A 112,419-nucleotide genomic window follows, 5' to 3' on the forward strand; every position below is an offset into this window, starting at 1 on the left:
AACGCCTTCGCGATCACCTTCGAAGGACGGCTCACACCGAGCACCACCAACTGAAACCGTCAGACCCGGTTACACCGGAAATCGGACAGTCTCGAACAAGGATTTACGGAGCCTCGACGACCTAACGCGCGGTTCCGCGGAACCGCCCTAGCCTGACGGGATGGCGCTCAGAGTCGGATCGAAGGTCAGCTGGAACACCTCGCAGGGCGAGACGCACGGCAAGGTCGTGGAGCGACGGACCAGCGACTTCACGTTCGACGGGCAGCATTTCACGGCCAGCGAGGACGACCCGCGGTTCATCGTGGAGTCCGCGAAGACCGGCGCCCGCGCGGCCCACACGGCGGACGCGCTGACCCCTCAGCACTAATCACCTTGCCGGACGCCAGCGATCTCGGGGACCGTGGCCCCATGGTCGCCCAGGTGCTCGCCGTGCACTCCAGCCCCGTTCACGAGTTCAGCAAGGATCCGCAGGCCGAGATCGTCCTCGTCGAGGGCTGGGGCGTCGAGGGTGACACCCACGCCGGCATCACCGTGCAGCACCGCAGCCGGGTGGCGCGCGACCCGTCGCAACCGAACCTCCGGCAGGTGCACCTGATCCACGCGGAACTGCACGACCGGCTGCGCGCCACCGGGCACGACGTCCGGCCCGGCCAGCTCGGCGAGAACGTCACCACCCGCGGCGTCGACCTGCTGGGCCTGCCCACCGGGACCCTGCTGCACCTCGGCGAGACGGCCGTCGTCGAGGTGACCGGGCTGCGCAACCCGTGCCGCCAGATCGAGGGGTTCCAGGCCGGGCTGCTGGCCGAGGTCCTGCACGACGAGGAGGGCCGCGTGGCCCGCACGGCCGGGGTGATGGGCGTGGTTCGAGCGGGGGGCCACGTCCGCCCCGGAGACCCGCTGACCGTCGTCCGGCCCGACGCCCCGCACGCGCCGCTGGCACCGGTCTGACCCTGGCGCCTCGCTCAGTCGCGGGTGAGCTGTTCGACCACCGCCAGGTCGTCGCCGCGCGCCCACACCTGCCGGATCTGCCCGTCCCGCACCCGGTAGACCGCGAACTCCTGCACCCGTACCGGACGCCCCGTGGCGGGTAGCCGCCACCGCGGGCCGAGGTGGCGCAACTGTCCGAGATGCCTTCCGGTGTCCTCGAAGTGGGCCGACACCAGGTCGCCGTCCACCAGCAGGTGACGCAGGTGCCACCGGTAGTCGGGGAAGCCCTCGACGAGGGCGCGCAGCCCGTCCACGTAGACCGCGAGGCCCACCGGTTCGTCGTCCACCTCGACGTCGTCGGCGACGAAGGCGCCCAGGTCGTCGAACCGGTGCTCGTTGCACGTGCGCAGGTACCGCTCGTAGAAGCCGGCCAGATCCTCGTCGCCGCCGCTCATGCGGGCAGGTAGAGCAGCCAGACCTGCCCCCGCGCGAAGGTGAGGGCCGCGCCGGCGTCGGTGCGGAACGTCGTCCCGCCCGCGGCGGTGCCGCGCGCCCAGGTGCCCGTGAACGCCTGCCCGCCGCGCAGTACCGTCGCCTTCCCCTGGCCGACGGTCTCCGTGTACGGGCTGTTGTTGCCGAGCACGTCGTGGAACTGCGACTGCCGGATCACGGTGCGCTGGACGACGACCGTCGCCGCCGCGAGCCGGGAACCGCTGCTGGTGGTCGCTTTTCGGCCGTCGACGGACACCAGCCAGCGTTCGCGCGCCGCCGACCAGGTGAACGTGAACCGGGCCGCGGGGTACCGGACGGTGTAGGAGGCCTTCTCGACGCCACCGCCCGGGGCGTCGCCGAAGCGGAACCCGATGTCGCCCGCCGGGCTCACCCCGGTGACCGCCTTGAGCAGGGCCGAGCCGCGCGCGTACAGGTTGTGCGGCGCCCGGTGGTCGCTGCCCCTGAAGTAGGCGGAACGAGCCACGCTCGGCGAGACGTCTTTCACCGGAGCCTGTTTCACCAGCGCCAGCACTCCGGAGTTGGCGCCCGAGAAGGCCAGCGCAGGCGTGCCGAACTGCCGCAGCAGCTCCAGGTCGCTCTCCCGCGCGCTGCGCACCGGGCCGACCTCGGCGGGGATCCTCGACGAGTAGACGGCCAGGTAGCGGGACAGTCCACCCTCGACGCGCTCGACGTAGACCAGGTCGGCCTGGTCCAGGTTGCGCTGCGGCCGGGCGGCCGGGGAGTTGTCGACCTTCACGGCCAGCACTGGCCGATCGAACGCGACAGGCTGCCCGGTGAACGGCGACTGGGTGGTGGTCGTCGCGCGCCCGCCGGCGGCGGGACCGTCACCGCCCAGCGGTGGCGTCGACGGCCCGGTGCAGGCGGCCAGCGCCGCCACGGTCACGACGAGCCACACCCCCACGGCGGCGCCGATCGCCAGTACGCGCCCCGGTCGACGTCCCGCCCTCAGCACCCCGCCGAGCGTAGCCCAGCACCTACCTGAGCGCCGGGCCCTAGGAGGACGGAGTGGCGTCCTCGGTGAACGGGTCGTAGGGCGTGGCCGGGACGGTGCGGATGAAGCAGGCGCCGTAGACCGACAGGACGACCCGGTTGGCCTCGTACCCGAATTCGACCTTGTCGTCCCAGCGGCCGTGCAGGACGACGTAGAACTGGCTCGGCCCGTTCTTCAAGCGCTCGACGTGGGTGAACCCGTGCCGGGCTCCGACGGCGGCGACGCCCTGGGCGGCCTGCTCCCACTGGGCCGGCGTGAGCTCGCCGGCCGCGTCACCGCTGTCGTAGTTCGCCGACGCCGCCTGGTCCACATCGGAGAAGGGCGGTGCGCAGAAGCCCTCGTTGAAGACCCCGGGCTTGTCGAGCCAGAGCAGGTCGGGGTTGACCGCGTTGAAGGCGGCGCGCATTTCGTTCAGCATCGCGAGGTAGTCCGCCTCGGCCGCCTCGTAGCTCGGCCGGGCCTGCAACTGTGCCTGCGCTGATTCCATGTCGTTCCCCTCTCCGCGACCGGGGCACCCGGTGAGCATCACCGCCAGCAGGCCCAGTGCGACGGGCCGCAGGGCCCGGCGGCGCACGACGACGGTCAGGCGTTCCACGGCCCCCACCACCACCACGGCTGGTCCGTGACCCCCACGTTCGCACCGGCGATGGTCGCGTCGGGGCGGTTGGCCACGATCGTGGCCAGGTTGTACTGGCTGGTGCTGCCGTCGTTCAGGTACGACGCGTGCATGGTGACGTCGTTCAACCGGGTTCCGCTGTAGTCGGTGCCGTACGGGGCCGTGGCCGCACCCGTCTGCAGCTGCTTCATGCCCTCCATGGTGGTGGGGTCGGCCCCGAACCGGTCGAGGTCGCCCACCGGGTCCCACTTGGCCTCCGCGTAGGAGGCGGTGCCGCTCGGCACGTTCAGCTCGTCGACTGTCTCCACCCCGAGCCCGGGAGAGCCGAAGAAGGCGGCCCGGTCCACGCCGGTGTTCTGCTCCTGGAGGGCGTACCCCGTGGTGGTCGACCCGTAGGAGTGACCCAGGGCCGTCAGGTCCGGATCGTCGGCGCGCGAGGCGTTGATCCCGCGATAGAACTCGGCCAGGTCGTGCCCGCCGTGGCTTGCGGCCCCCGACAGCGCGACCGAATTCCCGGAGATGAGGCTGCCGGGCTCGACCTGCGGCGACTGGTAGCCGATCCACGTCACGGTCGCGACGGATTCGCCGTAGGCCATCCTCGACGCACGCAACTGAAGTTCGCGCATGTGGTCGTCGTAGCCGGTCATCCCGGCGACCGAGGACCCGAGACCGGGCGTGAAGACGGCCACGTGCTGGGCGGCGTCCACGTCACCGACCGCGACGATCGCCTGCGGCCGGCCGTGTGACAGGTCGAGGCCGAGGACGTGGTGGTCGGGTTTGCCGGCCAGGGTGGTCACGGTGGCCAGGGCCGCCTTCTGCTCGCGCAGCACCCTCAGCTTGGCGTCGATGTCCTGGTAGAGCACGGGGTCGTCGACGTCGCCGTAGTTGCCGCCCTGGCCGGTGGTCAGGAGCTTGTCGAGCTCCTGCTGCCGCCGGTACTCGCGCTGTGCCTCCAGGACCGAGATCTGCTGGTCCACTGAGGCACTCAGCTGCGGCAGCAGCAGGCGGTTCGCCCGGTCCCGGGCCCAGGCGGGCACCCCGTCACGGTTGCCGATCCACTCGGGATGGTTGTAGATGACCGCCTCCCGCTCGACGTCCGACAGGGCGGCCCACCACCCGGCGTTCTGGGCCGCCGTCCCCGTGCCGTCGGGGCCGCCGCTCGGCGGCGCGTACTGCCCGTCCTCGGCGAACACGTACCCCACCTGTTGCGCCGCCGTCAGGCTCGCCGCGTCGGTCGCCGCCAGCCTCCCGGCCAGGACTCCGTCGCGCAGCACCCGGCACAGGTCCCGGTCGATCTCGGCGGCCTTGCGCACCGTCTCGTCGATACGCGTGACGCATTCCTGCACCAGAGCCCGGCGCTCGGCGTCCGCCACGTCCGCGTCGTGCTGGGTCGCGTACCGTTTTCCGGCCCCTTCGACATCGGACACCATGCCGTTGTCGCTGATCCGCAGCCCGTTGGCATGTGCGAACCGTTCCACGGCGGCCACAGCGTTCTGCACTCCGTGGATCGCATCGGCGGCCTCGGCCAGAGCCCGGCGCACGGCGGTCACCTCGGTGACCCGGTCCTCCAGCTCCTCACGGATGCCGGTCAGTTCAACCCGCGCCCCCTCGGCGGCCAGGCCGAACCATTGCTTCGTCGCCGAACCGCGCACCTCGTCGTCGAGCGACAGCAGGCGGTCCTCGACCCCCAGCAAGGCCTGACTCGCCGCCTCCACCGGTTCCCGGTCCCAACGCCGCACCGTCGACCAGCCCGCGCTCACGGCACCTGCCGATCAAGATCCGTGAACGCACGTCTGCTCATGTCGTCGCACGCGCGCAATTCCTCGATGACGACTTCGAACCCCACCAGACCCCCAACCCGACCGTCCCCGGGCGCGACCTTAGCAACGCGAAACGGTCATTCGGGATCGTGTCGCACCGTCGTAACATCACGACCCGGCGCGCCTGGGCCTCAGACGAGTCCGCGGGCCCGCAACATCCGCTCCAACGTCGAGGCCGCCTCGGTGACCTGGTTGCGAACCAGCGGGCTGACGTCGTCGGCGCTCGCCAGTTCGGTTGCCCGGCGAGGGAAGTCAGCGTCGACGCCGTGCCGGGGGAACAGCTGGCGCACGGTGGCCAGGGCGGCCGTCATCCCGCCCTCGCCCAGCCGCGCCAGCACGTCCAGGTATCGCGCGGCGAACCGCTCCAGGACAGCGGCGTGCGCCGGGTCCCAGAACGCCCGGCCGACCGCCAGGTAGGCCTGCAACGGCACGCTGCGCTCCACGATGACCGCCTGCCAGACCTCCTCCTTGGCCTCCACCTCGGGGCGGGCGGCGCGCACGGCCACCGCCCGGGACGACGCGTCCGGGTCGGGGTCGCGGGCCAGCAGGTCGGCCACGGCCTGCTCGTCGTAGTTGCCGGTCGCCGCCCGGCGGGTCAGCCAGCGCCAGCGCAGGTCGACGTCGTCACCGACCAACTCGTCGAGCTCGGCCAGCAGGTCGGCGTCGGAGGCCACGGCGAGCGCCGCCTGCAGGGCGGACAGCCGGGTCGCCGGATCGGTCGGGGCCACCCGCACGGCCAGATCGAGGCAGGCCCGGGCCAACTCGTTCCCCCCGGCCACCGCGTCGGCCGGTCCGGACCAGTCGAGGACGGCCGCCACCCCGGTGCGCAGCAGGCCCTCCCGGACGCTGGCCTCGGTCTCGACCGCCAACGCGCCCACGACGTACCGGACGACCTCGCGCGCGGCCAGGCGCCCGTCGTCCACCAGGTGCCAGAGCGTGAGCCGCACCAGCGCGCGGCTGACCGGGTCGGGCAGCCGGGCCCCGAACTCCAGCAGCGCGGCGAGCCACGCGTCGTCGGGGCGGACCCGGGCGAACGTGCGGTCGCCGTCGTTGAGCAGCAGCAGGTCGGCGACCGGCGCCCCCACGAGCTGAGGGACGTCGGTCGACGGCCCGCTGACCTCCAGATCGAGCAGCTCACGCCGGCGCGGCTCGCCGTCGACGTCGTACACCCCGAGACCGAGGCGGTGCGGCCGCTGCGCCGGGTACTGCGCGGGCGGCTCGACGAGGACGCGCACCGCCGTGTACCGCCCGTCCTCGGCCTCCGCCTGGAGGGTCAGCGTGTCGGTGCCGGCGGTCAGCAGCCACTCCTTGGCCCACTGGCCCAGCTCACGCCCGGACGACGACCCGACGGACTCGAGCAGGTCCTCCAGCGTGGCGTTGTCGAACGCGTGCCGCTCGAAGTGGGTGCCGAGCCCGGCGACGAAGTCGTCCTCCCCCGCGTAGACCGTCAGCTGCCGCAGCACGCTGGCTCCCTTGGCGTACGTGACCATGTCGAAGGCCGCCTTGGCCGCCTCGACGGTCGGCACGTCCTGCCGGATCGGGTGGGTCGCGGGGCTGCGGTCGGCCGTGTACCCGGCCTCCTTGCGGTTGCCGAGGAACGAGGCCCAGGCCCCGGTGAACTCGGTCGTCTCGGCGGTGGCCCAGACCGCGGCCCAGTCGGCGAACGACTCGTTCAGCCACAGGTCGTCCCACCAGCGCATCGTCACGATGTCGCCGAACCACATGTGCGCCATCTCGTGCAGCAGGATGATCGCCCGCAGCTCGCGCTCGGTCGCGGTCGGCGCCGCCCGGAAGACGAACGAGTCCATCCAGGTGACGCAGCCCCAGTTCTCCATCGCGCCCTGGAAGTCGGGGCAGAACACCTGCGTGTACTGGCTCTGCGGGAACGGCATCCCGAACCGCTCGCCGAAGAACGCCAGCCCCTTCGCGGTGAGGTCGAACAGCTCGTCGGCCTGCTCGTCCAGGTAGCCGGCGAGGCTCTTGCGGGCCAGCAGCCCGAGGTCGTAGGTGCCGCCCTCGGGGGCGCCCGGGACCTGCCGCCGGACCTCGTGGAACGGACCGGCGCACACGACGACCAGGTAGGTGGACAGCTTCGGCGTCCGGCCGAACGCCCACACCCGGGCGTCGTCGGGCAGGTCGCCCACCTTCTCGGCCGGGGTGTTGCTGGCCACCGTCCAGGCCGCGGGCGCGACCACCTGCAGCTGGAACGTGGACTTCAGGTCGGGCTGGTCGAAGCAGGCGAACACGCGGCGCGCGTCGTCCGGCTCGAACGACGTCCACACGTAGGGCTCGCCGTCGCCCGGGTCGACGACCCGGTGGATACCGGCCCGCTCGGACGTGCGGGTCGTGGTCGAGTGGACCGACAGCCGGTGGATGCCGGGCGTGACCGTCAGCGGCAGCCGGGCCCCGTCGTAGCCGGACGTGTCGAGGAGCTGCCCGTCGAGGGTGGCCTCCACCTGCTCCGCGACGATGTCGACGAACGTCTCCCCCGCCCGGCGGGCCACGAACGTGATCTCCGACCAGACCTGCAACGTGCTGCCCTCGCGCAGGTCCTGCAGGTCGATGAGCAGGTCGTAGGAGTCGACGGTCAACAGTTCCGCCCGGGCCCGGGCCTCGTCACGCGTGAGGGATGCCATGGCACAGATCATGCCGTCTAAGCCCGTTCGGGCGCGCCCGGGTGCGCCGATCGCCGTGGGTGGTCGTACGCTCGCGCGAACCCCTGTGGAGGTAGTTGTGCGACTGACCCTGACGCCGCGGGACACCGCGATCATCGATCTGCTGGTCCAGGCGGCGAACAGCCTGGTGGACGGTGCGGACCGGCTGGCGGACGTCGTCCGGGCCGCTCCGGACGACCGGCCCGAGCTCGCGCTGGCCATGCGGGACGCCGAACACCGCTCCGACGAGATCACGCACGCCACCATGCGGCGGCTGAACTCGACGTTCGTGACGCCCTTCGACCGGGAGGACATCTACGCGCTGGCCTCGGCGCTGGACGACTGCATGGACCACATGGAGGCGGCCGCCGACATGCTGGTGCTGACCCGGCCCAAGGCCCTGCCCGAGGGTGTGGGCGAGGTGCTGGCCGTGCTGCGCCGGCAGGCCGAGGAGACCGCCGCGGCGATGCCGAGGCTGGCCACGATGAAGGGTCTGAAGGACTACTGGGTGGAGATCAACCGGCTGGAGAACGACGCCGACGCGACCTACCGCGACATGATCCAGGACCTGTTCCGCGGCACCGACGCGATGGAGCTGCTGAAGGTCAAGGAGGTCATCGACGCGCTGGAGGCCGCGGCCGACGCCTTCGAGACCGTCTCGCACCACGTCGAGACCATCGCCGTGAAGGAGTCATGACCCTCGCGCTCATCGTCGTCGTGGTCGGGGTGGCCCTGTTCTTCGACTACACCAACGGTTTTCACGACGCCGCCAACTCCATCGCCACGTCGGTCTCGACCCGGGCCCTGACCCCGCGGGCGGCGCTGCTGATGGCCGCCGTGTTCAACGTGATCGGCGCCCTGCTCGGGCACGGGGTGGCGGAGACGATCGGCAACGGCATCATCGGCCCGCCCCGCGGCGACCACGGCATGGTCATCGTGCTGGCCGGGTTGATCGGGGCGATCACCTGGAACCTGGTCACCTGGTACCTCGGCCTGCCCTCGTCCTCCTCGCACGCCCTGATCGGCGGGCTGGCCGGCGCGGCGCTCGTCTCCTCCTCGACGGTGCACTGGGCGGTGATCTTCGAGAAGGTCGTGATCCCGATGGTGCTGTCGCCGCTGGTCGGGTTCACCCTGGCGTTCGTCGCGATGGTCGCCGTGCTGTGGCTCTTCCGCCGGGCGAGTCCCGGCGCGGCCGCCCGGCGGTTCCGGGCGGCGCAGACCGTCTCGGCGGCCGCCATGTCCCTCGGCCACGGACTGCAGGACGCGCAGAAGACGATGGGCGTGATCACGCTGGCCCTCGTCGCGGGCGGGTACCACTCCGGGACGTCGGTCCCGCTGTGGGTGACGCTGTCGGCGGCCGCCGCGATCAGCCTCGGGACGGCGTCCGGCGGCTGGCGGATCATGCGCACCCTGGGCCGCGGAGTGATCCAGCTCGACCCGCCGCGGGGGTTCGTGGCCGAGTCCGTGGCCGCGTCGGTGCTCTACACGACCGCCTTCGCCTTCCACGCGCCCATCTCGACCACCCACACGATCACCTCGGCGATCATGGGCGTGGGGGCGACGAAGCGGCGCTCCGCCGTGCGGTGGGGGGTGGCCGGCGACATCGCGACGGCCTGGGTGCTCACGCTGCCCGCCTCGGCCGCGGTGGCCGCGCTGGCCTACGCGGCGCTGTTCTGGCTCGCGTGACTCAGTCGGCGGTGACCATCAGTCGGCCGTGACCGGAGGCAGCGCCGACCACGGGAAGGTGATCCAGCGGTCGGTGCGCTTCCAGACGAAGTCGGGCTCGACGACCGAGGTGGGCTTCGCGTAGAGGACCGCGGAGCGGGCCTCAGCGCCGTAGGAGCGGACCAGGTCGAGCACCAGGGCGAGGGTCCGGCCGGAGTCGGCGACGTCGTCCACCACCAGAGCCTTCAGCCCGTTCAGGGCGCCCCCGTCGAGCACGGGCGGCAGCACGACCGGGTCGGGCAGGGTCTCGGCGATGTCGGTGTAGAACTCGACGTTCAGCGTGCCGATCGCCTTCACGCCCAGTGCGTACGAGACCGCGCCGGCCGGCAGCAGGCCGCCGCGGGCCACGGCGACCACGACGTCGGGCTCGAAGTCCGCGGCCACGACGCGGGCCAGCTCGCGACCCGCGTCACCGAAATCGGCCCAGGTCAGCACCTCCCGGACCTCCGGGACGTGGCTGCCTTCGGCGGAGACCTGGGGGCCGGGCGGGGAGACCTCGGGTGCGCTCATGCGTTGAAGCGTAGACGGGCCATGATTGACGCGTAGGCAACGACTGGAGGAAGCCATGTGCCGCAACATCCGGACCTTGCACAACTTCGAGCCGCCCGCCACGAACGACGAGGTCACGGCGGCGGCCCTGCAGTACGTGCGCAAGATCAGCGGCACGGCGAAACCCTCCGCGGCCAACCAGGCCGCGTTCGACGAGGCCGTCGCCGCCGTCGCCCACGCCACGGCGCACCTGCTCGACCACCTCACCACGAGCGCCCCGCCCAAGAACCGTGAGGTCGAGCGCGAGCGGGCGATCGTCCGCAGTCGCGCCCGGTTCGGGACCGCATGAGGCGCTGGACGACGCTCGCCCCCGTCCTCTCCGTCCTCCTGCTCGCCGGCACCTGGGGTCGTAAGGACCTGCCGGGGGTCGTGGTCGCGGTGGTCGCGGTCGTGCTGGCCGGGGCCGTGCTCGCCGCGGTGCACCACGCCGAGGTCGTCGCCCACCGCGTCGGCGAACCGTACGGCTCGCTGGTGCTGGCGGTGGCCGTCACGGTCATCGAGGTCGGGTTGATCGTGACCCTGATGGTGTCGGGCGGGGACGGCACCGAGACCCTCGCCCGGGACACGGTCTTCGCGGCGGTGATGATCACGTGCAACGGGATCGTCGGGCTGTCGCTGCTGATCGGCGCGTTCCGGCGGGGCACGGCCTCGTTCAACGCCGAGGGCACCGGCGGCGCGCTGGCCACCCTGACGGTGCTGGCCACCCTCAGCCTGGTGCTGCCCACGTTCACGACGGGGGCCAGTGGCTCCGAGTTCACCACCGCCCAGCTGGCTTTCGCGGCGGTGGCCTCGATCGTGCTCTACGGGCTGTTCGTGCTGACCCAGACCGTCCGGCACCGCGACTACTTCCTCCCGGTCGGCGACGAGGACGGGGACGGCGTCGAGGACGAGCACGCCGCCCCACCGTCGAACCGGGCCGCCCTGACCTCGCTCGGCCTCCTCATGGTGGCCCTGGTCGGGGTCGTCGGCCTGGCCAAGGTGGAGTCGCCGTCGATCGAGAAGGCCGTCGACGCGGCCGGTTTCCCGCAGGCCGTGGTCGGCGTCGTGATCGCGCTGCTGGTGTTGCTGCCGGAGACGATCGCCGCCGCGAACGCCGCCCGGCGCGACCGGGTCCAGATCAGCCTGAACCTGGGCCTCGGGTCGGCGATGGCCAGCATCGGGCTGACCATCCCGGCGATCGCGGTGGCCTCGATCTGGCTGGACGGGCCGCTGGTGCTCGGCCTGGGCGCGACCCAGCTGGCGCTGCTGGTGCTGACCGTCGTCGTCTCGGCGCTGACGATCGTGCCCGGGCGCGCCACCCGGCTGCAGGGCGAGGTGCACCTGGTGCTGTTCGCGGCGTTCGTGTTCCTCGCTGTGAACCCCTAGCCGCCCACACCGGTCGGTGGTCAGTCGTTCGGATCGGCCTCGCGGACCACCGCGGGTTCGTCGTGCTCGCCGGTGCGGGCCTGCGGCAGCGGGAGGACGTCGCCCGCCTGTTCCACGGGCTGCTCCCCGACCGCTTCGGCCGGCTGGGGGTCGGTGGCCCGTCGGCCGCCCACCCGGCCGTCGGTCCGCCGGTCGCGCTTGCGCCGCTCGGTCTGCCCCTTCAGCACGAAGGCCACGACGAGCGGCACGAGCAGGTCGGCCAGGGTCAGACCGTGGGCGGGGCTGAAGCTGATCAGCACCGTGCCCTCGAGGTGCGAGTTGGCGCGCAGCCAGAACAGCAGGCAGGCACCGAGCGCGACGAAGGCCAGGCGGGTCTTGGCCCGGGCCGCCCAGATCCCGCAGCCGAGCATGAGCGCGAGCACGACGACCTGCCCCGACGTCGGCACCAACGTCAGGGTGTGACCGATCTCCGCCGGGCTCACCCGAGGGGGATCGGCACCCGACGCCCCCAACCCAAGCGGTATGCCCCTCCAGTGGGGGTGATTCGACGTGAAATGAGCGCCGAACACCCCCACTGGAAGGGCATAGTGCAGGTCAGCGGCGGCCCCGGTTCTTGGCCCGGCTGCGTTCCCGGATCTCCTTGTAGGCACCCCGGTGGAGCGCCCGGACCGCCGCCCGGTCCTCGGAGGCGAGCCGGGCGTCCCGGCGCCGCTCCTGCCACCGGCTCTCGGCCTGGAGCTTCCGCCACGCGGCCAGCCGGTCCGGGTTGAGCGACCCGGCGGCCACCGCCCCCCTCACCGCGCACCCGGGTTCGGACTCGTGCGCACAGTCGGCGAACCGGCACCGTTCGGCCAGGGCGGCGACGTCGGCGAAGGCGCGGTCCAGGCTCCCGTCGTCCGCCTCACCGCCGGCCAGCCCGGCGCCGCGCAGGCCCGGGCCGTCGATCACCGCTCCCCCGGCCACCCGGCGCAACTCCCGGGTGACGGTGGTGTGCCGGCCCTTGCCGTCGCCGCGCACCTCCTGCACGGCCATCGTCTCGGCGTCCGCGAGCGCGTTGACGAGGCTGGACTTGCCGGCGCCCGACGGCCCGAGGAGGGCCACCACGCGGCCGCCCTCGAGCAGCCCGCGCACGTCGTCCAGCCCCGCCCCGGTGCGCGACGAGACCGGCAGCACCGTGCACGCCGTCCGGGCCGCGAGCGAGGCGGCCACCTCGTCGGCGTCCGGGTGCAGGTCGGCCTTGGTCAGCAGGACGACGGGTTCGGCGCCGCTGGCCCAGGCCAGGGTGAGCATCCGTTCGATCCGGCCGGCGTGCACTGAGCGTTTGGCGACCGGGTCGAACGCGGCCACCACGGCGACCACGTCGACGTTGGCGGCCAGGGCCTGTTGCTGCGAACTGCCGCCCGCGTCGGCCCGCTTCAGCAGCGAGCGCCGGGGCAGCACCTCCTCGACGAACGGGGGCTCGTCGAGCGGCACGTCGAGGGTCAGCCGGACGACGTCCCCCGTGCAGGGCGGTTCGGGCAACCACGACGGCACCCGAGCCACGAAGGGTTCACGACCGTCGGTTTCGACGAGCGTCGCGCCACGATCGACGCGTAGTACTAGGGCATACGGAAATGCTTGTGACACTTGAAGTCTCGTTTCGGTCAGGCCTCGCCTGACCGAGACGTCAGGCGGGCGCGGGAGGAGCGACGGCGGAGGGCGCCTCGAGGCGCGCAGCGTCGACCGTGACGGTCATGCGCTCTTCTCCTCCTCCTGCCGCGAACGACCCGGCGGGTACGCCTGGGCCGTGCGGCGCTGCGACCCCCGCGCCCACGTGGCGCGAGAACCCTGATTCAGGTGAACGACACGTTACGCCGGGCGCCGGTCCTCGGTCGAGCCGTTTTCCGGCGCTTCTGCGACGACGGCCGTGGGCACGGGCGGGACGAGCCCGGTGACGGCGGGCCCGGACAGCGGGACGTCGTCCGGCCAGCCCACCTCCTGCGCCGGGTCGCGCTGCGGGGTCATCGGAACGGTGCCCTCGAAGGCGCCGCCGGCCCGGCGCGCGGCCACCCGGTTCGCCGACGGGAACATCTCGTCGATCACGGCGTTCAGGGCGGCGCCGATCAGCACGGCGATGGCCAGGAAGTACAGCCAGATCAGCACGACGATCGGCGCGGCCAGGGGCCCGTAAATGGAGGCCCCGTCCACCGAGGCGGCGATCGTCCAGCGCAGGACGTAGCTGGCCAGCACCCAGATCAGCAGGGCCAGGACCGCCCCCGGCAGGTCGTGCCGCCACGGCGACCGCACCGGGGTGGCGATGTGGAAGAGCGTGGTCAGGCCGGTGACCGCGACGATCGTGACGACCGGCCAGTACAGGAGGTTGGACCCGCCCAGCTCGGCCAGCAGGTGCAGGTTGGCGGACTCCAGCAACCGGGCCAGCATGCCCGGCCCGACCAGGACCAGCGGGAACAGCACGACGCCGGCCAGCAGCGTGCCGACGTACAACGAGAACGACAGCACCCGGGTCCGGACGATCCCCCGGTGCCCGCCCAACCCGTACATGATGGAGATCGTGTCGACGTAGACGTTCAGGGCGCGCGAACCCGACCACAGCGAGAGCACGAACCCCAGCGAGACGATGTCGGCGCGCCCGCCGTCCAGCACCTGGTCGAAGGTCGGCAGGATCACCGAGGCGACGCTGTCGGCGGTCAGGAAGGTCAGGGTCAGCTCGCGCAGCTGCTGGCGCAGGTCGGCGACCACGGACTGGCCCATCAGCTGCCCGATGAACCCGATCGACCCGACCAGCCCGAGCACGAGCGGGGGCAGCGAGAGCAGGGCGAAGAAGCCGGCCTCGGCGGCCAGACCGGTCACCCGGTAGCGCAGGCACGTGCGGGTGGTGCGGACGGTCAGCTTCCAGAGGAACCGGAGGAAACGGCGCAGCAGACCCCGATAGCTGGCCTCGGTCGCCCGGGCCTGGGCCAACCGGGCGCGCAGGCTCGCATCCGCCGCCACGTCACCACGGTATCCGCCGGACGGGCGAGCAGGGCCCGTGAGGGCCCTCCCGGGGCCGTCCCGGGGCGGTCACGAGGTGGCGTCGAGGGATACGCCTGGGCCGAACGGGTGAGTACCGTGGGCCCCGTGCCGGAATCCGACGACGCGCTGAACCTGGTGGCCGCGCCCGTCGACCGTGACGTCTTCTCCGACGACGTGGCCCTGGTCGAGGCGGTGGAGCGGCACGAGGCGAAGGGCCACCTGGCCGACCTGCGCGACCTGGGCCGGCTGGTCGGCGCGGCCCGCTCCGCGCAGTGGGCCGAGGCCGTCGACCGGCATCCGCCCACGCTGCGGGCCTACGACGCGTTCGGCCGCCGGATCGATGAGGTCGACTACCACCCGTCCTGGCACCGGTTGCTGCAGGCGGCCGTGCGGGCCGGGCTGACCGCGGGTCCCTGGGAGCTGGACGCGCCGGGGCGGGCGCACACGGCCCGGGCCGCCGGGGTGCTGGTCTGGTCGCAGCTGGAGACGGGCGCCCTGTCGACCCTGACCACCAGCTACGCCACCGTCCCCGCGCTGCGCAGCGACGACCAGCTGGAGACGATCTGGCTGCCGCGGCTCGCGTCCCGCTCGTACGAGGCCGGGCTGCGCCCGCCGGGCGACAAGCTCGGTTCGCTCGCGGGGGTGGCCGCCACCGAGCGCCAGGGCGGGGCCGACCTGAGCACCGGGACGACGACCGCCCGACTCGAGTCCTCGGCCGGCGGTCCGCTGGCCGGCGGCCCGAACTACCGGCTGACGGGGCAGAAGTGGTTCGTGTCCTCGCCGATGGCCGACGTCCAGGTCACGCTGGCCGAGGCCCCGGGCGGTCAGACGTGCTTCCTGGTGCCGCGGGTGCTGGACGACGGGACCGTGAACCCGCTGCGGGTGATGCGGCTGAAGGACATGGTCGGCACCCGGTCGAACCCGCCGGCCGAGATCGAGCTGGACGGCACGTGGGCGGTGCGGCTCGGCGAGGAGGGGCGCGGGGTCCGGGCGCTGACCGGCATGTACTCGGCGGCCCGGCTGGACAACGTACTGCGCTCGGCCGGGCAGATGCGGGCGGCGCTGACCCGGGCCGTCCACCACGCCCGCCACCGCGAGGTGTTGGGCTCCGCGCTGGTCGAGAAGCCGCTCATGCAGAACGTTCTCGCGGATCTGGCGATGGAGAGCGAGGCGGCCACGGTGCTGGCCATGCGGTTGGCCGCCGCCGTCGACGCCGGGGAGACGGAACTGCTGCGCTCGTGCGTGCCGGTGGCCAAGTTCTGGGTCTGCAAGCGGGCGCCGGCCGTGGTGGCCGAGGCCGTCGAGTGCCTGGGCGGCAACGGGTACGTCGAGGAGCACGGCCTCGGGCGGTTGTACCGCGACGCCCTGGCCGGGTCGATGTGGGAGGGGCCCGGCAACGTCAGCGCGCTCGACGTGCTGAAGTCGATGGCCGTCCAGCCGCGGTCGATGGAGGTGCTGCTGGCCGAGATCGACCGGGCCCGCGGCGCGGACGAGCGGCTCGACCGGGCGATGGACGAGGTGGCGGGCTTCCTGCAGGCCGCGGCTCGCGAGGCCCGGCGCGACCCGGCCGCGGTCGAGGCGGGCGCCCGGTGGATGGTGCAGCGGCTGGCCGTCGTGCTGCAGGCGTCGCTGCTGGTCCGGTGCAGCCCGCCCTCGGTGGCGGCGACCTTCCTGACCACGCGGGTCGCGGCGGGCGTGGGCGCCGTGTTCGGGACGTTGCCGGTGGGCCGAACGGTCACCCGGACCATCGTGGAACGGGCCCTTCCCGAGTGAAAAGGGTGTAAATCGGTCCCGGTCGCCCGGCGCGTCGTGACCACATGCCGTGCCGACGTCGGCGCGAGAGGCAAGAATGGCGCGAATGGACATCTGGCCCGGCCATCCCTACCCGCTGGGGGCTACTTACGACGGTGCGGGCACGAACTTCGCGCTCTTCTCGGAGATCGCGGAGTCGGTGGAGCTGTGCCTGATCGGTGACGACGGCTCGGAGGAGCGCGTCGAGCTCACCGAGGTCGACGGCTTCGTGTGGCACTGCTACGCGCCCTCGGTCGGCCCGGGGCAGCGCTACGGCTACCGCGTGCACGGCCCGTACGACCCGGCCGCCGGGCACCGTTGCAACCCCAGCAAGCTGCTGCTCGACCCGTACGCGAAGGCGATCGAGGGGCAGATCGACGGCGACGAGTCGCTGTTCTCGTACCGGTTCGAGCCGAACGAGGAGGGCGAGCAGGAGTTCAACGACGCCGACAGCATCGGGCACACGATGCTGAGCGTCGTCGTCAACCCGTTCTTCGACTGGGCCAACGACCGCCCGCCGCGCCGCGAGTACCACGAGACCGTCATCTACGAGGCCCACGTGAAGGGCCTGACGATGACCAACCCGGCGATCCCCGAGGACATCCGCGGCACCTACGCCGCCATCGCGCACCCGGCGACGATCGAGCACCTGGTCGCGCTCGGCGTCACGGCGATCGAACTGATGCCGGTGCACCAGTTCGTGCAGGACACGACGCTGACCGACAAGGGCCTGTCGAACTACTGGGGCTACAACACCATCGGCTTCTTCGCCCCGCACAACGCCTACGCGGCCAGCGGCCAGCGCGGCCAGCAGGTGCAGGAGTTCAAGAGCATGGTGCGCGCGCTGCACGAGGCGGGCATCGAGGTCATCCTCGACGTGGTCTACAACCACACCGCCGAGGGCAACCACCTGGGGCCGACCCTCTGCTTCCGCGGCATCGACAACGACGCCTACTACCGCCTCGTCGACGACGACCGTTCGCACTACTTCGACACCACCGGTACGGGCAACAGCCTGCTCATGCGCAACCCGCACGTGCTGCAGCTGATCATGGACTCGCTGCGCTACTGGGTGCTCGACATGCACGTGGACGGCTTCCGGTTCGACCTGGCCGCGACCCTGGCCCGCCAGTTCCACGAGGTCGACCGGCTGAGCGCGTTCTTCGACATCGTCCAGCAGGACCCGGTGATCTCGCAGGTGAAGCTGATCGCCGAGCCGTGGGACATCGGCGACGGCGGCTACCAGGTGGGCAACTTCCCGCCGTTGTGGACGGAGTGGAACGGCAAGTACCGCGACACCGTGCGCGACTTCTGGCGCGGCGAGGCGGCCACGCTCGGCGAGTTCGCCTCGCGCATCACCGGCTCCTCCGACCTCTACCAGGAAGACGGCCGGCACCCGATCGCCAGCATCAACTTCGTCGTCGCGCACGACGGGTTCACCCTGCGGGACCTGGTCTCCTACAACGAGAAGCACAACGAGGCCAACGGCGAGGGCAACCAGGACGGGGAGAGTCACAACCGGTCGTGGAACTGCGGCGTCGAGGGCCCGACCGACGACGAGCAGGTGCTCGCCCTGCGGGCCCGGCAGCAGCGCAACTTCCTCACCACGCTGATGCTCAGCCAGGGGGTGCCGATGCTGGCCCACGGTGACGAGCTGGGCCGCAGCCAGGGCGGCAACAACAACGCCTACTGCCAGGACAACGAGCTGGCCTGGATCGACTGGAAGCTCGACGACGCGCAGGCCGACCTGCTCGCGTTCACCCAGCGGGTCGTCGCGCTGCGGCACGAGCACCCCGTGTTCCGCCGGCGCCGCTTCTTCCAGGGTGCGGCCGAGCGGGGCGGCTCGAGCGAGCTGGGCGACATCGCCTGGTTCACGCCGGGGGCCACGATCATGGAGCAGGAGGACTGGGACAACGGCTACGCCCGCGCGTTCGCCGTGTTCCTCAACGGCGAGAAGCTGCTGGCGCCCGACCGGCGCGGCCGCAAGGTCGTCGACGACTCGTTCCTGATCCTGTTCAACGCCCACTACGAGGATCTCGAGTTCACGCTGCCGCCGGCGGAGTACGGCGAGTGGTGGAACGTGGTCATCGACACCGCGGCCGACGAGGTCGGGTTCACCGACGACGGGGAGACCCACACGGCCGGCGGGACGGCGCACGTGGCCGCACGCTCGCTGGTGGTGCTCTCGAGGCCGAGCGTGGACGACGCGACGCCGCTCACGGGCCTGGCCACCGGGGCCCGCCGGGTCGGCACGGCGGGGTCGCCCTCGGTGGTCCGGACCACGACCCGGATGGCGGAGGGGGTCCCGGGGCAGGCCGGGGAGCGGAAGCTGGAACTCGCGCCCCGTCCCGCGCCCCGCACGGACCCGACGCCCGCACACCTGGGCTCGTAGTGATCTACGACGACGCGCCCGGTGCGACGTACCGGGTGCAGGTGCGCGCGGAGTTCGGCTTCGCCGAGGTCGCCGGCCTCGCCGAGTACCTGGCCGCCCTCGGCGTCAGCCACGTCTACCTCTCCCCCGTCCTGCAGGCGACCCCGGGGTCGGCGCACGGGTACGACGTCGTGGACCACACGAGGCTGTCGGCCGAGGCCGGCGGCGAGGCCGGGTTCGCGGAACTGCACCGGGCGCTGCAGGCGCACGGCCTGCGGGCGGTGGCCGACGTCGTCCCGAACCACATGGCCGTGCCGACGCCGGCCCGGCTGAACGCGCCCCTGTGGGACGTGCTCGCGCAGGGCCGGGACTCGGCGTTCGCGCACTGGTTCGACGTCGACTGGTCGCCGTACCCGGGCCGCTCGCACGGGCAGCTGCTGATGCCGGTGCTCGGCGGTCCGGTCGGCGACGTCGTCGCGGACGGCGAGCTGACCGTCGACGCGTCGGCCGCGGGCGGGCCGGTGCTGCGCTACTACGAGCACGAGTTCCCGCTCCGGAAAGGCACCTCCGAGCTGCCGATGGCCGAGCTGCTGGACGCCCAGTGGTACCGGCCGGCCTGGTGGCGGGTCGGCGGTGAGGAACTGAACTACCGGCGCTTCTTCGACGTCACGTCGCTGATCGCCGTACGCGTCGAGGAACCCGACGTGTTCGACGCGACGCACGCACTGATCGCGCGACTCGTGGCGGAGGGCGGGCTGTCCGGGTTGCGGATCGACCACCCCGACGGCCTGGCCGACCCGGCCGGGTACCTGCGCCGGCTGCAGGCGGCGACCGGCGGAGCCTGGGTCGTGGTGGAGAAGATCCTCGAGGGCGACGAGGCGCTGCCGGAGGGGTGGGCCTGCGCGGGGACCACCGGGTACGACGCGCTGAACGCCGTCCAGGGGGTGTTCGTCGACCCCGACGGCGAGGGCACGCTGACCCGGCTCGCGGAACCCGAGGGCGTCGACGAGGACTACCTCGACCAGATGGTCGAGAACGCCAAGTTCACCGCGCTCGACATGGTGCTGCAGCCGGAGCTCGACCGGCTACTGACGCTGCTGGTGCGGATCTGCGCGACCGATCTCGAACTGCGCGACCACACGAGAAGCAGCCTGCAGCAGGCCCTCTCGCACCTGCTGGTGGCCATGGACCGGTACCGGGCCTACGCCGAACCCGGCGAGCCGGCGCCGATCGAGTCGCAGCGCGTGCTCGACATGGCGGTGGCCCGGGCCGCCGCGGCCCTCGACGCGGCCGGCGGCTGGCAACTCGGCGAGCAGACGCTGGCGGCGCTGCGGGCGATCCGCGAGATCGCCTTGGATTCGGCGTCCGCCGACCCGCTGCGCCGCGAGTTCTGCACCCGCTTCCAGCAGACCTGCGGTCCGGTGATGGCCAAGGGCATCGAGGACACCCTCTTCTACCGGACGACGCGCCTGCTCGCGCTCAACGAGGTCGGCGCCGACCCGCACCGGTTCTCGTTCTCCCCCGAGGAGTTCCACGAGTTCGCGGACCGGTTGCAACGCGACTGGCCGCAGACGATGACCACCCTGTCCACGCACGACACGAAGCGCTCCGAGGACGCCCGGGCCCGCCTGCTGACGCTCTCCGAGATGCCCGGCGAGTGGGCCCGCGCCGTCCTGGAGTGGGAGGACCTGGCGGAGCGACACCTGGACGACGGATGGCCCGCCGGGCAGACCCGGTACCTGCTGTGGCAGACGCTGGTCGCGATCTGGGGCGAGGCCGGGCCACCGTCCCCGGACCGGGTGCTGGCCTACCTGGAGAAGGCCGTCCGGGAGGCCAAGGTCTGGACGTCGTGGACCGCCCCCAACGAGGGCTACGAGGCCTCGACCGCCGCGTTCGCCGGCGGCGTCCTCGCCGACCTCGACCTGGTCGCCTCCATCGGGGGTTTCGTCGAGCGGCTCGCCCCGGCGGACCGGGTGAACGTGCTCGGCCAGAAGCTCGTGCAGCTGACCATGCCGGGCGTGCCGGACGTGTACCAGGGCTGCGAGGCCGTCGACCGCTCGCTCGTCGACCCGGACAACCGGCGCCCGGTCGACTACGCCTTCCGCCGGGAGGTGCTGACCCGCCTCGACGACGGCGTCCGGCCCGACGCGTTCGACCCCGCCGACCGGCTGGACGCCGAGAAGCTGCTGGTCACGTCCCGGGCCCTGCGGTTGCGGCGCGACCTCCCCCGGACCTTCGGCCCGAGCACGGGCGCGGCCGGTGGGTACGTCCCGGTGCCGACCGGCTCCGAGCACCTGTTCGCCTTCGCCCGCGGCGGCGACACGCTCGAGAGCTGCACCGTCCTGAGCGTGGTGACGCGGTTGCACGTCGGCCTGATGGCGAGCGGTGGCTGGGACGACTCGCCCCTCACGCTGCCCCCGGGCACCTGGACCGACGTGCTCACCGGGCGCGAGTGGAGCGTGGAGGCGCCCGTCGTCCTGCTCCTCGCCGACCTGCCCGTGGCGCTGCTCGTCCGTGACTGACGCCCGCATCCGACGCCCGTATCCAGCGCCGACGGTGTGCGCGGTTCCGCAGAACCGCGCCGACTGGGCGCTTCGAAAACGCGCCTCGACGATCGTCGATGTGCCCCGAACGGGCCGGCCGGTCGGCCGTCAGGCCCCGGAGAGCCCGGAGGTCGCCATCGCGCGCGGCCCCCGCCGCCCCCGATAGGTTGACGCCCATGCCCATCGCCCTCGTCACCGGCCCGACCGCCGGCATCGGTGCCGCCTTCGCCCGGCAGTTGGCCACGGACGGCCACGACCTCGTCCTCGTCGCCCGCGACTCCGCCCGCCTCGAGGCGTTGCGCGCCGAGCTCGAACCACTCGGCCGCACCGTCGAGCTGATCACCGCCGACCTGAGCGACCCCGCGGCCCGCGAGCCCGTGGTGGCCCGGCTGCAGGCCACGGAGCGGCCCGTCGACCTGCTGGTGAACAACGCGGGCATCGGCACGTCGGGCGAGTTCTGGACCGCCGACTACGAAACCCTGCACCGGCAGCTCGAACTCAACGTGACGGCCCTGCTGCAGCTGACCCACGCGGTGCTGCCGGGCATGATCGCCCGGGGCAGCGGCGCGGTGATCAACGTGGCGAGCGTGGCGGGGCTGGTCCCGGGGCGCGGGTCGACCTACTCGGCCAGCAAGGCGTGGGCGGTCTCGTTCAGCGAGGGCCTGTCGGCGGGGTTGACGGGCACGGGCGTGAAGGTGATGGCGCTGTGCCCGGGGTTCACCCGCACCGAGTTCCACGAGCGGGCCGGCATCGACATGAGCTCCAGCCCCGGCGGGGTGTGGCTGAAGGCGGAGGACGTGGTGTCCACCGGCCTGAAGGACCTGGCCCGCGACGCCGTCGTCTCCGTACCCGACGTGCGGTACAAGGCCGTGGTGGTCGCCAGTCGGCTGATCCCGCGCCGGATCACCCGCGCCGTCGCCTCCCGGGCCGGCGGCGCCCGCGGCCGTACCTGATCTCTTCACTCCTTCTCGAAAGGGCACTGCGTGCACGAGTTCTCGGTCTGGGCCCCGAACGCGGCCCGGGTGATGCTGCACCTGCCCGGCACGGGCCCCGAGCCCGGCAACGGTGAGCAGCCGGGCGACGAGCACCACGAGCGCGTCGTCCCGATGGACCGCGCGGACGGCGGCTGGTGGCGCGCGTCGGTGCTCGGCGCCGGGCACGGCACCGACTACTCGTTCACCCTCGACGGCGGCCCGCCGCGGCCCGATCCGCGCAGCGCCTGGCAACCGGCCGGCGTGCACGGCCCGAGCCGCGTCTTCGACCCCGGCTGGTACGACTGGTCGGACGCCGGCTGGGCCGGCGTGGCGGTGGCCGACGGGCCGGTCTTCTACGAGCTGCACGTCGGAACCTTCACCCCCACCGGCACTCTCGACTCCGCGATCGACCGGCTGGGTCATCTCGTGGAGCTCGGGGTGGACGTCGTCGAGCTGCTGCCCGTCGCCGGGTCACCCGGGCCGCGGGGCTGGGGCTACGACGGCGTGAACCTGTACGCGGTGCACGAGGCCTACGGCGGGCCGGAGGCGTTGCAGCGGTTCGTCGACGCGGCGCACGGGCACGGTCTGGCCGTCTGCCTCGACGTGGTCTACAACCACCTCGGACCGGACGGGAACTACCTGCGCGACTTCGGGCCCTACTTCTCCGGGAAGCACCACACGCCGTGGGGAGAGGCGGTGAACCTCGACGACGAGGGGGCGCCGGCGGTGCGCGCGTTCATCGTCGACAACGCGGTGCGCTGGTTCCGCGACTTCCACGTCGACTGCCTGCGGCTGGACGCCGTGCACGCCCTCGTCGACAGCTCGCCCCAGCACATCCTGGCCGAGCTCTCCGACGCCGTGGCCGCCCTGTCCGCGCAGCTGGGCCGCCCGCTCGGGCTGGTCGCCGAGAGTGACCTGAACGACCCGGCCACGGTGGAGGCGACCAGCGACGGCGGGTTCGGCATGGACGCCCAGTGGGCCGACGACGTCCACCACGCCCTGCACGCCTGGCTGACCGGCGAGACGTTCGGCTACTACTGCGACTTCGGCTCCGTCGAGGTACTGGCCCGGGTGCTGACCGGGGTGTTCCGGCACACCGGCGACTACTCGGCCTTCCGTGGGCAGACCTGGGGGCACCCGGTCGACCCGGCCCGGCACCGCGGGCACTCGTTCGTCGTGGCGACGCAGACCCACGACCAGGTCGGCAACCGGGCCGCGGGTGACCGGCCGTCCGCGAGCCAGTCCCCCGGCCGGCTCGCGGCGGCGGCCGCGCTCGTGCTCACCTCACCGTTCACGCCGATGCTGTTCATGGGCGAGGAGTGGGCCGCGAGCACCCCCTGGCAGTTCTTCACCAGTTTCGAGTCGCCCGAGCTCGCGCAGGCGGTCCGGGAGGGGCGCCGGGCGGAGTTCGCGGGCCACGGTGGGGACTGGAGCGCGGACGACGTCCCCGACCCGCAGGACCCGGCCACCCGCGACCGGTCCGTGCTGGACTGGTCGGAGCCGGGCACGGGCGAGCACGCCCCGCTGCTCGAGTGGTACCGCGCGCTGATCGCCCTGCGCCGCGAGGAGCCGGAACTGCGCGACGACGACCTGGCCGCCGTCCGCGTCGACGTCCCGGACGACCCGGCCGAGAACTGGGTCGCTGTGCACCGCGGGCGGTTCTCGGTACTGGTGAACATCGGGCCCCGACCGGCCACCCTGCCGTGCGGGGAGGGCGCACGGTCCCGGCTGGGTTTCGGCGAGGTCGGCTGGGAGGACCCCGGGGGACGCAGCCCGGTGACCCGGGCCGGCACGTATCTTCTGGGACCCGACTCCGTGGCGGTCGTGGCCGTACCGCGGTCCGACTGGTACATGGATAGGGACGGAAACTTCAGCTACGAGGAGCCCCACGCATGATCGGCATCGAGGAACGCGGCGCAGTGACGGTCCTGCGGATCGAGCGGCACGCGCAGCGCAACGCGTTGAACGCCGAGCACGCCCGGGGGCTGCTCGACGCGGCGACGAAGGCGAGCCAGTCCGGCGCCCGCTGCCTGGTCATCACCGGGGAGGGCAGCACGTTCTGCGCCGGGGCCGACCTCGACACCGTGCGCGACCCCGGGTTCACCCGCACCCTGGCCGACCTGCTGCAGGGCCTGGTCCGGCTGCCGATCCCCGTGATCGCCGGGCTCAACGGGCCGGCCATCGGCGCCGGCTGCCAGCTGGCCATCGCCTGCGACCTGCGGGTCGGCGCACCCACGGTCCGGTTCTCCGTGCCCACCGTGCGGTTGGGCCTGGCCCTGGACGCCTGGTCGATCCAGCGGTTGATCTCGCTGATCGGCGGTGGCCCGTCGCGGGCGCTGCTGCTGGGCGCCGACACCCTCGAGGTGCAGCGGGCCTACAACGTGGGCCTGGTCGACCGCCTCGGCGAGGTCGACGCGGCGATCGCGTGGGCCGAGGAGATCGCGGCGATGGCGCCGCTGGCCATGACCTTCAACAAGCTGGCCCTGAACCGCCTGGTCGCGACCGGCGACGCCCACCCGGACGTGATCGCGCCCGACGACGCCGTCGAGGCCAGCTTCGACGTCGTGTGGGGCAGCGACGACTCGTGGGAGGGCCTGCGGGCCCGGGCCGACCGGCGGCAGCCCAACTTCCAGGGGAAGTAGCCGGGTGCAAGGATGACGTGATGCCCCCGTCGAATCAGCCCACCTTGCCCGAGTCGTTCGCGCAGATCGCCGACGACTTCCAGGCCCTCGGTAAGCAGGACCGGCTGCAGCTCCTGATGGAGTTCGCCCGGGAGCTGCCCGCCCTGCCCGAGCGCTACGCGGGCGACCACGACGGCATGGAACGGGTCGCGGAGTGCATGTCGCCCGCCTTCGTGAAGGTCGAGCTCGACGGTGGCCTCGACGACCCGGTGCGGATCTACTTCGACGCCCCGCCGGAGGCGCCGACCACCCGCGGCTTCGCCAGCATCCTGAGCGAGGGCCTCGCCGGGCTCACCGCCCGGGAACTGCTCGAGGTACCGGACGACGTCCCGGGCCGGCTGGGCCTGTCGGAGGCGATCAGCCAGCAGCGGCTCGGTGGCATGGCGGGCATGCTCGGCCGGATCAAGCGGCAGGTCCGCACCGGCCTGGGCATCGGCTCCCAGGTTCCGTCAGACCTGCGCGACGCATGACCGTCCTGCAGCTCCTGCTGCCGGGGTCGGCCGACGTCGGGGACCTGACCCTCGACCGCGCCTCCGCGCTGCAGGCCCTCGCCGACCTGTACGCCTACCCCGACCCGATGCCCGCCCGGGGCTGGGTCCGGGCCAACATGGTCTCGACGCTGGACGGCTCGGCGACCGGCGCGGACGGGCGGTCCGGGACGATCAACGCCCCCGCCGACACCGCCGTGTTCGGGGTGCTGCGCGCTCTGGCCGACGTGATCCTGGTCGGGGCCGGCACAGTCCGCGCCGAGGGCTACGGGCCGCCCGAGGCACGGGCGGCGTTCGCCGACCGGCGGGCCGCCGCGGGCCAGGCGCCCGCCGCGTGCCTGGCCGTCGTGACCCGCTCCGGCGACGGTCTGAAGCCCGAGCTGTTCACGGGACCGAACCCGAGCCTCGTCGTCACCACGGCCGATGCCGACCTGCCCGCCCTGCGCGGCCTGGCCGGGCCGGACCGGGTGATCGTCGCGGGTGACGGCGGGGAACTCGACCTGGCGGACGCCGTCCAGGTGCTGGCGTCGCGCGGGCTGGGCCGGGTGCTGCTCGAGGGCGGTCCGACCCTGCTGGCCCGGGCGATGGCCGCGGGCCGGGTCGAGGAACTGTGCCTGACCTGGTCGCCGCTGCTGGTCGGCGGCGACGGCCCCCGGATCGCGCACGGGCCGGGGTTCGTGCACCAGGCCCGGCTCGCGCACCTGATCCACGCCGACGGCCTGCTGCTCGGGCGGTGGCTGGTGCACGACCAGCCCAACGACTAGCCCTGCTTCTGCGCCTGCTTGTTCGAGTACATCTGCCGGTCGGCCTGTTCGAGCAGGGCGTCGAGATCGGTGTCCTCGAGGGTGGCCATGGCCAGCCCGAAGCTGGCCCGGGGCACGATCTCCGCGGCGGGCAGCACCACCGGCTGCTCGACCGCCGTGTGACACCGGGTCACGAAACCCGTTGCGTCCCAGTCCTTCGGCAGCCGCCGCAGGAGCAGCACGAACTCGTCCCCGCCGAGCCGCACGGCCAGGTCGTCGGCCCGCACGACGCGGGCCAGGCGCTGCGCCACGGCCTGCAGCAGCAGGTCGCCGCTGGCGTGCCCGAGCGTGTCGTTGACCTGTTTGAACCCGTCCAGGTCGACGTAGACGAGGGCGACGCTCTCGTCCCGGTCCGGGGCTTGCGCGGCCGCCCGCAACGTCTCCTGCAGCTGCAGCCGGTTGGGCAGCCCGGTCAGCGCGTCGTGCCGGGAGGCGTGGTGGGCCTCGGCGTGGGCGCGGCTGAGCTCCCGCTGCCGGCTCTCGTCGGCGGTGACCTCGCGCCACGTCACGACCACCCGGTCGTCGCCGACGGGGGCCATGGTGTGGTCCCAGGACGCCCGCCAGACGCCCCGGGCGTCGGTCTCGTGGTAGCGGAAGGTGGTCGTGACGTGCGCGTCGAGGGTGTCCAGCACGGCTTGCCACATCCCCGACTCGACCGCGTCGGGGAACAGGTCGCGCAGGTCACCCCCGGTGAGGTCGCCGGGGTCGGCCACCTCCAACTGGGCCGCCCCGGCCGGGTTGATCAGGACCAGCGGCAACCCCGTCACGGCCAGGTGTTCGTCGCGGGTCACGTCGTAGACGGCGAAGGCGAGCGCGGTCGCGTCGAGGGCCGTCTGCAGCACCGCGCGGACCTGAGCGGTCTGCTCGTAGGCGGCCGACAGCAGGGCCTGCTCGGCCAGGGTCTCGGTGACGTCCCTCCCGATCAGCAGGACCCGGTCGGCGGCGGCCCGGGTCACGGCGACCTCGAGCACGGCCGGGCCCCCCGCCCCCGGGCGTTCGATCCGGTGACGGCCCCGGGCCCCGTAGGTCAGGGCACCGGCCGCCGCGCCGTGCAGGTCCTCGCGCAGGCCGCGCTCACCGTCGGCGTACCACTGGGTGCCGGCCAGGTTGCTCGACTCCAGGAAGAACTCGCCCTCGTCGAGCCGCGCGATGGCGACGGCGTCGGGGCTGATCTCCAGCGCGGCCCAGAGCGGTCGGTCCCGGGGTTCGGTGTCCACGGTCCGGCCTTCACTCCTCACACGTGTGGCGCACACTTCCAAGTATCGGTCTACGCCATCGGCGTCGGCCTGCGACCCGACCGCCTTGAGACCGGCGCCGTGGGATCATGAGGGCATGCCTGCGCCCGCCCCTGCGCATACCCCCACAGAACCGCCCCGGCCCTCCCAACTCCCCCTCGGGACCATGCCGCCCGAGGTCACGCGCTGGCCCGGGGCCGAGGTGGATGCCGGGGGCGTGCCGGTGCACGTGCGTCGCCTCGGTCGGGCGGCCGCGGGCGACCACGGCGCCACGCGCGCCGTCCTGGTGCACGGCCTCGGAGCCAGCGCCTCGGTCTGGTCCGACCTGGGGTCGTTGCTGGCCCCCCACCTCTCGATCGAGGCGGTCGACCTGCCCGGGTTCGGGATCAGCCCGCCGCCGCCCGGTGGCGACTACTCGGTGCTGCGGTTCGTCCGGACCCTGGAGGCGTACCTGGAGGCCACGGGCGGCCCGGCGCACGTCGTCGGCAACTCCTTCGGCGGCCTCGTGACGCTGGCCCTGGCGGTCCGTCGTCCTGACCTGGTGCACACGCTGACGCTCATCTCCCCGGCCGTGCCGAACCTGTTCCCGCGCGGTCCGGTCGAACTGGGCGTCGCCGTGACCGCGCTGCCCGGCGGCCGCCGCGTGCTGTCCCGGCGCTGGTCGACGACCAGCCGCGAGCAGCGCGCCGACCTGATGCTCGCCTTCCGGACCGGTTCGTCCACCGCGGCCCAGGAACGCTGGCGGACCACCGTGCTGACGGAGATCGCCGAGCAGGAGGGCGCCCGGCACTCACTCGACGCCCTGGTCCTGACCTTGCGTGGCCTGATCAACAGCTACCTCCCGCACCGGCGCCCGACCGCCTGGGAGGCCGTGCGCGGGCTGCGGGTGCCGACGCTGACCCTGTGGGGGGACGCCGACGCGCTCACCCCCGTACGGCTCGGGCGGCGGTTGTCCCGGGCGATGCCGCAGGCCGGGTACGTCGAGCTGCCGGGTGTCGGACACATGGCGCACTGCGAGGACCCGGAGACGGTCGCCCGTCTCACCCTCGGTCACCTGGAGCGCCACGGCTACCTCCGTTCGTGATCATGCAGAAACGCACAACTAGAGGCGGAGCAGGAACCGGGCCAGGGCGGCGGCCCAGCCCTCCGGGTCGGTGTTCCACGTCGCGGCGTGCCCCGCGCCCGGGAACTCCTGGTAGGTGACGAGGTCCGGCCGTGCGTCGGCGAACTGGTGCGCCGCGCGGGCCGGGGCGATCTCGTCGTCCGTGCCCTGCAGGAGGAGGGTCGGCAGCCGCAGGGAGTCCGCCCGGGCCACCCAGTCCAACCGTTGCACCTCCGCCGGGGCCCGCCCGACCAGCCGCCAGGCGCGCGGGTGGGCCAGCACCTGCCGTCCGGCCCAACCGACCGGTGCCGCGAACCGACCCGGCAGCACCTCGTGCGCCAGCGCCTGCCGCCAGTCCAGGACCGGCGAGTCGAGCACCAGACCCCGCACGCGCTGCGCCGTCCACGACTGCACGGCGGCCTGCAGCACGGCCGTAGCCCCCACCGACCAGCCGACCAGCACGACGTCCTGCGCCCCGTGGCGGACCGCGTGCACGACGGCGGCCTCGACGTCCTGCCACTGGGCGTCGGCGAGCCGGAACCGGTCGAGCGGCTGGCCCGGGTCTCCGGCCACCGCGGCCGAGCCGACGGCCAGCGAGGTGATGCCCAGCCGGTGCAGGATCGGCAGGGCCCGCAGGGTCTCGGTGCGGTCACCGCCCGGGCCGTGCACGAGCACCGCCCACGTGTGCGACGCCCCCGTCCCGACGCCCGCCTCGACCAGCCAGGCGGGCAGGTCACCGGAGTCGGCCGGGACGACGACCTCCCGGAAGTCGAGTCCGTGCGCCGTACGCGGGTCGCCGCTGAAGTGCGTCGCCGGCACCCGGGGTCGCACGAGCCGGGCGAACAGCCCCGCGGCGGCGACGGCCGAGAGCCCGGCCGCGACCGACGTCCCGCCGGCGACCGCCGCGCCCAGCGCCAGCCGGCGCCGACCCCGTCGGTGGCCTCCGTCCCGCTCGCCGGTCACCGATCAGCCTCGCTGCGAAGGCTTCTGGGCCCGCGCGACCTTCAGGGACTGCGTCACCATCGGCACCTGCAGCGGCAGCCGGGCCAGCGTCGCCGCCTTCCACGCGGTCGACGCGCGGGACGAGCGGAGCGCCTTCGCGGCCATCGTCACGTTGCCCGGGAACACGCCGGCGAACAGGGCCGCGGCGGCCAGGGCCGCGGGCCGGCGGGTGCGCCTCGACAGCAGCGCGGCCCCGATGCCCAGCTCGACGACGCCGGACCAGGTCACCCACGGCCGCGGGGCGCCCAGCGACTTCGGGATCATCCCCTCGTACAGCTGCGGCGCGGCCAGGTGGATCGTGCCGCTGCCGAGCAGCAGGGTGACCAGCGGCCAGTGCGCCGGCTCCTTCGACGCCGTCGGGGCGGAGGTCTCACCGGTCTCGCTCATGGGCCCGATTCTGCCTCGGCCGCCTGTACGCGCTACAACTGGTCTCCCCAACGTTCCCTGTGCAGGAGGAGGCCGCGTGGCCGCGTTGTCGATCACGGTGCTCACCGAGGAGGCGCTGTCGGACGCCGACGCGCAGCGGCTGGTCCAGGTGCACGAGGGCGAGGACGTCGCGTACCACGTGATCGTCCCCGCCGACGTGAAGCGCAACCTGCTGGCCGACGTCCTCGACCACCTGAGCCTGTTCGAGCTGCGCGAGGCGCTCGACGCCGTCCGCGGCAAGGACGACGACCGGCTCGACAAGGCCGAGGCCGCCGAGGCCCTCGCCGCGTCCGTCGCCGCGCTGACCGGCACCGGCGCCGAGGCGACGGGCGACGTCGTCGAGGGCGACCCGATCGCGGCGCTGCGGCTCGAGGTCGCCGACGGCGCCGACGAGGTGTTCGTGGTCACCGAGCCGCACGCGGTCGAGGACACGTTCCACGCCGACTGGGCGTCCAAGGCCCGCGACACCCTGGGCGTGCCGGTGCTGCACGTCTACGCGGGCACCGGCTTCCTGGGCTGAGACTCTTTACGCCGCAGGCGGGGTCATCGCTGGACGCTGCATCCAGCCGTAGGCGAACAGCACGAACGCGGCCACCACGGCCAGCTCCTTGAGCGGGCTGGTCGACCCCACCACCAGGTCGGCGCAGCCGAGCCAGACGCCGAGGAAGAGCGGCAGCAGCCACGCCGGGCCGGCCTCGGCGACGGGCGGCGTCTCCGCCACGCTCGGAGTCACGCCGGAGCGGAACGACCAGCGGTGCGGCAGGCCGCGCCACATGTCCAGGACGCCCTGGCCGAACAGCACCATGGCGGCCAGCAGGGCGGGTACCCGCAGCGCCAGCGAGGCCTCGCCCGACGTCTGGTTCACCAGGCCGAGCGCCAGCGCGAGCACGACGGCGGAGACCGCGAGCAGGAGCCGCAGCGGGTGCATCCCGGTGCGGCGCTTGGGGCCCGCCTGCTCGCCGAGGGCGGGGGTGTCCGCGGACCCGGCGATCACGGGGACGACGGGCGCGGCGGCCTGGTTGGGCACACCACCGGGCGCGGGGGTCGGCGGCGTTCCGGCCGACAGACCGGACTCGGGGGCTTCGGAGCTCATGACATCCTCCAGGGATTGCCCGATTCATCCTGATTCTGATTCCTGCAATCAGTGTCGACCCACTCCCGCGGGCCCGCACGGCGACGGGAACGACGCCGGTACCGTCGGTGTTGTGCAGGGCATGAGAAATAGTGAGCAGAGCACCACCAACTACCCGGTCGCCCTCTCCGCCGAGGAGTGGCGGGCCAAGCTCAGCCCGCAGGAGTTCCACGTGCTGCGCGAGGCCGGCACCGAGCGGGCCTTCACCGGCGAGTACTGGGACACCCACACCGAGGGCGTCTACGACTGTCGCGCCTGCGGCGCCGAACTGTTCCGCAGCGACCAGAAGTTCGACAGCCACTGCGGCTGGCCGTCGTTCTTCGCCCCGCTGGCCGAGGACCGCGTGGAGTACATCACCGACACCTCGATGGGCATGAAGCGCACCGAGGTCCGGTGCGCGAACTGCGGCTCGCACCTCGGGCACGTGTTCGAGGGCGAGGGCTACGACACGCCCACCGACCTGCGGTACTGCATCAACTCGGTCAGCCTCCGGCTCGAGCCGAAGGCATGAACGATGCGCCAGGGGTGCACCGGGCCGGGTGGTCCGCACTCGACCCGGGCACCCTGCACGACCTGCTGAAGCTGCGCGTCGACGTGTTCGTCGTCGAGCAGGAGTGCCCCTACCCCGAGCTCGACGGCCGTGACGTCGAGCCGGGCACGGGGCACTGGTGGACGGCCGACGCCGGGGGCGCGCCGACCGCCTACCTGCGCACGCTGGCCGAGCCGGACGGGACGACCCGCGTGGGTCGGGTCTGCACCCGGGCCGACGCGCGCGGGCAGGGCCTGGCCGGTGAGCTGATGCGCGCCGTCCTGGCCGAGGCCGGTACCGGGCCCGTGGTTCTGGAGGCCCAGTCGTACCTGGAGAAGTGGTACAGCGCCTTCGGATTCGAGGTCACCGGCCCGGAGTACGTCGAGGACGGCATTCCGCACGTACCCATGCGGCGTCCCCCGTCACGGTGAGCCGCCGGTCGCGGTGAGCACGGTGTGGCACGACGATCACCTGGTGAGCACTGTGTGACACCGCGCCCACCGCGGGCCCGTGGCGCGCTACGCAGGCAGACGGCCGGTCACGATCGTGCCGACGCCAGGTCGGGACTCGACGCTCAAGGTCCCGTTCAAGGCGGCCAGGCGATCGGCCATTCCCTGTAGACCCGAGCCGAAAGCCGTTGCGGCCGGGTCGAACCCGCAACCGTCGTCAGCGACCGCGAACGACAGCGGGCCGTCGTCCTCCCAGACCCGCACCCTCACGGACGTCGCGCCCGCGTACTTGGCGACGTTCTGCAGCGCCTCCAGTACGCAGAAGTAGACGGCCGCCTCGACGTCCTCGGGGTGCCGCTCCAACTCGACGCGCTCGACCGATACCGGCACCGCCGAACGACGCGCCTGCCCCTCCAGGGCTGCGACCAGCCCACGCTCGCGCAGCAGCGGCGGGTAGATGCCGTGGGCCAGGGCGCGCAGGTCGTCGAGCGCGGCCTGGGTCGCCACGCCGAGCTGTTCGAGCGCCTCGCGCATCGCGTCGGGGTCGTCGAGCACCGCTTCGGCCAGCCGCAACCGCAGGCGCAGGGCGATCAGCTGCTGCTGCGCGCCGTCGTGCAGGTTGCGCTCCAGCCGCTTGCGGGCCTCGTCGCCCGCCGTGACCAGGCGCCGACGGGAGGCCCGCAGCTCCTCGACCAACCGTACGTTGCGCAGCACCAGCCCGGCCTGGGCCGCCAGGTCCGAGACCAGGGTGCGGGTCACCTCGGTCGGCGGCTCCGACGGCGGCATGGTCACCGTCAGCGCGCCCAGCAGTTCGCCGTCGTGCCGCACCGCGGCGGTGACATCACCCGGGAGGGGCGGGGCGTCGTCCCTCCCGCGGCCGGCGCGCAGCGCCACGGGCGGGGCCGGCCCGCGCGAGTCCGGCGGCCAGGAGGCTCCGACCCGGACCTCCCGGCCCACACGCAGCCACACCCGCGCCTCGCGCGCCCCCGACCCCTCCCCCACCACCCGGGCCATCTCGTCGAGAACGCTTTCGTAGGAACGGGTCTCGCCGAGCCGATCGGAGAACGAGGCCAACACCTCGTAGGGGGTGGCGCGGCGGCCGTAGACCAGCACGTCGGCGAACCGGCGGGCCCGGTTCAGCGCCGGCTGTGACAGCAGGGCGACCGTCACGGCCGCCGCGAACGACAGCGACGCGCTGCCCTCCGCGTGTACGAGGGCCCCGACGCCCCCGACGACGAGCGCATAGACCGCGACGAAGAAGGTCACCAGCAGAGCCGCGACCACGGTCTTGCGGATCACGACCTCGATGTCGTACAACCCGTGCCGCAGGATGGCCGACCCGATCGCCGCCGGGACACCGAGTGCGACCACGGCGAAGAAGACGTAGAACACGGACTCGGTCAGGGCGCTGCTGAAACCCGCCAGCGCGAGGACGAACTCCACGGGTAGGAAGAGCAGGCACACCGCCCCGACGTAGGCCAGCCACTTGACCCGTTCCCGGTCGTCCGACGTGCCGCGCCGGAACCGGAGGACCAGCGACGCGATGGCCGCGAACACCAGGGCGATGCCCAGCGGGAGGAGCACCGGTAGCGCGTACCTCAGCGCCGGAGCGAGAGACTCCACGTAGAGCGGGTTCTCGTAGCGCACCGCACTCGACTCGGTCAGCGAGATCCGCTCGCCGCCGGTGATCCCCACCACGGCCAGCAACGCCCAGCTGCCGACCAGCAGGCGCAACACCGGCCGCCAACGCGGGCCGGGGAGAGCGCCGGACGGGAAGAGCAGGAACAACACACCGGCGGCCCCCGGCGTGAACGCCCAGAACATCAGGCTCACGGCGAGGACCACGCTCCCGCCGGGCAGGTCGAGCCGGCCGGTCGCGTCCACCACGCCGTACTGGGTGCCCACGACCTGAGCCGCCAGGCACACCCCCACGGCCAGCATCGCCCAGCCCACGGCGTTGCCCCGGCGGCGGACGATCAGCGCGCCGACGGGCCCGAAGGCTCCGCCCGCGGCTACGGCCGCGACGACAGTGGCGCCCCAGCCGTCCTGGTCGGTCTGCGCCGCGGCCAGGACGAGGGCCGCGACCGCGAGCACCGCGGTGCACGCGGCGACCAGGGTCGCAGCACGCCCCGCACGGTCCATGCGGGGATCATGCCAACTCGCCCCCGCCGGGGGCAGGGGTGCCAGCCGGTGCTACGGCAGGGAGGCCAGCAACTCCGCGAGCGGGACGCGCGGGCCCGTGTAGAACGGGATCTCCTCGCGCACGTGCCGGCGGGCCTCGGTGGCTCGCAGGTCGCGCATGAGGTCGACGATCCGGTGCAGTTCGTCGGCCTCGAAGGCCAGCAGCCACTCGTAGTCGCCCAGCGCGAACGACGACACCGTGTTGGCCCGCACGTCGGGGTAGCCGCGGGCGGCCATACCGTGGTCGACCAGCATCTGGCGGCGCTCGGCCTCCGGCAGCAGGTACCACTCGTAGCTGCGCACGAACGGGTACAGGCAGAGGTAGCCGCGCGGTTCCTCACCGGCCATGAACGCGGGCACGTGGCCCTTGTTGAACTCGGCCGGGCGGTGCAGGCCGACGGTCGACCAGACCGGGGTCAGGTAGCGGCCGAGTTCCGAGGCCCGCATCCGGCGGTAGGCCTCCTGCACGGTCTCGACGTCGGGCGCGTGCCACCAGACCATCAGGTCGGCGTCGGCGCGCAGGCCCGACACGTCGTACGTGCCGCGCAGCACGAGGTCCTTGGCCGCCAGGTCGCTCAGGATCGCCTCGACCTCGGCGGCCAGCCCGGCCCGTTCGCCGGGCAGCCGGTCGACCTTGAACACCGACCACATCGTGTACCGGATGGTGTCGTTGATCTCTCGGGCCTTCGGCGCGTGCTCGCTCATGACTCCATCTTCCCCTACGTGGAAACCGGGCCGGCGCCCGCCGTGGCGAGCAGGTCGGTGACGGCGCGTTCGGCGGAGCCGATCACCGCGGGCAGCCCCACGCCGTCCAGGGCCGCGCCGGCCACGGCCAGACCGGGGACGGCGCGCACGGCCGCGCGCACGGCCGCCGCCCGGGCCAGGTGCCCGGGCTCGTACTGCGGCAGGGACCCGCCCCACCGCACGACGGTGCTCCAGACCGGTTCGGGTGCGGGCACTCCCAGCACGTCGCCCAGGTCGGCGAGGGCGGCCGCGGTCAGGTCGGGGTCGCCGCGCTGCAGCGAGCGCTCCTCCCCCACCCGCCCCACGGACAGCCGGACGGCGTGCAGCTCGTGGGCCGCCAGCCGGTCACGCAGCCACGGCCATTTCACCGAGGAGAACGTGGCCGCCTTGATCAGCCGTTCCTCGACCGGGGGCACCAGCAGGCCGGACGCCGCCTGAGAGCCGCTGAGCCCGGGCAGCTGGGCCGCCGGGATCAGCGTGCTGATCACCGCCACGCTCGCGGTGCGCAGCCCGGCCAGCTCGTCGGCGGCGGCGGGCGCTGCAGCGGCCAGCAGCTTCGCGGCGGCCGGTGCCGGGACGGCGAGCAGCACGGCGTCCGCCCTCAGCACCTCGGGTGCGGGGGCCGGCCCCGTCTCGAGCGCCCAGCCCTCGGGCCCCGGAGTCAGGGCCCGCACCGTGACCCCGGTGCGCACCGTGGCCCCCGCCGCGGCCAGCGCCGCGAGCAGCGCCCGGACCAGCGTCCCGACACCGCCCCGCAGCCCCGCGAAGACGGGCGGCGCGTCGGGGGCCGGCGGGGGCGTGAGGGGCGGTCCGTCGAGCACGGTCTCGGCGGCGGCGGCCCGCGGCCACAGCTGCGGGACGGCCATCCGCATCGAGAGCTCGTCGGCGTGCCCGGCGTAGACGCCGCCCAGCAGCGGTTCGGTCAGCCGGTCGACCACGGCGCGGCCGAACCGGTGCGCCACCCAGCCCCCGACGGCGACGTCGGCCAGGGCCGGGTCGACGGGCCGCACGGGCACGGTCGGTTCGGCCTCCACCCGGGCCACCTCGGCGTCGGTCAGCAGGCCGCGCAGGTTGGCCACGGAGCGCCGGTCGACCGGGACGCCCATCAGCGTGCCGGCCGGCAGCGGGTACAGCGCACCTCGCGAGGCGATCAACGGGCGGGCGGGGCCCGGGTGCACCAGCTGCTCGGCCAGCCCCAGCTCGGCCACCAGCCGAACCGCTTCGGGGCGGCGGGCGATCATCGACTCGGCCCCGACGTCCAGCTCCAGGTCGGCGCCGAACTCCTCGAGCCCCGGAGCGCGCAGGGCGAGCTTCCCACCCACCTCGCGGGCGGCGTCCAGCACCGTCACGGCGCAGCCCTGCTGCGCCAGGCGCAGCGCCCCGACCAACCCGGCCAGGCCACCTCCGACCACGATCACCCGCACCCCGCGATTGTCGCAGCCCGGCCGCGCGCCCCCGCCAGGGCCGAACGTCCCGATCCTGCGTTTGCGCATGATCACCGCAGGGCTCGCGGTGATCATGCGCAAACGCAGGATCGATTCGGGTGGAACCTGGGGGCGGGCTGTGGCGTCACAGCCACATGTCGATCACCGTGCCCACGCTGCGGACCCTCGGTCAGACCCTCCGCCAGAACCCGTTCCGGCACCGCTCCGGGCGGGTCGCGCTCGCCGTCGTCGCGCTGCTCGCCGTCGCCCTCGCGGTCTTCGCGGTCGGCTACTCGGCCGGCCGGGGCGGCGGGACGGGCGCATCGGCCGGCGGGACGGGTGCATCGGCCGGCGGAGCGGGTGATTCGGCCGCCCGGGCGGCCGTCGAGCCCGCCCCCGGCGCGACCAACCTCGGCTTCAGCGCCGACTCCGGGACCACCGCGAGCAAGGTCGCCCCCGACGAGATCACCGCCACCGCCGGGGGTTCCGACCCGTCACTACCGGGCGGCACCCGCCTCGTCCGCACCGCCCAGCAGGACCTGCGGGTGGACGACGTGAGCGCGGCGGCCGCGCGGGTACGCACCGTGGCGACATCGCTGGGCGGGTCGGTGGCCACCGAGTCCCTGAGCTTCGGGAACGGGTCGTCGTCCATGACCCTGCGGGTGCCCGAGGCGCGGCTGGACGACGCCCTGGCCCGCACCGCCGAGCTGGGCGAGGAGCTGAGCCGGACCACGACCAGCGAGGACGTCACCGCCACCATCGCCGACCTGGACTCCCGGGTGAAGACGCAGGAGGCGTCGGTGAACCGGGTGCGGGCCCTGCTGGCCGACGCGAAGTCGTTGAAGGACGTCGTCCTGCTGGAGGGTGAGCTGACCCGCCGGGAGGCCGAGCTCGAGGCGGCGCAGGCCCGCTACCGCGCGCTCGACGACCAGGCGACCATGGCCACGCTCGACCTCACGCTCAGCCCGCCGGGGGCCGAGCCCGCGCCGAAGCCGGCGGACGACGGGTTCCTGGCCGGGTTCCGGGCCGGGTGGGACGCGATCAAGGCCAGCACGACGGTGCTATTGACCGTGGCCGGCGCCGTGCTGCCGTTCGCGCTGGTCCTCGGCCTCGTGCTGACCCCCGCGCTGGTGCTGCGCCGCCGTCGCCCGGCCGCGTAAGCCACCGCCTCCGGTTGCGCGCTGGTACAGCCGGCTCGGCGGCCGTACCAGCGCGTCACCGCGTCAGGGGGTCTGCTCGTGGACCAGGTCGACGATCCGGTGCAGGACGTCCGGGTCCGTGGCGGGCGGGACGCCGTGGCCCAGGTTGACGATGTGCCCGCGCGCGGTCCGACCGGCGGCCAGCATCTCCAGCACCCGCTGCTCGATCACCGGCCAGGGCGCGAAAAGCATGGCCGGGTCGAGGTTTCCCTGCACCGAGAAGTTCGGGCCCAGGCGCCGGGCGGCCTCGTCGAGGCCGACCCGGAAGTCGACGCCGACGACGTCCGCGCCCGCGTCACCCATCGCGGCCAGCAACTCACCGGTGCCGACGCCGAAGTGGATCCGGGGCACCTCGGGCGCCACGGCCGCGACGTGCGCGAGCACCGAGCGGGAGGCGGGCAGAACGTAGCGGCGGTAGTCGGTCAGCGGCAGCGCGCCGACCCATGAGTCGAACAGCTGCACCGCGGCCGCCCCGGCGCCGACCTGCACCGCCAGGAAGGCCGCCGAGATCTGGGCCAGGCGCTCGAGCAGCGCCGCCCACAGGCCCGGGTCGCCGTACATCAGTGCCTTGGTCTTCTGCAGCTCGCGGCTCGGCCCGCCCTCGACCAGGTACGAGGCGAGCGTGAACGGGGCCCCGGCGAAGCCGATCAGCGGGGTACCGCCCGCGGTCGGGTCGCCCAGCTCGCCGACCAGCAGCCGGACCGCCTCGGCGATCTCGGGGACGGCCTCGGGGGTCAGCTCCGGGATCCGGTCCAGGTCGGCGGCCGTGCGGAACGGCTCGGCCACCACCGGCCCGACCCCGGGCACGATGTCCAGGTCGAGGCCTACGGCCTTCAGCGGGACGACGATGTCGGAGTAGAAGATCGCCGCGTCGACCCCGTACCGGCGCACCGGCTGCAGGGTGATCTCCGCGACCAGCTCGGGGCGGCGGCAGCTCTCCAGCATCGGGATGCCCTCGCGGACCTTCCGGTACTCCGGCAGGGACCGCCCGGCCTGGCGCATGAACCAGACCGGGTGCCGGTCCACCGGCTCACCGCGGGCCGCACGCAGCAGGGGCGCCGTGGTCGTCGTCGTGGGGTTCGGCACGGCCTGATCCTCTCAGACCACCCTCCAGGTCGGAGGGGAGCCGTCGCCGTAGGACAGGTACTCGACCACCGTGGGCACGTATCCGTCGCTGTACTGGGGGTCCAGCCCCGAGGGCGGCAGGGCCCGGACCTGGCGGGGCGTCAGTTCGCCGCCCCGGCGCAACAGGGGCTGCTGGACCTCACCGACCCGGAACAGCGCGGCCGACACGGGCACCGGCCCGGCCGCGCTCGGCACGTGGGAGGCGAAGTTCAAGCCGTCGTCGGCCCGCATGGCGCGCAGCATCCGGGTCAGCCCGAGCAGCACCCCGCTGGTGCCCAGGCTCCGGGTGCCGGCGACGAACAGCACCCAGTGGGCGCGGCCGAGGGCGGCGGCGTACGGGTTGCGGGCGGCCAGGGCCATCCCGTAGGTCGGGAAGAGCCGCTCGTCGAGGTCGGTCTCGTCGTCCCGGCTGTGCGGCAGGACGTCGCCGAGACCCGCCAGCCGCACCCCCATCGACCGGGACCCGTAGCTGGGCAGCGGGCTCCCCCCGGAGCGCAGCTGCAGAGCCAGCGGCACCGGGCTGCGCGGGACGGCGAACTCCCGCGCGACCGGTTCGAACAGCGCGCCGTGCCAGAAGTTCGTGTCCGGGCCGCCGATCACCACGACGTCCCGTTCGGCCAGCAGCTGCGGGTCGACGCAGTGCTCGGGCAGCATCACCGGGGCATCGTCCGTCGGCCGGTCCGGTACGCCGCCCCCCAACGCTGCGGCGAGTTCGGGCATGAACACCAGGTCCTTCACCGCGAGGGTGTGGTCGACGTCCTGCCCGCCCTCGGGCTGCTCGCGCTCGAAACTGTACGGCCGTAACGGGATCCCGAACTCGCGCGGGTCGACGTCGACGCACGTCGGCCGCCCGGGGGTGGCGGCGAACAGCGGCAGCGGCAGCTCGTGGTCGCGCCCGACGTCCCGGCGGTTGCTCGAGATGACCAGCAGCGGGCGCGACGGCGGCAGCAGGGCCCGCAGGCCCGCCCCGTAGACCGGGTCGTGCAGTTCGTCCGGGCCGGGACGCAGGAACGTCGAGGCCACCGACGCGGCCCGGCTCACCGTCCGGACGGTCCGGGACGACGCCGGCCCGTTCGCCGGGGCGGGCGCGGGGCCCGCGCGGGTCGGCAGCCCGATGGCCACCAGGATGAGCGCCGACGAGGCGGCGACCACGCCGAGATAGGCCAGCAGCGGCCAGGTGTAGTCCGAGGCCGACAGGAACCCGGCCAGCACCCCCGTGCCCGTCGTCCCGAGCAGCACGGCCCGCGTCCCGTGCGCCCGCACGTGGCGCCGGACCCGCAACCGGCGGGGGGTGCGGTAGTCCCGCGTGTCCCCCGACGCCGCTCCCACCCCTGACTTGACGTCCAAACGACCCTCCCGCTCGACCACCGTCGATGGCTTAATGGTGCAAGCGTCACACTCGGTTCGGAAGGGTTCACCAATCACATGATCATGGGGGCAGGGTGCCGGACAGTGCACGGGTGACCGTGGACCCGCTCGGACCGTTCGGCAACCCGGACGGTTCGCGCGCCGAGATCGACCGGCTGCTGGGTGATTTCGTCGACTTCGGGCACGACAACGCGTTCGGCGCCCTGGCCACCCGGGCCGAGGACTCGACCGCCCGGGTCATCGCCGGGAAGCTCGGGGCGGGCAAGACCGTCTACCTGCGCCGGTTGCAGGACCACCAGGCCCGGCAGGCCTCGGTGTACGCGGACGTGCCGCGGCAGGACCCGCCGAGCACCGAGGTCATCGTCCGGGCCTGCCAGTGGTTCTCGGGGCAGGTGCTGGTCGAGAAGTGGATGCAGATCTGGTCGCGGGCCATCCTGCGGGCGGTCGTCTCGCACCTGCTGCTGCGCGCCGAGCTGCGCGTGCACGTGCCCGACCTGCACCTGGCCGACCTGGAGACCGGCTACACCGAACTGCTCGGGAAGTACCGGCGGCCGCGCTCGATCTACAACCAGGTGCGCGAGATCATCAACGACTGCCACACCGCGGGCGAGCTGACCCGGTTCCTGGACAACCCGCTGTGGGACGACCTGGAGGACGTGCTCGGCGAGGTGATCGCCCACTGCCCGCCGCTGTACTTCTACCTCGACGCGGTGGACGAGGAGTTCGGGCACGCGCCGATGTACTGGCTGAAGTGCCAGGAGGGGCTGTTCTACCAGGTCATGCGCATGCTGCGGGACCACCGGTTCGGGGGCCGGCTGCACGTGGTGGTGTCGATCCGGGACATCGTGATGTCGTCGGTGCGCCGCTCCGAACACGCCCCCCGCTACCACGACGAGCCGCACCTGCGGGTGCTCACCTGGGACGCCGACGCGCTCACCTACCTGCTGCAGGACAAGGTGCGCCGGCTGCCCGAGGAGTTCGTCATGCGACGAACCACCGGCGACGCGACGCTGGCCGACTGGCTCGGCCTGGGCTCGCTGACCAATGAGTGGGGCGTGCGCGAACGGGTCGAGGAGTACATCATCCGGCACACCCGGATGATCCCCCGCGACGTCGTCTCGGTCGGCAACGAACTGGCCGCGGAAGTGTTGCGGCAGAAGCGGAACCGGCGCGCGAAGGTGCCGGAGGACGTCGTCCGGCAGGTCGTCGTCCGGGCCGCGAAGCGGTTCGGCGACTCACAGCTGGCGCAGTGTGCGAACCAGGTCTCCTCCGACCTGATGCCGCACGGGGCGGCCACCCACACGTACTCCGAGCTGTACACCAGCACCCAGTCGTACATCGCCGGTGTGCAGGACGAGATGCGTTCCATCGTGCGGCTGGTCGGCGCGGCCCGGTTCCCCCGGGCCGACCTCGAGGGGCTGCGCGAGATCGCCGACCCGCACTTCGAGTCGGCCACCGACCTCGGCACGGTGCTGTGGATGAACGGCCTGCTCGGCTACCTCGACGACGGCGGCCGCGAGGTCTTCTACACCCTCGGCGACGTCGACGAGTTCAAGCTGCCGGCCGACGTGGTGACCTACGTCGTCCACCCGTGCCTGGCCGCCAGCGTCGGGCTCGGCACCTCCGGCGCCGCGCTCCGGGAGGCCTGAGCGTGGCCGCCAGAGCACCTGCGGTGCGGACTATCTCGTGCACCGGGTGGCCCGAGTTCAAACGCGACTTCTTCCTCGAACTGTTCGGCGACGGGCACTTCCGCCGCGAGCGCTACCTGTTCCGCGGCGCCGGGGACGCCGACTGGCGGCTGGCCACCGCGTTCGACCGCCGGTTCGCCGCCGTCCCGTTGCCCGAACGCCTGAAGCTGTGGGACTCGCTGCTCGCGCAGTGGCGGGCCGGGTGCCTGGAGGCCGGGGTGGCGCGCGAGGTGGTGGACGACGACCGCGCGCTGGCCGCGCTCGGCCAGCACCACGGGCTGCCCACCCGGCTGCTCGACTGGTCGTTGAGCCCGTACGTCGCGGCGTTCTTCGCGTTCCGGTCGCACCTGCTGCGTGGCCCGGACACGATCGGCTCGCAGGTCGCCGTGTGGGCGCTGCACCTGGACAACCCGGTGTGGCGCGGCGGCGACGGCGGCGTGGAGGTGGTCACCGCCCCGGGCGGCGGCAACACCCGGCTGCAGAACCAGGGCGGCCGGTTCACGCTGTGCCGGGCGGCGACGTCCAGCCTCGAGGAGTACGTCGAGCGGGTCGCCGAGGGCGTGGCCCTGACCCGCTGCCTGCTCCCGGCCGCCTGCGCCGCCGAGGCCCTGGCCGACCTCGACGCCATGGGCGTCACCGACCACCAGCTGTTCCCGGACCTCGACGGGTTGGCCGACATGGCCACCATGCGGGCCGCCCTCGCGGCGCGACCTGGCCCTTAAGGCTTGCTCGAGGCCGCCTGTCCCCCGCGCGTCGTGCCCGACTGTTCCGATCCGTCACCGTACGCTGCCGACGTGGCGGTGCGGGAGATTCCCAGCGGGGCGCCTGAGGCTTTCCTCAGGGCCTCCGCCGAGGTGCGCGCGTCCGTCTCCGCCCCCTCGATGCGACCCGAGGTCGAGTTCGAGGAGGTGCCGGCCCCGCAGCGCATCGCGCCCTACGCACTGGCCCTGTCGGCCGACGTCGTGCTCGACGACGAGGAGCTGGCCACCGGCCGGTTCGTCCTGCTGCACGACCCGTCGGAGCCGGAGTCGTGGGAGGGGCCGTTCCGGATCGTCTCGTTCGTGAAGGCGGCGCTGGAACCCGAGATGGGTGCCGACCCGATGCTCGGCCAGGTCGGCTGGTCGTGGCTGACCGACGCGTTGGCCGACGACTCCGCCGGTCACCTGGCCGCCGGGGGCACCGTCACCCGGGTGCTGTCGGAGACGTTCGGCGAGCTGGCCGGCCCGGCCGGGACCGTGGACATCGAGATCCGGGCCTCCTGGACGCCGTTGGGCCCGCTCGGTGCCCACCTCACCGCCTGGGCCACGCTGCTGTGCACGGTCGCCGGGCTGCCGCCGTTGCCCCCTGGAGTCACCGCCCTGCGGCGGTAGACTGCTGCGTACGCCGAACCTTCGGAGGTGCTCGGATGAGCGTCGGAGCCCGCGAGCCGCTGCTGCGGCACATCCTGGGTGACCTCCTGCGTCGCCGCCGCCACGAGCAGAAGCGGACGCTGGCCGACGTGGCCACGGAGGCCCAGATCTCGATGCCGTACCTGTCCGAGGTCGAGCGCGGGCTGAAGGAGGCCTCCTCCGAGGTGCTGGCCGCCGTCTGCCGGGCCCTGGGCATCGGCGTCGGCGACCTGTTGGCCGAGGCGACCGCCGAGTTCGCCCTGCTGCGCCAGCCGCTCGTGGTCACCACCATCACCGAGCCGGCGCCGGTCGGCTTCGCGCCGCAGTCCGGCTACGGCTCGGTCTCCCTGCTCGCCGCCTGAGTGCTCAGCCGACCATCGTCAGGGTCGCGCCGTACGAGTTCGGGTAGTCGACCGGGATCTCCGCCGGGCCTGCGACCAGCCTCTCCGGTACAGCAGCCTTCGTCGTGAAGGTGCCCTCGTCGTCGACCGTCACCTCGCTGAGGAAGTAGCGGCCCGACACCGTGATCACGTCGCCCCCCGCCGCCGAGGCCGGCTGTACCGGGTCGACGCCGGGCGCCGCGCACCCACCCGGCTCGCCCGTCGAATCGCACCCGGCCATTGCCAGGGCGACCAAGAGCGCGGGGACCAGCCGGGCCCGTCCCATCATCCACCCATTGCCGGTGCCCCTCACGCCGAGTGTGACGTCCATGCACCGAAAAGGAGCCCCGAACGCCGAGTGTGGTGCATACGCATCACACTCGGCGAGGCTCCGACGCCGCGGGCAGTGATGAGGTCAAGGCCGCCGGATTCCATGAACACGAAAACGCCCATGATCATGAGGAGGGTCAGGCGGGGACGAGCTTGCGGCTCGTGACGATCTCGTCGGCCAGGCCGTACTCGATCGCCTCGGTCGCCTCGAAGATCCGGTCGCGGGCGGTGTCGCGGCGCAGGCGCTCGACGTCCTGACCGGTGTGGCGGGCCAGCAGCTTCTCCAGCTGGCCCCGGATCCGGACGATCTCGGCCGCCTGCAACGCCAGGTCCGAGACCACACCCTGGCCACCGGACGACGGCTGGTGCAGCAGGACCCGGGAATGCTCCAGCACGAACCGTTTTCCGGGGGCACCGGCGGCGAACAGCACCGCGGCGGCCGACGCGGCCTGACCCATGCAGTAGGTGGCCACGGGCGGCTTCACGAACTGCATCGTGTCGTAGATGGCGGTCATCGCGGTGGCCGAGCCGCCGGGTGAGTTGATGTAGAGGCTGATCTCGCGCTCGGTGTCCTCGTTCTCCAGGTGCAGCAGCTGGGCCATCACCACGTTGGCCACGCCGTCGTCGATCTCGGTGCCCAGGAAGACGATCCGCTCGGTCAGCAGCCGGCTGTAGACGTCGAAGGCCCGCTCGCCGCGCGACGTCCGCTCGACGACGGTCGGGATCGTGTACTGGCCCGCCATCACAGGCCCGCCTTCCGGGCCCGGCCCGGGCGCACGTCGTCCATCGATCCGACGATCGCGTCGACCATGCCGTACTCCAGCGCCTCCCGGGCCGTGAACCAGCGGTCCCGGTCGCTGTCGGCGGTCACCGTCTCCTCGGTCTGCCCGGTGCTCTCGGCGATCAGCCGGGCCATCAGCTTCTTGGTGTAGTCGAGGTTCTCGGCCTGGATCTCGATGTCGACGGCCGTACCGCCGATGCCGCCCGAGGGCTGGTGCATCATGATCCGCGCGTGCGGCAGGGCGAACCGCTTGCCGGGCGTGCCCGCGCAGAGCAGGAACTGGCCCATGCTGGCCGCGAAGCCCATGGCCAGGGTGCTCACGTCGTTGGGGATCAGCTTCATCGTGTCGTACACCGCCAGGCCCGCGTTGACCGAACCGCCGGGCGAGTTGATATACAGGCTGATGTCGGCCTTCGGGTCCTCCGCCGACAGCAGGAGCAGCTGGGCGCAGACCCGGTTGGCCGACTCGTCGCTCACCTCCTGCCCGAGGACGACGATCCGCTGCCAGAGCAGCCGCTGGGCCAACTGGTCGTCGAAACCCGTTACGGGCGTGATGCTCTCCGTCGAACCGATTGTCATGGTTGCTCCTCGGATGCTGGGCCGGAACCGATCTCCCCACGGTGCACCGGCCGCCCGGGACCTGTCCGCAATCTCTGCCCTGGGCCGATCTGCCCACAGCAGAGCCGACTTTCACTAACGGCCGTCACTCCAGCGGGTCAAGTAGCCCGACCGGGCTGCCGAAACCCCATCCAGGACAGAACACGGCCGCGTGGGACGCACTCAGCGGCCGAAGACTTGGAGGTCGAGGTGGCAGCTCTGGTCGAGCGACCCGGCGTCGCCGTTCCGCGACCCGGCCGATTCGCGGCCATGGTCGTGGTCAACAGCCCTGCCATCAGGGAATCGGTGGCCCACACCCTGCGCGCGATGGGCGCCCGGCACGTGCTGGAGATCAGCACGGTCGCCGAGGCCCGGGCCCGAGCCAGCGCCGGCATCGCCGACCTCGTGGTCGCCGAGGCGGGCCTTCCGGACGGTTCGGGCATCGCGCTCGTCCGCGAGCTGAAGGCCGCAGGGTGGCAGCGCGGCATGGTCATCGCCACCAGCGACGACCCGTACAGCGTGCGCGCCGCGATCGGGGCCGGCATCCGCTGCTACGTCGTCTCCACCGCCGCCTCCGGCGCGCCCCGCCCGGTGGCCGAGCGCGGGGAGGGCGTCGACGCCCTGTCGGCGCGCGAGATCCAGGTGCTGCAGCTGGTCGCGGAAGGCAAGTCCAACAAGGACATCGGCGTCGCGCTGGGCCTGTCGGCCCTGACCGTGAAGAGCCACCTGGCCCGGATCGCCCGCAAGCTCGGTACGGGTGACCGCGCCGAAATGGTGGCCACCTCTCTGCGTTCCGGCGTCATCGGCTGAGGGTCGCTGATGCCGTCGTGACGGCTGAACGGCTACGGTGGCTTTGTGCCGGTTGACCATGAGGGTGGGGACGACGCGTCCCGTTCGTCCCTCGGGCCGGTCTTCCTGGACGGCACCGAGCACGTTCCCGAAGCCAAGCCGGAAGCGGAGCCCGAACCCGCCCCGGAACCCGAGGCTCCCGTCGTCCACCGGCTCGACACCCCGCGCGACGGCGTCCCGCCGGTGACGGCCGACCGGGCCTCGTACGAGGCCGCGGTCGAGGCGCTGCGCAACGGCACCGGCCCGGTGGCGGTGGACGCCGAACGGGCGTCGGGCCACCGGTACGGGCAGCGGGCCTTCCTGGTCCAGCTGCGCCGCGAGGGCGCGGGCACCGTGCTCATCGATCCGGTCGCGCTGCCCGATCTGTCCGAGCTGAACGACGCCCTCGAGGGCGTCGAGTGGATCCTGCACGCCGCCTCCCAGGACCTGCCGTGCCTCGCCGAGGTCGGGATGCGGCCGAGCTCCCTGTTCGACACGGAGCTCGGCGGCCGGATCGCCGGGTTCCCCCGCGTCGGCCTCGCCGCGATGGTCGAGTCGCTGCTCGGGCTGAGCCTGGCCAAGGAGCACTCGGCGGTCGACTGGTCGACCCGGCCGCTGCCCGAACCCTGGCTGCGCTACGCGGCGCTCGACGTCGAGGTCCTCGACGACCTGCGCGCGAAGGTGCTGGAGGAGCTCGACCGGCAGGGCAAGCTCGAATGGGCCCGCGAGGAGTTCGCCGCCGTGGCCGCGGCTCCGCCGCCGCCCCCGCGCATCGACCCGTGGCGGCGCACGTCGGGCATGCACCGGGTGCGGGACCGGCGCAAGCTGGCCGCCGTCCGCGAGCTGTGGAACTCACGCGACGCGCTGGCCCGCGAGCGCGACGTCTCCCCCGGGCGGATCATGCCCGACTCCGCCATCGTCGAGGCGGCGATCAACCTGCCGACCAGCGTCCAGGCCCTGGTCGCGTTGCCCGGTTTCTCCGGGCGTGGCTCGAAGCGGCACGCGAGCCGTTGGTTCGAGGCCATCGAGCGCGCCCGCGCCCTGCCGGATGCGGCGTTGCCGCCGCACACCGTGCCCGGGGACGGCCCGCCGAACCCGCGGGTCTGGGCGGATCGCGACCCGGACGCCGCCGCGCGCCTGGCCGCGGCCCGCGCCGCGGTCACGGGGCTGGCCGAGGAACTCAACATCCCGGCCGAGAACCTGATCTCACCCGACCTGGTCCGCCGGCTGTGCTGGACGCCGCCGGCCCCCGCCGACGAGGAGCGCGTGGGTCTGGCGCTGCGCGCCTACGGTGCCCGTCAGTGGCAGGTCGACCAGCTCGCCGCCGCCCTCACCGAGGCCCTGACCGCCAAGGCCGAATAGCCGCTGGGACGACCTGTGAGTCCCCTACGTGTCTCCCGTCACTCCCCCGGCAGGCGCGAGGTAAGCAAGCGTTCAGTAACCTGATTTCGCGACGGGGCCGTCCGGGCCCAGCGTCGGTCCATCCCCAGGAGGACATGTGTTCGGCTCCCTCCGCGACGTCGTCTTCGTCGACGGCGTCCGCACCCCGTTCGGAAAGGCCGGTAAGAAGGGCATCTACGCCCAGACCCGCGCCGACGACCTCGTCATCGCCTGCATCCGCGAGCTGGTGCGCCGCCACCCCGAGCTGCCGCCCGAGCGGATCGAGGAGGTGGCCATCGCCGCCACCACCCAGATCGGCGACCAGGGCCTGACCCTCGGCCGCACGGCCGCGCTGCTGGCCGGCCTTCCCAAGACCACGCCCGGCTTCTCGATCGACCGCATGTGCGCGGGCGCGATGACCGCGGTGACCACGACGGCCTCGGGTGTCGCGATCGGCGCCTACGACGTCGTCCTGGCCGGCGGCGTCGAGCACATGGGCCGCCACCCGATGGGTGAGGGCGTCGACCCGAACCCGCGGTTCGTCGCCGAGAAGCTCGTCGACCAGTCCGCCCTGGTCATGGGCCAGACCGCGGAGAACCTGCACGACAAGTTCCCGGGCATCACCAAGGAGCGCACCGACGCCTTCGCCGTGGCCAGCCAGGCCAAGGTCGCCGCGGCCTACGAGGCCGGGCGGATCCAGAAGGACCTCGTGCCGGTCGCCATCCGCAGCGAGGAGCTGGGCTGGGGCCTCGCCACCCGGGACGAGCCGCCGCGCCCGGGCACCACGATGGCCGACCTGGCCGACCTGAAGACCCCGTTCCGCCCGCACGGCCGGATCACCGCGGGCAACGCGGCCGGTCTGAACGACGGTGCGACCGCGGCGATCCTGGCCGCCTCCGAGGTCGCCGAGGAGCTCGGCCTGCCGGCGAAGATGCGCATGGTCGGCTACGCCTTCAAGGGCGTCGAGCCGGAGATCATGGGCTACGGCCCGGTGCCGGCCACCGAGCAGGTGCTGGCCCGGACCGGCCTGACGATCGACGACATCGGCCTGTTCGAGATCAACGAGGCGTTCGCCGTCCAGGTGCTCTCGTTCCTCGACTACTACGGGATCAAGGACGACGACGAGCGGGTCAACCCCGACGGCGGCGCCATCGCGATCGGCCACCCGCTGGCGTCGTCCGGCGTCCGGCTGATGACCCAGCTGGCCCGGCACTTCGAGACCCGCACCGACGTCCGGTACGGCCTGACCAGCATGTGCATCGGCATCGGCATGGGCGGGACCGTCATCTGGGAGAACCCGCACCACAAGGACTACGGCAAGGGGACCAAGGCGTGAGCACCTCCTCGATCGACAACACCGAACTGCGCGCCCGCGCCGAGGCCGCGCTGCCCGACGAGGTCGTGACCCACGCGATCGTGCGGGACGTCGAGCTCCCCGAGGGTGCGGGCACGCTGGCCCTGATCACCCTCGACAACGGGTTCGACCACACCAAGCCGTCGACCTTCGGGCCGAAGGGGCTGTTCAGCCTGGAGGCCGCCCTCGACGCGGTGACCAAGCGCGCCGAGGCGGGCGAGATCGTCGCCGTCGGCGTCACCGGCAAGCCGTTCATCTTCGCCGTCGGTGCCGACCTGGGCATGGTCAAGGCCGGTAACGACCGCGCGGACGCGCTGTTCGTCGGCCAGCTCGGGCACGGCCAGTTCCGCCGGCTCGGCGAGCTGCCGGTCCCGACGTTCGCGTACGTGAACGGGGCGGCGATGGGCGGCGGCGTGGAGATCGCGCTGCACTGCACGTACCGCACGCTGTCGAGCGGCATTCCGGCGCTGGCGCTGCCGGAGTGCTTCCTCGGGCTGGTCCCGGGTTGGGGCGGCACGTACCTGCTGCCGAACCTGATCGGGCCCGCCAAGGCGCTCGAGGTGATCATCACCAACCCGCTGAACCAGAACAAGATGCTCAACGGCGTGAAGGCCTTCGAGCTCGGCATCGGCGACGCGATCTTCGAGCCGGCCGACTTCCTGGCCCAGTCGCTGCACTGGACCTCCGCGGTCCTGCGCGGCGAGATCGTGGTCTCCCGGCCCGAGATCGACCGCTCCGAGGAGACCTGGGAGGCAGCGGTCTCCGCGGCCCGGGCCTTCACCGACCTGAAGGTCAGCGGCGCCGCCCCGGCCCCGTACAAGGCGCTCGAGCTGGTCTCGCTGGCCCGCACGGCCGACCGCGACGCGGGCTTCGCCGCCGAGGACGAGGCGCTGGCCGACACCGCGCTGTCCGAGGAGGTCCGGGCCGGGCTCTACGCCTTCGACCTGGTGATGAAGCGGGCCAAGCGTCCGGTCGGGGCGCCCGACAAGTCGCTGGCCCGTCCGGTCACCACGATCGGCGTCGTCGGCGCCGGCCTGATGGCCTCGCAGCTGGCCCTGCTGTTCGTCCGCCAGCTGAAGGTCCCGGTCGTGATCACCGACCTCGACCAGGCCCGGGTCGACAAGGGTCTCGCCTACATCCACGCCGAGATCGACAAGGTGGCCGCTCGCGGGCGCCTGAACGCCGACGGCGTGAACCGGCTGAAGGCGCTCGTCACCGGCGCGACCGACAAGGCGGCCTTCGCGGACGCCGACGTCGTGATCGAGGCCGTGTTCGAGGAGATGTCGGTGAAGAAGAAGGTCTTCGCCGAGGTCGAGGCGGTCGTCTCCGACACCTGCCTGCTGCTGACCAACACGTCCTCGTTGTCGGTCACCGAGATGGCCTCGCAGCTGCAGCACCCCGAGCGGGTCGTGGGCTTCCACTTCTTCAACCCGGTCGCCGTCCTCCCGCTGCTGGAGATCGTCCGGGGCGAGAAGACCGACGACGCCTCGCTGGCCACGGCCTTCGCGCTGTCGAAGAACATCAAGAAGACCTCGGTGCTGGTGAAGGACGCCCCGGCGTTCGTCGTCAACCGGCTGCTGACCCGCTTCCTCGGCGAGGTCACCTCGTCGCTGGACGAGGGCACGGACCCGTACGTGGCCGACCGGGCCCTGGCGCCCCTGGGCCTGCCGATGTCGCCGTTCGTCCTGCTGCAGCTGGTCGGCCCCGCCATCGCGCTGCACGTGGCGGAGACGCTGAACGGCCACTACCCGGAGCGTTACCACGTCTCGGAGAACCTGAAGCGGCTCGTGGCCGCCGGCAAGCCCGGCATCTGGTCGTGGGGCGCGGACGGCAAGCCGTACCTGGACGACGAGACCAAGGCGCTGTTCGAGGTCGGCGACAACCCGCAGACCGAGGAGCAGCTGCGTGAGCGGGCGCTGAAGGCGATCGCCGAGGAGATCGACATCATGCTGAAGGAAGGCGTGGTGAGCGGTCCGCAGGAGATCGACCTCTGCATGATCACGGGCGCGGGCTGGCCGTTCCACCTCGGTGGGGTCACGCCGTACCTCGACCGCTCCGGCATCACCGAGGCCGTACGCGGCGAGCGGTTCCTGCCGGCCGGTGAGTCGACCTTGCCGGAGGGCGTGCACGCCTGAGTCACCCGTACCACCACGAACGCCGCGTTCCCGGACATCGGGGGCGCGGCGTTCGTGCGTTCGGGCCCGCACCGTCGTCGGAACGATCGTCGAGATCATCGAGAAGGCACAGGACACAATCGGTTACCAGCCGGGGGAAATTCGGTGTGCCTGCGAGACAACGTCGCTTTCTGTGATTACCGTTCGGTACATGCCAGGCCTCGACGTCGCCGCCATGCGACGCTGCGTGCTGGCCGTGAGCGTGCTCTCGGACATCGATGTGGAGCCCGCCGACGGCGGGGTCGTGCTGCCCGGCGCCACCCCATGGATGGTCTCCTGGACGGCCGTGGCGATGGCCATGGGCACCTCGACGGCCGGGCACGAGTCGGCCATCGGCATCGACGAGATCGAGGACGGCGCGCGCCGCCGGGTCGAGACCCTGCTCCGGCTGCACGTTCTCATCACGGAGCTCGGCTCCGAGGCCCAGCACCGGTTCCACTCGGCCGGCCGCCTGGTCGCCCTGCCCGCCGGGCACGCCGAGCATCCCGGCTCGCAGTGGACCCGCGAGATCCTGCGCGGCGGCGCGCTCGAGCTGGGCATCGGCGTGCACGGGCTGCTCGAGGGGTCGGACGTCGTGGTGCCGCTGCCGCCGTCGGTCACCGCCCGCCTGGGGATCCCGGTCGAGTCGTGGTGGCCCGAGGTCCGCGACCACGCCGACCGGATGGGCGCACTGGCCTCCTCGCGGCTGCGCCGGGACGGCGACACGGCGGTGATCCGCCCGGTCGGCGGCTGCGACGTGCTGGCCCTGCTGAGTTCCCGCACCCTGCGCCGGCATCTGGCCGCCGTCGACGGCTCGGGGCTCTGCACGGTGGCCGTCCCGACCCGCCGCCGCGGCTGGTACGACCTGCGCCACCACGACCCGGCCTTCGTCGCGGCCGCCTGGTCCCTGACCCCGCCGCCGATGCGCGGCAACGTCAAGCCGCTCCTGGTCACGTCCCACGAGGTGCAGCAGCCGATCAGCGTCGACCCGCCGCGCGCGGGTGCCTCGCAGCCCGAGTAGCCGCGGCGGGGCCGGCACAGGCCGGAACCGTTTCGAAATGCCCATTCCGGGCGCGGACTTACCTTCGGGTAATGACGACCACGACCGTCGGCGACGTCACCGTCCGCGGCATCAGCACCGGCGGGCCCGAGCACGAGTACCGCCAGGGCGAGGTGCGCTCCGTGGCCGCCTCCGTCTACTCGGACACCACCGCCCCCGCCCACCTCTCGGTCTTCGAGAACGCGGCGATCGACCGCCGCCGGTTCGCCATGCCGCTCGAGTGGTACGCGACCCCGCACGGGTTCGGTGAGCGCAACGACGCCTACCGGCGGGTCGCCCTGCAGCTGGCGGAGGAGCACGCCCGGCGGGCGATCGAGGCGGCGGGCTGGAGCGCCGAGGACGTCGATGCCGTGGTGTTCGTCTCCAGCACCGGGGTGAGCACGCCCAGCCTGGACGCCGACCTCGTCGGCCGCCTCGGGCTGCGCACGTCGGTCGCCCGGCTGCCGCTGTTCGGTCTGGGGTGTGCCGGCGGAGCCGCGGGTCTGGCCCGGGCGGCCGATCTCGTCCGGGCCGGCTACGAGCACGTGCTGCTGGTAGCGGTCGAGCTGTGCAGCACGACATTCGTGCTGGACGACGACTCGGCGGCCAATTTCATCGGCACGGCGCTGTTCGCCGACGGGTGCGCGGCCGTGACCGTCGGCCCGGCCGCCGGCCGGGGCCCCGAGCTCGCCCACGTGCTGCACGCCCACAGCCTCACGGTCCCGGACACCTCCTGGCTGACCGGGTGGGACGTGCAGGACGAGGGGTTCCGGCTGCGGCTCGCGAAGGAGATCCCCGAGGCCATGGCCGCGGCGCTGCGTCCGGCGGTGGACGACGCCCTCGAGACCGCCGGCTGGAAGCTCGACGATCTCGACGCGGTCGCCCTGCATCCCGGCGGGGCGAAGGTGATCACGGGGTACCAGGCCGTGCTCGGTCTGTCCGACGACCTGCTCGACCCGGTCCGGACGGTGCTGCGCGAGCACGGCAACATGAGCAGCCCGACGGTGCTGTTCGTCCTCGACGAGCTGCTGCGCCGGAAGACGACGGGCAACACGCTGATGAGCGCCAGCGGCCCGGGTTTCGCCCTCGAGCACCTGCTGCTGTGGCTGCCCTGAGCGCCGCGCGCGTGGCGCGCCCAGTGGTCGCCGCCCTGGTGGCGGCGCGGCTGGCCGAGCTGCGGGTGGCCCGCCGCAACGAAGCGGCCCTGCGCGCCACCGGGGCCCGCGAGCACGGCGCGGCGCACTTCCCGGCCTTCTTCGTCCTGCATCCGGCCTGGCTGCTCGGGATGCTGTTCGAACCCCGCCCCGACGAGGCCCGTCCGCGGTGGCCCCTGCTGGCGGCCCTGGCCGGGACGCAGGCCGTGCGGATGTGGACCATGCGCACGCTGGGCGAGCAGTGGACCACCCGCATCCTCATCACGCCGGGCCGGGAGCGGGTGACCGGCGGCCCCTACCGGTGGCTGCGCGACCCGGCCTACGCCGCCGTCGCCGTCGAGGTGGTGTGCGCTCCGCTGGCCCTGCGGGCGCCCCGCACGGCCCTCGCGGCCGGTCTCGCCAACGCCGCGCTTCTGGCGATCCGGATCCCGGCCGAGCACCGGGCGGAGTCGACGCGCGACGTCCCGAGCCGCCCGGTCGGCTAGGTCGCCTCCGGAGAAGGCCTGCGCCGGAAAGCTTCCCAGGTGCCGAACACGACATCGGCCGCCTGCCCGGCCCCGCCGGTCCGGCGCAGGTCGTCGCCGAGGGCCCGGGCCGCCGCCCGGGCCGCCGGGGCGAGGGCCCAGCGGATCGCCGCGGACAGGGTGGCCAGGTCGGGCCGCCGGACGACGGTGGCCGCCCCGAGCGCGCTCAGCCGGGCGCCGACCACGGGCTGGTCGGCGGCCTGCGGCACCACGACCAGCGGGACGGCGCGCCACAGCGCCTCGTGGACCCCGTTCAGCCCGCCGTGCGTCACGAAGACCCGGGCCCGCTCGAGGACGGCGGTCTGCGGCACGTCGTGCTGCACGATCGTCCCGGGCGGCAGCTTCCCCAGGTCGGCGGCGCTCAGCCCCGGCCCGACCCCGACGACGGGGCGCAGCCCGGCCGCCGCCAGTGCCTGCGCCGCGTTCGACAGCACCCGGGGGCGGTTCCAGTACACGGTGCCGAGCGAGACGTAACCGACCGGGTTGTCACCGTCCAGGGCCTGCGCGAGGTCGGACCCGGCGGGCACGGAACCGGGCCGCTGCGCGGCGGTCGGGCCGACGAGATGCACCCCCGCGTCGAGGCGTCCGCCCGGTTGGAGCCCGGCCGAGGTGTAGACGAGCGTCGCGTCGCCACGGTTGGACAGCAGGCGCAGCGGCCCGCCGAGCGACACCCCGTGGGCCCGGCGCACCTGTCGGACCGCCGCCCCCAGGCGCCGCAGCACGGGCAGGCCCCGCCCCACCTGGCGCACGCCGTCCACCAGGGCCCGCGGGTCGGCCCCCAGCCCCGCGCCCACCAGGAAGCTGCTGGTCGAGGTCACCACCGGCAGGCGCCGCAGCGATCCGGCCACCCGCCCCCAGGGGGCCATCGAGTCGACGAGCAGCACGTCGGGGCGTGTCCGGTCGATCAGGGCCAGCGTCACGCCCAGCAAGGGGTCGGCCGTCCAGGTCGCCAGGTCGGCGGCCACCCGCAGGAAGTTGTCCGACGGTTCCTGGACGGCGTCGTCGAAGTCGGCCGGGTAGTCGTGCACGCTCAGCCCCAGGTCGGCGAACGTGCGGGTGTCGCGGCGCCCGGCCAGGACGTCGACGTGCGACCCCCGGGCCACCAACTCGGCGAGGACCGGCGTCAGGGGCATCACATGGCCGGTGATGGGCAGCGTGACAGCCAGTACGCGGGGCGGTTCCACCCGGTCATCGTGAGGGCAACCCGACGGCGGGGCCACCTCACCCGTCGCGGTGCAGGCCGGCCTCCCGGGCCGCGACGATGGCCTGGGCCCGGTCGGGCACGTCGAGCTTGCGGAACACGGAACTGACGTAATTGCGCACCGTCTTGTCGCTGATCGACAGCGCCTGCGCGATCGCGCCGTTCGACAGGCCCTGGGCCATCAGGCGCAGCACGTTGCGCTCACCGCTGGTCAGCCCGCCGAACGGTTCCGCGCAACCGCGGCGGCCGCCGACCGAGCCGAGCAGCCGGCCCGCGACCGACGCGCCGAAGATCGCCTCACCGCGGGCGGCGGCGCGGATCGCCCGCACCAGGTCCTCGGCCTCGCTGTCCTTCAGCACGTAGCCCCGGGCCCCGGACCGCACGGCGGTGAACAGCGACTCGTCGTCCTCCGCCATGGTCAGCACGAGAACCGCCACCCCGGGCGCCTTCTCGGCCAGCTCGGCGGTGGCGGCCAGTCCCCCGCCGCCGGGCATCTGCAGGTCCATCAGGACGACGTCGGGCTGGGTCTGCAGGGTCAGCGCCACCGCAGAGGGCGCATCGGCCGCCTCCCCGACCACCTCGATCCCGCCGGTGACGGCCAGCAGCGCCTTCACGCCGTCCCGGAACAACCGGTGGTCGTCGGCCACCAGGACGCTCACCACGTCTGTCATTCCGCTCCCCCTCGACGCAACGGCAGCGTCGCCATGATCCGCGTCCCGGTGCCGTCGGTGCCCGGCCCGGCGACGAACGTCCCCCGCAGCTCCTCCGCACGCTCGCGCATCCCGGCCAGCCCGACTCCGGGCACGAGCGGTTCGGGCAGGCCGCGCCCGTCGTCCAGCACGGTCAGCACGGCCCGCTCGTCGTCGACCGCGATGTGCACGGACACGGTCGCGGCACCGGAGTGCCGGCCGGCGTTGGCCAGCGCCTCCGCGGCGATCCGGTAGAGCGCCACCTCCGCGGCGGCGGGCAGGTCGGGCAGGTTCCCCGCCTCCACGCGGACGTCGATCCCGGCCTGGTCGCCCAGCTCCTCGGCGCGGGCCCCGACGGCGGCGCGCAGGCCCAGCTCGTCGAGCGCCGCGGGGCGCAGGTCGTAGACGAGATCCCGCACGGAGGCGGCGGTCTCGCGAACGTCGCCGCGCAGGCGGGCGGCCAGCTGCACCGCCTCGTCGGGGCGGGCCGGGATCAACTGCTCCAGCGCGGCCAGGTGCAGGCGCAGCGAGGCCAGGGTGGGGCCGAGACCGTCGTGCAGGTCGCGACGGATCCGGCGGCGCTCCTCCTCCCGGGCCGTGATCACCGCGGCCCGGCTGAGCAGGACCTGCTCGGCGGCCCGCGCCGCGTGCAGCACGATGCCCAGCTGGGCGGCGAGGTCGGTCAGGAGGTCCGCGTCCGGCCCCGGCAGGGCCCGGTCGTGCGCCCGGGGCAGCACCAGCAGCGTGCCGACCGGCTCGCCCGCGAAGGTGAGCGGCACGCGGACCAGGCGGGCGTCGTCCGGCCGGTCCCCGGGTTCGTCCCCGGTGACGATCGCCGCGTAGGGCAGGCGCAGCCGCCGGGCGATCTGCGCAGCCAGTTGCGTCGAGACATCCTCCGCCGCAGGGGCTTCGGGTTCGCCAAGACGGCGACCCGCGGCCGCGATCAGCCCGGCGGCGTCGTCCGGGTGCGAGAACAGCACCCCGTCGACCCGGGGCCGCAGCCACCCGTGCAGGGGGACGGCGCTCAGCACGCCGAGGCCCACGCCCACCGCCAGCGCCCACACCGGGAGGCTGTCGCTCTCGGCGTCGACGCCGGCCACGGCGAGCATGACGACGACGATGGCGCAGACCCACGTCGCGAGAAGCGCGTAGGTCAGTGCCACCGCCGCCAGACGGTCGCGCAGGCTCAAGGTCGTCAGGCCTGGGCCGGGGTGCGGCGCAGCAACAGGTAGACGATCGCGATGTTGAGCACGCAGCCGACGATCGAGCCGATCACCAGGAAGGCGCTGCCGCCGAAGATGATCCCGGGCGCCCCGAAGATGAACGACAGCACGTTCAGCACGATGGTGAGGACGACGCCCCAGCGCTGGCGGGCCCAGACGCCGTAGGACGAGACGAACATCAGGATCGCCAGCACGAAGGCCAGCAGGACGATCCCCCACGGGACGCCGTCGTCGTTCCCGGCCTGCCCCTTGTTCAGTTCGGGCAGCACCGTGATGACGGTGAGCGTGGCCAGCACGACGTTCAGCACGGCGGCGGTGGCGTGCGACGTGGTGGGGCGGGGCGTCAGGGCAGCGGTCGAGGAGTCGGCGGTCACGGAGGCCTCCCGGTGGGTGGCTCGATCGTAGGAGTCGATCGGGCGGGTACCAAGAGGCTGCCGGGCGGGATGTCCCACCCGCAGGTGACCGGTGTCCCGAACTCTCACACGGGACTGTCGGCCAGCCACAGGTCGAGGAGCGCCTCCGCGACGGCGGGCGCCGAGAGCAGCTCGGCCATCGTGGGCACGTCCTTGCGGGCGACGTCGCGCTGCACGAGGGGCAGCGCCTCCTGCAGGTCCCGGCCGGTCAGGTTGCGCAGGCCCATGCCCCAGGCGGAGAAGCGGCGTTCAGCGATGGGGGTGCTGCTGAGCAGGCGCAGCGACCGGTGCCGGGGATCGTCGGCCAGGCGCTCGTAGAGGTCCTCCAGAAGGCCCCGGTCGCCCTCCAGGACCTGGATGAAGGCCCCGTCGTCGTGCGCGCTGCGCGGGTAGTAGAGCAGGACGCCCCCGATGCCGGCCGCCTCGTTCTTCCGTTCGCTGACGGCCATGATCTCCCCCAGGGCGGACGGGGTGACGACGGTGGGGACGCTGGCGTAGGTGAGCCGGTGCAGCTGCATGGGCCTGTATCGGGGCCCGGGGCGAGACGCTCGATGGGCCGATCGGGCGAATCGCCCGGATGATCATGAAAGGCGCTCAGCCGACCAGCTTCTCGACGGCCTTGGCGATCCGGCGCTGCCGGGTGGCGTCGGTCTTGGCGTCCTCGATCGCCCGCACGTGCTCCTTGCGGTGACTGAACGCCAGCGCGTCGAACCGCTCGCGCACACCGGCCGCGGCCAGCGCGGCGGCGAGGTCCGCCGGCACGTCCACCGTGCGGGGCGCCGCGTCCGGCTCGATCGTCACGCTCACGGCGTCCCCCGCGGAGACGCCCGCGGCCGCGCGGTTCTCGGCGCTCACCGGGATCATCGAGCGCCCGCCCATCGACCCGACCGTCGTCCGGTACGAGTACGAGCCGATCGTGACCACGACCGCGGGTCGCCGACCGCCGGCCAGGGCATCCAGCACGCCCGCCGGCACCTCGATGCCCGTCGCAGTCCGTCCGTTCAGTTCCACGACCGCGTTGAATTCGACCACGCGAGCAACCCTATCCACGCCGACCGAGATCAGACCTGCTCAGAGGCGGGCATCGAACGCCTGCTCGGTGCGGGCGATCTGCTCGACCACCTCACGGGTGACCTCCTGCGCGGTCAGCCCGATGCGCTCCAGCACCTGGGCCCGCGAGGCGTGGTCGAGGAACTCCTGCGGGATGCCGAACCCCCGTACGGCGGTCGGCACGCCCGCCGTACGCAGCGCGGCGGCGACCTGGGTGCCGACCCCGCCGGCCACGCCGTTGTCCTCCACCACGACGACCAGCCGGTGCCGGGCCGCGAGCGGGGCCAGCTGCGGGTCGACCGGGACGACCCAGCACGGGTCGACCACGGTGACGCCGATGCCCTGCGCCGCGAGGCCGTCGGCCACCTCCAGGCCGAGCCCGGCCAGGGCGCCCACGGCCACCACGAGCACGTCGCTGTCGCCGTCCGTGGCGTCACCCGCGGGCGTCCGGCGCAGCACGTCCATCCCGCCGACCGTGTCGATCGCGACGATCTCGGCCGGGACCGAGCCCTTCGAGTACCGGACGACGGTCGGGGCGTCGTCCACCGCGACCGCCTCGTTGAGCTGGCGGCGCAGCCGGACGGCGTCGCGCGGCGCGGCGATCCGGATGCCGGGCACGAGCGCCAGCAGGGAGAGGTCCCACATGCCGTTGTGCGAGGCGCCGTCGTCACCGGTCACCCCGGCCCGGGTCAGGGCGAACGTGACGCCCTCCCGGTGCAGGGCGACGTCCATCAGGACCTGGTCGAACGCCCGGTTGAGGAAGGTCGCGTAGAGCGCGACGACCGGGTGCAGGCCGCCGCGGGCCATCCCCGCCGCGCTGGTCACGGCGTGCTGCTCGGCGATGCCGACGTCGAAGACCCGGTCCGGGTAGCGGCGGGCGAAGCCGTCGAGCCCGACCGGGATGCACATGGCCGCCGTGATGCCGACGACGTCGGGCCGCCGGTCGGCGATGGCCAGGATCTCGTCGGCGAACACGGCGTCCCAGCTGGTCCCCGTGCTGGGGGCCGCCTCGCCCGTGACGGCGTCGATCACGCCGATCCCGTGGAAGTGGTCGGCCTCGTCGTTCTCGGCGTGCGCGTACCCGCGCCCCTTCTGGGTGATCGCGTGCACGATCACCGGCCCGCCGTAGCTCTTGGCCCGGCGCAGCGCGTGCTCGAGGGCGGCCACGTCGTGACCGTCGACCGGCCCGATGTACTTCAGCCCGAGGTCCTCGAAGAGGCCCTGCGGGGAGACCATGTCCTTGATGCCCTTCTTCGCCGCGTGCAGGGCGTCGAAGGCGAGCCGGCCCGGGGCCCCGCCCTTCTGCAGCACGGTCTTGCCGGCCTCCAGCACCCGCTCGTACGTCGGCGCGGTGCGCAGCGTGGCCAGCTTGTCGGCGAGCCCGCCGATCGTCGGCGCGTACGAGCGCTCGTTGTCGTTGACGACGATCACCAGCCGCCGGTCGCGCCCGGTGGCGATGTTGTTGACCGCCTCCCAGGCCATGCCGCCGGTGAGCGCGCCGTCGCCGATGACGGCCACCACGTGCCGGTCGTTGCCCAGGATCTGGTTGGCCTTGGCCAGCCCGTCGGCCCAGGACAGTGCCGTCGTCGCGTGGCTGTTCTCGACGATGTCGTGCGGCGACTCGGCCCGGCTCGGGTACCCGGACAGCCCGCCCTTCTTGCGCAGCCCGGAGAAGTCGTGCCGCCCGGTGACCAGCTTGTGCACGTACGACTGGTGGCCGGTGTCGAGCACGAGCTGGTCGTGCGGGGAGTCGAAGACCCGGTGCAGGGCCATGGTCAGCTCGACCACGCCCAGGTTCGGGCCGAGGTGACCGCCGGTGCGGGTCACGTTCTCGATCAGGAACGTGCGGATCTGCCCCGCCAGGTCTTCCAGCTCCGCCGGACCCAGCCCGCGCAGGTCGGCGGGTGAGGAGATGTCGGACAGGTCGACCATGGGCGCAAGCATCTCCTCGAACGGGTTCGTGACCACCGAGTCTAGGCACCTCACCCGGGAGGGATCAGTCAGGTCGCGGAACCGGCAGGGCGGCTGAGACGAGGGCCACGCTGCGCCCGATCGAGAGCATCCGCAACTGCTCCAGTTCGAGGACCTCGACCACGTCCCGCAGGGCGGCGGCGTCGAGGGAGTCGGCCAGCTCGGCCCGGGCGGTGGCCAGCGACCGGTGCATGGCCTCACGGCCGGCGGCCACGTGCCGGGCCGCCAGCCAGGCCAGGGCGGTCGGGTGCCTGCGCAGCACCGGGTACCCCCGGTAGTCGGGCGGGCAGACGTCGAGCAGCCAGGCCACGGCGCCGTCCACCCAGTCCGGGGTTCCGGGTGGGGGGACGGCGCCGGGCCAGCCGGCCGGGACCCTGTTCAGCTACCTCACCAGTTACTTGACCAGCGAGCGCAGCACGTACTGCAGGATGCCGCCGTTGCGGTAGTAGTCCGCCTCGCCGGGGGTGTCGATCCGGACGACGGCGTCGAACGTGACGTCCGACGCGCCGGGCTTCGACGCGGTGACCGCCACGGTGCGCGGCGTCGTCCCGTCGTTGAGCGCGGTGACCCCGGAGATCGAGAACGTCTCCGAGCCGTCCAGGCCCAGCGACGCGGCCGACTCCCCCTCGGGGAACTGCAGCGGCAGCACGCCCATGCCGATCAGGTTCGACCGGTGGATGCGCTCGTACGACTGCGCGATCACCGCGCGGACGCCGAGCAGCGCCGTGCCCTTGGCCGCCCAGTCGCGCGACGAGCCGGAGCCGTACTCCTTGCCCGCCAGCACCACCAGCGGGACGCCGGCGTCCGCGTACGCCCGGGAGGCGTCGTAGATGGTGGTCTGCTCGCCGTCGGCCAGCCAGTTGCGGGTGAAGCCGCCCTGGACGTCGTCGAGCAGCTGGTTGCGCAGCCGGATGTTGGCGAACGTGCCGCGGATCATCACCTCGTGGTTGCCGCGCCGGGAGCCGTAGGAGTTGAAGTCCTTGCGGTCCACGCCGTGCTCGGCGAGGTACTTGCCGGCCGGGGTGTCGGCCTTGATGTTGCCCGCCGGGCTGATGTGGTCGGTGGTCACCGAGTCGCCGAGAAGCGCCAGCACGCGGGCGTTCTCGATGTCGGTGACCGGCGTCGGCTGCTCCGGCATGCCCTCGAAGTACGGGGGCTTGCGCACGTAGGTGGAGTCGGCGTCCCACTCGAAGGTGTTGCCCGTCGGCGTGGGCAGGCCGCGCCACCGCTCGTCGCCGGCGAACACGTCGGCGTAGTCGGTGGTGAACATGTCCTTGGTGATGGACGCCTCGACCACCTGGGCGACGTCGGCCGCGTCAGGCCAGATGTCGGCCAGGTAGACGTCGGCGCCGTCCGAGCCCTGGCCGAGCGGCTCGTTCAGCACGTCCCAGTCCATCGTCCCGGCCAGCGCGTAGGCGATCACCAGGGGCGGCGAGGCCAGGTAGTTCATCTTGATGTCGGGGTTGATGCGGCCCTCGAAGTTCCGGTTGCCCGACAGCACCGAGACGACGGCGAGGTCGGCCTCGTTGACGACGGCCGAGACCTCCTCGGGCAGCGGGCCCGAGTTGCCGATGCAGGTGGTGCAGCCGTAGCCGACCAGGTGGAAGCCGAGCTTCTCGAGATACGGGACGAGGCCCGCCTTCTCGTAGTAGTCCATGACCACCTTGGAGCCCGGGGCCAGCGACGTCTTCACCCAGGGCTTGACGCCGAGGCCCTTCTCGACCGCGTTCTTGGCCAGCATCGCGGCGGCCACCATGACCGACGGGTTCGACGTGTTGGTGCACGACGTGATCGAGGCGATCGCCACGTAGCCGTGGTCGAGGTGGGTCTGCGTGCCGTCGGCCAGCGTGACCGGGGTGCGCTTGCTCGTCCGGCCGGTGGCGGCGGGGACGGCGGTGCGGGGCGGCTCGGGGTCGGTGCCGTCACCCTCGGCGGCGGGCGGGTCGGACGCCGGGAAGCTCTCGTCGATCGACTCGTCGACGCCGTTGTGCACACCGTCGTCCGTCGCGTAGTCGTTCAGCGCCGTGCGGAACGAGCCCTTGGCCTCCGTCAGCACGATGCGGTCCTGCGGGCGCTTCGGGCCGGCGATGCTCGGCACGACGGTCGACAGGTCGAGCTCGAGGTACTCGGAGAAGACCGGCTCGGTGGACGGGTCGTGCCAGAGGCCCTGCTCCTTGGTGTAGGCCTCGACCAGCGCGAGCTGCTCCTCGGAGCGGCCGGTCAGCCGCAGGTAGCCCATGGTCACCTCGTCGATCGGGAAGATCGCGCAGGTGGAGCCGAACTCGGGGCTCATGTTGCCGATGGTGGCGCGGTTGGCCAGCGGCACCGCGCCCACGCCTTCGCCGTAGAACTCGACGAACTTGCCGACCACGCCGTGCTTGCGCAGCATCTCGGTGATCGTCAGGACGACGTCGGTGGCGGTCGCGCCGGGCGGGATCTCGCCGGTCAGCTTGAAGCCGACCACACGCGGGATGAGCATCGACACGGGCTGGCCGAGCATGGCCGCCTCGGCCTCGATGCCGCCGACGCCCCAGCCGAGCACGCCGAGGCCGTTCTCCATCGTGGTGTGCGAGTCGGTGCCGACGCACGTGTCGGGGTACGCGACGCCGTCACGCTCCATGACGACGCGGGCCAGGTGCTCGATGTTGACCTGGTGCACGATGCCGGTGCCCGGGGGGACGACCTTGAAGTCGTCGAAGGCGGTCTGCCCCCAGCGCAGGAACTGGTAGCGCTCGCCGTTGCGCTGGTACTCGATGTCGACGTTCCGCTCGAACGCGTCGGGGCGGCCGAACACGTCGATGATCACGGAGTGGTCGATGACCAGCTCGGCGGGGGCCAGCGGGTTGATCCGGGCCGGGTCGCCCCCCAGGTCGGCGACGGCCTCGCGCATGGTGGCCAGGTCGACGATGCAGGGCACGCCGGTGAAGTCCTGCATGATCACGCGGGCCGGGGTGAACTGGATCTCGGTGTCGGGCTGGGCCTTCGGGTCCCACCCACCGAGCGCGTTGATGTGGTCGGCGGTGATGTTCGCACCGTCCTCGGTGCGCAGCAGGTTCTCCAGCAGCACCTTCAGGCTGAACGGCAGCCTGGCCGCCCCCTCGACGGCCGAGAGCCGGAAGACCTCGTAGTCCCGCCCATCGACTGTTAGGGTACCCTTACTTCCGAAGCTGTCCACGCTCACCAGTTCTCCTCCGACATCCTCTGCGGGTCCCCTGCGGCCGGGCGCAATCCTGCCGCACACGCATGACGATCACGTCAAGGGCTCGCTCGTCCATTTATCTTGACATCAAGATACCTTACCCGGGGCGCTCAGGCCCGCACCAGGGTCGCCACGCACTCGACGTGGTGGGTCATGGGGAACGCGTCGAACGCCCGCAGGCCCGCCAGCCGGTACCCCGCCGCCGTTGCGGTGGCCAGGTCCCGGGCCAGCGCCGCCGGGTCGCACGCCACGTACACCACGACACGAGGGTCCGCCCGCAGCACCGACTCCACCACCGCAGGGCCCGCCCCGGTCCGCGGCGGGTCGAGCACCACGACGTCCACCGCGTCACCCAGCCGCGGCACCTCCCGCGCGACACTGCCGGCCACGCACCGCACCTGGGGCAGGTCGTGCACGTTGCGCCGGGCGTCGGCCGTGGCCCGCTCGTCCCCCTCGACCGCCACCACCGACCCGGTGACGCCGACCGCCTCGCCCAGCGCGACCGCGAACAGCCCGACGCCGGAGTACAGGTCCCAGCAGCGCTCCCCCGGCTGCGGGTCGGCGGCCTCGAGCACGGCGTCCAGGAACGTCTGCGCCGCCCCGGGATGCACCTGCCAGAACCCGCCGCCGGTCACCCGGTAGGACCGCGGCCGGCCGGCGACCACGACCTCCTCCCGCACCCACGTGCGCCCCTTGAGCTGCCGCGTTCCGCGCCCCTCGCGGACCAGGACGCCCGTCCCCTCAGGGACCTTGGGGTGCCGGACCTTCGCAGCCCGGGGCTGGAGGACGACGAGCGCCCCCTCGGGCGCGGACGTCGCCTCGACCGTGGCCAGCCCCGGCAGGCGCTGCTCGCCCAGGCCCAGCGCGTCGACGCCCTCGTGCGCGATCGGGCAGTGCTCGACCGGGACGACGTCGTGCGAACGGTGCGCCCGCAGACCGACCCGGCCGACGTCGTCCACCGCGAAACCGACGCGCGTGCGCCAGCCCAGCCCGTGATCGTCGCCCGGCACGGGTTCGACGGTCACGTCACGCTCGATCCCCGCCAGGCGCTGCAGCTGCTCGGCGACGACGGCCGCCTTCAGCTCGCGCTGGGTGGCCAGGTCCGCGTGCTGCCAGTCGCACCCGCCGCACCGCCCGGGCCCGGCGTACGGGCAGCGCGGTTCGACCCGCCCGGGCGCGGGTTCGAGCACGTCGACGGCGTCGGCCCGCCAGAACGACTTGTCGGCGGGCGCCTCGGTGAGCCGGGCGCGCACGAGCTCGCCGGGCAGGGCGTGCCGGACGAACACCACGCGCCCCTCGTGCCGGGCCACGCAGTGGCCGCCGTGCGCGACCCGCTCGACGCGCAGCTCCAGGAGCTCGGGATCAGGCATCCGGGAGATGACCCGACCCGCTGAGCCCACCCGAACCACTGGGCCCGCCCGACCCGGAGACCAGCGTCCCCCGGCGCACGTCGCCCGGGGCCGGCCCCTCGCCGTCCCCCTGCTCGCGCAGCGCCGACGAGTGCAGCTGCCACGGCACGCTGGCCACCATCACACCCGGCATGTAGTGCAGCCGCCCCTTCAACCGCAACGCGGACTGGTTGTGCAGCAACTGTTCCCACCACCGGCCGACCACGTACTCGGGGATGTAGACGACCACCAGGTCGCGCGGGTTCTCGGTGCGGACGCTGCGCACGTACTGCAGCACCGGCCGGGTGATCTCGCGGTACGGGCTCTCCAGCACGTGCAGCGGGACGGGGATGTCGTGCCGGTCCCACTCCTCCTGCAGCCGTTGGGTCTCCTCGGCGTCGACGGCCACGCTGACCGCCTCCAGCACCGACGGCCGCGACGCCCGCGCGTAGGCCAGCGCGCGCAGGGTCGGCTTGTGCACCTTCGAGACCAGGACCATCGCGTGCACCCGCGACGGCAGCATGCGGCCGCGCCCGTCGTCCTCGGCCAGCTCGACGCGCACCGACTTGTAGTGCCGGCGGATGGCCATCATCAGCAGGAAGAGGACGGCCATGAAGATCAGGGCCAGGTACGCGCCCCGGGTGAACTTCGTGATCAGGACGACGACGAGCACCGCGCCGGTGATGCTCAGGCCGATCGCGTTGATCACCCGCGAGCGCATCATGTTCCGGCGCGTCTTCGGGTCGGTCTCGGTGCGCAGCAGCCGGGTCCAGTGCCGGACCATGCCGGTCTGGCTGGTGGTGAACGAGATGAAGACGCCGACGATGTACAGCTGGATCAGCCGGGTGACCTCCGCGTCGTACACGACGATCAGGGCCCCGGCGGCCGCGGCCAGGATGATGATGCCGTTGCTGTAGGCCAGGCGGTCGCCGCGGGTGTGCAGCTGGCGGGGCAGCAGGTCGTCCTTGGCCAGGATCGAGCCCAGCACCGGGAACCCGTTGAACGCGGTGTTGGCGGCCAGCACCAGGATCAGCCCGGTGGCCGCGGTGAGCAGGTAGAACAGCGGTGGGAAGCCGCCGAACAGCGCCTTGCCGATCTGGCCCAGCACCGGGTCCTGGACGTAGTCCTCGCCGACCGGGCGGCCGTCGCGCAGCAGCTGCTCCTGCGGGAACTCCGCGAACCGGACGTGCATCAGGTTGGCCAGGATGATGATGCTCATCAGCATGCCGACCGCGATGGCTCCCAGCATGGCCAGCGTGGTGGCCGCGTTGCGGCTCTTCGGCTTCTGGAACGCGGGCACGCCGTTGCTGATGGCCTCGACGCCGGTCAGCGCCGCACAGCCCGACGAGAACGCGCGCAGCAGCAGGAAGCCGCCGGCGAGCCCCACCAGGCCCTGCTCGTAGGCCGACTCGGGCAGCAGCGTCAGGTCGGCGCTCTCGGCCATCGGCAGGTCACCGAAGGCCAGCTTCACGAAGCCGAACGCCCCCATCCCGAGCACCGAGAACATGAAGACGTACGTGGGGATGGCGAACGCCGTGCCGGACTCGCGCACGCCGCGCAGGTTGATGGTCGCCAGCAGGACGACGACCGTCACCGCCAGCACCGCCTCGTGGCCGCGCAGGGACGGGATCGCCGTCGCGGCGTACTGCGCGCCCGAGGAGACCGACACCGCGACGGTGAGGACGTAGTCGACGAGCAGGGCGCTGGCCACGGTCAGGCCCGCCTGCGGCCCGAGGTTCGTGGTGGCGACCTCGTAGTCCCCGCCGCCCGAGGGGTAGGCGTGCACGTTCTGCCGGTACGACGCGACGACGATCAGCATGACGAACACGACCGCCAGGCCGATCCACGGCGAAAGCGTCACCGAGGTGATCCCGGCCGCGGCCAGGGTCAGGAAGATCTCGTCCGGGGCGTAGGCCACCGAGGACAGCGCGTCCGAGGCGAACACCGGCAACGCGATGCGCTTGGGCAGCAGGGTCTCGCCCAGGCGCTCGCTGCGGACCGGGCGACCCAGGAGCAGGCGCTTGGCGGCACCGGTGATGGAGGGCACGGGCAGACATCGTAGGGCGCACAGGCGCGAGGGCCGATATGTGGACCGATACGTGTACCGTCGCACGCGACACACAGACCGATCATCGGACGGATCATCGGACCGGACAGGTCGAGAGGGCCGACAGTGCACTTCGTGATCATGGGATGCGGCCGGACCGGCTCCACCCTGGCCCAGATGGTCGAGGACCGCGGCCACACGGTCGCCGTCGTCGACCAGAACTCGGACTCGTTCCGGCGGCTGGGACCGCACTTCGAGGGTCGGCGCGTCGTGGGGCCCGGCTTCGACCGGGACACCCTGCTGGAGGCCGGGATCGAGGACGCGCACGCGTTCGCCGCGGTCAGCAACGGGGACAACTCGAACATCCTGGCCGCCCGCGTGGCCCGTGAGACCTTCGGTGTCGGCAACGTCGTCGCGCGTATCTACGACCCGGGCCGCGCCGAGGTCTACCAGCGGCTCGGCATCCCGACGGTGGCCACGGTGCGCTGGACGGCCGACCAGATGGCCCGGCGGCTGCTGCCCAGCGGCGCGGTCTCAGAGTTCCGGGACCCGTCCGGCGCCGTCGTCCTGGCCGAGGTCCAGGTGAACACCGGCTGGGTGGGCCGCCCGATGGCCGACCTGGAGGACGCCACGGGCGCCCGGGTGGCGTTCCTGACCCGGCTGGGGGAGGGCATCCTGCCCGACCGCTCCACCGTCTTCCAGGAGGGCGACCTGGTGCACTTCATGATGCGTCACGACGAGGCCGGGCACGTGGAGTCGGTGATGGCCGAGCGGCCCGCGACGGAGGAGTCCTGATGCGGATCGTCATCGTCGGGGCCGGCATGGTCGGGCGCTCGATCGCCCGCGAACTGCTGACCAACGGTCATCAGGTGCTGTTGATCGACAAGGACCCGAGCGCGATCCGGGTGACGTCGGTGCCGGACGCCGAGTGGCTGCTGGCCGATGCCTGCGAGATCGTCTCGCTGTCGGAGGCCCGGCTGGCCGACTGCGACGTCGTGGTGGCCGCCAGCGGTGACGACAAGGCGAACCTGGTGGTCTCGCTGCTGGCCAAGACCGAGTACGGCGTACCTCGCACGGTGGCCCGGGTGAACACGCCCGCCAACGAGTGGATGTTCGACGAGGCCTGGGGCGTGGACGTCGCCGTGTCGACCCCGCGGCTGATGACGGCGCTGGTCGAGGAGGCCGTCTCGATCGGTGAGCTGGTCCGGATCTTCACGTTCCAGCAGGGTCAGGCGATGATGGTCGAGCTCACCCTGCCCGGTGACTCACCGCTGGCCGGTACCGCCATCAGTGACATCACGTGGCCGAGCGACACGGTGTTGACGTGCATCATCCGCGGTGAGCGGCCCATTCCGCCGAGCCGCGACGACGCGCTGGAGGCCGGGGACGAGCTGCTCTTCATCACGGTGCCGGAGAACGAGGAGGAGCTGCAGCAGCTCCTCAATCCCCACGTAGCGGGCCGCGCAGGATGAGCCAGGACAGGTAGAGGGTCAACGCGAAGAGCGGTACCCCGAGCACCAGTCCGTTCAGCAGGCCGAGCAACGTCACCTGGTCGGCCAGGTACAGCGGAACCTGCACGGCCAGCCGGACGGCGAACATCCCGACCCACACCCACGTCGCCCAGGTGTAGGCGGTCAGCAGGGCCGGGTCCTTCCGCCAGGTGACCATGTCGGCGAACATCTCGCCGAGGCTCGGCTCCGGCTCGTCGGCCCCCTCCGACCCGGCCGGCCGCTCCTTCTCCTGCTTCAGCTTCTCCTGCATGCCGGTGGCTGACATCATCGACCCGACCACCAGGCCCAGCAGCGGCCAGCGCACGAGCGCCGACACCGCGTAGACCAGGGCGAACCCGATGTTCTTGATGATCGTCGGGACGAAGAAGTTGGCGGCGTTGCCGGTGCGCTGCGCCGCGTAGGCGCCGATCAGGACGCCGATGACGCCCGACACGGCCTGCATCAGGGACTCGCGGCGCACGAGACGCCAGACGGCCAGGACGACGACGGGCACCACGGCCGCGTAGATCGCCGGGCGCAGGTCGCGGGTCACGCCGTAGACGATCGAGAAGACCGCGTAGGGCAGGACCGACTCGATCAGCCCGCGCGGGCCACCGACGCTCTTGCCGAGGTCGAAGTGCTCGGCGCCGAGCTGCCCGACACCACCCTGCGGGGCGGCGGGGCCGCCGCCACCCCGGGTGGCCTCAGCAGCCATTCGTGGCGACGAGCTCGTAGCGCGGGTTGTAGATGACGCGCTGGTCGTTGACCTCGGTGACCAGACCCTTGACCCGCAGCCGGCGCCCGCACTCGATGCCCGAGATCTGCCGGCGGCCCAACCAGACCACCGACACGCTGCCGGTGCCGTCGTACAGCTCGGCCACCAGCGCCGGGACGCCGCCGCGGGGGCGCAGGGTCACCGAGCGCAGAGTGCCGCAGACCATGGCCGGCTGACGCATGGTCAGCTGGTCGATCGGCGTGCCGCCCAGGCGCGCCGACTCCTCGCGCTCCTGCTCGGCGTGCACCTGGTGCTGCGGAGCGACCAGGCGGGCGAAGCGCTTGCGCAAACCGGACGGTTCGTTACCCACCACACCAGGGTAACGCCCTTCACGGCCCCGAACTTCCGCCGTCCCGGGGGTGTCAAAGGGTTTTACCGGACCTCGGTGATCTCCGGGCCGCGGGTGAACGGCTGCAACGGCGCCCGCTCGTCGGTCGGTTCCGGCTCGGGCGCCGACTCGGCGCCGGGCACGGTCAGCGGCAGCAGCTCACGTGGGGCCATCGCCTCGTTGCCCCGGACCACGACGACGCCTCGGACCAGGCTCTCCAGGGGCTGCGCGTCCTCGTGGGAGAAGGCGGCCGGACCGTGGAACACGGCTCGCAGGAACCACCGTGGGCCGTCCACCCCGGCGAACCGGGCGGGCTGCAGCGCGACCTGGCCGTCGGCGCCCTGGGCCGGGACGCGCGCCAGCAGCTCCGGCCCGAAGGGCCCCGGGACCCGGTCGGCCTCGCCGCCCTGGCCGGTGATGCTGGAGGCGATCTCCTCGCTGATCTCCTCCCAGATGCCCAGGGTGCGCGGGGCCGCGAACGCCTGCAGCTGGACGGCGGAGGCGCCGATCTGCGCGGTGGCGGAGATCACCCGGCCCGACTCCTCCTCGACCTCGAGGCGCAGTTCCATGCCGTCCTGCGCGGGCAGCCACAGCGCGCCCAGGTCGACGTACCCCTCGGCGCTGCTCACCTCGGACACGTCCCACGGACCACCGCTGCGGTCCGCGGTACCCGAGGAGTCGGAGGAGTCGGAGGAGTCGGTGGACGCCGGGCCCACCGCCTCCACCGGACCGGTCTCGTCCTCGCCGAGCGGCCGGCGGCGGCCCCCCTGGCCCTCGATCGGGTAGTCGCCCGCCGAGGCGTACGGGCGCACGCCCTGCTGGTCGCCCGCGCCCTCGACCCAGTCCAGGCCTTCGGACCGGGACTCCTCGGGGGCCTTCTCACGCCCGCGCCGGAACCAGCTCATCGTGTCACCTCTGTCGTCGCCATTGTCGTCTCGAAACCACCGGTGCTGCCGAAACCGCCCACCCCACGGACGGATTCGGGAAGCTCGTCGACCACCGCGAACTGCGCCCGGCTCACCGGCTGGACGACCAGCTGCGCGATCCGGTCACCGCGGCGCAGCTGCAACGGCTCGCGGGCGTCGGTGTTCAGCAACGTCACCCGGATCTCGCCGCGGTACCCGGCGTCGACCGTGCCGGGCGCGTTCACCACGGTGAGGCCGGACCGGGCGGCGAGGCCGGAGCGCGGATGCACGAAGGCCGCGTAGCCCTCGGGCAGCGCGATGGCCACGCCGGTCGGGACGGTCTGCCGCTCGCCCGGCGCCAGCCGCACGTCGACCGCCGTGCACAGGTCCGCACCGGCGTCGCCGTCGCGCGCGTAGGCCGGCACCGGAAGGTCCGGGTCGAGCCGTTGCAGCAGCACGTCGACGGTGGTCACGAACAGACAGACTAGCCGCGCACGGCAGCCGCGCAGCCCCCTGCCGTCACGGCGTGGCAGTCTGTGGTCGTGGCTGAGTCGACCGCGGTGTACAGAGAGCGTCTCCTGCCGAGCCCGTGGGCCTGGTCGGTGCTGGCCGGCTTCGGTGCCGCCCTGGGCCTCGTGGTGGGTCCGATCGCCCCCACCCTGGCGATCGTCGTCGCCGTCGTCGGCTGCGTGGCGCTCATCACAGTGGGCTGGTTGCTGGGAACCGTCGTGGAGATCGCCGACGGCCGGTTCCGGGCCGGCCGAGCGAGCATCCCGGTGGAGTTCGTGAGCGCCGTCGAACCGCTCGAGGGCGACGACATGCGCCACGCGGCCGGGCCGGGCCTGGACGCCCGCGCCTACCTGTGCCTGCGCGGCTGGGTGAAGGACGGCGTGCGGGTCCGGATCGACGATCCCGCCGACCCCACGCCGTACTGGTTGGTCTCGACCCGTTCCCCCCGTCGGCTCACCGAGGCCCTCTCATCGGCAGCCCCGGTAAGCCGCCCCACGTCCCCCTAGTACTGCGGAGGCGTGACCGTCAGGCCGCGCACTCCTTGCAGATCAGCTGGCCGCCCTTCTCGGAGGCGAGCTGACTGCGGTGGTGCACCAGGAAGCAGCTGGAACAGGTGAACTCGTCCGCCTGCCGAGGCAGGACCCGGACCGAGAGTTCCTCGTTGGACAGGTCCGCGCCGGGGAGCTCGAAGCCCTCGGCCGCCTCCGTCTCGTCCTCGTCGACCGTGCTCGTCGACTTGTCGACCCGCCGAGCCTTCAGCTCCTCGAGCGAGTCCTCGTTGAGATCGTCGTCAGTCTTGCGCGGCGCGTCGTAATCGGTTGCCATGGGTGGGTCACGCTCCGATGGATTGCAGTGGATCAGCGGTGCAGGGTGCGCCGGCCGGCGCTGGCCGCGGCCCGTACAGGTCGTACGCAGGTCGTACTGAGTGAGCTGTTAACGCAACCCGGGCCTGATTTGTGCCCGCTCGCGCCCGGGGATTGTGCACTACCCGGGACCGTCTCGCGAAACCGCCACTCCGGCGCCCCGAAGGGCCCTGGAAACGCGAGACAAACCGCCTCCGACCTCTCGGTTGCCACGCACCGTTGCATGTTCGCCACGCAGAACGGATCAGGATAGCCGTCTGTTCCACGCCGGGACAGGCGGGAACGACCACGACTCGTCCCATCTGTCACCGGGTGTCGCGGATGCCCGGAGTTCGGACGTAGGGTCCGACTCAGGCGCACGGCCCACTGACCGGGGTCGCCCGCCTGAGGGATCGGAGGGGATCGTGAGTGATTTCAGCACCGAGATCCGGCAGCGCGTGCACGATGCGCGGCTGTCGGTCAGCGAGGCCCTGGCCAGTGGCGACGAGTACCTGGCCCAGGTCCTGCAGTCCGAGTTGGACGGCCTGAGGCGGCTCGCCGCCGAGCACCAGGTCGCGGTCGACTGACTCTCTACCGCTGCGGGTCGGTGTCCGCGTCCAGCTCGGCCAAGAGGCCGGCGAGGGCGGCGGCCACCGGCCCCGGCCCCGCCACCGTCATCTCGGGCCCGGCGGGGGCGCCGCGCAGCCCGGTCACCACCCCGCCCGCCTCCGTCAGCACCAGCGCGGCCGCGGCGATGTCCCACACGTTCACGCCCCGCTCGTAGTAGGCGTCGAGCCGGCCCGTCGCCACCCAGCACAGGTCGAGCGCGGCGCTCCCGGCCCGCCGGATGTCCCGCACGGCCGGGACGACGCCGGTCAGCACCCGCGCCTGGCCCGCCCTCCGGTCGGCCCGGTAGCCGAACCCCGTCGCCACCAGGGCCTGGGCCAGGTCCACGGGCGCCCGGACGGCGAGCGGCTCCCCGTCCAGCGTCGCGCCCTGGCCGCGTCCCGCCGTCCAGCTGAGCCCGCCGACCGGCTGGTGCACGCACGCCGCGACCGGCTGCCACGCCCCCGGCACCCGCGGGTCACCGGTGACGACCGCGACGCTCACGGCGTACTGCGGCTGGCCGTACAGGAAGTTGACGGTGCCGTCGATCGGGTCGAGCACCCAGGTCAGGCCCTCCCCGACCCGGCCGCCGCCCCCGTCGAAGCCGCCCTCCTCCCCCAGCACGGCGTCGTCCGGACGGGCGGCCGCGATCCGCGCGCGCAGCAGGTCCTCCACCGCGCGGTCGGTCGCGGTGACGACGTCCGTCGGGCTCGACTTCGTGTCCGTCACCGCGCGTGGGCCGGTCAGGCTCAGCGTGCCCGCCTCGACGGCGATCTCCTCGGCGAAGCCGCGCAACTGCGCGACCAGCTCGGGCGGGACGGTCACCGCCGGGCTCCGTCGACCTCGGGCGCCACCCAGTCGGCCCCGCACGCCGCGGGCTTCTCGGAGCGCAGGTTGGGGCAGCAGCCCACGGGGCACACGTCGTGCCACGGGCCGAGCCGGCCGAGTGCGACGCGGTCGACGTCCTCGCCCCGTTCGCGGGCCGCGCGCTCCAGCAGCAGGTCCACGAGCCCGGCGTCGAACCGCGCGTCCTCCCCCGCCGTCGCGGCCCGGGCGAACGGCAGCCCGAGCTCGCGGGCCGTCTCCGCCGCCTCCGTGTCGAGGTCGAACACGACCTCCATGTGGTCGCTGACGAACCCGATCGGCACGACGACCACGCCGGGGACTCCGTCCGCGTGCAGGGCCCGCAGGTGGTCGTTCACGTCGGGCTCCAGCCACGGCTGGGACGGCGGGCCCGACCGGGAGCAGTAGGCCAGGTCCCAGCCGGAATGGCTGGTCGCGTCGATGTCGGTCATGACCGTGCCGCACGCGTCGAGGTGGGCGGCCGTGTAGGCATGGCCGTCGGGGCCCGCGGAGTCCTCCATCGCGTCGGGGATGGAGTGGGTGACGAACACGACCCGCGATCCGGCGGGGACGGCGGCGAGACCCGCGCGGACGGCGTCCACCACCGGGCCCTGGAAACCCGGGTGGTCGTAGTAGTGCCGGACCTTGTCGACGCGCAGGGCGCGGCCCTCGGCCGCGAGCGTCACCAGCGCGCCGCCGAGGTCCTCGCGGTACTGCCGGCAGCCGGAGTAGGAGGGGTAGGCGCTCGTCGTCACGACCAGCACCCGGCGGGCGCCCGCGTCGTGCGCGGCGCGCAGTTCGTCGGTGACGTACGGGTCCCAGTTCCGGTTGCCCCAGCGCACCGGCACGGTCGAGCCTGCGGCGGCCAGCCGCGCGCGCAGCCGGGCCAGCAGGTCGCGGTTCTGGTCGTTGATCGGGCTGCGGCCGCCGAAGTGCAGGTAGTGCTCGGCCACCCCCTCGAGCCGTTCGCGCGGGATGCCGCGCCCACGGGTCACGTTCTCCAGGAACGGCATCACGTCGTCCGGCTGCTCGGGCCCGCCGAACGACAGCAGCAGCACTGCGTCATAGGGGGCGAGCGGGTCGGACGGGTCGGCAGGGGCGCTTGTCGGATCGGGCACACCCCGATACTGCCAAGCTTTGTCGAACCGACCGGCACCGGGCGGCGACATGCCCACCGACGTGCTTCGTATGCGTGGAACGAAGTGGCACAGTCGGGATACGCGGGCACCGGAAGGAGCATGAGTAATGGACGACCTCACGCTCGTCGGTGTGCACGACGACGGTGAGCACCTGCTGCTCACCTCGCCCTCGGGCCAGCGGTTCCGGTTGCGCGTCGACGAGGCGGTCCGCGCGGCCGTACGTCGCGACCGCGCCCGGCTCAGCCAGATCCAGGTCGAGACCGAGGGCCGGTTGCGCCCGCGCGAGATCCAAGCCCGGATCCGCGCCGGGGAGAGCGCCGAGTCGGTCGCCGAGTCCGCCAACCTCAGCCTCGAGCACGTGCAGCGCTACGAGGGTCCGGTGCTGGCCGAGCGGGCCTACGTCGCCGATCAGGCCCGCGAGGTGCGGGTGCGGCGTGCGTCGTCCCCGACCCGCAGCCTCGACGAACTGGTCCGCGAGCACCTCGGCCCGCGCGGTGTCGACCTCGACGAGCTGTCGTGGGACGCCTGGCGGGCGGAGGACGGCAGCTGGACGGTCGCCCTGACGTGGCCGGTGCCGTCGGGTGAGCAGACGGCGAAGTGGACGTACACGCCGAACGTCCGGCACGTCGTCCCGCAGGACGACGAGGCGACCAAGCTGGTCGCCGAGGAGGAGGCCGCGCCGTCGGTCCCGCAGCGCCGGCTGGCCCCGGTACGCGACCGGGTCTTCGACGTCGACGCGGTGGCCCGGCAGGAGGAGGCCGCGGTCGACCTCCTCGACACGCTGGCCCAGCGGCGCGGCCGCCGGAACCGGCCGCTGACCGAGGAGGAGGAGATCGGCGGCGCCCCCGACCCGGTGCGCGAGGCGATCGACTCCCTGCTCAGTCGTAGCGATACCCGGACCGAACTGGGCCGGGCCGCCGAGCTGGTCGACGCGCCACCCGCGCAGCGCACCCGCAAGGCCCCGCGCAACGCCCCCGACGTCCCGATCGACGCGCACGAGCACGAGGTCCTGGTGCTGCCCGACGTCGAGGAGCCGGTCGACGAGGGGCACGACGAGCCCGTGGAGCACGAGGAGGTGCCCGCCGGTCGTGGGGGGCGCAACTCCCGCCGCCCGCGCCGGGCGAGCGTCCCGAGCTGGGACGACATCGTCTTCGGCCAGCGCCGCGACTGACGGCTCCGGCACTCGGAGGATTCACCGCTCGGCCAGGGCCCGCACGAGGCGACCCGGTGGCCTACCGACGCAACCCGGGGCTCACCAGCAGCGGCACGTAGACCTCGTCTTCGGTGCGGGCTCCGTGAAAACCCTTCAGCGCCAGGGTTTCCGGGCGCGCCGTGCGCGAGTCGACGACGGCGATCGGGTCGACCGCCGCGGTCACCACGTCGCCGATGCGCGGCAGCACGTGTGGCGACACGGGGCCGAACCACCCGGCGGCCACCGCCTCGGCCTTCGGGAGCACCACCATCGAGGAGCCGAGCCGCGCCCGCCACGTCGCCAGCACGTCGTCCGCCGCGCCGGGTCGGCAGTAGAGGTGCTGGGCGCGGGGTTCGCCGCCGAGGTGCCGGATGCCCGCGGCCAGGTCGGCCTCGACGGCGAGGTCGTAGCGACGGGTGCTGGGCACGTCGACCATGCCGTGGTCGGCGGTGATCACCAGCTGCACGTCGGCGGGCAACCCTTCGGCGAGGCGGCGGGCGTAGGCGTCGATCTCCTCCAGCTCGGTCAGCCAGCGCCACGAGGCAACCCCGGCCTCGTGTCCGGCCTTGTCGACCTCACCCCAGTACACATACACCAGACCGCTTTTCGTGGCCCGCACGGCCTGCAGCCCGGCCGCCACCCGGTCGGCCAGGCTCTGCGCGGCGACGAACCGGCCACCGCGCTGCACGGCCTCGGTCAGCCCGGAGCCGTCGAAGTAGGCCGGCCCGACGCGGGTCACCTGCAGACCCGACGCCTCCAGGTGCTCGAAGACGGTGAGCGACGGCTGCCAGCGCCGCGGTTCGACCGCCGGGTCCCACATCAGCTCGTTGAACACCACGTCCCGCGCCGGGTCGAGCACGTCCAGCCCGACCAGCCCGTGGGCGCCGGGCAGCAGGCCGGTGCCGAGCATGCCGAGGCTGGTCGCCGTGGTGCTCGGGAACCCGGAGCGCAGCCGGCTGGAGCACGGGTCGGCCCGCAGCGACCGGAGGAACGGCGCGTGGCCGGCGTGCGCGGCCAGCGCGAGGTCGCCGAGCCCGTCGACCAGCAGGACGACGACCACCCGGGCGGGTGGGACCGTCACCGACAGCGGTTCGGCAGCGCCCGGGAAGGGCACGCCCAGGGCGGCGGCGGCCGCAGGCAGGACGTCGGCCAGGGAACCCGCCGTCGACGCAGGCGCGCTCATGACCGGACCCGACGCCTCGCGCCTCAGCGGTGCGCCGTCGCGGCGGACAGCTCGCGAGCGAAACGGGCGGCCGCGCGGACCGACGCCTCCCCCTCCGCCTCGGCACTGACCCGCACCGTGATGTCGTCGCTGGCCACCGTGCCGGTGTACCCGTGGTCGGCCTCGCAGTCGGGGTCGGCGCAGGACGCCGGTTCCAGGTCGATGCGGGCCAGCGCGCCCCAGCCGATGGTCAGGCTGAGTTCGCGGGCCGTGTTCCCGGGCGTGTGCCGCTCGGGTTTGGCCACCGAGTGCGACATGACGACGGTCGTCACCTGGTGCAGGGGCACGGCCTCGGTGGACGTCGACGCATACGGCTCGGAGATCGAGGCGTCCGGGTCGTGGTCGTCGGCGTGGGCGACGACCAGCCGGGTCGGGGTGAGCGCCAGGACGGTCAGGTGCCGCCGGACCTCGACCCGGTCGAACGTCGTCTCCGGGTGCACCAGGAAGGCCCGGACCTGCTCCCCCGCGACCGCGACGTCCAGGGCGTCCAGCACGACCGCCGGGTAGAACCCGGCCCGTTCGACGTCACCCGTCAGGTCGGCCGGCAGCCCCGAGCCCTGGCCCGGCCCCCGGTTCAGCGCGTCGGCGCCTCGTTCACGCATGGTCCCATCCTGTCATCCCCGGCAGCTCCCGCCGTCCCGCGTCCGCGCGCAGGGCCGGACGGGCCAGCCGGACGTACGCGTTGAGCACCGCCAGGCCGTTCTCCGAGACCACGACGGGGTTGAGTTCCAGGTCGGCGACCTCGGGCAGCTCGTCGGCCAGCACCGAGATCCGGGCGATCAGGTCCTCCAGGGCCCGGACGTCGACCGGGGTGGCGCCGCGGTGCCCGAACAGTTTGGGCGCCGCCCGCACCGAGCGGACCAGATCGGCCACGTCGACGTCGGTGAGCGGCGGGATCCGGTGGGCCACGTCGCCGAGCAGCTCGCTGGCGTCGCCGCCCAGCCCGAAGGACACGACCGGCCCGAACAGCGGGTCCTCGGCGGTGCGCACGACGCACGCGACGCCGGTGGGAGCCATCGCCTGCACGACCATGGTCGAACCGGCGGTCCCGGCCGAGCGCTGCATCTGGTGCACGTCGGCGCGCAGCTCGTCGTCGTCGGCGATGTCCAGCCGCACGCCACCGAGGTCCACCCGGTGCCGCAGGTGCGGCTCGGTGGTCTTCAGGACGACGGGGTAGCCGATCCGGGTGGCGGCCTCGACGGCCTCCTCCGGGTCGCGCACCACGGTCTCGGGCCAGACCCGGACCCCGAACGCGGCCAGCAGCTGGGTCACCCGTGCCGGGTCGAGGACGCCGTCCCAGCCGGGCACGTCGAGCGACCCGGCCTCGGGGCGGTCCAGGTCGGCCAGCCAGGTGGTGACCAGCTTCCGGGCCGCGTCGAGGTGGATGCCGGCGGGTTCGACCCGGTGGCCCGGGTCACGTTCCCGCCAGGCCGCGTACCGGGTGGCCCGGGCCAGCGCCCGCACGGCCTCCTCGGGGGTCGGGTAGGACGGGACGACGCGCCGCCCCCGGGCCAGCGCCGGCGCGATCCCACGGGTGCCGAGAAAGCAGGCCACGAGCGGGATCTGGGAGCGGCCGGCGACGTCCGAGAGGACCCGCGCGACGTCGTCCGCCTGGGTCGCGATCGGCGGGATGAACGCGGCCACGACGGCGTCGACGTCGGGGTGCGTGAAGGCGGCCTTGAGCGCCTTGCGGAACTCCTCGGGGCCCGCCTGCGGGTGCAGCGCCAGCGGCATGTGCACGACCTCGAGCTGCCAGCTGGCGCAGGCGTCGGCGATCAGCGTGCCGAGCGCGTCGCTGTTGCCGACCACCCCCACCCGCGGCCCGCGCGGCAACGGCTGGTGCAGCAGCAGCTGGGCGACGTCGAGCATCTGCGGGATGGTCGCGACCCGGATGCAGCCCGACTGGCGCAGCATGCTGTCGATCGCCTCGCGCGGGGCGATGCTGGGGCGCACCTCGTGACCGGGCGGCAGCCCGACGCCCGACGACCCGGACTTCACCACGATCACCGGCTTCTGCCGGGCCAGCCGCCGGGCGATCCGGCTGAACTTCCGCGGGTTGCCGAAGCTTTCGAGGTAGAGGCCGACGACGGTGGTGGCCTCGTCCTCCTCCCAGTACTGCATGCAGTCGTTGCCGGACACGTCGGCCCGGTTGCCGGCCGACAGGAACGTCGACAGCCCCAGACCGCGCCGGGACATCGCGTCCAGCACGGCCACACTGAGCCCGCCGGACTGCGAGAACAGGCCCAGGTGGCCGGAATTGAGCATCTCGGGGACGAGCGAGACGTTCAGCCGGACGTCGTCCGCCGCGTTGATCACGCCCCACGAGTTGGGCCCGACGACGCGCATCCCGTTGGCCCGCGCGAGCGCGACGACCTTGCGCTGCCGTTCGGCGCCCTCGGGCCCGGACTCGGCGAACCCGCTCGAGACGACCACCAGGCCGCGCACCCCGGCCCGCGCGCAGTCGCGGACCACGCCGACGACCTCCTCGGCGGGCACGGCCACGACCGCCAGGTCGATGCGCTCCTTCAGGTGCGTGATCCGCCGGACCGCGGGCACGCCCAGCACGCTGTCGGCCTTGCGGTGCACGACGTGCAGGCGGCCCGTGTAGCCGCCCTCCAGGAGGTCGGCCAGCAGCCGGTGCCCGACCGTGCCGGGCGAGCGGCTGGGCCCGATGATGGCGACCGAGGCCGGGGTGAACAGGTGCTGCATGCTGAGCGCCTCGGCCCGGTGCTCGCGCGCCTCCATCACGGCCAGCGACCGCTCGGTCTCCTCGACGGCGAACTCCAGCGAGATCACCCCGTCGTCGAAGTGCGAGCGCACCTCGTACCCGGCGTCGGTGAACACCGAGACCATCTTGCGGTTCTGCGGCAGCACCTCGGCGTGGAAGGTGTGGATGCCGGTCTCGCGGGCCGCCGCGGCCAGGTGCTCCAGCAGGACCGAACCGAGGCCGCGACCCTGGTGCACGTCGGCGATGTTGAACGCGACCTCGGCCACACCCTCGCTCAGCGTGTCGTAGCGGCCGATGCCGGCGATCTTGTCGCCGACCGTGACCACGAACGCGACCCGGTCGTGGTGGTCGACACGGGCGAACCGTTCGGCGTCGCGGTCGGACAGGTGCGGCATCGGCGCGAAGAACCGCATGTAGACCGACTCGCTGGACTGCTCGTCGTGGAACTCCTGCAGGCCCTTCGCGTCCCGCGGGGCGATCGGCCGCAGGTGGGCGGTCGCGCCGTCGCGCAGCACGACGTCGGCCTCCCAGTGCGCCGGGTACGGCGCGCCGGGGTCCACGACCTCGACCTCGGCCTCGTCCTCCGCCTCGTCCACGACCCTCAGCCTAGGACCGACGCCCCCCGCGCGGAGATCACTAGGATCCACTCGACGTCATGGCGACGACCGGGAGGCATCCGTGCGGACCTTCCGGATGGTCACGCTCTGGCGACTGCCCGCCGAACGGACGGCCGTCTGGGAGGCGCTTGCGGACGTGCGCGGCTGGCCGCGCTGGTGGCCGGGCATCGAGGCCGTCGAACTCCTGGAGCCCGGGGACGACGCCGGGCTGGGCCGCACCGCGCGGCTCACCGTCGACAGCGGGCTCGGGTACCGCCTGACCTTCACCGTGCGCGTCACGCAGGTCGACGAGGGACGCGGCCTCACCGCCCGCAGCATCGGCCATCTCGTCGGCACCGGGCACGTCGTGCTGGCCGACACCACGTTCCCGCGTGGCGTCGGGACGGCCGTCACGACGGTGTGGGAGGTGGCGTTGACCCGATGGTGGATGCGGCCGCTGGTCCCGCTCGGGGCACCGGTGTTACGTCGCCGGCACGACGTCGTCATGCGCCGAGGGGAACGGGGGCTGCAGGAGCAGCTGCGTCGACGCTAGCGGGGACTGTCCAGGGCCCGGGGCCACCCGACCGGCCCAGACCGGGTCGGATCTGCCTCAAGTCACCACGGAGATCGTCGACCGGTCGAGGAGGACGCAGCACGAGGGGGGCGGATGTACTACTACGAGGACGGCTCCTACGGGGGCACGGCCTACCACTACGGGTACGAGTTCGGTCAGACGTATCCGGTGGTGCACCTGACCTTGGGTCTCGTGGCGCTGGGCTGCGCGATCTGGGTCGCGTTCGACTCGGTCCAGCTGCGGGCCGAACGGGGTCGGCTGGGCGGTGGGCTGCTCGACCAGGGCCCGATCGCCTGGTCGCTGAGCGTGCTGCTCGTGTGGCTGATCGCCTTCCCCTGTTACCTGCTGACCCGGCCCCGGCTGGTCCGGGCGCAACACCGTGAGCAGTGGGAGCGCTGGCAACGACCCGCCTACGCACCGGTCAACGCCCATGTGCTGCCCCCGCCCTTCCCGTACCCGGTCGCGCTCCAGCACTACCCGCCGCCTCAGGCGCCCTACCCACCGGGCTCGTTCCGGCCGCCGACCTGAACCGTGGTGGGCACCGTGTGACACCGCGCTCGCCAGGTGGGGGCCGTGCCCACCGTGCCCACCGTGCTCACCGCGTGGCACGATCCAGTCGTGGAGTTCTCGGACGCCGTGCGCGCGCGGCGAATGGTGCGCACCTACACCGGTGAGCCCGTCGACGCGGCGACTCTGACCGGCCTGCTGGCCGCCGCGACCCGGGCCCCGAGCGCCGGGAACACGCAGGGCTGGGACTTCCTGGTGCTGCGCGAACCGGACGACCGCGACGCCTTCTGGGCCGCGACCACCGACCCCGACGCCACCCCGGACCGCTGGCTGACCGGGATGCGGACCGCCCCGGTGCTGGTGCTCTGCCTGTCCGACCGCGACCGCTACCTCGACCGGTACGCCGAACCCGACAAGGGCTGGACCGACCGCGACCCCGACCGCTGGCCCGTGCCGTACTGGGACGTCGACGTCGGCATGGCCGCGATGATCCTGCTGCTCGGGGCCGTCGACGCCGGGCTGGCCGCGGCCTTCTTCGGCGTGCCCCCCGACCACGCGGACGCCGTCCACCAGGCCCTCGGCATCCCGCCCGGCCGGCGGATCGTCGGCGTGGTCAGCGTCGGCCACTCCGCACCCGACCGCCGCTCGCCCTCGCTGGCCCGCGGGCGCCGTCCCCTGGCCGAGGTCGTGCACGACGGCCGGTTCGGCGTGCCCTGGGCCTGAACCGCCCCGACGCAAGGGACAATGAGGGCATGGCTCGCCGATCCACGCCCCCGCCGCCGCCGGACTACACCGAGAAGATCGTCGACATCGAGGTCGACCAGGAGATGCAGGGCGCCTTCCTGGAGTACGCCTACTCGGTCATCTACTCGCGTGCTCTGCCCGACGCGCGCGACGGCCTGAAGCCGGTGCAGCGGCGCATCCTCTACACGATGGAGGACATGGGCCTGCGGCCCGACCGGGGGCACGTGAAGTGCGGCCGCATCGTCGGTGACGTGATGGGCAAGCTGCACCCGCACGGCGACGGCGCCATCTACGACGCGCTGGTCCGGCTCGCGCAGTGGTTCACCATGCGGGTGCCGCTGGTCGACGGGCACGGCAACTTCGGCTCGCTGGACGACGGGCCGGCCGCCTACCGCTACACCGAGGCCCGGCTCGCGCGCGCGGCGATGCTGCTGGTCGGCAGCCTCGACGAGGACACCGTCGACTTCGTGCCCAACTACGACAACCAGTTGCAGCAGCCGTCGGTGCTGCCGGCGGCGTTCCCGAACCTGCTGGTCAACGGCAGCTCGGGGATCGCGGTGGGCATGGCCACGAACATGCCGCCGCACAACCTCGTCGAGGTGATCGGCGCGGCCCGGCACCTGCTGACCCACCCGAACGCGACGCTCGACGACCTGATGCGGTTCGTGCCCGGCCCCGACCTGCCCGTCGGTGGGCGCATCGTCGGGCTCGACGGCATCCGGGACGCGTACGCCACCGGTCGCGGCACGTTCCGCACCCGGGCCACCGTCTCGATCGAGCCGATCACCGCGCGCCGCCAGGGCATCGTCGTCACCGAGCTGCCGTACATGGTCGGCCCCGAGAAGGTCAGCGAGAAGGTCAGCGAGCTGGCCCGGGCCGGGAAGATCCAGGGCATCGCCGACGTCGTCGACCTGTCCGACATGGAGAAGGGCCTGCGGCTGGTCATCGAGCTGAAGGGCGGGTTCAACCCCGACGCGGTGCTCGAGCAGCTGTACCGGCTGACCCCCATGGAGGAGTCGTTCGGCATCAACAACGTCGCCCTGGTCGACGGGCAGCCGCGCACGCTGGGGCTCAAGGAGCTGCTCGAGGTCTACATCGAGCACCGCCTCGACGTGGTGCGTCGCCGCTCGGAGTTCCGCCGCAGCAAGCGGCTCGACCGCCTGCACCTGATCGCCGGTCTGCTGATCGCCATCATCGACATCGACGAGGTCATCCAGATCGTGCGCTCCAGCGACGACACGGCGATGGCCCGGGAGCGGCTGATCAGCGTCTTCGACCTGACCGAGATCCAGGCCAACTACATCCTGGAGATGCCGCTGCGCCGGCTGACCAAGTTCTCCCGGATCGAGCTGGAGCAGGAGCGCGACACGCTGCAGCGCGAGGTCGACGAGCTGACCGCGATCCTCGAGGACGAGAAGAAGCTGCGCCGGCTGGTCTCGACCGAGCTGGGCGACGTCGCCAAGGAGTTCGGAACCCCGCGCCGCACCGTGCTTCTCGAGGGCGGCGTCGCGCAGACGGCGGCCCGCTCGGCACCGCTCGAGGTCGCCGACGACCCCTGCTGGGTGCTGCTGTCCTCGACGGGCCGGCTGGCCCGGACGACGTCGCTCGAGCCGGTCGCCGGCCCGGACCCGGCGCACCGGGCGGCGCAGGACGCCGTGGTGGCCTGCGTGCGCTCCAGCGCGCGGGGCGAGGTCGGGGCGATCACCAGCCTGGGCCGGATGGTCCGGCTGCCCGTCCTCGACATGCCCGCGCTGCCGCCCACCACGTCGGCGCCGTCGCTGTCGGGCGGGGCCCCGATCACCGAGTACCTGACGCTGGCCAAGAACGAGCGGGTGGTCGGGCTGGCGGGCATCGCGGGAGGCACCGGCGGCAATGTGCTGGCGCTGGGCACCGCACAGGGTGTGGTGAAGCGGGTCGTGCCCGAGTGGCCGGGCAACAAGGACGAGTGGGAGGTCGTGTCGCTGAAGGACGGCGACTCGGTGGTCGGCGCCGTCGACCTGCCCTCCGACTCCGTCGACCTGGTCTTCGTCACCAGCGACGCGCAGCTGCTGCGGTTCCCGGCCGACGTCGTCCGCCCGCAGGGCCGCGCGGCCGGCGGGATGGCCGGAGTGAACCTGGCCGCGAAGCAGAAGGTCGTGTTCTTCGGCGCCGTCGACCTGTCCGTGAAGGACGGCGAGTGGGGCAGCGCGGTCGTGACCGTCTCCGGGTCGTCGTCGGCCCTGCCGGGCACGCAGGTCGGCCGGGCCAAGGTGACGCCCTTCGCGGAGTACCCGCGCAAGGGCCGCGCGACCGGCGGCGTGCGCTGCCACCGGTTCATGAAGGGCGAGGACGTGCTGCTGCTGGCCTGGGCCGGCGCCGCCCCGCCGGTGGCCTCGACCGAGAAGGGGGAGGCCGTCCCGCTGCCCGAGCCGGACTCGCGCCGCGACGGCTCGGGGCTGCCGCTGCCCCGGGCCGTGGCGGCGATCGCGGGGCCACCGGCCACCCCGACGCTCTCGGCGCCCGACGCCGAACCGGCTGCGCCGCAGGAGTAGTCGCGTGCTGACGGTCTTCCTGGCCGCGCTCGGGGCGCTGCTGCCGATCACGAACCCGCTGGGCGCGGTGGCGGCCTACGCAGGCCTGACCGGGAACCTCGAACCGGCCGAGGTGAAGCGGCAGGCGGTGCGCACCGCCGTCTACGTGGCGGCGATCCTGACCGTGTTCGCGCTGTTCGGCTCGCTGGTGCTGGAGGCGTTCGGGATCGGGCTGCCCGCGTTGCAGATCGCCGGCGGGATCGTCGTTGCGCACTCGGGGTTCGGGATGATCTCGCCCCGCCAGGATTTCACCGACGCCGAACGCGAGCACGCCCGGACCAAGACCGACGTCTCGTTCTCGCCGATGGCCCTGCCGCTGATCGCCGGTCCCGGAGCGATCGGCGTGGTCATCGCCCTGTCGGCCCGCCACGCCCACGCCGACGACCGGGTCGGCATCGTGCTCGCCGTGCTGGCCGTGTCGGTGCTGATCGGCCTGGTGCTCCGGTACGGGACGCCCCTGGTGGACCGGTTGGGCCCGACCGGGATCGGCGCGCTGGTCCGGATCATCGGGTTCCTGATCCTGGCCATAGGGGTGGAACTGATCGTCCACGGTTTGCTGGCCGGCATTCCGGGGCTCGCGTCCTAAGCGGAAGCTTCCCTTCCTAATGAGTGCCTAGCGTTCTCGGCATGACGACTTCCACGCAATCCTCGACCACCCTCACCCGCGAGCGCGAAGACCTCCTGGAGAGCCTGGGCCGGCACCGGTACTTCCTCCGCTTCGCCGTCCAGGGCCTGACCGAGGAGCAGGCCCGGCTGCGGCCCACGGCGAGCGAGTTGTCCCTGGGCGGCCTGATCAAGCACGTCGCGGCCACCGAGAAGCAGTGGGCCGACTTCATCGTCAACGGGGGCAGCGCGATGGGCTTCGACCCCGAGGCGTTCGCCGCCGGCGAGATCTCCGACGAGGCCGTGGCCACCTACGCGAGCGGCTTCGAGCTGGTGGCGGGCGAGACCCTGGCCGGCGCCCTGGCCGAGTACGAGGCCGTCGCGGCGGCCACGGACGACCTGGTCCGCAGCCTCCCCAGCCTCGACGCCGACCACGAGCTGCCCAAGGCGCCGTGGTTCGAGCCCGGCAAGCGCTGGTCGGCCCGGCGGGTGCTGCTGCACATCGTGGCGGAGACCGCCCAGCACGCGGGCCACGCCGACATCCTGCGCGAGTCGATCGACGGCCAGAAGACCATGGGCTGAGCGGCTCGACCCGGGCTGTGGTTACGCGCTGGTACGAACCGGGATCCGCGCGTACCAGCGCGTAGCCAGGGCGCTCACCGGGTGGCGGTGACGACGACCTCCAGCATGAGGCCGGGCATCGCGAGGGCCGCGACCTGCGCCGCGATGCCACCGGCCGGGAAACGACCCGCGGCGGCGGCGAACCGGCCGGCCACCGTGGCCGCACCCTCGACGAAGTAGGCCTGCAGGTCGGTGCTGAAGACGTCGTAGCGGACGACATCGGCCAGGCCCAGGCCCGCGTGGGCCAGGACGGTCTCGACGTTGTCCATCACCTGCACGGCCTGGGCGGCCATGTCCCCGACGTGCACCGGGGTGCCGTCGGCGTCGAGGGAACACTGACCCGCCACGTGCAGGGTACGGGTCCCGCCTTCGACCAGGGCGCCCTGGGCGAAGCCCAGCCCGTCCTGCCAGGTCCAGGGGTTGACGGTGCTGATGGATGCCTCAGTGATCGTATTCATGATCATTTCTTTCTCCTTCTCCTCGGCGACCCGCCGTCCGGGTCGTGGAGAAGATTCGCCCTCGCCTCTAATCACCCACTGTCATCTGACTTAATGCGCCACTTAACAACGCTTTTCGGACATACGGGGAGTCGGCCGGGACTTTTCTCACATGCCTCTGATCTGCGATTTCGCCGTATCGAGACGCCTTCGCGCGGCCTCGTCGGTAGTGTTCCGGCCAGAGGGGGCTGAGCAATTTCGGCCATCGCAGGACGAAAGGCCGAAGTTCGCCACATGCGTCACGCCAACCAGCAACAGGTTCAGCTGTCGCGGGTCACGTCCCGTCCGGGCCGGTTCGACGGTTTCCGGGGGCGCCCCACGCGCATCCTGCTGCCGCTCGCCGGCCTGGCCGTGGTGGTGGCCGTCGCCCTCGTCCTGCACCCGGTGCACTTCGGTGACGAACCGACCACCTCGCTGCCGGGCGCCCAGCCCCCGCCGTCGCCCTCGGCGGCGGCCACCGTCGACGCGGCGACCGCGAACGAGAAGGTCCGCTACGGCGTCTTCGTCGGCACCGATGCCAGCCAGGTCCGCCGCTTCGAGCGGGTCACCGGCCAGAACGTGGTGGACGTGCTCGACTTCGGCCAACGGGGCAGCTGGGACGACATCGCGAACCCGGCCACCGTGCTCGCGCACTGGCGGGGCGACACGAAACACCGGCTGATCCTGGCCGTGCCCCTGCTGCCGACGAGCCTGAAGCCGACCCGGTTGAGCGCGATGAAGGCCGGCGCGGCCGGCGACTACAACCAGTACTTCAAGGCGCTCGCGCAGCGGCTGGTGGCGGCCGACCACCAGGACGCCGTACTGCGGATCGGCTGGGAGTTCAACATCAAGGACTGGGCCTGGGGGACGCCGGACGCGAAGTCGTTCCGGGCCTTCTTCCGCCAGGTGGTCACCACGATGCGGAGCGTGCCCGGCGCGGACTTCTGGATCGACTGGAACGTCAACAACGGGTTCACCCCCTACGACGGGACGAAGTACTGGCCCGGTGACGCCTACGTCGACTCCGTCGGGGTCGACGCGTACGACATCGACGGGACCGTCTACCCCTACCCCAAGAACTGCCGCACGGTCTGCCGCGAGAAGCTTCAGGAGCGCGCCTGGGACGAGGTCATCTTCGGCGGCGAGCGCGGCCTGCAGTTCTGGTCGCAGTTCGCCGCCGAGCACGACAAACCGCTGGCCCTCAGCGAGTGGGGCCTGTGGGACCGACTGAACGACCACACCGGCGGCGCCGAGAACCCCTTCTACATCCGGCAGATGCACGACTTCATCACGTCACCGCTGAACAACGTCGCCTACGCGGCCTACTTCAACTCCGACGACCCCGAGAGCAAGCACAGCCTGCTCGACGGGGAGTTCCCCGCCAGCGCCAAGGTGTTCAAGGACCTGTTCGGCGGCAAGACGTCGGGCTGAGCCGCCCGTTCCTACTCGAACGCCTCCGGCGGGGGGCAGGAGCAGACCAGGTTCCGGTCGCCGTAGGCCCCGTCGATGCGCCGGACCGGCGCCCAGTACTTGAACCGCGGGACGACGCCGGCCGGGTAGACGGCCTCGGCCCGGCTGTACGGGTGGGTCCAGTCGCCGGCCAGGTCGGTCAGGCACTGCGCCGTGTGCGGCGCGTTCGCCAGCGGGTTGTCGTCGCCGGGCCACTCCCCCGCCGCGACCCGTTCGATCTCGCCACGGATCGCGATCATGGCGTCGCAGAACCGGTCGAGCTCGGCCAGGTCCTCGCTCTCGGTCGGCTCGACCATCAGCGTGCCCGCCACCGGGAAGGACATGGTCGGGGCGTGGAAGCCGTAGTCGATCAGCCGCTTGGCGACGTCGTCTACGCTCACGCCCGTGGCCCGGGTGATGGGCCGCAGGTCGAGGATGCACTCGTGGGCGACCAGACCGCCCCGGCCGGTGTAGAGCACCGGGTAGTGGTCGCGCAGCCGGGCGGCGACGTAGTTGGCGGCCAGGATCGCGGTCTGGGTGGCCTTCTTCAGGCCGTCGAGGCCCATCATCCGCACGTACGCCCAGGAGATGGGCAGGATGCCGGCCGAACCGTAGGGGGCCGCGCTGATCGGGCCGACCCCGGTGGCCGGTCCCGCCCCGTCGTCCAGCGGGTGGTTCGGCAGGTAGGGCGCCAGGTGCTCGCGCACCGCGACCGGGCCGACGCCCGGTCCGCCGCCGCCGTGCGGGATGCAGAACGTCTTGTGCAGGTTCAGGTGCGACACGTCGGCACCGAACGCGCCCGGCCGGCTCAGACCGACCAGCGCGTTCAGGTTCGCGCCGTCGACGTAGACCTGCCCGCCCGCCGCGTGCACCGCCTCGCACAGCCGGGCGATGCCCTCCTCGAACACGCCGTGCGTCGAGGGGTAGGTGACCATCACGGCGGCAAGGTTCGCGCCGTGCTCGGCGATCTTCGCGTCCAGGTCGGCCAGGTCGACGTTGCCGTCCTCGTCGCAGGCCACCACGACGACCCGCATCCCGGCCATCACGGCGCTGGCCGCGTTGGTGCCGTGCGCGCTGGAGGGGATCAGGCAGACCGTGCGATGCGTCTCGCCCCGGTCGCGGTGGTAGGCCCGGATCGCCAGCAGCCCGGCCAGCTCACCCTGCGAACCGGCGTTGGGCTGCAGCGAAACGGTGTGGTAGCCGGTCAGTTCCGCGAGCCAGCGGGCCAGGTCGTCGACGAGCTCGCGGATGCCCTCGGTGTGCTCGGCCGGCGCGAACGGGTGCAGCCCGGCGAACTCGGGCCAGGTCACGGCCTCCATCTCGGTGGCCGCGTTGAGCTTCATCGTGCACGAGCCGAGCGGGATCATCCCGCGGTCCAGCGCGTAGTCGGAGTCCGACAGCCGGCGCAGGTAACGCAGCATCGCGGTCTCGCTGCGGTGCGTCGTGAACACCGGGTTGGTCAGGTACGGCGAGGTGCGCAGCAGCGCGGCGGGCACGGCGCCGGCGAACGGCAGGTCGCGGTCGAACGGCACCTCACCACGCTGCAGCGCACGGGTCGCGTCGATCCCGAAAGCGCCGAGCACGGTGCAGATCTCGTCGATCGTGGTGGTCTCGTCACAGGCGACCGCCACGTGGTCGGCGTCGACCTGCCGCAGCAGCACGCCGTCGCGGCGGGCCGCCTCGACGATCGTCCGGGCCCGGTTGGGCACCCGGGCCAGGACGGTGTCGAAGAACTCGGCGTGCACGACGTCCACGTCGCTCTCGCGCAGCGCCGCGGCGAGCGCCTGGGCCAGTCGCGCCGTCCGGCCCGCGATCCGGCGCAGGCCCTCGGGGCCGTGGTAGACCGCGTACATCGCGGCCATCACGGCCAGCAGCACCTGCGCGGTGCAGATGTTGCTGGTCGCCTTCTCCCGGCGGATGTGCTGCTCCCGGGTCTGCAGGGCCAGCCGGTAGGCGGGGGCGCCGTCGGCGTCCTGGCTGACCCCCACGAGACGGCCGGGCAGTTGCCGTTCCAGGCCCTTGCGCACGGCCAGGTACCCGGCGTGCGGGCCGCCGAACCCGAGGGGGACGCCGAACCGCTGGGTGGTGCCGACCGCGACGTCCGCGCCGTCGTCCCCCGGCGAACGGACCAGGGTGAGGGCCAGCAGGTCGGCGGCCACGGTGACCAACGCCCCGGCCGCGTGCGCGGCCTCGACCAGGGGCGCCAGGCCCTGCAGCGCGCCGTCCGCGCCCGGGTACTGCACCAGGACGCCGAACACGGCTCGTCCTTCGGCCGCGGCGGCCAGCGCCGCGGCGGGGTCGGGCGCACCGGCGAGGCTCGCCCGCCGCACCTCGATGCCGAGCGGTTCGGCCCGCGTGCCGATCACGGCGGCCGTCTGCGGCAGGACGTTCGTGTCGAGCACCATGACCGCGTCCGGGGCGACCTTCGAGACCCGGCGCATCAGCGTCATGGCCTCGGCGGCGGCGGTGGCCTCGTCGAGCAGACTCGCGCCGGCCGTGGGCAGGCCGGTCAGGTCGGCGACCATCGTCTGGAAGTTCAACAGCGCCTCGAGCCGGCCCTGCGAGATCTCCGGCTGGTAGGGCGTGTAGGCCGTGTACCAGGCCGGGTTCTCCAGCACGTTGCGGGTGATCACGGCCGGGGTGTGGGTGCCGTGGTAGCCGAGGCCGATCATGGGGGTGGCGACGGTGTTGCGGGCGGCCAGCGCGCGCAGCGCGGCGACCGTGGCGGGCTCGTCCAGCGCGGGCGGCAGGTCGGGGATGTCCGAGGCCTCGATGTGCGCGTCCTGGATCACCGGCGGCAGCACCGCGGCCGTGAGGGCGTCCAGGTCGGCGACGCCGACGGTGCGCAGCATCGTGGCGTACTCGGCGTCGCGGGGGCCGACGTGCCGGTCGACGAACACCGGCGGGAACGGGTGGCCCGCGGGCTCGTCGGCGTGGAGCGCGACGGGCTCGGCCGGCTCGAGGGGACGATCAGTGAGTGACGTCATCGGAGGCTCCTGGCTGTCGGCAGCTTCGGCGGCCTCCCCATCCGTCGGGCTTCCTCGCCCTTCGGAGCGGCCCACCCCACGCGGTCCTGGCGCCTGAGAGGTTCCGGGGAGAGTTGCCCCTTCGGCGCCCGCGACGGTTACCTGCGGGCTCTCCCGCGGGGGTCATCGGCTCGCTTCGAGATTACCAGCCACGGACCGGGGCGCAGCAGTGGTCGACCGGGTGCCCTGCCGCACAAGCACCGCTCGACCCGGTAGCGTTCGACCCCGTGACGATCGTCAGCGTGTGCAGCCTGAAGGGTGGCGTCGGGAAGACGTCGGTGGTTCTCGGTCTCGCGTCCGCAGCGCTCGCCAAGGGGGTGCCGACGCTCGTCGTCGACCTCGACCCGCAGTCCGACGCGACGCTCGCGCTCGACGTCGACGCGGAGGGCGCCACGAACGCCGCGACCGTCCTCGGCGCTCCCCGGCGCAGCGCCGGCAAGCTGGTGCCCGCGCGCAGCAATTGGGCCGGGGACGACGAGTCGGCCGTGCTCGACGTCATCCCCGGGTCGCCCGACATCGCCGCCCTGGACCGGCCGTCGGGTTCCGAGCGGACGCTGGCCCGGCTGTCGACCGCGCTGGGCGCCCTCAGCCAGTACCGGCTGGTGCTGGTCGACTGCCCGCCGTCGCTGGGCACCATCACCCGCTCCGGGCTGGGGGCCAGCCACCGGGCGATCGTCGTGACCGAACCGGCCCTGTTCTCGGTGACCGCCGCCGACCGGGCGCTGCACGCCATCAACGACGTGCGGCGCAGCAGCGCTCCGGCCCTGCAGCCGCTCGGTGTGGTGGTGAACCGGTTCCGGGAACGCTCCCCCGAGCACAAGTTCCGGTTGCAGGAGCTGAGCGACATGTTCGGCCCGCTGATCCTCGGCCCGACGATCCGGGAGCGCTCGGCGCTGCAGCAGGCCCAGGGGGCCAGCCAGCCCATCCACCGGTGGCCCGGTGAGCCCGCCCACGAGCTGGCCGCCGCGTTCGACGCCCACCTGGCCCGGATCCTGCGCGCCAACCTCCGCGGCACTCGCGGCCGCGCGGCCGCCCTCGCCGTCCCGTCGTGATCATGGAAACTTCTACCCTCTGGCGTGATCACCGCCCACCCGTCGATGCGCGGGGAGAGTAGAAGTTTCCATGATCACGACATGAGAACTAGCCCGTGGCGCGCTGCGCCCTTCGGGCCGCGAGCTCGTCGACGCCCTCGGCCTCCGTGCGCTCGACCGGCAGCTCGGCCAGCGAGACCTCGACCTCGCGCCAGACCCGGCCGACGGCGATGCCGAACACGCCCTGCCCGCCCTGGACCAGGTCGATGACCTCGTCGGCCGACGTGCACTCGTAGACGCTGGCCCCGTCGCTCATCAGCGTGATCTGGGCGAGGTCGTCGACCCCACGGTCACGCAGGTGGGTCACGGCGATGCGGATCTGGTGCAGCGAGACCCCGGTGTCGAGCAGGCGCTTGACCACCTTCAGGACCAGGATGTCGCGGAAGCTGTAGAGCCGGGAGGTGCCCGACCCGCCCGCGTTGCGCACGCTCGGCTCGACCAGGCCCGTGCGGGCCCAGTAGTCGAGCTGGCGGTAGCTGATGCCGGCGGCCTTGGCCGCCACCGGACCGCGGTAGCCGGCCTGCTCGTCGAGCTCCGGCAGGTCCTCCGTGAAGAGCATGCCCTGAGCCGCGGCCACGTGACCGGAGGACTGCCCCGGTTCGCTGCGCTCGCTCACGCGGTGCCTCCTCGGTTCGGACGATTGCGACGAACCGGGCGGAATGACACCGGTCGAACTACAGCCGCGACGTTTCCTTTGGAACGGTAGGCGCCCGGCCCGGCAGCGTCAACGAGGTGCCCCACGAGTCCCGCGCGTGTCGGCCGGCGACTCACCCCGGCTGCTCAGGACTCGGGCTTGTCCGTGGGGCCGGCTCCGGTCTCGCCGAAGTCCTCGGGCGAGATCTGGTCGAGGAACTCCCGGAACTTCTCGACCTCGTCCTCGTCCTCGTCGGGCACCGCGACGCCGCCCGCCTCCAGCACCTCGTCGGCCCCCACGATGCGGCAGCCGACCCGCAGGGCCAGGGCGATCGCGTCGGACGAACGGGACCCGATCGTCACGCCCCCGTCGAAGACCAGCTCGGCGTGGAAGATGCTGTCCCGGATCGCGATGATCCGGACCTCCTGCAGCGTGCGGCCCAGCCCCTCGATGACATCCTTCAGGAGGTCGTGGGTCAGCGGCCGGGGCGGGACGACGCCCTGCTGGGCGTACGCGATGGCGCTGGCCTCCGGGGCCCCCACCCAGATCGGCAGGTAACGGTCGCCGTCCCGTTCCCGCAACAGCACGATCGGGTTGTTGGACGGCAACTCGACCCGAACCCCGACCACGTCCAGCTCCCGCATCCCGTCACCGTACCTCTACGACGGATCAGTGACGACCGAACGGTGACGACCGAACGGTGACGCGATCAGTGCCCGGCCCGGTCGAGGGCGGTCTTGACCAGCACGGCGTGCAACCGCAGGCACAGCGCCGTCAACTCGCGACCGAGCTCCTCGGCGCGGGCCGCGGACTCCGGGTTGCGCTGGTGGCGCACCGGGTTGACCACCTGCTCGACCAGGCCGGCCTCCCGGTCGGCGGCCGAACGGAACGAGCGCAGGTGCCGGGCTCCGATCCCGAAATCGGCCAGCTGGCGGGCGGTCGCGGCGATCAGCACGGCGTCCTCGTCGTACCCGGCCGACGGCGTGCCCGGCGTCCCGGTGCGCGGCGAGACCAGCCCGTGCGACTCCAGGTCGGCCAGCAGGGCCTCGTCGATCTGGGCCGAGGCGAGCAGCTGCGCGCGGGACAGCCGGCGCTCCTGCGGCGGTTCCGGCTCGTGCTGCTCGCTCGAGCTGACCAGCCGGGGAGCCCGCGGACCGCCCCGGGTGACCGGGGGCTCGAGACCCTGGTCGAGCCGTTCGAGGTGGTCGCGGATCACCCGCAGCGGCAGGTAGTGGTCGCGTTGGACGCCCAGCACGTACCGCAGGCGGTCGACGTCGGCGGGCGAGAACTTCCGGTAGCCGCTGGCCGTGCGCTCGGGCTCGACGAGGCCCTGGTCCTCCAGGAACCGGATCTTCGAGATCGAGATGTCGGGGAAGTCGGGGCGCAACAAGGCCAGCACGGCGCCGATGTTCATCGACGCCGGACCGCTCGCGCGGGCGCCCTCGCCCCGGGCCGGACTCAAGGTCAGGCCGTCCGCCGGCTCGGGTGGAAGACCAGCCGGTACTTGCCGATCTGCACCTCGTCGCCGTCGGCCAGCACGGCGGAGTCGATCCGGTCCTTGTCGACGTACGTGCCGTTCAGGCTGCCCACGTCGCGCACGACGAACGCCCCGCCCTCGCGGACGAACTCGGCGTGCGTGCGGGAGACCGTGACGTCGTCCAGGAAGATGTCCGAGTCGGGCCGGCGGCCCGCGGTGGTGCGGTCGGCATCGAGCAGGAATCGGGCTCCGGCGTTGGGCCCGCGCTGCACGATCAACAGCGCAGAGCCCTCGGGCAGCGCGTCGATCGCGGCCTGGTCCGCAGTGCTGAGACCGGCCTCGGCCGCCTCGATCGCCTCGGTCGTGGACAGTGCGCCGAACGACATCGTCGTGTCGGCGCCCCGGCCGTCCGCCGCGGGGCCGCCTGCGGGCTCGCGGCTGTCCGGCTCCGACATCGTGCGCTCCCTCGACTCGACCCTTACTGGCTGCAGATGTGCAGGCAGCCTAACCCTCGACGAGGCCTTGAGACAGTCGACCTCACTCGAGGCCCGACGTGTACGCGGCGACGTCCATCAGGTCGCCCGGCTCGTCCGACACCTGGACCTCGAACATCCACCCCTCGCCGTACGGGTCGGAGTTGACCAGTTCGGGCGTGGCGTCGAGGGCCGCGTTCGTGGTGACCACCGTCCCGGACACGGGCGCGTAGATGTCGCTGACGCTCTTCGTCGACTCGACCTCGCCGCAGGTGCCCCCCGCCACGACGACGTCGCCCTCGGCCGGCAACGTCACGTAGACGATGTCCCCGAGCGCGTCCTGGGCGAACGCGGTGATGCCGACGCGGGCGATGCCGCCCTCGAGCCGGACCCACTCGTGCTCGGCGGTGTACTTCAGGTCGTCCGGGTACTCGAAGTCGGGCACCGTGTCTCCTCTTTCAGCCGGCGGCGCGGGTCGCCGAGATGGTCAGTCGCTCGCTGCGGAGCACGCTACCGTGCGCGCCCACCTGATCGAGGCTGTCCATCACGCCGCCCGGGATCTTCAGCGCCGAGTCCATCGTCTCGGGCGAACCGATCGCCGTGATCAGGTAGGCGGGGCGCACCCGGGTCCCGGACACCTCGACCCCGTCCTGCCCGACCGCCTCGGGGTCGGTGAACGCCGTGCTGGCCACGATCCGGACGGCTCCGGTCGTGGCCGGGACCGGGGTGGCGCCCGCCGTGGCCGACGAACCCGCCGCGGAGGGTGCCGCTCCCACGGCCGTGCCGATCTGCATCGCCTCGGCCCCGGCGTCGCGCAGTTCCTGGACGGCGTTCAGCACCGCGTTCGCGCGCACGTTGCCGTCGGGGTCGTCGATCCGCAGCACGATCCCGGGCCCGGTCGCGGGCACGGTGCCGGCCAGGATCTGCAGGTCGGTCAGCCGCTTGCGCACCTGGGTCTCGACGGCCTGGGCCTGGTCGGTACCGGTGCGCAGTTCCTGCTCCTGCTGCTGGAGCTCCTGGGTCTCGCGGTCGACCTGCGCGGACTTCTCGTTCACCGTGCCGAGGATCTGGACCAGGTCGGACTGGCTGAGCGACGCATAGCCGCCGGTGCTGGTCTGGCGGACCTGGACGACGAGCGAGAACCCCAGCGCGGCCAGCAGGACGGCGGCCAGCACCGTGGCGCGTCCGAACCGCCGCCGGTGCTGGGGCTTGTGCACCTCGCTCATGCCTTGAACAGGTGGCGCCGGATCGCCGCCGCGTTGGAGAAGATCCGGATGCCGAGGACGACGACCACGCCGGTGGACAGCTGGGCCCCGACCCCGAGGTGGTCACCGAGGTAGACGATCAGAGCGGCCACGACCACGTTGGACAGGAAGGAGACCACGAAGACCCGGTCGTCGAAGATGCCGTCGAGCAGGGCCCGCAGACCGCCGAACACGGCGTCGAGCGCGGCGACGACGGCGATCGGCAGGTAGGGCAGCAACCAGGCGGGCACCGTCGGGGAGAAGATCAGGCCGGCGGCGATGCCGATCAGCAGGCCGAGAGCGGCGATCACGGTGTGCTTCCCTTCGTCGGTGCGGCCGAGTCGGTCGGGGCGGTCGAGACGGGTCGGGCCAGCCGCAGGGTGACCTGAGCGGCGGCCGGCAGCTCGAGCCGGTCACGGCCGTCGATCGACACCCGGATGCCGTTGTTGTCCCGCAGCGCCTGAACGTACGGCCCGGCGCTGCCCCCGGCGAACCGGGCCTGCAACGTGGCCGGGTCGCCGACGGCGTCGATCCGGTAGGGCGGGGCCGTCGGCCGGAAGTCCACCAGGATCGCCTGGCCGGCCGAGCGGATCGCCGACAGGGCGCTCAGGCGCTGCCCGTTCACCGCGACCGCCTGCGCCCCGGCGGCCCACAGCCCGTTGACCACGATCTGCAGGTCGACGTCCAGCACCACGCCGCCCCCGGCCGCCGGGTCGGCGCGTGGGTCGGTGCCGCCGACCGAGCCGCTGTCAGGGGCGTCGTCCACCCTGATCTCGACGCCCGGGCCGCGCACCGGCGACGCACCGGTCGCGGCGCTGAGCAGCTTCTCCTGGGCCTGCAGCTGCGCCCCGCGGTCGCCGAGGGCCTGCTGCTGGATCGCCGCGATCCGGGCGCGCAACTGCGCGTTGCGCTCCTCGCCCGACCTGACGTCGGCGTTGCGCTGCTCGATCCGCGCGGCCAGCTGGGTGCGCACCTTCGCGGCCGCGTCGGACGGCTCCCGGATGGCCAGCACGGAGACCGCCAGGCCGAACCCGGCCAGGACGGCGACCACGCCGGTCAGGCCGCGACCGGAGACCATGCGGAGGCGACGGACCCCGGTGAGGGGCGCGGCGTCGTCCGCCTGCTGTCTCCGGCGCTCCGCGGCCTGGGCGTAGCCCGGGTCGAGGGGGCGTTCCATGGCCTCCCGCAGGAGGGTCATGGACTCGTCGAGCCGGCGCGGGCTCACGAGGTCGCGACCTGGCGCCGGGCCCGGTGCAGGACGGCGGCCGACTGGCGCAGGTAGATCACCGCCGACCACACGTAGAGGCCGGCACCCCACCAGGCGAACGCCCAGCCGATCGGCTTCGAGACGTCGCCCACCAGGCCGTCCACGTGCCCGAGCAGCAGCAGCGGGAACGCGTACAGCAGGTTGAAGGTCGCGGCCTTGCCGATCAGGTTGACCGGCAGCGGCTCGTGCCCGGCCCGGCGCAGCACCAGCAGAGAACCGGTCAGCACGGCGTCGCGCAGGACGAGCAGGCCCACGAGCCACCACGGCACGATCTCGCGGTAGGCGAGGCCGAGCAGCGTGACGAAGATGTAGAGCCGGTCCGCGAGCGGGTCGAGCAGGGCCCCGAACCGGGTGATCTGACCCCAGCGGCGGGCCAACCAACCGTCGAAGTAGTCCGTCCAGCCGGAGACCATCAGCACGACCAGAGCCAGCCAGTCGTGCTCGGTGACGATCAGGACGGCGAAGACCGGCACGAGCACGAGCCGGAGCAGGCTGAGCACGTTCGGGATGGTCAGCAGTCGATCCCCGACCACCTGCTCGCTGTCCGACACTGGCTGTCCGCTCCTCCTCGACGCGCCCCCGCCCCCGGGCTGCACAGCCACAGCCTAGGCGGTGGGGGCGGGTCGAGGAGGCACCCCGTACTCACACGGGCGGCGTCAGGACCCGGACAGCGTGTGGGCGTCCGGGTCGTCGAGGGTGGACCGCGGGCCCGTGAACCAGTGCTTGACGTTCAGGTGCCACGCGACCCAGAGGCTGATCAGCAGGACGCCGAAGACGATCGGCGTGTAGTTGACCGCGGTCCAGGTGAAGTCCCCCACGCCGTCGGTCTTGTGGCCCGGGATGCCCTGCGGGACGGTCGGGAACAGGAAGTAGATCGACGTCACGGTGATCTCGGCGACCGCCACGAGGCTCATCCACTTGTACTTCGAACCGAGGGTCCACGGACCGGGCGCGAACGAGTCGCCGGCCTTCCAGCGCAGGAAGATCGGGATGGCGAAGCAGACGTACAGGCCGATGACGCCGATCGAGACGACCGCGTAGAAGGCGGTCGGGGCGCCGCTGGGGCTCTTGTAGAGGGCGGGCAGGGTCAGGATGATGCCGACGAGCGCCGAGGCCAGCACCGCATTGCGCGGCACACCCTTGCCGTCGACCTTGCGCAGCGCCCCCGAGGCGGGCAGGGCGCCGTCCCGGCTGAAGGCGAACATCATCCGCGAGGTGGCGGTGAGACAGGCCGTGGTGCAGTAGATCTGGGCGCTCATGCTGATGAACACCACGATCTTGAACAGCGTCGAGGACAGCGCCCCGTCGAGCAGGGCGAAGATGCTGCCGGGGCCGTAGCCGTTGTCGACCGAGCTCAGCTTGTCCGGGTCGTTCACCGCGAACACGAACGACAGCAGGAGGATCCAGCCGCCGATGGCCGAGTAGAAGATCGACTGCCAGATGCCGCGGGCCGCGCCGTGCGCCGCGCCGTGGGTCTCCTCCGAGAGGTGGGCGGAGGCGTCGTACCCGGTGATCGTGTACTGGGTCAGCAGGAAGCCCAACGGCAGGACGGCGAACCAGAAGCCGAAGCCGTTCGACTCGCCGCCGAAGAAGCCGGAGTTGTTGATCCGCTCGGTGAACACGTACGACAGGCTCTGGTGGCTGTCCGGCCCGAAGATCATGATCGCGACCACGATCGCGGCCCCGAACACGTGCCACCAGACCGAGACGTTGTTGATGATCGCCAGCAGGTGCGAGCTGAAGACGTTGATCGAGATGACGACGGCCATCACCACGATGAACCAGAAGAACTGCTGGTACAGGTAGTTCCCGCCGAGGAAGCTCTCGGCGTACGAGTCCGAGAACAGGTCGATGAAGACGTTCAGGAAGCTCGCCGCGCCGTAGGCGACCGACGCCAGGATGGCGATCAGCCCGACGAGGTTCAGCCAGCCCGTGTAGTAGCCGACCTTGGCGCCGCCGAGTTTCGCCGCCCACCAGTAGATCCCGCCGGACGTCGGGTAGGCCGACACCAGCTCCGACATGCAGAGCCCGATGATCAGGATGAACAGGGAGATGACCGGCCAGCCGATCGAGATGGCGATCGGCCCGCCGTTGTTCCAGGCCTGGCCGAACGTGGTCAGACAGCCCGCCAGGATCGAGATGATCGAGAACGAGATGGCGAAGTTGGAGAAGGCGGACCAGGTCCGGGCCAGCTCCTGCTTGTAGCCGAGACTCGCGAGGGTGTCCTCGTCGGCGTTGCGCTGTTCGGTACTCATGCAGCGACCTCTTCCAGTAGTGCGCCGAAGTCCGCGGCTGCGAACTCCTCGACCGCGCGTTCGTACTTCTCCAGGCCCCAGGCCCAGAAGTCGAAATCGAGCGTGCTGGTGCCCGCCTGGATGCAGCCCCACAGCGTCCAGCCGTACTTGGACGCCGTGGCCAGCAACCGGGCCCGGGCCACCTCCGCCGCCACCTGCGAGACGTCGTCCGCCCGTCGGTACAACCGCACCAGCTCGGCCAACTGCGTCACGGACAGGCCGGATTCGCTGGCGATGTTGCCCAGCTCGAAGGCCGGTTCGTTGTTGCCCGCGTACTCGAAGTCCACGACCCACAGGCGGTTCCCGTCGTCGAGGAAGTTCTCGGCGAGCAGGTCGTTGTGGCAGGGCACCGTGGGCGCGGGCCGGACGGCGAGCGCGGCGCGCATCCGCTCGAAGGCCGGCATCAGGTCGAGATAGCCTGCCGGGAGCCGGAATCCGCGCTCCTGGACAATCCGCAGGTACCGGCCCTGGACGTCGAACATGTCGAAATCGACCGGGAACCGGGGGCCGGCGTGCAGGGTGCGACACACGTCCGCGAGCCGGGGCAGCATGTCGTCGCGGCGGACGTCGGCCGGCCCCAGCGTGCGGCCCTCGACCCAGGCGACCACGAGCACCTCCTCCGCGACGCTGCGGCAGACCACGTCGGGGGCGGCACCGGAGGCGGCGGCGGCCCGGCTGGCCCCGTGCTCGGCGTCGCGGTCGATGGCCAGGGCCGCGGAGTCGTCGGTGCCGAGGCGGGCCACGACGGTGCGCTGCGCGGCCGTGCCCTCCGCGAGGACCACCTTGACGATGACGTTGGTCAGCCCGCCCTCCAGGTGCTGCACGGTGCGTGTCGAGTCGGCCACGCACGGCACCCGGTCGAGGACGGCCGCGATGTCGGCATCGGTCAGCGAGGCCGCCGAACGGCTGGAGCGCCTCGCGCGGGTCGACGACGACATCCGCATCTCCTCGGGTGAGATCCGGTCCGGATCATAAGCGGCGGACGCCTACAGGTTCCAGAGTCGACATTTCACGGCTCGATCGGCCACGTATCCAGTAGATGACCTTCACCCCTCGCGGCGCGCGGCCTACGCTCGCGCCATGGCCGACCAGCTCCCGACGCGGGCCCGCGTCGTCGTGATCGGCGCCGGGGTCGGCGGGGCGAGCGTCGCGTATCACCTGGCCGAGGCCGGCGAACGGGACGTCCTGGTCCTGGACCGCGCCGAACCCACCAGCGGGTCGACGTTCCACTCGGCCGGGCTGGTCGGCATCCTGCGCTCCGACCCGACCCTGACCCGGATGAACCGCTACTCCGCCGAGCTGTACGCACGGCTCGAGGAGGGCGATCACCCTCCGGGCTGGACGCCGACCGGGGGGCTCAAGCTCGCGTCGTCCCCCGAACGGCTCGAGGAGTTGCGCCGGCAGGCGGGCTGGGCCCGCGCGTTCGACCTGCCGCTGCACGAGATCTCGGTCGCCGAGGCGCTGGAGCTGTTCCCGGTGATGTCGACCGACGGCCTCACCGGTGCGGTGGCGCTGCCGCTGGACGGGCACGTCGACCCGTCACAGCTGTGCCTGTCCCTGCTCGCCGGCGCGCGGGCGGGCGGGGTGCGGGTGCAGCACCACACCCGGGTGCTCGCGATCGACACCGAGACCGACGCGCGGGGCCGGGCCCGGGTACGGCGGGTCCGGACCGACCGCGGGGACGTCGAGTGCGAGGTGGTCGTCGACTGCGGCGGGATGTTCGCGGCCGAGATCGCCCGGATGGTCGGCGTCCGGGTCCCGGTCGTACCGATGGCCCACCAGTACGCCGTGACCGAACCCCTGCCGGACGGCGTTCTCCCGCCGGGGTTCTCGATTCCCTCGGTACGCGACCCCGACCGGCTGGTCTACTGGCGGCAGGAGGGCCCGGGGTTCGTGATGGGCGGCTACGAACGGGATCCGGCGCCCTGGTCGGTGTCGGCCACCGCGCTCGACGCGGTCCCCGCCGACTTCAACGGCCGGCTGCTGGCCCCGGACTGGGACCGGTTCCTGCCGATCGCCGCGAACGCCGCGAGCCGGGTACCCCTGATGGACTCGCTCGGCGTGCGGACCCTGATCAACGGGCCGGAGGCGTTCACCCCGGACAACGAGTTCTGCCTCGGCGAGACGGAGGTGGCCGGCTTCTTCGTGGCCGCCGGCTTCAACGCCCACGGCATCGCCGGGGCGGGCGGCGTCGGGCGGGTGATGGCTGCCTGGGTGCTCGACGGCGACCCCGGGTACGACCTGTGGCACATGGACATCCGCCGGTTCGGGCCCGCCTACGCCTCCCCCGCCCTGAGCCTGGCCCGCACGGTCGAGAACTACGCGACCTACTACGACATCGCCTACCCGGCGCGCCAACGGCGGTCGGGCCGGCCGCTGCGCACGTCGCCGGCCTACCCGTGGCACGCGGCGCACGGCGCCGTGTTCGGTGAGAAGTCCGGCTGGGAGCGGGTCGACTGGTACGCCGCGAACGAGGGCGCGGCGCCGGACGCCGTGCGCCCCGACGGGTGGGCCGGGACGGCCTGGTCCCCGGCCATCGCCGCCGAGCACCGCGCCTGCCGCGAGCGCGCCGCCCTGTTCGACGAGAGCTCGTTCGGCAAGCTGCTCGTCACCGGACCGGACGCCGCGACCGCGCTGGAGGCGTTGTGCGACAACCGGGTCGCGCGTGACGTCGGGGCCGTCACCTACACGCAGCTGCTGAACGACCGGGGCGGCATCGAGTGCGACCTGACCGTGACCCGGACCGGCCCCGACGAGTTCCTGCTCGTCACCGGGACGGCGTTCGCCGGGCACGACCTGTCCTGGGTCCGGCGCGGACTCGAACGCCTCGGGGCCGACGCGACCGCCCGCGACGTCACGGGATCCCTTGTCGTGTACGGGCTCTGGGGCCCGTTGGCCCGCGAGATCCTGGCCCCGCTGACCACCGCTGACCTGTCCCGGCCGTTCATGACCTCCCAGACCGCCACCCTCGGCACGGTCCCGGTGCGTCTGACCCGTGTCACGTTCGTCGGCGAACTGGGCTGGGAGATCTACGCGTCGACGGAGTACGGCGCCGGCCTCTGGTCACTCCTGATGGACGCCGGGGCGCCGCACGGGCTGCTGGCCGCCGGGTACCGCGCGATCGACTCGCTACGCCTGGAGAAGGGGTACCGGGTGTGGGCGGGCGACCTGACCCCCGAGACCACCCCCGACGAGGCGGGCCTGTCGTTCTGCGTGAAGCTCGCCAAGCCGGGCGGTTTCACCGGCCGGGACGCGCTGGCCGCCGATCGCGAGACCGGGCTCTCCCGCCGGCTGGTCACGCTGCGGCTCGCGGCGCCGACCGCCGTGGCCGTGGGCGGCGAACCGGTCCGGACGCCGGAGGGCACCATCGTCGGCCGGGTCACCTCCGCGGGCCAGGGCTTCACCCCGCCGGCCTCCCTGGCCCTGGCCTACCTGCCGCTCCCCCTCACCGGGCCGGGAACCCGGGTGGCCGTCGACCTGTTCGGCACCTGGGTGGACGCCGACGTCGTCCCCGACGCCACCTACGACCCCACCTCCGCCCGCGTCCGGGCCTGACCTCGTCCAAGATCGCCGCCACGGCCGGATTTCCGCGAGTAGAACTCGCACAAAGGCGGCTCTGACGCCGATCATGCTCAGGTGACCGACGAAGACCTGGGCCTGGCCCGGCGGCTGTGGACGTTGTACGAGCCGGTCCACGCCGTCGTCTACTTCCACCCCACCGCGTTCGCCGCGTTCGAGGCGGCCGGGCTGCGCGGGTTCTGGCGGGGCTACTTCGCCCAACGGGCCGCCCCGCTCGGGCCCGTCGGCGAGGCGCCCGTGCGGGCCGCGTTCTTCAACTTCAGCCGGTCGTTCACCGCGCGGGCCCTGCCCGCGGTCTGGGAGCTCATCACCCCGCAGGCCGCGCTCGACGCCCGCCGCACCGGCACCGCGGCGACGTTGCGCGAACTGCTGGCGGACGACGTCCCGCCCCGCGACGTCGAGCACGTCGCCGACGATCTGTGGGCGCTGGCCGCGGAACATCCGGCCGACGGCCGGGTGCTGGCGGCCGCGAACCTGGCCCTGCCCCGCCCGGACGACCCGTACGAACGCCTCTGGCAGGCCTGCACCACGCTGCGCGAGCACCGTGGCGACGGGCACGTCGCGGCCCTGCTGACCGCCGGGCTCACCGGTCTGGAGGCGCTGGTCCTGCGCGGGGCCGCCGACCTCGAGGCCGACCGCCTGCAGGCCGTGCGCGGCTGGACCGACGACGAGTGGCAGGGTGCGACCGAGGAGCTGACCGGGCGAGGGCTGATCTCGCAGGCGCGGGTCACCGACGCCGGTCAGGCCCTGCTCGCCGAGGTCGAGCACGTCACCGACGAACTGGCCTGGCGGGGCTGGACGACGGCGGGCGGCACGGTCGCGGACGCCCGGCGCCTGGCCCACCACCTGCACCGCGCCGCCGTGCTGTGCCGGGCGGTCCTGCCCCCGGTCAACCCCATCGGGGTGCCGGAGGTCGGTGTCGATGCAGGTGTCGATGAAAGTCCGGGCCACCCCACTGACTAGTCTGACCTGCGTGTCGAAGGTCTTGACGAGCCTGCCCGAGGGGCAGCGGGTCGGTATCGCGTTCTCCGGTGGTCTGGACACGTCGGTGGCGGTCGCGTGGATGCGCCATCACGGCGCCGTCCCCTGCACGTACAGCGCCGATCTCGGCCAGTACGACGAGGACGACATGAGCGCCCTGCCGGACAAGGCCAAGCTGTACGGGGCCGAGATCGCCCGCCTGGTCGACTGCCGCGACGCCCTGGTCGAGGAGGGGCTCGTCGCGCTCATGTGCGGCGCCTTCCACATCCGCTCCGGCGGCCGCGCCTACTTCAACACGACGCCCCTGGGCCGCGCGGTGACCGGCACCATGCTGGTCAACGCCATGGCCGAGGACGGCGTCAACATCTGGGGCGACGGGTCGACCTACAAGGGCAACGACATCGAGCGGTTCTACCGCTACGGCCTGCTGGCCAACCCGGCGCTGCGGATCTACAAGCCCTGGCTGGACGCCGCGTTCGTCGACGAGCTGGGCGGGCGGGCCGAGATGAGCCAGTGGCTCACCGAGCACGACCTGCCGTACCGGGCCAGCAAGGAGAAGGCGTACTCGACCGACGCCAACATCTGGGGCGCCACGCACGAGGCGAAGACCCTGGAGCTGCTCGACGAGTCGCTGGAAATCGTCGAGCCGATCATGGGCGTCCGGTTCTGGGACCCGGCCGTGGCGATCGAGACCGAGGACGTCACGGTCACGTTCGAGCGCGGCTACCCGGTGGCGATCAACGGCGAGCGGTTCGACTCCAAGGTCGACCTCGTGATGAAGGCGAACGAGGTCGGCGGCCGGCACGGGCTGGGCATGTCCGACCAGATCGAGAACCGGATCATCGAGGCCAAGAGCCGCGGCGTCTACGAGGCGCCGGGGATGGCGCTGCTGTTCATCGCCTACGAGCGGCTGCTGAACGCCATCCACAACGAGGACACGATCGCCAATTACCACGCGGAGGGGCGTCGCCTGGGCCGGCTGCTCTACGAGGGCCGCTGGCTGGACCCGCAGGCCTGGATGCTGCGCCAGAGCCTGACCCAGTGGGTGGCCGGCGCCGTCAACGGCACGGTGACCCTGCGGCTGCGGCGCGGCGAGGACTACTCGATCCTGAAGACCGAGGGCCCGAACTTCAGCTACCACCCCGACAAGCTGTCGATGGAGCGCACCGAGGACGCCGCGTTCGGCCCGGTCGACCGCATCGGCCAGCTGACCATGCGCAACCTCGACATCGCCGACACCCGCACCAAGCTGGAGTACTACGCCGGCCAGGGGCAGCTGTCCGGGCAGGCCGCGTTCATCGGGGAGCTCGAGCCCGGCCAGGCCGAGGACATCGCCGAGAACGGCCGCCCGGACGACGTCGACGACGCCGCGCTCGACCGCGCCGCCATGGAGTCCGGCACCGACTGAGTCGGCGCCGGTGACGACGAGCGGTGCTGCTCAAACCCAGCTGGCAGCTGTCGGCGACGCTGACGGTGCTGCTGGTCGGCGCCTGGCTGACCCTGACCCTGCTGCGCCGGGCCCCGGGCTGGCGCGCCTTCGCGCGTGAGTTCTCCATCGTCACAGGCCTCCTGGGGCTGTGGCAGTACGTCGGGCGCCTGGTCCGGACCCGGTCCGAGGGCGCGTTCCGGCGGGCCCACGGGATCGAGGACCTGCAGGCCCGCCTCCACCTGCCCAGCGAGCTGAGCCTGCAGCACGCCGTCCTCGGGCACCCGCTGCTCGTGCAGGCGATGAACGTCTACTACGCCACGGCGCACCTGAACGGGATGGGCCTGTTCCTGCTCTGGGTCTGGTGGATGCACCGCAGGCGCGAACGGGTCGGCGACGAGACGGCCTTCCGCCGGGTGCGCAACACGGTCGCCGCCACCACGCTGATCTGCCTGCTCGTGCAGATGGTCCCGGTGGCGCCGCCCCGCCTGCTGCCCGGTTACGTCGACACCGCACTGGAGTACGGGCAGTCGGTGTACGGCACGTACAACGACGGCCTGGCCGCCCAGCTGACGGCGATGCCGTCGGTGCACGTGGCGTGGGCGTTCATCGTCGCCTGGTACGTCGCCGAGTTCGCCCCGCGCCGCTGGAAGTGGGTGGGCGCGCTGCACCTCGTGCTGACGGTGCTCGTCGTCGCGGCCACCGCGAACCACTGGTGGATGGACGGCATCGTCGCGATCGGCATCACCGGCGGGGTGCTCGCCGTCCAGTACGGTGTGAGAAGGCTTCAGCGGTACCAGAAGTCGAGCGGGTCGCGGCCCGCCTTGAACCCCGCCGCCTCCACGATGTCGACGGCCACGTCGAACAGCGCGCCCACGCGGTAGGGCTGGTGGGCGTCGCTGCCGAACGACACGGCGCGCCCGCCCTCCTCGCGCCACCACCGGACCAGGTCGACCGACCACAGCGGGCTGCGCGTGTTGATCTCCAGCGCCCGGCCGCTCGCGGCGAGCGCCCGGAACACGGCCCGGTACTCCTCCTCGAAGCGCGACTCGTCGTACTCGCCGGCCCGCTCCGGCCAGTAGCGGCGCGGGAAGTCGCAGTGCGCGAGGACGCCGAACACCGAGGAGCCCGAGACCAGGTCGAGCATCTCGGTGAAGTACTTGCGCATCAGCCCCTCGGCGCCCAGGGCCCGGAACATCCGGTCGTCGGCCCCGACCAGGCGACCCTCGTAGGAGACCGAGTGCAGCGACCCGAGGACCCGCTCGAAGCTGCCCGAGGCCAGCACGCGGGACACCGACCCGGCGAAGAGGTGCGGCTCGCCCGCCTCGATCCCCGAGACGATCCGCAGCTGCGGGAACATCCCGCGGACCCGCTCCAGCTCGGCCGAGTAGCCCTCGACGTCGAACGGCATGACGTGCGGGCGCACGGCGACGGCGTCGGGGGCGGCCAGGCCCTCGCGGGCGCCGTCCCCCTCCCCCCATGCGGTGAAGTCGACGTGCTCGGTGAACGCGAGGCCGGGCAGGCCCCGGCTCGCGGCCCGCTCGCAGGCCAGCTGCATGGTCGAGGAGTTGGAGGTGTCCCAGGACCACCGCGTGTGCACGTGGTTGTCAGGTGGCAACATCGGTTCCGATGATCCCACAACAGACTTCGGCGCCGACCGCAGGGCCGACGTCACACCTCGCCGACCTCGTGCGCACCGGCGGCGGGGTCGTGCTGTCCGGGGCCGGCCTGTCGACCGAGTCGGGCATCCCGGACTACCGCGGCCCCTCGGGCGCCGCCCGCCGGCACACCCCGATGACCTTCCAGGCCTTCAGGGATGACGCCGTGGCCCGGCGCCGGTACTGGGCGCGCAGCTACGTCGGCTGGTCGCAGATGGCCGCCGCCCGCCCGAACGACGGCCACCGCGCGGTCGCGACCCTGCAGCGGGCCGGGTTGCTCGGCGGCGTCATCACGCAGAACGTCGACGGCCTGCACCAGGCGGCCGGTGCCACCCGCGTCGTCGAGCTGCACGGCGGGCTCGACCGGGTGCGCTGCCTGGCCTGCGAGGCACGGGTCGGGCGGGACGACGTCGAGGCCCTCCTGCACGCCGCCAACCCCGGCTTCCGGGCCGAGGTGCTGGGGCTGAACCCCGACGGCGACGCGGACATCGCGGATGAGCACCTGGACGCGTTCGTCGTCCCGCCCTGCCCGGCCTGCGGGGCGGGCCCGCTCAAGCCGGACGTGGTGTTCTTCGGGGAGACGGTGCCCAAGGACCGGGTCGCGCGCTGCTTCGACCTGGTGGGCGCCGGGCGCTGGCTGCTGGTGCTCGGCTCGTCGTTGTCGGTGATGTCGGGGTACCGGTTCGTGATCCGGGCCCGGCAGCTGGGCATCCCCGTCGCCATCGTCAACGACGGCCCCACCCGGGCCGATCCGGGCGGCGTCGACGTCCGCGTCTCGGCACCGCTCGGGCCGACCCTCAACGCGCTGGTCGACGACGTCCTCGGGGGGCAAGCCCCTCCCCTGAACGCCTGAAAGCCGTGCCCCGACCCGGGCGTCCCGGAGCGGGGGCTTGTGCCCCGGGCCACCCTGCTGGAAGGTGTTCACCCTCCGGCCGCCGGCGGCGCCGGGCGCACGGGGGACGCTCGGCGCGGCCTGCGTCCGGAGCCTCAGCCGCCGGAACGGGTTCCCGCCGACCGGTCTCAGTCGGGCCGGACCTGCTCCATCAGCGCGTTCATCCGGCCCAGCAGGTCGCCGAAGGTGCTGACGTCCTCCTCCGGCCAGGTGCGCAACAGGGCCCGGTACTGGGCCCGGCGCGCCGCCCGGATCTCGCGGACCCGCTCGGACGCCGGGCCGGTCAGGGCGAGCCGGAAGGCCCGCCCGTCGTGCGGGTCGGGCTCCCGCTGCACGAGCTCCAGCTGCTCCAGCTGCGACAGCTGCCGGGACAGCGTGGCCTTGCCCACCCCGAAGGCGTGGGCCACGTCGGTCAGCCGCGCCGGCCCGTTGTCCTCCAGCCAGACCAGCAGCACGTAGGCCGGTGACTCCAGGTCGGGGTGCAGGGAGTTGGCCAGCCGGGTGGAGAACCCCTGGGCACGCCGCAGCAGCAGGGCCATCTCCCGCTCCACGACCTCCACCGCCGGGTCCACGTCACGCACCCTAGAGCACCGTGATCGGAACGCCCCGCAACGCTCGGCGCCTCAGTCCGCCGTGGTCGTGATGTGGGTCCCGGCCTCGATCGTCCGGGACACCGTGCACGTGCGGTCGTGCGAGGTGCGCAGGGCCCGCGGCAGCAGGGTGCGCGCCCGGTCCCCCTTCTCGCCCTCGGGGAACCGGATGTGGAAGGTCAGCTCGATGTTGTCGAGCCGGTTGCCGGTCTCGTCCCGGATGTAGTCGGCCTCGACGGTCGCCCCGAACTCGTCGGCGACGCTGTGCCGCCCGGTGACGACGTCCACGTCCACGGCCGTGCAGGCGGCGATGGAGGCCAGCAGCAGCTCGACCGGCGAGAAGCCGTCGGGGTCCTTGGTGCCGAACTTCAGCTCGTGGCCCCGGGCGTTGCGGGCGATGTAGATGCCCTCCGCGTGCCGGGAGAGGGTGACCGTGCGCTTGTCCGGGGTCTGTTCCGGGGTCTGTTCCGGGGTCTGTGCAGACGTCGGAGCCGGGGTCTCTGCCATGGGACGAATTCTCACACCCGCGAGAATGACCCGGTGACCGACCCGGTGAGCGACCTCGTGATCCGCCCCGAACCCTTCACGTCCCCCACGGCGCGGGCCCTGACCGCCGCCGTCAACGAGGTCTACCGGCAGCGGTACGGCGGCGTCGACGAGACCCCGATCGAGGACGACGAGTTCGACCCGGCCGCCGGGGGCGGCTTCCTCGTCGGTCTCCTGGCCGGCGAGCCCGTCGCCTGCGTGGGCTTCCGCCGGGCCGAACCCCCCGCGGCGCCGGGCACGGCGGAGATGAAGCGCATGTACGTGGCCGAGTCCGCCCGGCGCCGCGGGTTCGGCCGGCGCCTGCTCGCCGCCCTCGAGGACGCCGTGCGCGCCGCCGGGTACACCGACCTGGTCCTGGACACCGGCACCGAGCAGCCCGAGGCCATCGCGCTGTACGAGAGCAGCGGGTACACGAGGATTCCGAACTACTCGATCTACCAGGACTCGCCCCTGAACCGGGCCTACGCCAAGCACCTGGATACGGTGGCCGGATGGCAGACCTCACCCGCCCGTCCGTCCTCGTCGCCGCCGGCCTGATCGGCGGGTATGCGGCCGCCCGGTACAGCGGCCGTCGCCAGCTGGGCGGCGCCGTCCTCGCGGCGGCCGTCGCGCTCAGCGAGCGGCGCTGGGTGCGCACCACCGGCCCGGTCGTGGCCACCGGACTCGGGGCCCTGACCACGGGCCTGATGGGCGTCTCCCACCCGCTGGCCAAGCGGATCGGGGCCTGGCCCTCGGTCGTCGCCGTCGCCGCGATCGCCGCGGGTGCGTCCGAGGCGGCCGAACGGCTCAGCGACCGCTGACGCCCTCGGCCAGCTGCGAGGCGCGTTCCAGGGCCGGGACCACCAGGACGGCGAGCGCCTCGTCGTCCGGTTCGGCGACGCCGTCGTGGGCGTGCACGAGAACCCGCGCCACGTCGCGCATCTTGACGTTCGAGTAGCTGGAGGTCAGGCGTAGCACCTGCCAGGCCCGACCGGTCGACAGGTGCAGGCTGCCGGCCAGCAGTCCAGTGGCCTGGCCGATCAGCGTGCGGGTGTCCAGGCCGTGGCGGAGCGTGGCCAGCTCGCGCTCGAGTTCCTGGACCTGGAGGATGAGTTCGGCCACGGAGGCCTGCTCGGACGTCACGGCTGGGGGATCCTCGGGTGCGGGTCTGCGGGTACGCCGCAGCGCAGGCATCTTCTTTACCCGAATCCGTCGAGCAGCCGTCTCAGAGCTTAGCGAAACGATCATCCGCGCGGGAGAACGGGCCGGGGCATGTCCGGCGCCGCCACCGGCTAGCGGAGCACGCAGTCCCCGCAGTAGGCGGCCCGACCTCGAACCGCCGCCCCGCCCGGGGCCAGCCGGTAGATCAGGCAGCAACTGCGCCGCCGGAACTCCGGCCCGCACTCCCCCGTGCCCGTGCCCGCCAGGCCCGGGTGGGCGAGGAACCGGGCCGCCACCGCCCGGGCCGCGGGTTCGAGGTCGGGGCGCCGGGCGACCACCTGCCCGTAGGCACCGTTGACCGCCGAGGCCACGTTCCCGCGCAGCACCGTCGACGGCACGTTGCCGGGCACCGGCCGTGTGGCCAGGGCCTCCCGCAGCACCTCCAGCGGTCCGGTCAGCACGGCGGTGACGGCCTCGGCCACGGGTACGTCCGGGCCGTCGGCCAGGCTGACCGGTACGGGGCCGCCGAGCACCGGCTGCCACCACCAGGTCTCGGGGTCGAGCCGGGGGGCCACCCCCGTCAGCGTCGCCGCTCCGAGCACCGGGGAGACCAGGCGGGCCGCCAGCCCGAGATGCAGCACCGACCCCGCGACCCGCACCGGGACGTCGTCCACCGCCCGGTTCCCCAGCCCGGCCAACGCCGCGCGCACGGCCTCGACCCGCTCCTCGAGCAGGGCCCCGGTCAGGTCGTGCAGCGACCACCAGCCGGGCCCCGGGCCGGCGTGCGCGGGGTGCCGTTCCACCGCGAAGTAGGGGCCCAGGTCCACCGGCCCAACCTACGGGGTGCACCTCAGCACCCGCCGTCCGCCCAGTTCAGCAGGTTCAGCAGGATCGTGCTCAGCCAGGTGAGGAAGTTGATCACCGTCGTGCCGGTCGAGGACGACGTGAGCGTGACCGGGTAGCAGTAGACGGTCAGCCCGGGGATGGGCACGGAGCCGAACGCGTTCCACGGCACCTGGATCTTCCAGGCGCCGAGCGGCAGGGTGACCTTGTGGTCGCCGAACAGGCCGAACACGGTGCCGACGTCGACGCTCGTGCCGACCGGGCAGCTGATCGCGCCGGACCCGGTGGCCGGGCCCTGGTAGATCGCCCGGATGCCGCCGATGGCCAGGAGCGTGGCGAAGTTGCTGACCTGGACGTCGGCCGTGGGCACGTTGACGGTCTGCTGGGTCGGCGTGCGAGAGCTCAAGTCCTGGCTGGCCAGCGTGCAGCTCGCCCCGGGCCCGGCCTTGACGGAGTAGGTGGTCGGGAACAGCGGTGTGACCGCGGTGTCGAGGGCCTGGGTGGTCGTGGCGTAGGTGCTGGCGATCGTGGCGGTCTTCAGCGAGTCGGGCACCTCGGCCAGCTGCGCGGCGCTCACGGTCGAGCCGCTGTTGGCGGTGACGAACCGGTAGGAGAGGCTCATCGCGACGTCGTAGACCATGCTCGCCTTGCTCACCCCGGTCGAGCTGACCGTGACCGCACTGCTGGTCACCGCCTGGGTGTTGGCCTGGCCGGTGTAACCCGAGCTGTTCAGGGTGGCCGTGTAGGTGCCCAGCGGGACGGGGCTGAACACCGCGCACCCCGAGCCGTCCGTGGCCACGCTCGCGCCGTTGCTCAGCTGGACCGGCAGGCCCGGGACGGGCTGCCCCGAGGCACCGGTGACGGTGACGGCCACGGCTCCGGAGTCGGAGCTGCGCAGCAGGGTGTCCGAGCGCACCGGCCGGGTGCTACCCATCCCCGGCCAGGTGACCTGCACGGTGACCAGCTTCAGGACGCCGGTCAGGGACGACGTCAGGCAGGTCACCGTCGACCCGCCCGAGGTCACCGCGGACACGGTCTGGCTGACCGTGTAGGGGACGTTGCCCACGGTTCGCGGCGAGACCGGGGACGGGATCGCGGACGCACCGGCCGAGCGCACCGCCTCGATCTGGCTGGACGCGAGACTGGCCGCCACGACCCGGGAGCGGTTCTGCGTGGTGGCCGTGGTCGTGGAGGCCACCACGGACAGCGTCGCCGGCACCATGGTCGCGAAGATGGTCAGGGCGATGACCACCTCGAGGATGGTGAAGCCCGCCTCTGAGGGTCGGGCGGCCCGCAGACGCCGCATGTCCGCAGATCGGCCCGCCCCCTACACGTCTTGAGAGTGCCGCACACGAAGAACGGGTCCCGGTGTGGAGCACCCCCGTGGCGCTCCACACCGGGACCGGTCGTCCCCCCGGTTCAGCAGACGTTGTCGTTGTCGTAGATGCGGGCCGACGACATCTCGTCGTTGTCGGCGTTGAACACCCCGGCGCCGACGTCGGCGTTGGACGAGATGGACTCGACGCAGCGGCTCGTGCCTGAACCACCCGTGTCGTAGTACCAGCGGGCGTCGAGCGAGCGACGACTGCGCCACGACGACATCTGGTCGTTGAAGCTGTACGTGGCCATGCTCGAGACCAGCCCGATGGCCGAGAACTGCAGGACCCGGCCCCCGTAGTTGGTGTTCTCGAAGTAGCACACGTACCCGGCGATGCAGTCGTCGTAGGCCGCCGGGGCGAGGCTGGCCATGATGGTCCCCTCGTCCCAGACGATCTCCGCCTGCACGGTTCCGTTGATCTCGACGTCCACCAGGTCCCAACCCGGGGCCAGCTGGTTCACGTCGATCCCGGCCGCCTCCAATCTCTGTTCGTCCGTCGGTTCCGAGACCGTCACGGTCGCCCGTGCGATCCCACCCCCCGCTGAAAGACCCATCACGAGCGCCATTGCTCCGATCAGAAATCTCTTCATTGCAGCCCCCCGGCTTGCGGTTCTTTCCCCCCGCACCAGAGATCGTCACCGTTT

Annotated in this window: 112 protein-coding genes and 1 riboswitch; of the genes, 50 read left to right on the forward strand and 62 right to left on the reverse strand. The window is 72.8% G+C overall.

Features of this window, described 5'->3' with window-relative positions; all coding sequences use genetic code 11:
- Positions 1-160 precede the first annotated feature (160 nt).
- Positions 161-367 (forward strand): DUF2945 domain-containing protein, encoded by a 207-nt coding sequence (locus tag ACIB24_RS19080; RefSeq protein WP_398283635.1) that lies wholly within the window; start codon positions 161-163, stop codon positions 365-367.
- A 41-nt stretch (positions 368-408) separates the two neighbouring features.
- Positions 409-948, forward strand: a complete 540-nt coding sequence (locus ACIB24_RS19085; RefSeq protein ID WP_398283637.1) for an MOSC domain-containing protein — start codon at positions 409-411, stop codon at positions 946-948.
- A 14-nt stretch (positions 949-962) separates the two neighbouring features.
- Here ACIB24_RS19085 and ACIB24_RS19090 read toward each other — a convergent pair whose 3' ends face one another.
- From ACIB24_RS19090 to pepN, 5 genes are all read right to left on the reverse strand, one after another.
- Positions 963-1,382 (reverse strand): ester cyclase, encoded by a 420-nt coding sequence (locus ACIB24_RS19090; RefSeq protein ID WP_398283639.1) that lies wholly within the window; start codon positions 1,380-1,382, stop codon positions 963-965.
- Positions 1,379-2,392, reverse strand: coding sequence for a DUF3048 domain-containing protein (locus tag ACIB24_RS19095; protein WP_398283641.1), 1,014 nt, complete (start codon positions 2,390-2,392; stop codon positions 1,379-1,381). The genes ACIB24_RS19090 and ACIB24_RS19095 overlap by 4 nt, the downstream gene beginning before the upstream one ends.
- A 40-nt stretch (positions 2,393-2,432) precedes the next feature.
- The gene (locus tag ACIB24_RS19100; protein WP_398283643.1) at positions 2,433-3,026 is read right to left on the reverse strand and encodes an LppA family lipoprotein; all 594 of its coding nucleotides are present in this window, start codon (positions 3,024-3,026) and stop codon (positions 2,433-2,435) included.
- A complete protein-coding gene (locus ACIB24_RS19105; RefSeq protein WP_398283645.1) occupies positions 3,014-4,807 on the reverse strand; it encodes an alpha/beta hydrolase in 1,794 nt (597 codons plus the stop codon). Before ACIB24_RS19105 ends, ACIB24_RS19100 begins: the two co-directional genes overlap by 13 nt.
- A gap of 191 nt (positions 4,808-4,998) precedes the next feature.
- Positions 4,999-7,503: an aminopeptidase N gene (gene pepN, locus ACIB24_RS19110; protein ID WP_398283647.1), complete on the reverse strand. Its 2,505-nt coding sequence runs from the start codon at positions 7,501-7,503 to the stop codon at positions 4,999-5,001.
- Between the two features lie 97 nt (positions 7,504-7,600).
- On the opposite strand from pepN, the gene ACIB24_RS19115 reads away from it, so the two are divergent.
- Positions 7,601-8,218 (forward strand): DUF47 domain-containing protein, encoded by a 618-nt coding sequence (locus ACIB24_RS19115; RefSeq protein WP_398283648.1) that lies wholly within the window; start codon positions 7,601-7,603, stop codon positions 8,216-8,218.
- Positions 8,215-9,207, forward strand: coding sequence for an anion permease (locus tag ACIB24_RS19120; protein WP_398283650.1), 993 nt, complete (start codon positions 8,215-8,217; stop codon positions 9,205-9,207). Before ACIB24_RS19115 ends, ACIB24_RS19120 begins: the two co-directional genes overlap by 4 nt.
- A gap of 18 nt (positions 9,208-9,225) precedes the next feature.
- On the opposite strand, the gene ACIB24_RS19125 is transcribed toward ACIB24_RS19120, so the two are convergent.
- Positions 9,226-9,756 (reverse strand): phosphoribosyltransferase, encoded by a 531-nt coding sequence (locus ACIB24_RS19125; protein ID WP_398283652.1) that lies wholly within the window; start codon positions 9,754-9,756, stop codon positions 9,226-9,228.
- 55 nt (positions 9,757-9,811) lie between these two features.
- Here ACIB24_RS19125 and ACIB24_RS19130 point away from each other — a divergent pair, with 55 nt between their 5' ends.
- Together ACIB24_RS19130 and ACIB24_RS19135 are read left to right on the forward strand one after the other, a co-directional pair.
- Positions 9,812-10,084, forward strand: coding sequence for a DUF2277 domain-containing protein (locus ACIB24_RS19130; RefSeq protein WP_398283654.1), 273 nt, complete (start codon positions 9,812-9,814; stop codon positions 10,082-10,084).
- A complete protein-coding gene (locus ACIB24_RS19135; RefSeq protein WP_398283656.1) occupies positions 10,081-11,160 on the forward strand; it encodes a calcium:proton antiporter in 1,080 nt (359 codons plus the stop codon). Before ACIB24_RS19130 ends, ACIB24_RS19135 begins: the two co-directional genes overlap by 4 nt.
- Before the next feature lie 20 nt (positions 11,161-11,180).
- Here the strand turns inward: ACIB24_RS19135 and ACIB24_RS19140 are convergent, their stop codons facing one another.
- The 3 genes from ACIB24_RS19140 to ACIB24_RS19150 all read right to left on the reverse strand — a co-directional run bounded on the left by ACIB24_RS19140 (position 11,181) and on the right by ACIB24_RS19150 (position 14,151).
- Positions 11,181-11,642, reverse strand: a complete 462-nt coding sequence (locus ACIB24_RS19140; RefSeq protein ID WP_398283658.1) for a hypothetical protein — start codon at positions 11,640-11,642, stop codon at positions 11,181-11,183.
- 112 nt (positions 11,643-11,754) lie between these two features.
- A complete protein-coding gene (gene rsgA / locus ACIB24_RS19145; protein ID WP_398283660.1) occupies positions 11,755-12,702 on the reverse strand; it encodes a ribosome small subunit-dependent GTPase A in 948 nt (315 codons plus the stop codon).
- 306 nt (positions 12,703-13,008) lie between these two features.
- On the reverse strand, positions 13,009-14,151 hold the full coding sequence (locus ACIB24_RS19150) for a YihY/virulence factor BrkB family protein (protein ID WP_398283662.1): 1,143 nt from the start codon (positions 14,149-14,151) through the stop codon (positions 13,009-13,011).
- 126 nt (positions 14,152-14,277) lie between these two features.
- Between ACIB24_RS19150 and ACIB24_RS19155 the strand changes: the two genes are divergently transcribed.
- From ACIB24_RS19155 to ACIB24_RS19190, 8 genes are all read left to right on the forward strand, one after another.
- Positions 14,278-15,945, forward strand: coding sequence for an acyl-CoA dehydrogenase family protein (locus ACIB24_RS19155; RefSeq protein ID WP_398283664.1), 1,668 nt, complete (start codon positions 14,278-14,280; stop codon positions 15,943-15,945).
- Positions 15,946-16,030: 85 nt separating this feature from the next.
- Entirely contained in the window at positions 16,031-18,355 is a 2,325-nt protein-coding gene (gene glgX / locus ACIB24_RS19160) for a glycogen debranching protein GlgX (RefSeq protein WP_398283666.1), read from the forward strand.
- Positions 18,355-20,856, forward strand: a complete 2,502-nt coding sequence (treY, locus tag ACIB24_RS19165; protein WP_398283668.1) for a malto-oligosyltrehalose synthase — start codon at positions 18,355-18,357, stop codon at positions 20,854-20,856. Before glgX ends, treY begins: the two co-directional genes overlap by 1 nt.
- A gap of 197 nt (positions 20,857-21,053) precedes the next feature.
- Positions 21,054-21,830, forward strand: coding sequence for an SDR family NAD(P)-dependent oxidoreductase (locus ACIB24_RS19170; protein ID WP_398283670.1), 777 nt, complete (start codon positions 21,054-21,056; stop codon positions 21,828-21,830).
- A gap of 30 nt (positions 21,831-21,860) precedes the next feature.
- Positions 21,861-23,747 carry a malto-oligosyltrehalose trehalohydrolase gene (gene treZ / locus ACIB24_RS19175; protein WP_398283672.1) on the forward strand — a complete coding sequence of 629 codons (1,887 nt, stop codon included), beginning with the start codon at positions 21,861-21,863 and terminating at the stop codon, positions 23,745-23,747.
- A complete protein-coding gene (locus ACIB24_RS19180; protein ID WP_398283674.1) occupies positions 23,744-24,493 on the forward strand; it encodes an enoyl-CoA hydratase in 750 nt (249 codons plus the stop codon). Before treZ ends, ACIB24_RS19180 begins: the two co-directional genes overlap by 4 nt.
- 20 nt (positions 24,494-24,513) lie before the next feature.
- Positions 24,514-25,002 carry a SufE family protein gene (locus ACIB24_RS19185; protein WP_398283676.1) on the forward strand — a complete coding sequence of 163 codons (489 nt, stop codon included), beginning with the start codon at positions 24,514-24,516 and terminating at the stop codon, positions 25,000-25,002.
- A complete protein-coding gene (locus tag ACIB24_RS19190) occupies positions 24,999-25,784 on the forward strand; it encodes a dihydrofolate reductase family protein (RefSeq protein WP_398283678.1) in 786 nt (261 codons plus the stop codon). The genes ACIB24_RS19185 and ACIB24_RS19190 overlap by 4 nt, the downstream gene beginning before the upstream one ends.
- Here the strand turns inward: ACIB24_RS19190 and ACIB24_RS19195 are convergent.
- Positions 25,781-27,040, reverse strand: coding sequence for a diguanylate cyclase domain-containing protein (locus tag ACIB24_RS19195; protein ID WP_398283680.1), 1,260 nt, complete (start codon positions 27,038-27,040; stop codon positions 25,781-25,783). The two genes, ACIB24_RS19190 and ACIB24_RS19195, sit on opposite strands and share 4 nt — an antisense overlap.
- A 184-nt stretch (positions 27,041-27,224) precedes the next feature.
- On the opposite strand from ACIB24_RS19195, the gene ACIB24_RS19200 reads away from it, so the two are divergent.
- Positions 27,225-28,142, forward strand: coding sequence for an alpha/beta fold hydrolase (locus ACIB24_RS19200; RefSeq protein ID WP_398283682.1), 918 nt, complete (start codon positions 27,225-27,227; stop codon positions 28,140-28,142).
- 18 nt (positions 28,143-28,160) lie between these two features.
- On the opposite strand, the gene ACIB24_RS19205 is transcribed toward ACIB24_RS19200, so the two are convergent.
- Both ACIB24_RS19205 and ACIB24_RS19210 read right to left on the reverse strand, forming a co-directional pair.
- Positions 28,161-29,123 carry an alpha/beta hydrolase gene (locus ACIB24_RS19205; RefSeq protein ID WP_398283684.1) on the reverse strand — a complete coding sequence of 321 codons (963 nt, stop codon included), beginning with the start codon at positions 29,121-29,123 and terminating at the stop codon, positions 28,161-28,163.
- Between the two features lie 3 nt (positions 29,124-29,126).
- Positions 29,127-29,549, reverse strand: coding sequence for a hypothetical protein (locus tag ACIB24_RS19210; protein ID WP_398283686.1), 423 nt, complete (start codon positions 29,547-29,549; stop codon positions 29,127-29,129).
- Between the two features lie 76 nt (positions 29,550-29,625).
- On the opposite strand from ACIB24_RS19210, the gene ACIB24_RS19215 reads away from it, so the two are divergent.
- Positions 29,626-30,108 (forward strand): hypothetical protein, encoded by a 483-nt coding sequence (locus ACIB24_RS19215; protein ID WP_398283688.1) that lies wholly within the window; start codon positions 29,626-29,628, stop codon positions 30,106-30,108.
- Positions 30,109-30,114: 6 nt separating this feature from the next.
- Here the strand turns inward: ACIB24_RS19215 and ACIB24_RS19220 are convergent, their stop codons facing one another.
- Complete coding sequence (locus ACIB24_RS19220) at positions 30,115-30,681, reverse strand: hypothetical protein (RefSeq protein ID WP_398283690.1); 567 nt, start codon at positions 30,679-30,681, stop codon at positions 30,115-30,117.
- 121 nt (positions 30,682-30,802) lie between these two features.
- On the opposite strand from ACIB24_RS19220, the gene msrB reads away from it, so the two are divergent.
- Together msrB and ACIB24_RS19230 are read left to right on the forward strand one after the other, a co-directional pair.
- On the forward strand, positions 30,803-31,231 hold the full coding sequence (gene msrB / locus ACIB24_RS19225) for a peptide-methionine (R)-S-oxide reductase MsrB (RefSeq protein WP_398284117.1): 429 nt from the start codon (positions 30,803-30,805) through the stop codon (positions 31,229-31,231).
- Positions 31,228-31,680, forward strand: coding sequence for a GNAT family N-acetyltransferase (locus ACIB24_RS19230; protein ID WP_398283692.1), 453 nt, complete (start codon positions 31,228-31,230; stop codon positions 31,678-31,680). Before msrB ends, ACIB24_RS19230 begins: the two co-directional genes overlap by 4 nt.
- A gap of 87 nt (positions 31,681-31,767) precedes the next feature.
- Here ACIB24_RS19230 and ACIB24_RS19235 read toward each other — a convergent pair whose 3' ends face one another.
- From ACIB24_RS19235 to hemG, 3 genes are read right to left on the reverse strand one after another with little or no spacing between them, the layout of a single operon-like run.
- Positions 31,768-33,840: a histidine kinase gene (locus tag ACIB24_RS19235; RefSeq protein WP_398283694.1), complete on the reverse strand. Its 2,073-nt coding sequence runs from the start codon at positions 33,838-33,840 to the stop codon at positions 31,768-31,770.
- Between the two features lie 51 nt (positions 33,841-33,891).
- Positions 33,892-34,584: a hydrogen peroxide-dependent heme synthase gene (gene hemQ / locus ACIB24_RS19240; protein WP_398283696.1), complete on the reverse strand. Its 693-nt coding sequence runs from the start codon at positions 34,582-34,584 to the stop codon at positions 33,892-33,894.
- A gap of 14 nt (positions 34,585-34,598) precedes the next feature.
- The gene (gene hemG / locus ACIB24_RS19245) at positions 34,599-36,047 is read right to left on the reverse strand and encodes a protoporphyrinogen oxidase (protein WP_398283698.1); all 1,449 of its coding nucleotides are present in this window, start codon (positions 36,045-36,047) and stop codon (positions 34,599-34,601) included.
- Between the two features lie 119 nt (positions 36,048-36,166).
- On the opposite strand from hemG, the gene ACIB24_RS19250 reads away from it, so the two are divergent.
- Positions 36,167-37,207, forward strand: coding sequence for a DUF4349 domain-containing protein (locus ACIB24_RS19250; protein WP_398283700.1), 1,041 nt, complete (start codon positions 36,167-36,169; stop codon positions 37,205-37,207).
- A 63-nt stretch (positions 37,208-37,270) separates the two neighbouring features.
- Here ACIB24_RS19250 and hemE read toward each other — a convergent pair whose 3' ends face one another.
- Positions 37,271-38,332 (reverse strand): uroporphyrinogen decarboxylase, encoded by a 1,062-nt coding sequence (gene hemE, locus ACIB24_RS19255; RefSeq protein WP_398283702.1) that lies wholly within the window; start codon positions 38,330-38,332, stop codon positions 37,271-37,273.
- Positions 38,333-38,344: 12 nt separating this feature from the next.
- Positions 38,345-39,718: a hypothetical protein gene (locus tag ACIB24_RS19260; RefSeq protein ID WP_398283704.1), complete on the reverse strand. Its 1,374-nt coding sequence runs from the start codon at positions 39,716-39,718 to the stop codon at positions 38,345-38,347.
- 113 nt (positions 39,719-39,831) lie between these two features.
- Between ACIB24_RS19260 and ACIB24_RS19265 the strand changes: the two genes are divergently transcribed.
- The 4 genes from ACIB24_RS19265 (at position 39,832) to ACIB24_RS19280 (ending at position 43,177) form a co-directional block, all read left to right on the forward strand.
- The gene (locus ACIB24_RS19265; RefSeq protein WP_398283706.1) at positions 39,832-41,388 is read left to right on the forward strand and encodes a hypothetical protein; all 1,557 of its coding nucleotides are present in this window, start codon (positions 39,832-39,834) and stop codon (positions 41,386-41,388) included.
- A 23-nt stretch (positions 41,389-41,411) separates the two neighbouring features.
- Positions 41,412-42,149 (forward strand): FRG domain-containing protein, encoded by a 738-nt coding sequence (locus tag ACIB24_RS19270; protein ID WP_398283708.1) that lies wholly within the window; start codon positions 41,412-41,414, stop codon positions 42,147-42,149.
- Between the two features lie 72 nt (positions 42,150-42,221).
- Complete coding sequence (locus ACIB24_RS19275) at positions 42,222-42,797, forward strand: DUF3000 domain-containing protein (RefSeq protein ID WP_398283710.1); 576 nt, start codon at positions 42,222-42,224, stop codon at positions 42,795-42,797.
- Between the two features lie 35 nt (positions 42,798-42,832).
- A complete protein-coding gene (locus ACIB24_RS19280; protein ID WP_398283712.1) occupies positions 42,833-43,177 on the forward strand; it encodes a helix-turn-helix domain-containing protein in 345 nt (114 codons plus the stop codon).
- Positions 43,178-43,181: 4 nt separating this feature from the next.
- Here ACIB24_RS19280 and ACIB24_RS19285 read toward each other — a convergent pair whose 3' ends face one another.
- The 3 genes from ACIB24_RS19285 to ACIB24_RS19295 form a co-directional block, all read right to left on the reverse strand.
- A complete protein-coding gene (locus tag ACIB24_RS19285) occupies positions 43,182-43,481 on the reverse strand; it encodes a hypothetical protein (RefSeq protein ID WP_398283714.1) in 300 nt (99 codons plus the stop codon).
- Positions 43,482-43,662: 181 nt separating this feature from the next.
- Positions 43,663-44,268 carry a ClpP family protease gene (locus ACIB24_RS19290; RefSeq protein WP_398283716.1) on the reverse strand — a complete coding sequence of 202 codons (606 nt, stop codon included), beginning with the start codon at positions 44,266-44,268 and terminating at the stop codon, positions 43,663-43,665.
- Complete coding sequence (locus tag ACIB24_RS19295; RefSeq protein WP_398283718.1) at positions 44,268-44,885, reverse strand: ClpP family protease; 618 nt, start codon at positions 44,883-44,885, stop codon at positions 44,268-44,270. The genes ACIB24_RS19290 and ACIB24_RS19295 overlap by 1 nt, the downstream gene beginning before the upstream one ends.
- Before the next feature lie 288 nt (positions 44,886-45,173).
- On the opposite strand from ACIB24_RS19295, the gene ACIB24_RS19300 reads away from it, so the two are divergent.
- The 7 genes from ACIB24_RS19300 (at position 45,174) to ACIB24_RS19330 (ending at position 53,296) form a co-directional block, all read left to right on the forward strand.
- Complete coding sequence (locus ACIB24_RS19300) at positions 45,174-45,713, forward strand: response regulator transcription factor (RefSeq protein ID WP_398284118.1); 540 nt, start codon at positions 45,174-45,176, stop codon at positions 45,711-45,713.
- Positions 45,714-45,818: 105 nt separating this feature from the next.
- On the forward strand, positions 45,819-47,093 hold the full coding sequence (locus ACIB24_RS19305) for an HRDC domain-containing protein (RefSeq protein ID WP_398284119.1): 1,275 nt from the start codon (positions 45,819-45,821) through the stop codon (positions 47,091-47,093).
- Positions 47,094-47,229: 136 nt separating this feature from the next.
- On the forward strand, positions 47,230-48,447 hold the full coding sequence (locus ACIB24_RS19310) for a thiolase family protein (protein ID WP_398283720.1): 1,218 nt from the start codon (positions 47,230-47,232) through the stop codon (positions 48,445-48,447).
- Entirely contained in the window at positions 48,444-50,600 is a 2,157-nt protein-coding gene (locus tag ACIB24_RS19315; protein ID WP_398283722.1) for a 3-hydroxyacyl-CoA dehydrogenase NAD-binding domain-containing protein, read from the forward strand. The genes ACIB24_RS19310 and ACIB24_RS19315 overlap by 4 nt, the downstream gene beginning before the upstream one ends.
- Before the next feature lie 190 nt (positions 50,601-50,790).
- Positions 50,791-51,639 (forward strand): hypothetical protein, encoded by an 849-nt coding sequence (locus ACIB24_RS19320; RefSeq protein ID WP_398283724.1) that lies wholly within the window; start codon positions 50,791-50,793, stop codon positions 51,637-51,639.
- A 71-nt stretch (positions 51,640-51,710) separates the two neighbouring features.
- Entirely contained in the window at positions 51,711-52,772 is a 1,062-nt protein-coding gene (locus tag ACIB24_RS19325) for a type III polyketide synthase (RefSeq protein ID WP_398283726.1), read from the forward strand.
- Positions 52,760-53,296: an isoprenylcysteine carboxylmethyltransferase family protein gene (locus ACIB24_RS19330; RefSeq protein ID WP_398283728.1), complete on the forward strand. Its 537-nt coding sequence runs from the start codon at positions 52,760-52,762 to the stop codon at positions 53,294-53,296. The genes ACIB24_RS19325 and ACIB24_RS19330 overlap by 13 nt, the downstream gene beginning before the upstream one ends.
- On the opposite strand, the gene ACIB24_RS19335 is transcribed toward ACIB24_RS19330, so the two are convergent.
- The 11 genes from ACIB24_RS19335 to ACIB24_RS19385 form a co-directional block, all read right to left on the reverse strand.
- Positions 53,293-54,519, reverse strand: coding sequence for a nucleotide disphospho-sugar-binding domain-containing protein (locus ACIB24_RS19335; RefSeq protein ID WP_398283729.1), 1,227 nt, complete (start codon positions 54,517-54,519; stop codon positions 53,293-53,295). The genes ACIB24_RS19330 and ACIB24_RS19335 overlap by 4 nt on opposite strands.
- A gap of 37 nt (positions 54,520-54,556) precedes the next feature.
- Positions 54,557-55,207 carry a response regulator gene (locus ACIB24_RS19340; RefSeq protein WP_398283731.1) on the reverse strand — a complete coding sequence of 217 codons (651 nt, stop codon included), beginning with the start codon at positions 55,205-55,207 and terminating at the stop codon, positions 54,557-54,559.
- On the reverse strand, positions 55,204-56,415 hold the full coding sequence (locus tag ACIB24_RS19345) for a GAF domain-containing sensor histidine kinase (protein ID WP_398283733.1): 1,212 nt from the start codon (positions 56,413-56,415) through the stop codon (positions 55,204-55,206). The genes ACIB24_RS19340 and ACIB24_RS19345 overlap by 4 nt, the downstream gene beginning before the upstream one ends.
- A gap of 5 nt (positions 56,416-56,420) precedes the next feature.
- A complete protein-coding gene (locus ACIB24_RS19350) occupies positions 56,421-56,822 on the reverse strand; it encodes a DUF2127 domain-containing protein (protein ID WP_398283735.1) in 402 nt (133 codons plus the stop codon).
- Between the two features lie 104 nt (positions 56,823-56,926).
- On the reverse strand, positions 56,927-57,379 hold the full coding sequence (locus ACIB24_RS19355; RefSeq protein ID WP_398283737.1) for a BLUF domain-containing protein: 453 nt from the start codon (positions 57,377-57,379) through the stop codon (positions 56,927-56,929).
- A 76-nt stretch (positions 57,380-57,455) separates the two neighbouring features.
- Positions 57,456-57,893, reverse strand: coding sequence for a YdeI/OmpD-associated family protein (locus ACIB24_RS19360; RefSeq protein WP_398283739.1), 438 nt, complete (start codon positions 57,891-57,893; stop codon positions 57,456-57,458).
- Between the two features lie 39 nt (positions 57,894-57,932).
- Positions 57,933-59,843, reverse strand: coding sequence for a 1-deoxy-D-xylulose-5-phosphate synthase (gene dxs, locus ACIB24_RS19365; RefSeq protein ID WP_398284120.1), 1,911 nt, complete (start codon positions 59,841-59,843; stop codon positions 57,933-57,935).
- 64 nt (positions 59,844-59,907) lie between these two features.
- Complete coding sequence (locus ACIB24_RS19370) at positions 59,908-60,204, reverse strand: hypothetical protein (protein ID WP_398283741.1); 297 nt, start codon at positions 60,202-60,204, stop codon at positions 59,908-59,910.
- 72 nt (positions 60,205-60,276) lie between these two features.
- Positions 60,277-63,066, reverse strand: a complete 2,790-nt coding sequence (locus tag ACIB24_RS19375; protein WP_398284121.1) for an aconitate hydratase — start codon at positions 63,064-63,066, stop codon at positions 60,277-60,279.
- A gap of 125 nt (positions 63,067-63,191) precedes the next feature.
- On the reverse strand, positions 63,192-64,451 hold the full coding sequence (locus tag ACIB24_RS19380; RefSeq protein ID WP_398283743.1) for a class I SAM-dependent RNA methyltransferase: 1,260 nt from the start codon (positions 64,449-64,451) through the stop codon (positions 63,192-63,194).
- On the reverse strand, positions 64,444-66,516 hold the full coding sequence (locus ACIB24_RS19385; protein WP_398283745.1) for an APC family permease: 2,073 nt from the start codon (positions 66,514-66,516) through the stop codon (positions 64,444-64,446). The genes ACIB24_RS19380 and ACIB24_RS19385 overlap by 8 nt, the downstream gene beginning before the upstream one ends.
- 126 nt (positions 66,517-66,642) lie before the next feature.
- Between ACIB24_RS19385 and ACIB24_RS19390 the strand changes: the two genes are divergently transcribed.
- Together ACIB24_RS19390 and ACIB24_RS19395 are read left to right on the forward strand one after the other, a co-directional pair.
- The gene (locus ACIB24_RS19390; RefSeq protein WP_398283747.1) at positions 66,643-67,311 is read left to right on the forward strand and encodes a potassium channel family protein; all 669 of its coding nucleotides are present in this window, start codon (positions 66,643-66,645) and stop codon (positions 67,309-67,311) included.
- Positions 67,311-67,988 carry a potassium channel family protein gene (locus tag ACIB24_RS19395; RefSeq protein WP_398283749.1) on the forward strand — a complete coding sequence of 226 codons (678 nt, stop codon included), beginning with the start codon at positions 67,311-67,313 and terminating at the stop codon, positions 67,986-67,988. Before ACIB24_RS19390 ends, ACIB24_RS19395 begins: the two co-directional genes overlap by 1 nt.
- On the opposite strand, the gene ACIB24_RS19400 is transcribed toward ACIB24_RS19395, so the two are convergent.
- The 4 genes from ACIB24_RS19400 to dut all read right to left on the reverse strand — a co-directional run bounded on the left by ACIB24_RS19400 (position 67,957) and on the right by dut (position 70,487).
- Positions 67,957-68,721, reverse strand: coding sequence for a DUF3159 domain-containing protein (locus ACIB24_RS19400; RefSeq protein ID WP_398283751.1), 765 nt, complete (start codon positions 68,719-68,721; stop codon positions 67,957-67,959). The genes ACIB24_RS19395 and ACIB24_RS19400 overlap by 32 nt on opposite strands.
- Positions 68,711-69,091 carry an OB-fold nucleic acid binding domain-containing protein gene (locus tag ACIB24_RS19405; protein ID WP_398283753.1) on the reverse strand — a complete coding sequence of 127 codons (381 nt, stop codon included), beginning with the start codon at positions 69,089-69,091 and terminating at the stop codon, positions 68,711-68,713. The genes ACIB24_RS19400 and ACIB24_RS19405 overlap by 11 nt, the downstream gene beginning before the upstream one ends.
- Before the next feature lie 62 nt (positions 69,092-69,153).
- Positions 69,154-70,014, reverse strand: coding sequence for a DUF3710 domain-containing protein (locus ACIB24_RS19410; RefSeq protein ID WP_398283755.1), 861 nt, complete (start codon positions 70,012-70,014; stop codon positions 69,154-69,156).
- Complete coding sequence (gene dut, locus ACIB24_RS19415; protein ID WP_398283757.1) at positions 70,011-70,487, reverse strand: dUTP diphosphatase; 477 nt, start codon at positions 70,485-70,487, stop codon at positions 70,011-70,013. The genes ACIB24_RS19410 and dut overlap by 4 nt, the downstream gene beginning before the upstream one ends.
- A 69-nt stretch (positions 70,488-70,556) precedes the next feature.
- Between dut and ACIB24_RS19420 the strand changes: the two genes are divergently transcribed.
- A complete protein-coding gene (locus tag ACIB24_RS19420) occupies positions 70,557-71,030 on the forward strand; it encodes a DUF3093 domain-containing protein (protein WP_398283759.1) in 474 nt (157 codons plus the stop codon).
- Between the two features lie 19 nt (positions 71,031-71,049).
- On the opposite strand, the gene ACIB24_RS19425 is transcribed toward ACIB24_RS19420, so the two are convergent.
- Positions 71,050-71,349, reverse strand: coding sequence for a DUF4193 domain-containing protein (locus ACIB24_RS19425; RefSeq protein ID WP_398283760.1), 300 nt, complete (start codon positions 71,347-71,349; stop codon positions 71,050-71,052).
- Between the two features lie 442 nt (positions 71,350-71,791).
- Here ACIB24_RS19425 and ACIB24_RS19430 point away from each other — a divergent pair, with 442 nt between their 5' ends.
- Complete coding sequence (locus tag ACIB24_RS19430; RefSeq protein ID WP_398283762.1) at positions 71,792-71,953, forward strand: hypothetical protein; 162 nt, start codon at positions 71,792-71,794, stop codon at positions 71,951-71,953.
- A 4-nt stretch (positions 71,954-71,957) separates the two neighbouring features.
- Here the strand turns inward: ACIB24_RS19430 and ACIB24_RS19435 are convergent, their stop codons facing one another.
- The gene (locus ACIB24_RS19435) at positions 71,958-72,797 is read right to left on the reverse strand and encodes an inositol monophosphatase family protein (RefSeq protein ID WP_398283764.1); all 840 of its coding nucleotides are present in this window, start codon (positions 72,795-72,797) and stop codon (positions 71,958-71,960) included.
- The gene (locus tag ACIB24_RS19440; RefSeq protein WP_398283766.1) at positions 72,794-73,933 is read right to left on the reverse strand and encodes a ferrochelatase; all 1,140 of its coding nucleotides are present in this window, start codon (positions 73,931-73,933) and stop codon (positions 72,794-72,796) included. Before ACIB24_RS19440 ends, ACIB24_RS19435 begins: the two co-directional genes overlap by 4 nt.
- Positions 73,934-74,060: 127 nt before the next feature.
- Between ACIB24_RS19440 and sepH the strand changes: the two genes are divergently transcribed.
- Entirely contained in the window at positions 74,061-75,125 is a 1,065-nt protein-coding gene (sepH, locus tag ACIB24_RS19445) for a septation protein SepH (RefSeq protein WP_398283768.1), read from the forward strand.
- Between the two features lie 61 nt (positions 75,126-75,186).
- Here the strand turns inward: sepH and ACIB24_RS19450 are convergent, their stop codons facing one another.
- From ACIB24_RS19450 to ACIB24_RS19460, 3 genes are read right to left on the reverse strand one after another with little or no spacing between them, the layout of a single operon-like run.
- Positions 75,187-76,329, reverse strand: a complete 1,143-nt coding sequence (locus tag ACIB24_RS19450; RefSeq protein WP_398283770.1) for an alkaline phosphatase family protein — start codon at positions 76,327-76,329, stop codon at positions 75,187-75,189.
- Positions 76,330-76,352: 23 nt separating this feature from the next.
- The gene (locus ACIB24_RS19455; RefSeq protein WP_398283772.1) at positions 76,353-76,970 is read right to left on the reverse strand and encodes a DUF5998 family protein; all 618 of its coding nucleotides are present in this window, start codon (positions 76,968-76,970) and stop codon (positions 76,353-76,355) included.
- Complete coding sequence (locus ACIB24_RS19460) at positions 76,963-79,692, reverse strand: bifunctional acetate--CoA ligase family protein/GNAT family N-acetyltransferase (RefSeq protein ID WP_398283774.1); 2,730 nt, start codon at positions 79,690-79,692, stop codon at positions 76,963-76,965. Before ACIB24_RS19460 ends, ACIB24_RS19455 begins: the two co-directional genes overlap by 8 nt.
- Before the next feature lie 82 nt (positions 79,693-79,774).
- Between ACIB24_RS19460 and ACIB24_RS19465 the strand changes: the two genes are divergently transcribed.
- The 6 genes from ACIB24_RS19465 (at position 79,775) to ACIB24_RS19490 (ending at position 85,272) form a co-directional block, all read left to right on the forward strand.
- On the forward strand, positions 79,775-80,245 hold the full coding sequence (locus ACIB24_RS19465; RefSeq protein ID WP_398283776.1) for an SRPBCC family protein: 471 nt from the start codon (positions 79,775-79,777) through the stop codon (positions 80,243-80,245).
- A 114-nt stretch (positions 80,246-80,359) separates the two neighbouring features.
- Entirely contained in the window at positions 80,360-80,794 is a 435-nt protein-coding gene (locus tag ACIB24_RS19470; RefSeq protein ID WP_398283778.1) for a hypothetical protein, read from the forward strand.
- 90 nt (positions 80,795-80,884) lie between these two features.
- Positions 80,885-81,496, forward strand: coding sequence for a nitroreductase family protein (locus ACIB24_RS19475; RefSeq protein ID WP_398284122.1), 612 nt, complete (start codon positions 80,885-80,887; stop codon positions 81,494-81,496).
- Between the two features lie 29 nt (positions 81,497-81,525).
- Positions 81,526-84,048, forward strand: coding sequence for a DNA topoisomerase (ATP-hydrolyzing) subunit A (locus ACIB24_RS19480; RefSeq protein ID WP_398283780.1), 2,523 nt, complete (start codon positions 81,526-81,528; stop codon positions 84,046-84,048).
- Between the two features lie 4 nt (positions 84,049-84,052).
- Positions 84,053-84,673 carry a MarC family protein gene (locus ACIB24_RS19485; RefSeq protein WP_398283782.1) on the forward strand — a complete coding sequence of 207 codons (621 nt, stop codon included), beginning with the start codon at positions 84,053-84,055 and terminating at the stop codon, positions 84,671-84,673.
- A gap of 41 nt (positions 84,674-84,714) precedes the next feature.
- A complete protein-coding gene (locus ACIB24_RS19490; protein ID WP_398283784.1) occupies positions 84,715-85,272 on the forward strand; it encodes a DinB family protein in 558 nt (185 codons plus the stop codon).
- A 74-nt stretch (positions 85,273-85,346) separates the two neighbouring features.
- Here the strand turns inward: ACIB24_RS19490 and ACIB24_RS19495 are convergent, their stop codons facing one another.
- The gene (locus tag ACIB24_RS19495) at positions 85,347-85,769 is read right to left on the reverse strand and encodes a RidA family protein (RefSeq protein WP_398283785.1); all 423 of its coding nucleotides are present in this window, start codon (positions 85,767-85,769) and stop codon (positions 85,347-85,349) included.
- Between the two features lie 273 nt (positions 85,770-86,042).
- Here ACIB24_RS19495 and ACIB24_RS19500 point away from each other — a divergent pair, with 273 nt between their 5' ends.
- Positions 86,043-87,218, forward strand: a complete 1,176-nt coding sequence (locus ACIB24_RS19500) for a glycoside hydrolase family 26 protein (protein WP_398283787.1) — start codon at positions 86,043-86,045, stop codon at positions 87,216-87,218.
- An 11-nt stretch (positions 87,219-87,229) separates the two neighbouring features.
- Here ACIB24_RS19500 and gcvP read toward each other — a convergent pair whose 3' ends face one another.
- Entirely contained in the window at positions 87,230-90,223 is a 2,994-nt protein-coding gene (gene gcvP, locus ACIB24_RS19505) for an aminomethyl-transferring glycine dehydrogenase (protein WP_398283789.1), read from the reverse strand.
- 71 nt (positions 90,224-90,294) lie between these two features.
- A riboswitch (glycine riboswitch) is annotated at positions 90,295-90,389 on the reverse strand.
- A 100-nt stretch (positions 90,390-90,489) separates the two neighbouring features.
- Between gcvP and ACIB24_RS19510 the strand changes: the two genes are divergently transcribed.
- Positions 90,490-91,314: a ParA family protein gene (locus ACIB24_RS19510; RefSeq protein ID WP_398283791.1), complete on the forward strand. Its 825-nt coding sequence runs from the start codon at positions 90,490-90,492 to the stop codon at positions 91,312-91,314.
- Positions 91,315-91,402: 88 nt separating this feature from the next.
- Here ACIB24_RS19510 and ACIB24_RS19515 read toward each other — a convergent pair whose 3' ends face one another.
- The 11 genes from ACIB24_RS19515 to ACIB24_RS19565 form a co-directional block, all read right to left on the reverse strand.
- Positions 91,403-91,912: a MerR family transcriptional regulator gene (locus tag ACIB24_RS19515; RefSeq protein WP_398284123.1), complete on the reverse strand. Its 510-nt coding sequence runs from the start codon at positions 91,910-91,912 to the stop codon at positions 91,403-91,405.
- A 221-nt stretch (positions 91,913-92,133) separates the two neighbouring features.
- A complete protein-coding gene (locus ACIB24_RS19520; protein ID WP_398283793.1) occupies positions 92,134-92,631 on the reverse strand; it encodes a bifunctional nuclease family protein in 498 nt (165 codons plus the stop codon).
- Between the two features lie 65 nt (positions 92,632-92,696).
- Positions 92,697-93,449, reverse strand: a complete 753-nt coding sequence (gene ftsR / locus ACIB24_RS19525; protein ID WP_398283795.1) for a transcriptional regulator FtsR — start codon at positions 93,447-93,449, stop codon at positions 92,697-92,699.
- A 2-nt stretch (positions 93,450-93,451) separates the two neighbouring features.
- Positions 93,452-93,919: an FHA domain-containing protein gene (locus tag ACIB24_RS19530; protein WP_398283797.1), complete on the reverse strand. Its 468-nt coding sequence runs from the start codon at positions 93,917-93,919 to the stop codon at positions 93,452-93,454.
- Positions 93,920-94,001: 82 nt separating this feature from the next.
- Positions 94,002-94,382, reverse strand: coding sequence for a glycine cleavage system protein GcvH (gene gcvH, locus ACIB24_RS19535; protein ID WP_398283799.1), 381 nt, complete (start codon positions 94,380-94,382; stop codon positions 94,002-94,004).
- 13 nt (positions 94,383-94,395) lie between these two features.
- Positions 94,396-95,163, reverse strand: a complete 768-nt coding sequence (locus tag ACIB24_RS19540; RefSeq protein ID WP_398283801.1) for a DUF881 domain-containing protein — start codon at positions 95,161-95,163, stop codon at positions 94,396-94,398.
- Positions 95,160-95,492: a small basic family protein gene (locus ACIB24_RS19545; RefSeq protein WP_398283803.1), complete on the reverse strand. Its 333-nt coding sequence runs from the start codon at positions 95,490-95,492 to the stop codon at positions 95,160-95,162. The genes ACIB24_RS19540 and ACIB24_RS19545 overlap by 4 nt, the downstream gene beginning before the upstream one ends.
- Entirely contained in the window at positions 95,489-96,406 is a 918-nt protein-coding gene (locus ACIB24_RS19550) for a DUF881 domain-containing protein (protein ID WP_398283805.1), read from the reverse strand. The genes ACIB24_RS19545 and ACIB24_RS19550 overlap by 4 nt, the downstream gene beginning before the upstream one ends.
- Complete coding sequence (locus ACIB24_RS19555; RefSeq protein ID WP_398283807.1) at positions 96,403-96,999, reverse strand: CDP-alcohol phosphatidyltransferase family protein; 597 nt, start codon at positions 96,997-96,999, stop codon at positions 96,403-96,405. The genes ACIB24_RS19550 and ACIB24_RS19555 overlap by 4 nt, the downstream gene beginning before the upstream one ends.
- Before the next feature lie 105 nt (positions 97,000-97,104).
- Positions 97,105-98,703, reverse strand: coding sequence for an amino acid permease (locus ACIB24_RS19560; protein ID WP_398283809.1), 1,599 nt, complete (start codon positions 98,701-98,703; stop codon positions 97,105-97,107).
- Positions 98,700-99,680, reverse strand: a complete 981-nt coding sequence (locus ACIB24_RS19565; protein WP_398283811.1) for a phosphotransferase — start codon at positions 99,678-99,680, stop codon at positions 98,700-98,702. Before ACIB24_RS19565 ends, ACIB24_RS19560 begins: the two co-directional genes overlap by 4 nt.
- Before the next feature lie 142 nt (positions 99,681-99,822).
- Between ACIB24_RS19565 and ACIB24_RS19570 the strand changes: the two genes are divergently transcribed.
- The 4 genes from ACIB24_RS19570 (at position 99,823) to ACIB24_RS19585 (ending at position 105,612) form a co-directional block, all read left to right on the forward strand.
- Positions 99,823-102,297, forward strand: coding sequence for an FAD-dependent oxidoreductase (locus ACIB24_RS19570; protein WP_398283813.1), 2,475 nt, complete (start codon positions 99,823-99,825; stop codon positions 102,295-102,297).
- An 81-nt stretch (positions 102,298-102,378) separates the two neighbouring features.
- Positions 102,379-103,284 (forward strand): SCO6745 family protein, encoded by a 906-nt coding sequence (locus ACIB24_RS19575; protein WP_398283815.1) that lies wholly within the window; start codon positions 102,379-102,381, stop codon positions 103,282-103,284.
- 10 nt (positions 103,285-103,294) lie between these two features.
- On the forward strand, positions 103,295-104,710 hold the full coding sequence (gene argG, locus ACIB24_RS19580) for an argininosuccinate synthase (RefSeq protein WP_398283817.1): 1,416 nt from the start codon (positions 103,295-103,297) through the stop codon (positions 104,708-104,710).
- Positions 104,711-104,733: 23 nt separating this feature from the next.
- Complete coding sequence (locus ACIB24_RS19585; RefSeq protein ID WP_398283818.1) at positions 104,734-105,612, forward strand: phosphatase PAP2 family protein; 879 nt, start codon at positions 104,734-104,736, stop codon at positions 105,610-105,612.
- Here the strand turns inward: ACIB24_RS19585 and ACIB24_RS19590 are convergent.
- Positions 105,516-106,349 (reverse strand): PHP domain-containing protein, encoded by an 834-nt coding sequence (locus ACIB24_RS19590; protein ID WP_398283820.1) that lies wholly within the window; start codon positions 106,347-106,349, stop codon positions 105,516-105,518. The two genes, ACIB24_RS19585 and ACIB24_RS19590, sit on opposite strands and share 97 nt — an antisense overlap.
- A gap of 8 nt (positions 106,350-106,357) precedes the next feature.
- On the opposite strand from ACIB24_RS19590, the gene ACIB24_RS19595 reads away from it, so the two are divergent.
- Positions 106,358-107,239: an NAD-dependent protein deacetylase gene (locus ACIB24_RS19595; protein ID WP_398283822.1), complete on the forward strand. Its 882-nt coding sequence runs from the start codon at positions 106,358-106,360 to the stop codon at positions 107,237-107,239.
- Between the two features lie 167 nt (positions 107,240-107,406).
- On the opposite strand, the gene ACIB24_RS19600 is transcribed toward ACIB24_RS19595, so the two are convergent.
- Positions 107,407-107,850 (reverse strand): MarR family winged helix-turn-helix transcriptional regulator, encoded by a 444-nt coding sequence (locus tag ACIB24_RS19600; RefSeq protein ID WP_398283824.1) that lies wholly within the window; start codon positions 107,848-107,850, stop codon positions 107,407-107,409.
- A gap of 51 nt (positions 107,851-107,901) precedes the next feature.
- Positions 107,902-108,375: an OsmC family protein gene (locus ACIB24_RS19605; RefSeq protein ID WP_398283826.1), complete on the reverse strand. Its 474-nt coding sequence runs from the start codon at positions 108,373-108,375 to the stop codon at positions 107,902-107,904.
- Positions 108,376-108,408: 33 nt separating this feature from the next.
- On the opposite strand from ACIB24_RS19605, the gene ACIB24_RS19610 reads away from it, so the two are divergent.
- Both ACIB24_RS19610 and ACIB24_RS19615 read left to right on the forward strand, forming a co-directional pair.
- The gene (locus tag ACIB24_RS19610; protein WP_398283828.1) at positions 108,409-108,951 is read left to right on the forward strand and encodes a GNAT family N-acetyltransferase; all 543 of its coding nucleotides are present in this window, start codon (positions 108,409-108,411) and stop codon (positions 108,949-108,951) included.
- Entirely contained in the window at positions 108,906-109,214 is a 309-nt protein-coding gene (locus ACIB24_RS19615) for a hypothetical protein (RefSeq protein ID WP_398283830.1), read from the forward strand. The genes ACIB24_RS19610 and ACIB24_RS19615 overlap by 46 nt, the downstream gene beginning before the upstream one ends.
- Here the strand turns inward: ACIB24_RS19615 and ACIB24_RS19620 are convergent.
- The 4 genes from ACIB24_RS19620 to ACIB24_RS19635 form a co-directional block, all read right to left on the reverse strand.
- Complete coding sequence (locus ACIB24_RS19620) at positions 109,201-109,536, reverse strand: ANTAR domain-containing protein (RefSeq protein ID WP_398283832.1); 336 nt, start codon at positions 109,534-109,536, stop codon at positions 109,201-109,203. The genes ACIB24_RS19615 and ACIB24_RS19620 overlap by 14 nt on opposite strands.
- Before the next feature lie 149 nt (positions 109,537-109,685).
- The gene (locus ACIB24_RS19625) at positions 109,686-110,381 is read right to left on the reverse strand and encodes a (2Fe-2S)-binding protein (RefSeq protein ID WP_398283834.1); all 696 of its coding nucleotides are present in this window, start codon (positions 110,379-110,381) and stop codon (positions 109,686-109,688) included.
- A gap of 23 nt (positions 110,382-110,404) precedes the next feature.
- Complete coding sequence (locus ACIB24_RS19630; protein WP_398283836.1) at positions 110,405-111,703, reverse strand: hypothetical protein; 1,299 nt, start codon at positions 111,701-111,703, stop codon at positions 110,405-110,407.
- Positions 111,704-111,816: 113 nt separating this feature from the next.
- Entirely contained in the window at positions 111,817-112,290 is a 474-nt protein-coding gene (locus tag ACIB24_RS19635; protein ID WP_398283838.1) for a peptidase inhibitor family I36 protein, read from the reverse strand.
- Between the last annotated feature and the right edge of the window lie 129 nt (positions 112,291-112,419).

Source organism: Spongisporangium articulatum (genome assembly GCF_044465595.1).
Taxonomy (GTDB): domain Bacteria; phylum Actinomycetota; class Actinomycetes; order Actinomycetales; family Kineosporiaceae; genus Spongisporangium; species Spongisporangium articulatum.

Coding starts and splice junctions, on each gene's coding strand:
- ACIB24_RS19080 (WP_398283635.1), top strand. CDS start 161: ATGGCGCTCAGAGTCGGATCGAAGGTCAGCTGGAACACCTCGCAGGGC.
- ACIB24_RS19085 (WP_398283637.1), top strand. CDS start 409: ATGGTCGCCCAGGTGCTCGCCGTGCACTCCAGCCCCGTTCACGAGTTC.
- ACIB24_RS19090 (WP_398283639.1), bottom strand. CDS start 1,382: ATGAGCGGCGGCGACGAGGATCTGGCCGGCTTCTACGAGCGGTACCTG.
- pepN (WP_398283647.1), bottom strand. CDS start 7,503: ATGGCATCCCTCACGCGTGACGAGGCCCGGGCCCGGGCGGAACTGTTG.
- ACIB24_RS19120 (WP_398283650.1), top strand. CDS start 8,215: ATGACCCTCGCGCTCATCGTCGTCGTGGTCGGGGTGGCCCTGTTCTTC.
- ACIB24_RS19125 (WP_398283652.1), bottom strand. CDS start 9,756: ATGAGCGCACCCGAGGTCTCCCCGCCCGGCCCCCAGGTCTCCGCCGAA.
- ACIB24_RS19130 (WP_398283654.1), top strand. CDS start 9,812: ATGTGCCGCAACATCCGGACCTTGCACAACTTCGAGCCGCCCGCCACG.
- ACIB24_RS19135 (WP_398283656.1), top strand. CDS start 10,081: ATGAGGCGCTGGACGACGCTCGCCCCCGTCCTCTCCGTCCTCCTGCTC.
- glgX (WP_398283666.1), top strand. CDS start 16,031: ATGGACATCTGGCCCGGCCATCCCTACCCGCTGGGGGCTACTTACGAC.
- ACIB24_RS19170 (WP_398283670.1), top strand. CDS start 21,054: ATGCCCATCGCCCTCGTCACCGGCCCGACCGCCGGCATCGGTGCCGCC.
- ACIB24_RS19180 (WP_398283674.1), top strand. CDS start 23,744: ATGATCGGCATCGAGGAACGCGGCGCAGTGACGGTCCTGCGGATCGAG.
- ACIB24_RS19185 (WP_398283676.1), top strand. CDS start 24,514: ATGCCCCCGTCGAATCAGCCCACCTTGCCCGAGTCGTTCGCGCAGATC.
- ACIB24_RS19190 (WP_398283678.1), top strand. CDS start 24,999: ATGACCGTCCTGCAGCTCCTGCTGCCGGGGTCGGCCGACGTCGGGGAC.
- ACIB24_RS19200 (WP_398283682.1), top strand. CDS start 27,225: ATGCCGCCCGAGGTCACGCGCTGGCCCGGGGCCGAGGTGGATGCCGGG.
- ACIB24_RS19210 (WP_398283686.1), bottom strand. CDS start 29,549: ATGAGCGAGACCGGTGAGACCTCCGCCCCGACGGCGTCGAAGGAGCCG.
- ACIB24_RS19220 (WP_398283690.1), bottom strand. CDS start 30,681: ATGAGCTCCGAAGCCCCCGAGTCCGGTCTGTCGGCCGGAACGCCGCCG.
- msrB (WP_398284117.1), top strand. CDS start 30,803: ATGAGAAATAGTGAGCAGAGCACCACCAACTACCCGGTCGCCCTCTCC.
- ACIB24_RS19230 (WP_398283692.1), top strand. CDS start 31,228: ATGAACGATGCGCCAGGGGTGCACCGGGCCGGGTGGTCCGCACTCGAC.
- ACIB24_RS19235 (WP_398283694.1), bottom strand. CDS start 33,840: ATGGACCGTGCGGGGCGTGCTGCGACCCTGGTCGCCGCGTGCACCGCG.
- hemQ (WP_398283696.1), bottom strand. CDS start 34,584: ATGAGCGAGCACGCGCCGAAGGCCCGAGAGATCAACGACACCATCCGG.
- ACIB24_RS19280 (WP_398283712.1), top strand. CDS start 42,833: ATGAGCGTCGGAGCCCGCGAGCCGCTGCTGCGGCACATCCTGGGTGAC.
- ACIB24_RS19285 (WP_398283714.1), bottom strand. CDS start 43,481: ATGGGACGGGCCCGGCTGGTCCCCGCGCTCTTGGTCGCCCTGGCAATG.
- ACIB24_RS19290 (WP_398283716.1), bottom strand. CDS start 44,268: ATGGCGGGCCAGTACACGATCCCGACCGTCGTCGAGCGGACGTCGCGC.
- ACIB24_RS19295 (WP_398283718.1), bottom strand. CDS start 44,885: ATGACAATCGGTTCGACGGAGAGCATCACGCCCGTAACGGGTTTCGAC.
- ACIB24_RS19300 (WP_398284118.1), top strand. CDS start 45,174: ATGGTCGTGGTCAACAGCCCTGCCATCAGGGAATCGGTGGCCCACACC.
- ACIB24_RS19320 (WP_398283724.1), top strand. CDS start 50,791: ATGCCAGGCCTCGACGTCGCCGCCATGCGACGCTGCGTGCTGGCCGTG.
- ACIB24_RS19325 (WP_398283726.1), top strand. CDS start 51,711: ATGACGACCACGACCGTCGGCGACGTCACCGTCCGCGGCATCAGCACC.
- ACIB24_RS19340 (WP_398283731.1), bottom strand. CDS start 55,207: ATGACAGACGTGGTGAGCGTCCTGGTGGCCGACGACCACCGGTTGTTC.
- ACIB24_RS19355 (WP_398283737.1), bottom strand. CDS start 57,379: ATGCAGCTGCACCGGCTCACCTACGCCAGCGTCCCCACCGTCGTCACC.
- dxs (WP_398284120.1), bottom strand. CDS start 59,843: ATGGTCGACCTGTCCGACATCTCCTCACCCGCCGACCTGCGCGGGCTG.
- ACIB24_RS19380 (WP_398283743.1), bottom strand. CDS start 64,451: ATGCCTGATCCCGAGCTCCTGGAGCTGCGCGTCGAGCGGGTCGCGCAC.
- ACIB24_RS19395 (WP_398283749.1), top strand. CDS start 67,311: ATGCGGATCGTCATCGTCGGGGCCGGCATGGTCGGGCGCTCGATCGCC.
- ACIB24_RS19400 (WP_398283751.1), bottom strand. CDS start 68,721: ATGGCTGCTGAGGCCACCCGGGGTGGCGGCGGCCCCGCCGCCCCGCAG.
- ACIB24_RS19410 (WP_398283755.1), bottom strand. CDS start 70,014: ATGAGCTGGTTCCGGCGCGGGCGTGAGAAGGCCCCCGAGGAGTCCCGG.
- ACIB24_RS19425 (WP_398283760.1), bottom strand. CDS start 71,349: ATGGCAACCGATTACGACGCGCCGCGCAAGACTGACGACGATCTCAAC.
- sepH (WP_398283768.1), top strand. CDS start 74,061: ATGGACGACCTCACGCTCGTCGGTGTGCACGACGACGGTGAGCACCTG.
- ACIB24_RS19450 (WP_398283770.1), bottom strand. CDS start 76,329: ATGAGCGCGCCTGCGTCGACGGCGGGTTCCCTGGCCGACGTCCTGCCT.
- ACIB24_RS19455 (WP_398283772.1), bottom strand. CDS start 76,970: ATGCGTGAACGAGGCGCCGACGCGCTGAACCGGGGGCCGGGCCAGGGC.
- ACIB24_RS19470 (WP_398283778.1), top strand. CDS start 80,360: ATGTACTACTACGAGGACGGCTCCTACGGGGGCACGGCCTACCACTAC.
- ACIB24_RS19480 (WP_398283780.1), top strand. CDS start 81,526: ATGGCTCGCCGATCCACGCCCCCGCCGCCGCCGGACTACACCGAGAAG.
- ACIB24_RS19490 (WP_398283784.1), top strand. CDS start 84,715: ATGACGACTTCCACGCAATCCTCGACCACCCTCACCCGCGAGCGCGAA.
- ACIB24_RS19495 (WP_398283785.1), bottom strand. CDS start 85,769: ATGAATACGATCACTGAGGCATCCATCAGCACCGTCAACCCCTGGACC.
- ACIB24_RS19500 (WP_398283787.1), top strand. CDS start 86,043: ATGCGTCACGCCAACCAGCAACAGGTTCAGCTGTCGCGGGTCACGTCC.
- gcvP (WP_398283789.1), bottom strand. CDS start 90,223: ATGACGTCACTCACTGATCGTCCCCTCGAGCCGGCCGAGCCCGTCGCG.
- ACIB24_RS19515 (WP_398284123.1), bottom strand. CDS start 91,912: ATGCTCTTCACGGAGGACCTGCCGGAGCTCGACGAGCAGGCCGGCTAC.
- ACIB24_RS19520 (WP_398283793.1), bottom strand. CDS start 92,631: ATGCGGGAGCTGGACGTGGTCGGGGTTCGGGTCGAGTTGCCGTCCAAC.
- ACIB24_RS19530 (WP_398283797.1), bottom strand. CDS start 93,919: ATGTCGGAGCCGGACAGCCGCGAGCCCGCAGGCGGCCCCGCGGCGGAC.
- ACIB24_RS19540 (WP_398283801.1), bottom strand. CDS start 95,163: ATGAGCGAGGTGCACAAGCCCCAGCACCGGCGGCGGTTCGGACGCGCC.
- ACIB24_RS19560 (WP_398283809.1), bottom strand. CDS start 98,703: ATGAGTACCGAACAGCGCAACGCCGACGAGGACACCCTCGCGAGTCTC.
- ACIB24_RS19565 (WP_398283811.1), bottom strand. CDS start 99,680: ATGTCGTCGTCGACCCGCGCGAGGCGCTCCAGCCGTTCGGCGGCCTCG.
- ACIB24_RS19570 (WP_398283813.1), top strand. CDS start 99,823: ATGGCCGACCAGCTCCCGACGCGGGCCCGCGTCGTCGTGATCGGCGCC.
- ACIB24_RS19590 (WP_398283820.1), bottom strand. CDS start 106,349: ATGTTGCCACCTGACAACCACGTGCACACGCGGTGGTCCTGGGACACC.
- ACIB24_RS19595 (WP_398283822.1), top strand. CDS start 106,358: ATGATCCCACAACAGACTTCGGCGCCGACCGCAGGGCCGACGTCACAC.
- ACIB24_RS19605 (WP_398283826.1), bottom strand. CDS start 108,375: ATGGCAGAGACCCCGGCTCCGACGTCTGCACAGACCCCGGAACAGACC.
- ACIB24_RS19615 (WP_398283830.1), top strand. CDS start 108,906: ATGGCAGACCTCACCCGCCCGTCCGTCCTCGTCGCCGCCGGCCTGATC.
- ACIB24_RS19630 (WP_398283836.1), bottom strand. CDS start 111,703: ATGCGGCGTCTGCGGGCCGCCCGACCCTCAGAGGCGGGCTTCACCATC.